The organism is Streptomyces sp. NPDC016851 (assembly GCF_055562795.1).
On sequence record NZ_JBVHEP010000010.1, the window covers coordinates 170,244 to 283,589 of the forward strand.

A 113,346-nucleotide genomic window follows, 5' to 3' on the forward strand; every position below is an offset into this window, starting at 1 on the left:
CCCAGCACGAGGTGGGCGGCCAGACGCCCGGCCTGAGCGTCATCACCGACAACGGCGGTGTCTTCCCGCACGGCATGATGCCCGTCGTCCTCGTCATGCAGGGTGTGATCTTCGCGTACGCCGCGCTGGAGCTGGTCGGTGTCGCCGCGGGCGAGACCGCCGAGCCCGAGAAGGTCGTCCCGCGCGCGGTGAACTCGATCATGTGGCGGGTCGGGCTCTTCTACGTCGGCTCGGTCGTCCTGCTCGCTCTCCTGCTCCCCGGCTCGGTCTACTCGGCCGACCAGAGCCCCTTCGTCACGGTCCTGTCGAAGATCGGTGTCCCGGCGGCGGGCGACGTGATGAACCTGGTGGTCCTGACGGCGGCGATGTCCTCGCTGAACTCGGGCCTTTACTCCACGGGCCGCATCCTGCGCTCGATGGCGATGGCCGGCTCCGCGCCGAAGTTCACCGCCCGTATGAACCGCAGCCAGGTTCCCTACGGCGGCATCCTGCTGACCTGCGCGGTCTGTGTCCTCGGCGTCGGCCTGAACTTCCTCGTGCCGGCCCAGGCCTTCGAGATCGTGCTGAACGTCGCCTCGCTCGGCATCATCAGCACCTGGGTGATCATCATGATCTGCCACCTGGTCTTCGTCCGCCGCGCCAAGGAGGGCCTGCTCGACCGTCCCTCCTTCCGCCTCCCCGGCAGCCCGGTCACGGAGATCACCACGATCGCCTTCCTGCTGGCCTGCCTCGGCATGATGTGGAACGACCCCGAGGTCGGCCGCAAGACCCTCCTGCTCATCCCGGTGATCGCGGCCATGCTGGTCGCGGGCTGGTTCGGCATCCGCCGCCGGGTGTCGCAGACGGCGGACCAGGAGCTGTCGCAGTTCACGAAGTAGCGGGCCGGATCCACTGTCAGTGGCAAGGCCTACGGTGGCGTCATGTCGGGGATCACGTATGTCCGGGGTGACGCCACCGTTCCGTCGGTGAAGGGCGTCAAGATCATCGCCCATGTCTGCAACGACATAGGGGGCTGGGGCAAGGGCTTCGTCCTGGCGATATCGCGCCGCTGGCCCGAGCCGGAGGCGGCGTACCGGGCCTGGCACCGAGGCCGCGCGGGGAACGACTTCGGGCTGGGCGCCGCACAGTTCGTGCAGGTCGAGCGGCACGTGTGGGTGGCCAACATGATCGGCCAGCGCGGCACCAAGACCGGCAGCAAGGGCGTCCCCGTCCGCTACGAGGCGATCGACAGGGCACTGGAGGCCCTGGCCGCGAAGGCCGGTGAACTGGGCGCGACGGTCCACATGCCCCGCATCGGCTGCGGCCTCGCCGGCGGCAAGTGGTCCCGGGTCGAGCCGCTGATCGAGGAGCGGCTGATACGGCGGGGGATACCGGTGACGGTGTACGACCACGGCGACTGACCGGCCCTGGCCCCGGCCCTGGCCCTGGCCCCGGCCCTGGCCCCGGCCCAGGCTCCGGCCCTGGCCCCGGCTCAGCCCTGGCCGTCCCTGTCGAACGCCCGCACCAGACAGTCGCCGAGGCGCCGCGCGATCGCCCCGTCGGGATCCAGACGGGGGTTGAAGATCGCGACGGTGAGACCGAGGGCACCGCCGCCGGACAGGGCCGTGCGCAGGACGGTCTCCAGCTCCTGCCAGGTCAGCCCGTCCGGGAGCCGGTAGTCGACGGCGGGCATCACGGCGTCGTCCAGCACGTCGACGTCGAGGTGGATCCAGTACCCGGCGCCCGCGCCGTCGCCGGTCAGCAGCCCGACCGCGCGCCGGGCCGCCTCGCCCGCACCCAGGGCGCGCACGGTGTCCAGCTCCAGCGCGTGCAGCGCGGACGGCAGCGGCTGCATCCCGTACGCCGCCGACTCCTCCGCGTCCCGGAAGCCCAGCGCGACGACGTCCTCGTCCCGCACCAGCGGGCCCCGGCCCTCCAGGTCGGCCAGCACGCGCGGGCCGCGCCCGGTGGCGAGGGCGAGTTCCATGGACGCCACCTCACCGGCCGGTTCCGCCGACGGCTGGTAGAAGTCGGTGTGCCCGTCGAGGAACAGCAGACCGTGCCGGCCCCGGCGGCGCAGCGCGAGCAGATTGCCGAGCAGCACGCTGCAATCGCCGCCCAGCACGAGGGGGAAGCGGCCGTCGCCGAGGACAGCGCCGACGGTGTCGGCGAGCGCGGTGGAGTACGCGGCGATGCCGCCGGGGTTCAGGACGCCGGTGTCCGGGTCGCGCTGCGGGTTGTACGGGGGTGGCTGGACGCGCCCCGCACGCACCGCGCCCAGCGCTTCGGCGAGCCCGGCGCCTAGGAGTGCGTCCGGCAGTTCCTCGACTCCGGTCGGGCGCAGCCCCAGTACGGACGGTGCCTCGACGATCGCCACGTTCCGCACGGCCGGCTCCTTCGTCAGCAGTCTCCACCGTAGACCGAGGGACGGCGTTCAGCAGGCCGGGCGCCTGCGACTGCCCGCAGCTAGGACCCGTGCTCCGCACCCGCGTGCTCGTGCACCCCGTTCGTCGCCGCGATCTTCTTCCACGACCTCGGCTGCGGCACAGCGTCCGCCCCCTTCGCCACCGCCGCGGCCCGAGCCGCCGGCGCCCCCGGCTTCGACGGCTGGTACAGCCACGTGTCGAACAGGGCGGACAGCGGCTTGCCCGACACCTCCTCGGCGTACCGCTGGAAATCGGCGACCGACGCGTTGCCGTGGGCGTACTTCTGCGGCCAGCCCTCGAGGATCGCGAAGAACGCCTCGTCGCCGATCTCGTTGCGCAGTGCCTGGACGGCCAGCGCACCCCGGTCGTACACCGCGATGTCGAACTGGTTCTCGGGGCCGGGGTCCCCGGGCTTCACCGTCCAGAACGGGTCGTCGGCGGGATGCGAGGCGTACACGTAGTCGGCGAGTTCCTGCGCCGTGCCCTCGCCCTCGTGCTCGGACCACAGCCACTGCGCGTACCGCGCGAAGCCCTCGTTGATCCAGATGTCCTTCCAGTGCTTGAGCGACACGTCGTCGCCGTACCACTGGTGCGCCAGCTCGTGGACGACGAGCGAGACGTTCGACCCGTTGGCGAACTGCCGCGGGCTGTAGTACGGCCGGGTCTGGGTCTCCAGCGCGTACCCGGTGGTGGTGTTCGGCACGTACCCGCCGAGCGCGTTGTAGGGGTACGGCCCGAAGTAACCCGTCAGCCAGTCGGCGATCTCCCCGGTGCGTTCGAGGCTCGCCCGCGCCGCGCCGGCGTGGCCGCCCAGGTCCTCGCTGTAGGCGTTGAGGACCGGGATGCCGCTCTCGGTCGTGCCGGTCGTGATGTCGAACTTCCCGACCGCGAGCGTGGCGAGGTACGTGGCCTGCGGCTTGTCGGAGCGCCAGTTCCAGCGGGTCCAGCCGAGCCGCGAACTCGTCGACTGGAGCGTGCCGTTGGAGATCGCCTGCGTGCCGTCCGGGACCAGCACGGACACGTCGTAGGTGGCCTTGTCGAGCGGGTGGTCGTTGCTCGGGAACCACCAGGCCGCCGCTTCGGGCTCGTTCGCCGCGACGCCGCCGTCCGGGGTGCGGTGCCAGCTCGTGAAGCCGTACGCCTTCTTCGACGACGGCACGCCGCGGTAGCGCACGACGACCGTGACGGGCGTGCCCTTGGTCAGCGGGGTCTTCGGCGTGATCTCCAGCTCGTGTTCGCCCGACGTCCGGAACGACGCCTTCGCACCGTTGACGCGCACCTCGCCGACGTCCAGCAGGAAGTCCAGGTTGAAGCTGGACAGGTCCTGCGTGGTGCGGGCCACGAGGGTCGCCGTGCCCTCGAGCTCGTCCGTGGCCGGCTGGTATTTCAGCCTCAGGTCGTAGTGGGAGACGTCGTATCCGCCGTTGCCGTAGGCCGGGTAATAGGGGTCACCGATACCCGGCGCGCCGGGGGAGTGGGGCGCGGCCGATGCCGGGATCGCCAGCAGGAGAACGGCCGTGGCGAGGGCTCCCGGCGCGATGATTCTGCGGTGCACGCGAAACTCCAAGTCGTAGGGTCCCGAGGGCTGTCCGGAGCCTATTGACTCCCTGTCTCTCTGATCATGTCCATGGCCCCTGCTGTCACACGATCGCCATTCGGCCGACATGAGACACCGGACCCAGGGGGCCGTCCGGACACGCCGGTCCGTCAGCTGCCCTCTTCTGAACAGGAGTTCACCGATGTAGCGTCCGGCGCATGCCGAAACGCACGCGCTTCACGACCTGGAGACCGCTCGCGACGGCGGCCACGGCCGCCCTGATGGCCACCCTGCTCACCCCGGCCGCGGCAGAGGCCGCCCCGCGTGAGAGCCGGCCCGTCCACTCGTACGAGAACGCCATCCGCGAGGCCGTCTGGGTGGACACCGGACTCGACGGCGACCGCGACGGCAAGGCCGACCGGGTCGCCGTCGACATCGTCCGCCCCCGCGAACCCGCCCGGCAGGGCCGCAAGGTCCCCGTCATCATGGACGCCAGCCCGTACTACTCCTGCTGCGGGCGCGGCAACGAGAGCCAGAAGAAGACGTACGACGCCAACGGCGACGTCACGCAGATGCCGCTGTACTACGACAACTACTTCGTGCCCCGCGGCTACGCCTTCGTCGGCGTCGACCTGGCCGGAACCAATCGCTCCGACGGGTGCGTCGACGTCGGCGGCCGCTCCGACATCCAGTCCGCGAAGGCCGTCGTCGACTGGCTGAACGGCCGCGCCAAGGCCTACACGACCCGCACCGGCACCACCCGCGCCAAGGCCGCCTGGACCAACGGCAGGACCGGCATGATCGGCAAGAGCTGGGACGGCACCATCGCCAACGGCGTCGCCGCGACCGGCGTCGAGGGCCTGAAGACCATCGTCCCGATCAGTGCCATCTCCTCCTGGTACGACTACTACTTCCAGCAGGGCGCCCCGCTCTACGACTCCGGCCCCGAATGGCTGTCCGACTACGTCAACAGCCCCGACGCCCGGGCCAAGTGCGCCGCCGTACAGCAGAAGCTCGTCGACGGGGCCCCGCGCACCGGCGACTGGACCCCGCTGTGGACCGAGCGCGACTACGTCAGGGCCGCGCGGAAGGTCAAGGCCAGCGTCTTCCTCGTGCACGGCATGCAGGACCTCAACGTGCGGATGAAGCACGTCGGGCAGTGGTGGGACGCCCTCGCGAAGAACGGCGTGGAGCGCAAGATCTGGCTCTCCCAGACCGGCCACGTCGACCCCTTCGACTTCCGCCGCGCGAGCTGGGTCGAGACCCTCCACCGCTGGTTCGACCACGAACTCATGGGCTACGACAACGGCATCGACCGCGAGCCCATGGCCGACATCGAGCGCGCGCCCGACCAGTGGACCACCTCCCGGACCTGGCCGCCGAGCGGCACCCGCGCCGCCACCCTGCGCCCCGACCGGGGGACCCAGGCCGGCGTCGGCAGCCTCGGCCTGCACCGCGGCCACGGCACCCAGACCTTCACGGACGACCCGGAGCTGAGCGAGACCGACTGGGCCGCGCGGATCGACAAGCCGACACCGGAGAAGGCCGGTTTCGTCACCCGGCCGCTCAGCCGGGACCTGCGCCTGTCCGGCTCCTCCGAGGTCACCGTCACCGCGACGCCCTCCACCCCGACGGCCCACCTCTCCGCCGTCCTCGTGGACATCGGGCCCGCCACCATCCGCGACTACGCCGACGGGGGCGAGGGCATCACCACCCTCCCCAACCGCACCTGCTGGGGCGCGAGCACCGCCGGCGACAGCTCCTGCTTCAAGGAGACGAAGGCCAAGGCCGCCGACGTCGGCTACACGATCGTCAGCCGCGGCTGGGCGGACCTCGGCAACCACGCCTCCGACCTGACGGGTGCCCCGCTCACCCCGGGCAAGCGGTACACGATCACCCTCGACCTGGCCGCGACCGACCACGTCGTCCCCGAGGGACACCGCCTGGCGCTGATCGTCGCGGGCACCGACAAGGGCCTCATCGACCCTCCCGCGGACAAGCCCGAGCTGACCGTCGACCTGTCCCGCACCTCGGCGCGCGTCCCGTTCGTCGGCGGAGCCACCGCCTTCGCCCGCGCCACCACGGGCGCCGCGACCACCACCCCCGACGCCACGCCGCTGGACGGCGTACGGGAACCGCGCACCGCTCACCGCGTCCCGGAGGGAACCCAGTGATCCGCCCCACGACCCGAGTCGGAGCCCTGACCCTGACCGCCGCGGCCGTCGCGGCGTCCCTGGCCGCCGTCCCCGCCCAGGCCGTCACCGACTCCCCGCCCCGCACCGGCTTCGAGCAGACGAACGGCGCCCGCTGGACCACCCAGCCCGAGGAGCAGGACTTCCTCAAGGCCGTCGACCGGTCGAGCAGCCGGGTCTCCCTGACCCGCTTCGGCACGACGAAGCAGGGCCGTCCGCTCCAACTGGTCCGCATCGGCACCCACCCGACGCCCAACAAGGTGCTCCTCGTGTGCAGCCAGCACGGCGACGAACCCTCCGGCCGCGAAGCCTGTCTGACCACCGTCCGTGACCTCGCGTACGCCCGTGACAGCCGCACCCGGCGTTTCCTGGACCGCACCACGGTCCTCGTCGTGCCCACCGCCAACCCCGACGGACGGGCCGCCGACACCCGGGGCAACAGCGACGGCGTGGACATCAACCGCGACCACCTGGCGCTCCGGACCGCCGAAGGCCGCGCGCTGGCCAAGCTCCTCCGCGACCAGCGCCCCGACCTCGTCTACGACCTGCACGAGTACGGCGCCACACCCCCGTACTACGACAAGGACCTCTTCGACCTGTGGCCGCGCAACCTCAACACCCATGAGGCGGTCCACGACGAGGCGAAGACCCTGTCCGAGAAGTACGTCCGCCCCGCGGCGCAGCGGGCCGGCCACTCGACCGGCACCTACGGCATCTGGACCGACCCCGAGACCGGAGAGCCGCTCAAACAGGTCGCCGGAGACGGCCAGGAGCGCATTTTGCGCAATATGTCCGGTGTCAAACATGGCATCGGGCTGCTCATCGAGAGCCGCGTGGATCCGCTCACCGAGGCCGAGAAGGCGGACGAGGCGCTGAACAACCGTCGCCGTGTCACCTCCCAACTGGACGCCCTGGGCGGCCTGTTCGGATACGCCGACCAGCGGCGCGGTGCGGTCGAGGCGGCGACGGGCAGGGCCCGTCTCGCGGGCTACGCCGCCAACGGCCCCGTCTACGTCGGCGGCGCCGACAACGACACGCCCGAACCGGCCGAGGTGATCCAGAACCCGCCCTGCGGCTACCGGCTCACGGCCGAGCAGTACGCCGAGGTGGGAGACGAACTCGCGCTGCACGGCGTGCGCGTACGCCGGGACGCGGAGGGTGTGCTCGTACCCCTGCGCCAGTCTCTGCGGGCGCTCGTGCCGCTGCTGCTCGACGAGCGCGGAACGTACCACCTGGCAGCAGGGAATCCGGAAACGCAATGTTGAGGGGGGTGAAATTGCGCCACACGTGGTAGGGGCGTTACGGAGGACTTACGTTCCTCCTATGTCCCGATGAAAGGTGCCGCCTGTGACGCACGACCGACCAAGTGAGAGCGATCACCAAGAGGGGCCCGCGCTTCCGGGTTCGGAAGCGGGGCTCCCTGGTCAGGAACGTCCTAAAACCGACCGAATTGTCTTCGGGGTCACGGCCGTGCTCACCCTCGCCTTCGTGGTCTGGGGAGCGGCGGCGACCGACTCGCTCGAAGACGTCTCCACCAGCATGCTCAGCGGGCTGATGCACAACGGCGGCTGGGCGTTCATGCTCGCGGCCTCCGGCTTCGTCGTGTTCGCCCTCTGGCTCGCGATCAGCCGCTACGGCCGTATCCACCTCGGTGCGGAGGGCGAGGAACCCGAGTTCCGCACGGTGTCCTGGGTCGCGATGATGTTCAGCGCCGGCATGGGCATCGGCCTGATGTTCTACGGCGTGAGCGAGCCGTTGTCGCACTACGGCACGCCCCCGCCGGGCACGAACCCGGCCGACTCCGGTGACCGCATGGAGACGGCCATGGCCACCACCCTGTTCCACTGGACGCTTCACCCGTGGGCGATCTACGCGGTGGTCGGCCTCGCCATCGCCTACAGCACCTTCCGCCGGCGGCGCCGCCAGACCATCAGCGCCGTCTTCACCCCGCTCATCGGCAGGAAGAACGCCAACGGCGGCGTCGGCCGGGCCATCGACATCCTCGCGATCATCGCGACCGTCTTCGGCTCCGCCGCCTCGCTGGGCCTCGGCGCGCTCCAGATCGGCTCCGGTGTGCAGGAGCTGAAGTGGATGGACAAGGTGAGCACCGGGCTGCTCGTCACGATCATCGCGGTGCTGACCCTGGCCTTCGTCGCGTCCGCGATCTCGGGTGTGGAGAAGGGCATCCAGTGGCTGTCCAACACCAACATGGTGCTGGCGCTGGTGCTCGCCCTGTTCGTGTTCGTGGCCGGCCCGACCATCATCGTCCTCGACCTGCTGCCCACCTCCGTCTTCGCCTACCTCGGCGACCTGCCCCAGCTGGCCGGCCGGACCGAGGCGAGCGGCGGCGAGGGCGTCCCCGACTGGCTGAGCAGCTGGACGGTCTTCTACTGGGCGTGGTGGATCTCCTGGACGCCCTTCGTCGGCATGTTCATCGCCCGCATCAGCCGCGGCCGCACCATCCGCCAGTTCGTCGGCGGCGTCATCCTCGTGCCCAGCACGGTCAGCCTGATCTGGTTCGCGATCTTCGGTGGCTCGGCGATGAAGATGCAGCAGCAGGGGCAGCTCGGCAAGGAGGCCACCCCGGAGGGGCAGCTCTTCGGTGTGCTCCAGCAGTTCCCCATCGCGACCGCCACGAGCCTGCTCGTGATGGTCCTCGTCGGCATCTTCTTCGTCTCGGGCGCCGACGCGGCCTCGATCGTCATGGGCACCCTGTCGCAGAAGGGCGCGCTCGAACCGGGCCGGTTCGTCGTGGTGTTCTGGGGCGTGGTCACCGGTGCGGTGGCCGCGATCATGCTCCTGGTCGGCAGCGGCCAGGGCGACGCGCTGACCGGTCTGCAGAACCTCACGATCCTCGCGGCGGCGCCGTTCGTCATCGTGATGATCTTCATGTGTGTCGCCCTGATGCGCGACCTTCGCCGCGACCCGGTGATCGTGCGTGAGCAGATGGGATCCGAAGCCGTCGAAATGGCCGTCATGGAAGGCCACAAGAAGTACGACGGCGAGTTCGAGTTCCGTGTCGGCCCGGGCCGCGGCCCGGACGTGGAGGGAGACCCGATCGGCAAGCACTGACCCGACCGCCCCAGCCGTTTGACCTCGACGCCCCCGGCCGCCATCGGCCGGGGGCGTCAAGGTCAAGCAGCCAAGGTCAAGCAGCCAAGGTCAAGCAGGGAGGCCGAGCAGCCCAGGTCCGGCAGCCCACGGCCGGCGGTCCTAGCCGACCAGCCGGGCGGCCTCCTCGGCGCACCCCCAGGCCACCGTCACACCCGCACCGCCGTGGCCGTAGTTGTGGATCAGTACCCGGCCGTCCGGCAGGGTGTCGCGCTCCAGGCGGACGGCCGGGCGGGTCGGGCGCAGCCCCACCCGGTGTTCCAGTACCCGCGCCCCGGCGATCTCCGGCCGCAGCGCCGCACAGCGGCGGATGATCGCCTCGGCCGTCGCGGGGTCGGGCTCCAGCGACCACGCGTCCTCCTCCGCCGTACCGCCGAGGACGAGCCCGCCCGGCTGCGGGAACATGTACGCGTACTCGCCGGCCGCGTCGGTGGAGACCAGCCAGGTGTCGATCCCCGGGTTCTCCACGACGACCAACTGCCCGCGCACGGGCCGCACGGACGGATCCGGCACCAGCTCCCGCGCGGCGAGCCCCGTGCAGTTGACCACGACCGGCGCGTCGGCCTCCGCGAGCCCGGACACCGTACGGGCCTCGACCACACCGCCTGCCGCCGCCAACCGCTCCCGCAGCCACGGCAGATGAACCGGCATGTCGACGAGCGGCAACCGTGCCCGCAGCCCCGACCCCGCGTACTCCTCGGACGTGGTCGCCCGCAGCTCCGGCACCCGCCCCGCCAGCCACCCGTCGACCTCGTCGAGACGCGTCTCGCCCAGTACCCCTTCGACCAGGCGTACGCCGCTCGCCCCGGACCCCGCGGCCAGCTCCTCGTACACCTCCAGCGACCGCAGAGCCCACTCCCGCGCCAGCGCGAGCGGCTCGATCCGGTACGGCCACCACAGCGCCCCCGCGACGGCCGACGTCGTCGCCTCGACGCGGTCCCGCGTCCACACCCGTACCCGCCGCCCCCGCTCGGCGAGAACCACCGCGGTCGTCAGCCCGACCACCCCGCCACCGACCACCACGATCTCGTCACCGCGCTCATCAACCATGCCCGGACCGTAGCGGAATGTGTCATGCCGTGCTCACATCACCCGCGGTGTGGGGATACTCACCGTATGTGTGCCGAGTACACGACCTTCGGCCTGGCACCCGCGATGCGGGCCGGCGGAGTCCTCACCGACGGTGGTTACCAGGTCCACCGGGACTTCGTGGACTTCATCGTCGACGGACGCCCGCTGCTGTTCCGGCTCTCCGACCTCGACGCGGTCTCCCCGCTCGCCTCCGACGTACCGCCCGCGATCTTCACCGCGCAGGTCCGCAGCCTGCTCCTGGAAAGCCCGGCACCGCTGCCCGGCGGCCGGTACGTCGTCTACGGCTGTCCCGAGTGCGAGGACCTGGCCTGCGGCGCCGTCACCGCCCTCATCCAGCGGGACGGCGAGGACGTCATCTGGCGGGACTTCGCCTGGCAGACCGACGAACACGCCGACCTGGAGCTCAACGGCTACCACGGCATCGGCCCGTTCCGCTTCCGCGGCGCCGAGTACCGCGCGGCGCTGAGCGCCCTGCTGAAGGGCTCCGCCGCGGACACCCGCCGCCGGGTCCTGCTGATCGGCGCCCGCGTCGCCGTCCTGGCCAGGCTCGCCGCGGCGCTGCGCACCATCGGGGTGGGCGCCGACATCGCCCACGACGCCGACAACGTGCCCGCCGACGAACTGCGCGGCTACGGCGCCGTCGCCTTCGCACCGGGGGCCGGCGAGCAGGAACGCGCATCCGTCCGCCGGGCCTTCACACACGCCGGCGTCCCGGCCGCCTGCATCGACGGTCTGGCCCCGATCGTCCCGCTCCTCGTCGCCCAGATCGAACACGCCCTGGACCGCAGCCCGTTGGAGCAGCGTCGCCTCACCGGCCTGACCGCCACCGACGGCGAGGCCGACGTCGAGGTCACCTCCGCCTGCCGGGTCACCCTCACCGCGTACCGCCTCGACCGGCTCTCCCGCACCCACACCCACGAGATCTTCGACGGCGTCCTGGACCCGGGCAGGCACCGCATCGCACTCGACGCCAAGGCGGTCAGGGGCCGGTCCTTCGTCGTGGCGCGCACGTCCGGAGGCGTCCTGGTGACGGCCGTCACCCATGGAGAGGCCCATTAGGATCGGCACTCTGATGACTGCCACCCTCGTCGCCAAGAACCTCGCCGCCGGCCACGGCGACCGCTCCCTGTTCGCCGGACTCGACCTCGTCGTCGCGCCCGGCGACGTGATCGGCCTGGTCGGAGCCAACGGCGCCGGCAAGTCCACCCTGCTCAGGATGCTCGCCGGACTCACCGCCCCCGAGCAGGGCGAGCTGCGCCTGTCCCCGCCGACCGCCACCGTCGGCCACCTGCCCCAGGAGCCGGAGCGCCGCCCCGGCGAGACCGTACGGGCGTTCCTGGCCCGCCGCACCGGCGTCGCCGAGGCCCAGCGGACCATGGACGAGGCGACCCAGGCCCTGGTCGACGGGGCGCCCGGCGCCGACGACGCCTACGCCACGAGCCTGGAGCGCTGGCTCGGACTCGGCGGCGCCGACCTCGACGAACGCGCCGAGGAAGTCGCCGACTCGCTGGGCCTCGCGGTCGATCTGGACCAGCTGATGACGTCGCTGTCCGGCGGCCAGGCCGCCCGCGCCGGCCTCGCCTCCCTGCTCCTGTCCCGCTACGACGTCTTCCTCCTCGACGAGCCCACCAACGACCTCGACCTGGACGGCCTGGAGCGCCTCGAACGCTTCGTGAGCGGGCTGCGCGCCGGGACGGTGGTCGTCAGCCACGACCGCGAGTTCCTCACCCGCACGGTCACCAAGGTCCTCGAACTCGACCTCGCCCAGCGTCAGATCAACCTCTACGGCGGTGGCTACGAGGCCTATCTGGAAGAGCGGGAGGTCGCGCGCAGGCACGCCCGCGACGAGTTCGAGGAGTACGCCGACAAGAAGTCGGCCCTCCAGGACCGCGCGCAGATGCAGCGCTCGTGGATGGACAAGGGCGTGAAGAACGCGCGCCGCAAGGCGGGCAACGACAACGACAAGATCGGCCGCAAGTTCCGCAGCGAGGCCAGCGAGAAGCAGGCCGCGAAGGCCCGGCAGACCCAGCGCATGATCGAGCGGCTGGACGTCGTCGAGGAGCCCCGCAAGGAGTGGGAGCTGCGCATGGAGATCGCGTCGGCCCCGCGCTCGGGCGCCGTCGTCGCGACGCTGCGGGACGCCGAGGTGCGCCGCGGCGGCTTCGTCCTCGGTCCGGTGTCCCTCCAGATCGACTGGGCGGACCGGGTGGCGGTGACGGGCGCGAACGGCGCCGGCAAGTCCACCCTGCTCGCCGCCCTGCTCGGCCGCGTCCCGCTCGACGCCGGGCACGCGGCTCTCGGCTCGGGCGTCCTGCTCGGCGAGGTCGACCAGGCCCGCAAGCTGTTCCACGGCCAGGAGCCCTTGATGGACGCCTTCCGCGCGGCCGTCCCGGACACCGACCCGGCCGAGGTCCGCACCCTCCTGGCCAAGTTCGGCCTCAAGTCGCACCACGTCCTGCGCCCCGCGGCGACCCTCTCCCCGGGCGAGCGCACCAGAGCGGCCCTGGCGCTGCTCCAGGGCCGCGGCGTCAACCTCCTGGTCCTCGACGAGCCGACCAACCACCTCGACCTGCCCGCCATCGAGCAGCTGGAGTCCGCGCTCGACTCCTACGAGGGCACCCTCCTGCTGGTCACCCACGACCGCCGCATGCTCGACGCCGTACGCGTCACACGCCGCATCGAGGTGGCGAACGGCAAGGTGACCGAGCGCTAACGAGTCGTCAGCCGACTGGCCAGCGAGGGGTACTCCACGACGTACCCCTCCTCGTCCATCTCCAGGTCGCTGCGGAAGTCGCCGGAGGCGTACCGGACCCGCCCGGGGCCGAGATGCGTGTACGTCTGCCGGGACGGCCGCACCGCCGGCTCCGGCACCGACACCCAGGCCATCAGGAACTCCCGTTCACCGGGCGCCCGATGCAGCCCGTGCCGGAGCACCGGCATGGTGTTGGTGAGCGGGCACAGCCCCAAGTCGCAGTCGAGGGCGCCGTCGACACCGGGCAGCGGCTCGCCGTTCCCGGTCCACCTGCCATGGCCGTCGTGCCGCAGGTCGAGAACGCGTTCCTGCGTGGCTGTCTCCACCCTGACGCTCAGCCGCCGGGTCACGAACCCGTCAGCGGTTTCGAGCTCGTACGAGACCCAGTACGGCTCGGGGACGGTCCCGACAGCCCGCCCGCGCGCCCGCAGCACCCCGCCCCCGAGCTCGACCCAGGCGGTCTCGACCCCCCGGCTCGCGGACACGTCCCAGGTGATGACACGCGAAGCAGACATACCGGCCACTCTAGATCTGAAAGGGCGCGCAGCGCCCCTTTCAGGGGCGCGGGGAACTGCGCGACCAGCCACAACGGCCCCGCAGCTCCCCACAGCCGAACCGTCAACGCTTGCCGTTCTTGGGGTCGACCAGGCCCGCCCGGCGCAACGCGTCGGCCATCGCCCCGTTGGCAGGCGGAGGCGCCTGACGCGAACCGCCACCGCCACCGCCACCACGGCGCCCGGCGGCGCCGCCCTGCCGCTGCTGCGGCGGACGCCCGCCCCGCTGCCGGCGCTCGCCGGAGCCGCCGCCCTGCCCCTGCGGAGCCGCCTCGTCGTCCAGACGCAGCGTCAGCGAGATCCGCTTGCGCGGGATGTCGACGTCGAGGACCTTCACCTTGACGATGTCCCCGGGCTTCACCACGTCCCGCGGGTCCTTGACGAACGTCTTCGACATCGCGGACACGTGCACCAGACCGTCCTGGTGGACCCCGACGTCCACGAACGCGCCGAACGCGGCGACGTTCGTCACGACGCCCTCAAGGACCATCCCGGACGCCAGGTCGGAGATCTTCTCCACGCCCTCCTTGAAGACGGCCGTCTTGAAGGCCGGACGCGGGTCGCGGCCGGGCTTCTCCAGCTCCTTGAGGATGTCGGTGACCGTCGGCAGACCGAACGTCTCGTCCACGAAGTCCTGCGGCTTCAGCGAGCGCAGCACCGCAGTGTTGCCGATGAGCCCCGCGACCTCCTGCCCGGCGGTCTTCACCATGCGCCGGACCACCGGGTACGCCTCCGGGTGCACGCTGGACGCGTCCAGCGGGTCACCGCCGCGGATCCGCAGGAAGCCCGCGCACTGCTCGTAGGCCTTCGGGCCCAGCCGCGCCACCTTCTTCAGCTCACCGCGGGACTTGAACGGGCCGTTGGCGTCCCGGTGCGACACGATGTTCTCGGCGAGCCCGGAGGTGATGCCGGAGACCCGGGCGAGCAAGGGGGCCGACGCCGTGTTGACGTCCACGCCCACGCCGTTCACACAGTCCTCCACCACCGCGTCCAGCGAACGCGACAGCTTCACCTCGGACAGGTCGTGCTGGTACTGGCCGACACCGATCGACTTCGGGTCGATCTTCACCAGCTCGGCCAGCGGGTCCTGGAGCCGCCGGGCGATCGACACGGCACCGCGCAGCGACACGTCCATGTCGGGCAGCTCCTGCGAGGCGAAGGCGGACGCCGAGTACACGGACGCGCCGGCCTCGGACACCATCACCTTCGTGAGCTTCAGCTCCGGGTGCTTGGTGATCAGTTCCCCGGCGAGCTTGTCGGTCTCGCGGGACGCCGTGCCGTTGCCGATGGCGATCAGCTCGACCGCGTGCTCCTCGGCGAGCCGGGCCAGCTTCGCGATGGCCTCGTCCCACCGGTTGGCCGGGACGTGCGGATGGATCACGTCCGTGGCGACGACCTTGCCGGTCGCGTCGACGACGGCGACCTTCACACCCGTACGGAAACCCGGGTCGAGGCCGAGCGTCGCGCGCGTGCCCGCGGGGGCGGCGAGCAGCAGGTCGCGCAGGTTGGCCGCGAAGACCCGCACCGCCTCGTCCTCGGCGGCCGTGCGCAGCCGCAGCCTGAGGTCGATGCCGAGGTGGACGAGGATGCGGGTGCGCCAGGCCCAGCGGACCGTGTCCAGCAGCCACTTGTCGCCGGGGCGGCCCCGGTCGGCGATCCCGAACCGGTGCGCGACCGTCCCCTCGTACGACGACGGGCCGTCGGTCGGTTCCTCGGGCTCCAGGACGAGGTCGAGGACCTCCTCCTTCTCGCCGCGCAGCATCGCCAGGATGCGGTGCGAGGGGAGCTCCGTGAACGGCTCGGCGAAGTCGAAGTAGTCGGCGAACTTCGCGCCCGCCTCCTCCTTGCCCTCTCGCACCTTGGCGGCCAGCCGCCCGCGCACCCACATGCGCTCGCGCAGCTCGCCGATCAGGTCGGCGTCCTCCGAGAACCGCTCGGTGAGGATCGCCCGGGCGCCGTCGAGGGCCGCCTGCGGATCGGCCACGCCCTTGTCGGCGTCGACGAACGCGGCGGCCGCGGCGAGGGGCTCGACGGTCGGATCGCCGAGCAGCCCCTCCGCCAGCGGCTCGAGACCGGCCTCGCGCGCGATCTGCGCCTTGGTGCGCCGCTTGGGCTTGTACGGGAGGTAGATGTCCTCCAGGCGCGCCTTGGTCTCCGCGCCCCGGATCCGCGCCTCGAGTTCCTCGGTGAGCTTGCCCTGCTCGCGCACCGAGTCCAGGATCGCCGTCCGACGCTCCTCCAGCTCCCGCAGGTAGCGCAGCCGCTCCTCGACGGTGCGCAGTTGCGCATCGTCGAGCATCTCGGTCGCTTCCTTGCGGTAGCGGGCGATGAAGGGCACCGTAGAACCGCTGTCGAGCAGCTCCACGGCAGCCCTGACCTGCCGCTCCCGTACGCCGAGCTCCTCGGCGATCCTGCCTTCGATGGACCCTGCTGCGAGGGTCCCGGGTGTCGTCACGATCCCGTACCGCCTTCTCCACTGAGGTTGCGCGGCAATTGTGGCAGGTGACACCGACACTCGGGGTCAGGGCGGCACCGGGCAGGTCGGGACGGTTCCTGTCAGAATCCGCGGTCACACCCCGCGGCTCGGGCGCCGCCGCTCAGACCCTGCGGCTGCGGGTGGAGGACGAAGCGCCGCCGAAAAGCCGGGCCAGCGCCCGGAAGGGCAGCGTCACGACGGTGGCGATGGCGCCGCCGATCTGGCGCAGCACGTCTGCAATGGCACGGAACACGTGATTCCCCTTTCTCCTCTCCCGACCGCAGCGGCCGGGAGGGACCGGGTACCTCACCAAGACCTCACCATGCGTCACGGCCGAACACGTGTACCGGGGACCGTGCGCGGCGCCCGGTCAGCGCTTGCCGAGCAGATTCGCCGGATACGCCCCGGCCTTGAGCGCGGCCTGCGTGAACGCCGCCCCCAGCTCGGTCAGCCGGGCCACCCCCTCCACGCCCAGGTGCTCGTACGGGGCCCGGTCCAGGCGGTCCGTCTCCTGCTCGATCTCCTCGCGCAGGGCGACACCGCGCTCGGTGAGTTCGCCCATGGAGTCCAGCAGCCCGCGCTCACGCAGCCGGCCCGTCGCCGCGTCCCAGTCCTCCTGGCTCCAGCCGCGGGTGCCGAAGACCCACTTCGGTGTCATGCCCTTGCCCGTCGCCGTGTGGGTGACCATGGCCTCCAGCCCGTCCAGTCCCGCGGACATCAGCACGGCCAGATGCCCGTCGCCCCGGTGTTCGCGCAGCAGGGTCGCGGCGTGCCAGTACGCGAGATGCGGCTCCTCGGGCACGGGCAGGTCGGCATGGGCGGCATACAGAGGGCGCGCCCCGCGCGAACAGGCCTCGGCGGCACGCAGCGCGAGCCGCGCGGCCTCGGCCATACCGGCCGACGCCACGGCCTCTTCGCCCAGCAGACGGCGCAGCGTCGCGTCGACCGCACGCAGGCGTGCCGCCAGCACCTGGCCGGGCGTCGCGGTCTCCCACACCGCCGGCACATGCCGGGCCACGAGCTCGTACTTGTAGTTGTAGAAGGCCGCGGCCACCGCCCCGGCCCCGACCGGCCCGAGGGCGGCGGCGCGCACGGCGAAGTTCACGGCCCGGGGGTCGGTGACGCCGACAGCACCCAGTTCCCGGCCCACATCGGGCGAGAAGTAGTGCGTGGAGTGCAGGGAGTTGAGCACGTTGTGGCAGCGTCGGCCGGCGCGCGGCTCAAGGGCGGCAGTTGTCATGCCCGGCAGGTTACCAACCGCTTGGTATGCCTTCCATGGCCGTGTCTTCATGGCAGAAAAGGTGGGGAACTCGTCATTGCGGCCACGATGCGGCCCCCGAAGAATCGACGGCATGGCCCCGCGCACCGTTCTCGCCGTCCTCTTCGAGGGCGTGCAGAGCCTCGACGTCACCGGGCCCGTGGAGGTCTTCGCGGGCGCGGACCTGCTCTCACCGGGCGCGTACCGGATCCGCACGGCGTCCCTCGACGGCGCGCCCGTACGGACCACCAGCGGTCTGACCCTCGTGCCCGACGTGTCCCTGGCCACCGCGCCCGACCCGGACATCCTCCTCGTCCCCGGCGGAACGGGCTCCCTGTGCCCCGACCCGCGCCTGGTCGGCTGGGTGCGCGAGCACGGGCCGCGCGCCGCCCGGCTGGTCTCCGTGTGCACCGGCGCCGCCGTGCTCGCCGCGGCCGGCCTGCTGGACGGCCGCCGGGCCACGACCCACTGGGCGTACTGCGACCGGCTCGCCCGTGACCACCCGGCCGTCGAGATCGACCCCGACCCCGTCTACGTCCGCGACGGACACATCGCCACGTCGGCCGGGGTGACCGCCGGCATCGACCTCGCCCTCGCCCTGGTGGAGGAGGACCTGGGCCGGGACGCCGCCCTCACCGTCGCCCGCCACCTGGTCGTGTTCCTTCGCCGGCCCGGGAACCAGGCCCAGTTCAGCGCCCAGCTCGCGGCCCAGAGCGCCCACCGCGAGCCCCTGCGGGAGGTCCAGCGCTTCATCGCCGAACACCCCGGCGCCGACCTCTGCGTCGAGGCCCTCGCCGCCCGCGCCCGCCTGTCGCCCCGGCACTTCGCCCGCGCCTTCCGGTCCGAGACCGGTATGACGCCGGGCCGGTACGTGGACCGGGTCCGCCTCGAACACGCCCGCCGTCTGCTGGAGGACACCGCCGACGGCATCGAGGAGATCTCCCGCACCAGCGGCTACGGCACCCCGGAAGCCATGCGCCGGGCCTTCGTCAAGGCTCTGGGCACGCCTCCGGCCGAGTACCGCGGCCGCTTCCGCACCGCGACGACGCCCTGACCCCACCACACCCGACCGGAAGGGCCCCATGCAGATCGCCATCGTCCTCTACGACCGCTTCACCGCCCTCGACGCCGTGGGCCCCTACGAGACCCTCGGCCGGCTCCCGGACGCGGAGACCGTCTTCGTCGCCGAGGAGCGCGGCCCCGTACGGAACGAGTCCGGCAACCTCGCTCTCGTCGCCGACCGGACCCTGGCCGAGGTACCGAACCCCGACATCATCGTGGTCCCCGGCGGTCCGGGCCCCCTCCCGCTGGCGGCGGACGGACCCCTGCTGACCTGGCTGCGCTCCGCCGACGCCGGCAGCACCTGGACGACGTCCGTGTGCACCGGCTCCCTGCTGCTCGCCGCCGCCGGACTCCTCCGGGGCCGCCGCGCGACCTCCCACTGGCTGGCCCTGGAGGAGCTGAAGCGCCACGGCGCCGAGCCGACGGGGGAGCGGGTCGTCACGGACGGCAAGTACGTCACGGCGGCCGGCGTCTCCGCCGGCATCGACATGGGGCTGGCCCTGCTGGGCCGGATCGCGGGCGACACCCACGCGCAGATCGTCCAGCTCGCCACCGAGTACGACCCTCAGCCGCCCTACGACGCGGGATCACCCGAGAAGGCCCCCGCGCACCTCGTCGAACTGGTCCGCTCGCACTCCGGCATCATCCTGACCTAGGCGCAGTCCAGCCGAACCGGGGCTGCCTGCGCTCCAGGAACGCGGCGACGCCCTCCGCGGTGTCGCCGCTCTCGCGTGCCCGTGCGGCCCAGTGCGCGTCGCGGTCCGTGCGGCCGTTCGCGAACTCCTTGGCCGCGGCCTGCGTCAGCTGCGAACGGGAGGCCAGGGTCCGGGTGAACTCGGCGACCCGCTTGCCCAGTTCGCCCTCGGGCAGCACCTCGTCGGCCAGGCCGGTGCGCAGCGCCCGCTCCGCGTCGATCAGTTCACCCGAGAACAGCAGGTACTTGGCGGTGGCCGGACCGACCAGGGAGACCAGCCGCCTGGTCGAGGACGCCGGGTAGACGATGCCGAGCTTCGCGGGTGTCACGCCGAACAGCGCCTCCTCCTCGGCGAACCGCAGATCACAGGCCGCCGCCAACTGAGCCCCGCCGCCCACACAGTGCCCGCGCACCGCCGCCAGCGTCGGCTTCGGGAACGCGGCGAGCGCCTCCTCCGCCTCCACGGCCTGCCGCTGCGCCTCCTCCGGCGAGCCCCGCAGGGTCGAGATGTCGGCCCCGGCGCAGAACGTCCCGCCCTCGCCGGTGAGCACCAGAGCCCGCACGGCCGGATCGCCCGCGAGCCGCTCCAGCAGCGGCGGCAGGGAACGCCACATCGCGGCCGTCATGGCGTTGCGCTTCTCGGGATGGCGGATGACGACCGTCGCGACCGAGTCGGTCACGCTGTACAGCAACTGCGGCTCCATGCGCCGGATGCTATCCGGATGCCAAACCCGTACAACCCGAATAGTTCGCCGAGACGGCACAACAGGGACAGGACCAGTCCCACAACTGACCGTGTCATACGCCAACGGTCAGAAGTGCTCGATAGTTGCTGACTTCTGTTCAGCCCTGGGGTAGGGAGCGCATCCTTACCAACACTCGGGGTGTGGCGACAATCGAGCGCGAGGGTGGCGACCGGACGATGGACAACGACGGGCGTGGGTTCGGCCCACGCCCAGAGGGCGGCGCGGCGCCCCTCGGCCCCGGGCCCGCGGATCCGCTGCCGTACGAAGGGGTCTGGCGGTTCACCGCACCCGCGGTCGACGCCTCGGTGCCGCAGGCGCGGCACGCCGTACGGGACCTGCTGATGCGTCAGGGGGTGCCCGTCTCGGACGATCTGGCCCAGGGGCTGCTGCTGATCGTCTCGGAACTGGTGACGAACGCCGTGAAGCACGCGGCGGTGCTCTCCCCGACCATCGCCGTCGAACTGGCCGTCGGTGCCGAGTGGCTGCGTGTGGCCGTGGAGGACAACCACCCCTACCGGCCGACCGCACTGGAGACCGACCACGGCCGGACCGGCGGCCGCGGACTGCTGCTGGTGCGGGAGATCACCCGGGAGGCGGGCGGGGTGTGCGAGGTCGACCACACCGCGAGCGGCGGCAAGGTGATCTGGGCCACCCTGCCGCTCAAACCCATGCGCTTCCCCTAGGAATCCCGGTTCGCCAGGGCCGTCGTCACCAGCCGGCCGATGTGCCGGTCAGTTCCCTGATCGCCGGCCGGGCCGCGTCCAGGACGGTCATGAACCAGGACGAGAAGGTGTCCTTGGCGTGCCGCTCCGCCAGCTCGGGCGGGGTCACGAACGCCGTCGACGCCACCTCCTGAGGATCCGGCCGCAGCACGGCCTGCACCATCCCGACGAAGAGGTGGTTGTACTCCTGCTCCACCAGACCGGACTCCGGGTCCGGGTGGTTGTAGCGGACCGTGCCCGCCTCGGCCAGCAGGGACGGGGACGCGCCGAGTTCCTCGAAGGTCCGCCGCGCCGCCGCCGCGAAGGGCGCCTCACCGGGGTACGGGTGGCCGCAGCAGGTGTTCGACCACACACCGGGGGAGTGGTACTTGCCCAGCGCCCGCTGCTGGAGCAGCAGCCGGCCGTACTCGTCGAAGAGGAACACTGAGAACGCGCGGTGCAACTGCCCGGGTGGCTGATGGGCGGCGAGCTTCTCCGCGGTGCCGATCGTCACGCCGTCCTCGTCGACCAGTTCCAGCAAAATCGCGTCTGCGGTGCCGTTCGACGGGCTGTGCGTCGCGGTGGCAGGTGTGATCGGCATACCCATCCTTCACATCGGTCTTCGCGCCCCAAGTCTGCCGTACGAATCCGGCACTCCCGGCACTTCGCGACGCGCCCGCATGTCCCGCGCGGTGGCGCGGAGCGCGGCGTCGTCGCTCGGCCCCCCGGAAGAGGGACCCAGTAGGGGATCGTGCCCGGCGCGGTGGGCCGAAAATCGTCCCCGCCGGTGCGGTGAGAGCCAGGGCGCGGGCGCGCGCCGGAGGGCTGCGTACCCCGGCGCACTCCGAGCGCAATGCGCCCCACCAGCGACATCAGCGCCAGAAGTCTCAGAGGTCTCAGAGGTCTCAGAGGCGGGCGGAGCGCGTCAGTGACAGAGGCGCGCCTCGTGCTCCGCGTGGCCGCCCGGCTCCAGCTGGAAGGTGCAGTGCTCCACGTCGAAGTGGCCGCCGAGGCAGTCCTGGAGCTCGTGAAGCATCTTCTCGTGACCGATCGCGCTCAGGACGTCCGAGCTGACGACCACGTGCGCCGACAGCACCGGCATACCGGAGGTGATCGTCCAGGCGTGCAGGTCGTGGACGTCCTCCACCCCGTCGGTCGCCAGGATGTGGGCCCGCACCTCCGCCATGTCGACACCCTTGGGCGCCGCCTCCAGCAGGACGTTCAGGGTCTCGCGCAGCAGCTTCACCGTGCGCGGCACGATCATCAGCGCGATGACGAGCGAGGCGATCGGGTCGGCGGCCTGCCAGCCGGTGAACATGATCACCAGGGCGGAGACGATCACCGTGACCGAACCCAGGGCGTCCGCCGCCACCTCCAGGAAGGCGCCGCGGACGTTCAGGCTCTCCTTCTGGCCGCGCATCAGCAGCGCCAGCGACACCATGTTGGCGACCAGGCCGATGACACCGAACACGACAGCGAGGTGGCCCTCGGTGTCCGCCGGAGTGACGAAGCGCTGGACCGACTCGTACAGGACGTACCCGCCGACCCCGAGCAGCAGCAGACAGTTGGCCAGGGCGGCGAGTATCTCGGCGCGGGCGTAGCCGAAGGTCGCCTGGTCGCTGGGCGGGCGGTTCGCGAAGTGGATCGCGAGCAGCGCCATGCCCAGGCCCAGCGAGTCCGTCGCCATGTGCGCCGAGTCCGCGACCAGCGCGAGCGAGTCGGCGAGCAGCCCGCCGACGATCTGGACGACCACGATGCCGAGCGTGATCGCCAGCGCGACCCGCAGCCTGCCGCGGTACGCCGAGGTCGCCGTACCATCGGCCGGCGCGCCGTGCGCGTGCCCGTGATCGTGCCCAGCCCCCATGAAAGCCGCCCTCCCGTGTTCATCCGATTGTCGCTCTGATCGCGACCGAGCACCCCAGTGAACTACGGGGAGGGGGTATGTGCAACGCGGCACTGAACACCGTTGTCATGTGCCCTGACCTGCGCAAACGATGTGCAGGTCAGGGCACCCTCAGGGGTCTCAGGAGCCGTGGTGCAGGAGCCAGCCGCGCCAGGCCGACTCGGCCATCTCGCGCACTCCGCGGCGCGCGGTCCAGCCGAGTTCCTCGGCGGCCCGGGCCGCCGAGGCGACCGCCCGCGGCGCGTCCCCGGGGCGGCGGCCCTCGACGAGCGGTGGCCGGCGGTCACCGGTGACCTCGCCGATGACCGTGATGAGTTCACGCACCGAGACGCCCTCGCCCCGGCCGATGTTGACCGTCAGATCGCCCGTGACGTCCCCGCCGGCGAGCCGCCGGGCCGCCGCGAGATGCGCCTCGGCCAGGTCGGCGACGTGAATGTAGTCACGGATGCAGGTGCCGTCCGGGGTCGGATAGTCGTCGCCGAAGATCCTGGGCGCCTCGTCGCGCGTGAGCCGGTCGAAGACCATCGGCACGATGTTGAAGACGCCCGTGTCGGCCAGTTCCGGCGCGGCAGCGCCCGCCACGTTGAAATAGCGCAGACATACGGTGGAGATCCCGTGCGCCCGGCCCGCCGCCCGCACCAGCCACTCCCCGGCGAGCTTGGTCTCGCCGTACGGGTTGACCGGCGCGCAGGGCGTGTCCTCCGTGATGAGGTCCACACCCGGGTCGCCGTACACCGCCGCCGACGACGAGAACAGGAAGCGCTCGATCCCGGCCCCGGCGACCGCGTCCAGGAGGGTCGCCAGACCGCCGACGTTCTCCCGGTAGTACCGCGTCGGCTGCGCGACGGACTCGGCGACCTGCTTGCGCGCCGCGAGATGCACCACACCCGTCACGCGGTACTCGGCGAACACTCGTTTCAGCAGGTCACCGTCGAGCGACGAGCCCTCGACGAGCGGTACGCCCGCCGGGAGCCGCGCGGGAACCCCGGCCGAGAGGTCGTCCAGCGCGAGGACGCGCTCCCCGGCCTCGTCCATGGCCCTGGCCACGTGGGCCCCGATGTAGCCGGCACCGCCGGTGATCAGCCAAGTCATGGTCGCCCACCCTATGCGGCCCTGACCGGACCCGGTCCGATGTCCTCGATGTCCGGTCTGGGAGGCGCGGTTTGTGGGGCGGGCCCCGGATCCACGATGATGATCGCGGCAAAGGCCTGTGCGAACCACGTCGATCGATCTGCCGAACAGGCGGTGAACGGGGCCCTCCCGGCATCCGATAGCCTCTGCCGACATGCCGCCCGGGAGCTTTCCGGCGCGGGCGCCCCCACCATGTACAGCACTGGCGCGGACGCGTCGGTACCCAGGGAGTGAATTCGGTTGTCGACCGCCATCCTCACCGGTCAGCCGGTCCCCGGATCGTCGATCGAGGGCGATCTGCGGTCCCTCGGCTTCGACGTGCGGGTCGCGGCCGACGCCGCCGAGGCCGAGACCCTGCTCGCCGGGGTGCCGGGCGAGCAGCGCGTGGCCCTGGTGGACGCCCGGTTCGTGGGGCATGTGCACGCGCTGCGCCTCGGCCTCACCGACCCCCGCTTCCCGCTCGCCGCGATCCCCGGCGCCGTCACGGCCCAGCCGGCCGGCCGCCAGGCCCTGACCCGGGCGATGGCCCGCGAGAACTCCGCGGGCGGCGGCACCACCCTGGTGGACAGCCTCGCCGACCGCATCGTCACCTCCCTGGACGCCGACGGCACCGAGGTGCACCGCCCCGAGCTGGGCAGCCTCGTCGCCGCCGTCCCCGCCGACCCGCAGGCCCGCAACGAGGCACGGCAGGCCGTGACGGACGTCGACGACGAGGCCGTACGCCTGAAGTCGGCCGTGAAGTCCCGCGACGGCTTCTTCACCACCTACTGCATCAGCCCCTACTCCAAGTACATCGCCCGCTGGTGCGCCCGCCGCGGCCTGACCCCGAACCAGGTCACCACCGCCTCGCTGCTCACCGCCCTCATAGCGGCGGCCTGCGCGGCCACCGGCACCCGCGGCGGCTTCGTCGCGGCCGGCGTCCTGCTGGTCGCGTCCTTCGTGCTGGACTGCACCGACGGCCAGCTCGCCCGGTACTCCCTCCAGTACTCCACGCTCGGCGCCTGGCTCGACGCCACCTTCGACCGGGCCAAGGAGTACGCCTACTACGCCGGACTCGCCCTCGGTGCCGCCCGCGGCGGCGACGACGTCTGGGCCCTCGCCCTCGGCGCCATGGTCCTGCAGACCTGCCGGCACGTCGTGGACTTCTCCTTCAACGAGGCCAACCACGACGCCACCGCCAACACCAGCCCCACCGCCGCCCTCTCCGACAAGCTGGACAGCGTCGGCTGGACGGTCTGGGTGCGCCGCATGATCGTCCTGCCCATCGGTGAGCGCTGGGCGATGATCGCCGTGCTCACGGCGGCCACCACTCCCCGCATCACCTTCTGGGCGCTGCTCATCGGCTGCGCCTTCGCCGCGACGTACACGACAGCGGGCCGCGTGCTGCGCTCCCTGACCCGCAAGGCCAAGCGGACCGACCGGGCGGCCGGCGCCCTGGCCGACCTCGCCGACAGCGGGCCGCTCGCGCAGGGCTTCGCCGAGGCGGTCAAGAAGGCCGCCCGCAAGCTGCCGGGCTTCACCGCCCCCGCCGTCGCCCTGCTCGGCGGCCTCGCCGTCGTCCTCACCGCGGCGCTGACGGACTTCGGCGGTCCCTGGCCGATCGTCGCGGCCCTCGGCTACGCCCTCACCTCCGGCCTCGCCGTCGCCCGCCCCCTCAAGGGCGCCCTCGACTGGCTGGTCCCCCCGTTCCTCCGCGCCGCCGAATACGGCACCGTCCTGGTCCTGGCGGCCCGGGCGGACGTGAACGGAGCCCTTCCTGCGGCTTTCGGGCTGGTGGCCGCGGTCGCCTACCATCACTACGACACGGTGTACCGCATCCGCGGCAACGCCGGAGCGCCCCCGGCCTGGCTGGTGCGTTCCATCGGGGGGCACGAAGGACGGACGCTGCTCGTCACCGTCCTCGCCGCGCTGCTCACCGCCTCGCAGTTCACGGTCGCGCTCACGGCTCTCGCCGTGGCCGTGGCCCTGGTGGTGCTCGTCGAGAGCATCCGCTTCTGGGTGTCCGCAGGGGCGCCCGCCGTACACGATGAAGGAGAACCCGCATGATCGGCCTCGTGCTGGCGGCCGGCGCCGGACGGCGTCTGCGCCCCTACACCGACAGCCTTCCCAAGGCTCTGGTGCCGGTGGGCCCCGCGGGCATAGAAGGCGAACCCACGGTTCTCGACCTGACGCTGGCCAACTTCGCCGAGGTCGGCCTCACCGAAGTCGCGATCATCGTCGGCTACCGCAAGGAAGCCGTGTACGAGCGCAAGGAAGCGCTGGAGGCGAAGTACGGCCTCAAGCTCACCCTCATCGACAACGACAAGGCCGAGGAGTGGAACAACGCCTACTCCCTGTGGTGCGGGCGTGACGCCCTCAAGGACGGTGTGATCCTCGCCAACGGCGACACCGTCCACCCGGTCTCCGTCGAGAAGACGCTGCTCGCCGCCCGCGGCGACGGCAAGAAGATCATCCTCGCTCTGGACACGGTCAAGGACCTGGCCGACGAGGAGATGAAGGTCGTCGTCGACCCCGAGAAGGGCATGACGAAGATCACCAAGCTGATGGACCCCGCCGAGGCCACCGGCGAGTACATCGGCGTCACCCTCATCGAGGGCGACGCGGCCCCCGAACTGGCCGACGCGCTGAAGACCGTGTGGGAGACCGACCCGCAGCAGTTCTACGAGCACGGCTACCAGGAGCTGGTGAACCGCGGCTTCCGTATCGACGTGGCGCCGATCGGCGACGTCAAGTGGGTGGAGATCGACAACCACGACGATCTCGCCCGTGGACGGGAGATCGCATGCCAGTACTGACCCGGCTCATCCCCTCGCCGCTGGTCGTCGACATCCGCCCGGGTGCCCTCGACGACCTGGCGTGCGTCCTCGCCGACGAGCGCATCTCGCACTCCGGCCGCCTCGCCGTCGCCGTCAGCGGCGGCTCCGGCGCCAGGCTGCGCGAGCGCATCTCACCGAGCATGCCCGGCGCCACCTGGTACGAGGTCGGCGGCGGCACCCTCGACGACGCGGTCCGGCTGGCGAGCGACATAAAGGCCGGCCACTACGACGCGGTCGTCGGCCTCGGCGGCGGCAAGATCATCGACTGCGCGAAGTTCGCCGCGGCACGGGTCGGCCTGCCCCTGGTCGCCGTGCCCACGAACCTGGCGCACGACGGCCTGTGCTCGCCGGTCGCCACCCTCGACAACGACGCGGGCCGCGGCTCCTACGGCGTGCCGAACCCGATCGCGGTCGTGATCGACCTGGACGTCATCCGCGAGGCCCCGGTCCGCTTCGTCCGCGCCGGCATCGGCGACGCCGTCTCCAACATCTCGGCGATCGCCGACTGGGAGCTGGCCAACCGCGTCAAGGGCGAGCGGATCGACGGACTCGCCGCGGCCATGGCCCGCCAGGCCGGCGAGGCCGTACTGCGGCACCCGGGCGGCATCGGGGACAACGACTTCCTCCAGGTGCTCGCCGAGGCGCTGGTCCTCAGCGGCATCGCCATGTCGGTGTCGGGAGACTCGCGGCCGTCCTCCGGGGCGTGCCACGAGATCAACCACGCCTTCGACCTGCTCTACCCGAAGCGGGCCGCCGCCCACGGCGAGCAGTGCGGTCTCGGCGCGGCCTTCGCTATGTGGCTGCGCGGGGCGCACGACGAGTCGGCTTACATGGCCGAGGTGCTGCGCCGGCACGGGCTGCCCGTGCTGCCGGACGAGATCGGCTTCACGACGGACGAGTTCGTCAAGGCCGTCGAGTTCGCCCCGGAGACCCGGCCCGGCCGCTACACCATCCTCGAACACCTCGACCTGAACACCGAACAGATCAAGGACACCTACACCGACTATGTCAAGGCCATCGGTAGCTGAACTACGCCCCGTCGTTCACCCCGCGGGGGTGAAGGACCGGCGCAGCGGTGAGCACTGGATGGGACGCCTCTACATGCGTGAGGTGTCCCTGCGGGTCGACCGTTACCTGGTCAACACCAGGGTCACGCCCAACCAGCTCACCTACCTGATGACCGTCTTCGGTGTGCTCGCGGCCCCGGCACTTCTCGTGCCGGGGATCCCGGGCGCCGTGCTCGGCGTGGTGTGCGTCCAGATGTACCTCCTGCTGGACTGCGTCGACGGTGAGATCGCGCGCTGGAGGAAGCAGTACTCCCTCAGCGGCGTCTACCTGGACCGCGTCGGCGCCTACCTCACCGATGCCGCCGTGCTCGTCGGCTTCGGCCTGCGCGCCGCCGACCTGTGGGGCAGCGGCCGGATCGACTGGCTGTGGGCCTTCCTCGGCACCCTGGCCGCCCTCGGCGCCATCCTGATCAAGGCCGAGACCGACCTCGTCGGCGTCGCCCGGCACCAGACCGGGAAGCCGCCGGTCCAGGAGGCCGCCGCCGAGATCCGCTCCTCCGGCATGGCGCTGGCCCGCAAGGCCGCCGCCGCGCTCAAGTTCCACCGCCTCATCCTCGGTATCGAGGCGTCCCTGCTGATCCTCGTCCTGGCGATCGCCGACCAGGCCCGCGGCGACCTGTTCTTCTCCCGGCTCGGCGTGGCCGTGCTGGCCGGCATCGCGCTGGTGCAGACCCTGCTCCACCTGGTGTCCATCCTCGCTTCGAGCAGGCTGAAGTGAGCGGTATGAAGGTCGGCGCCGTCATCATCACCATGGGCAACCGCCCCGACGAGTTGCGCGCACTGCTCGACTCGGTCGCCAAGCAGGACGGCGACCCGGTCGAGGTGGTCGTCGTCGGCAACGGCTCGCCCGTCCCGGACGTCCCTGAGGGCGTCCGCACGATCGAACTGCCCGAGAACCTCGGCATACCCGGCGGCCGCAACGTCGGCATCGAGGCCTTCGGCCCGGCCGGCCGGGACGTCGACATCCTGCTGTTCCTCGACGACGACGGCCTGCTGGCCGGCCACGACACCGCCGAGCTGTGCCGCAAGGCCTTCGAGGCCGACCCGAAGCTCGGCATCATCAGCTTCCGCATAGCCGACCCGGACACCGGCGTCACCCAGCGCCGCCACGTCCCCCGGCTGCGCGCCGCCGACCCGATGCGCTCCTCCCGGGTCACCACCTTCCTCGGCGGCGCCAACGCCGTGCGCACCCGGGTCTTCGCCGAGGTCGGCGGACTCCCGGACGCGTTCTTCTACGCCCACGAGGAAACCGACCTGGCATGGCGGGCCCTCGACGCGGGCTGGATGATCGACTACCGGTCCGACATGGTGCTGTACCACCCGACGACCGCTCCCTCGCGGCACGCCGTCTACCACCGCATGGTCGCCCGCAACCGCGTCTGGCTCGCCCGCCGCAACCTCCCCGCACCGCTCGTCCCCGTCTACCTCGGCGTGTGGCTGCTGCTCACCCTCGTACGCCGTCCCTCCGGCCCCGCCCTGCGGGCCTGGTTCGGCGGATTCCGCGAGGGCTGGACCAGCCCGTGCGGGCCACGCCGTCCGATGAAGTGGCGTACGGTGTGGCGGCTGACCCGGCTGGGCCGGCCCCCCGTCATCTGACAAGCTCGTATCGGAGTATCCGGGAGCACCCGGGCCGTACCCTGGCCCCCGGCTCATGCAGGCCCGGACAGGCCGCGCATCTCGAAGACGAAAGTTTCCACTAGTGAGTGAGACAACGCACGACGCCACGGTCGCGGTCAGCGCGCCCGCGGCGCCCGACGAGGGACTCACGGCGAGGGAGCTCGCCGCCAAGTACGGGCTGAGCGTGAGCGGCGCCCGGCCGTCCCTCATCGAGTACGTCCGTCAGCTCTGGGACCGGCGGCACTTCATCCTCGCCTTCTCCCGCGCGAAGCTGACCGCCCAGTACAGCCAGGCCAAGCTCGGCCAGCTGTGGCAGGTGGCCACACCACTGCTGAACGCGGCCGTGTACTTCTTCATCTTCGGCCTGCTCCTGGAGGCCGACCGGGGCATGTCCCGCGAGGTGTACATCCCGTTCCTGGTCACGGGCGTGTTCGTGTTCACCTTCACGCAGAGCTCGGTGATGGCGGGCGTGCGCGCGATCTCCGGCAACCTCGGCCTGGTCCGCGCCCTGCACTTCCCGCGCGCCTCACTGCCGATCTCCTTCGCGCTCCAGCAGCTCCAGCAGCTGCTGTTCTCGATGATCGTGCTGTTCGCCGTCGCGGTCGGCTTCGGCCACTACCCGGACCTGTCCTGGGTGCTGATCGTGCCGGTGCTCGTCCTGCAGTTCTGCTTCAACACCGGCCTCGCGCTGATCATGGCCCGGGCGGGCTCCAAGACCCCGGACCTCGCGCAGCTGATGCCGTTCGTGATGCGGACCTGGATGTACGCGTCCGGTGTGATGTTCTCCATCCCGATCTTCCTCGAGGACAAGCCGGCGTGGATCGCGAACGTCCTCCAGTGGAATCCGGCCGCGATCTACATGGACCTGATGCGGTTCGCCCTCATCGACGAATACGACGGCAAGTACCTCCCCGACCACGTGTGGGCGGCCGCCGGCGGCTGGGCCGTGCTGTTCGCCCTGGGCGGCTTCGTGTACTTCTGGAAGGCGGAGGAGAGGTACGGCCGTGGCTGACCAGAAGCAGGACGAACGGATCCCCACCGTCATCGCGGACGACCTGCACATCGTCTACCGCGTCAACGGCGCCAAGAGCGGCAAGGGCAGCGCCACCGCAGCCCTCAGCCGCATCCTCAAGCGCGGCGAGGAGCGCGGCGTGCGCAAGGTGCACGCGGTGCGCGGCGTCTCCTTCGTCGCCTACCGCGGCGAGGCCATCGGCCTGATCGGTTCCAACGGCTCCGGCAAGTCGACGCTGCTGCGCGCCATCGCCGGTCTGCTCCCCGCCGAGCAGGGAAAGGTCTACACCGACGGCCAGCCCTCGCTGCTCGGCGTCAACGCGGCCCTGATGAACGACCTCACCGGCGAGCGGAACGTCATATTGGGCGGGCTCGCCATGGGCATGTCCCGGGAGGAGATCAAGGAGCGCTACCAGGACATCGTCGACTTCTCCGGCATCAACGAGAAGGGCGACTTCATCACCCTGCCCATGCGCACCTACTCCTCCGGCATGGCGGCCCGTCTCCGCTTCTCCATCGCCGCGGCCAAGGACCACGACGTCCTGATGATCGACGAGGCCCTGGCCACCGGTGACCGCAAGTTCCAGAAGCGCTCCGAGGACCGCATCCGGGAGCTGCGCAAGGAAGCCGGCACGGTGTTTCTGGTCAGCCACAACAACAAGTCCATCCGCGACACCTGCAACCGCGTCCTGTGGCTGGAACGCGGCGAGCTGCGCATGGACGGCCCGACCGACGAGGTGCTCAAGGAGTACGAGAAGTTCACCGGCAAGTAGTCCGGCCCGGCCGGACAGGGCCCAGGGCCCCGTCGGAACTGTTCCGGCGGGGCCCTGCGTCTGCAAAAGAAACGTCAACTCCGGGCTTACTTAGGAATCTTGGGGCCAATCGGTGTGTTCTCGTGATGTGTGGGACACCCAGGCGATCCTCGATGCGTTGTACAACGTAAGCTGTACCGGTCCCGAAACGCGGCAATCAGGGCGATAATGCGCGACATCGCTCGTCGCACCGCCGTGCGGACGGCTGGGCGGCGTGTCCGAAATAGTGTGTATTGGGTCGGCAGTGTAGAACGGGAGATGTGACGGCGATGGCTACGGAAACTCCCCAGCTCCACGCAGCACGTGCCGTCCTCGCACCGGGCAGCCGGCGGTGACGGGAACCGGCACGGCGCGCGCCCTCGACCCGGAGCGCGGCACGCTCGACAAGGCCGCGGGCGAGAACTTCCCGGTGGCCCCGTTCTTCCTGCCCCGGGCCTGGCGCACCGACCTCATGGCCGTCTACGGCTTCGCCCGTCTCGTCGACGACATCGGCGACGGCGACCTGGCCCCCGGCGGCGCCGACGCCCGACTGCTCGGCGTGTCCCCGCAGGAGGCCGAGGACCGGCTGCTCCTGCTGGACGCCTTCGAGGCCGACCTGCGCAGGGTCTTCGACTCGACCCCGCGCCACCCCCTGCTGCGCCGCCTGCAGCCGACCGTGCGCCGGTGCTCCCTGACCCCCGAGCCGTTCCTCGGCCTGATCGCCGCCAACCGCCAGGACCAGCTGGTCGGCCGGTACGAGACCTACGACGACCTCCTCGCCTACTGCGAGCTCTCCGCCAACCCCGTAGGCCGTCTCGTCCTCGCCGTCACCGGCACCTCGACGCCCGAGCGGATCCGCCGTTCCGACATGATCTGCACGGCCCTCCAGATCGTCGAGCACCTCCAGGACGTGGCCGAGGACCTCGGCCGCGACCGTATCTACCTGCCCGCCGCCGACATGAAGCGCTTTCACGTCGAAGAGGCGGACCTCGCCACGACATCCGCCGGAGCGTCGGTCCGTGCGCTGATTGCGTACGAAGCGCAAAGGGCGTGGGATCTCCTGAATGAAGGCGCCCCCCTGGTGGGTAGCGTCCACGGCAGGTTGAAGCTGCTGCTCGCAGGGTTCGTGGCGGGAGGAAGGGCGGCCGTCCGCGCGATCGCCGCCGCCGATTACGACGTACTTCCCGGCCCGCCCAAGCCCGGCAAGGTCCGGTTGCTGCGTGAGGTGGGCGTGACTCTGCGAGGAGAGAGGTGATCCGGACCGTGGAGTCGGAACCACACGCGTCCCCACCGGTACTCGCCGCCTACAGCTACTGCGAGGCCGTCACCGGGCGGCAGGCCCGTAACTTCGCCTACGGCATCCGGCTGCTGCCGACGCCCCAGCGCCGTGCGATGTCGGCGCTGTACGCGTTCTCGCGGCGGGTCGACGACATCGGTGACGGTGCGCTCGCCGACGACGTCAAGGTGGCCAGGCTGGAGGAGACCCGGGCGCTGCTCACCCGGATCCGCGAGGGCGAGGTGGCGGACGACGACACGGACCCGGTGGCCGTCGCCCTCACGCACGCCGCCGGGCACTTCCCGATCCCGCTCGGCGGCCTGGACGAGCTCATCGACGGCGTCCTGATGGACGTACGCGGCGAGACCTACGAGACCTGGGACGACCTGAAGGTGTACTGCCGCTGTGTGGCGGGGGCCATCGGGCGGCTCTCGCTCGGTGTGTTCGGCACCGAGCCGGGGGCGCGCGGCGTCGAGCGCGCGCCCGAGTACGCCGACACGCTGGGACTCGCGCTCCAGCTCACCAACATCCTCAGGGACGTCCGTGAGGACGCCGTGGACGGGCGCACCTACCTGCCCGCCGACGACCTCGCCAAATTCGGCTGCTCGGCCGGGTTCTCCGGGCCACGGCCACCGGAGGGCTCCGACTTCGCGGGCCTCGTGCACTTCGAAGTGCGACGGGCCCGCGCTCTTTTCGCCGAGGGCTACCGGCTGCTCCCCATGCTCGACCGGCGCAGCGGCGCCTGCGTCGCCGCCATGGCCGGCATCTACCGCCGCCTGCTCGACCGCATCGAACGCGACCCTGAGGCCGTGCTGCGCGGCCGCGTCTCCCTGCCCGGCCGGGAGAAGGCCTACGTCGCCGTGCGCGGCCTGTCGGGCCTGGACGCCCGCCACGTGACCCGACGGACGGTCAGGAGGCGCGCGTGACGGACGGACTGATCCAGGGGGATGCCACCGGCAACCGGGCTCACGCCCGCCGCGCGGGCGCGTGTCTGCGCGGCCGGGCAACGCCTCAGACAGCGGTGCTGCCCGCCCCGCATGCCTGCCGTGAGGTCCAGCCCGTGCTTTCCCCGGTGTGTCGACGGGGGCGAGTCGCGGTCGTCGGCGCCGGGCCGTGCGGTTGCGCCCGCGTGGCCCCGACGGCCGGGCGTGGCCACGACGCCCCTCTCGGCCACACCGTCGGAGACAAGCGGCGGGCAACCCTCCGGCGTGGGGCGGCGTCCCTGACGGAGACGGTCGGTCGTGCGTCGTTCGAGCGGTACGGCCGCCGCGCAGGGGAGGGTGCACGATGACCCGAGGCACGGAATCCCGGGGACCGGTCGCCGACGGGCGGCACACCGTCGTGGTGGGCGGCGGGCTCGCCGGCATCACGGCCGCGCTCGCGCTCGCCGACGCCGGCGTGCGCGTCACCCTGCTGGAGGGCAGGCCGAGACTCGGCGGCCTGGCCTTCTCCTTCCAGCGCGGCGAGCTGACCGTCGACAACGGACAGCATGTGTACCTGCGCTGCTGCACCGCCTACCGCTGGTTCCTCGACCGCATCGAGGGCGCGGCGCTGGCCCCGCTCCAGGACCGGCTCGACGTGCCCGTCCTGGACGCCGCGCGGCCCGCGGGGCGACGGCTCGGCAGGCTGCGGCGCGACGCGCTGCCCGTACCCCTGCACCTGGGCCGCAGCCTCGCCACCTATCCGCACCTGTCGCTCGCCGACCGCGCCAAGGTGGGCCGGGCCGCACTCGCGCTCAAGGGGCTCGACCTCGCCGATCCCGCCCTGGACACGCAGGACTTCGGCAGCTGGCTGGCCGCGCACGGCCAGTCGAAACGCGCCGTCGAGGCCCTGTGGGACCTGGTCGGGGTCGCCACCCTCAACGCCGTCGCGGGTGACGCCTCCCTGGGGCTCGCCGCGATGGTGTTCAAGACCGGTCTGCTGTCCGACCCGGGCGCGGCCGACATCGGCTGGGCTCGCGTCCCGCTCGGCGACCTGCACGACCGGCTGACCCGCAAGGCGCTCGACTCCGCGGGCGTCCGTACCGAGGTCCGTACACGCGTCACTTCCGTCTCCCACGACGGGAACGGAGGGTGGAGCGTCCAGGTTCCCGGAGAGACGCTCCAGGCCGACGCCGTCGTGCTCGCCGTACCCCAGCGCGAGGCGCACGACCTGCTGCCCTCGGGTGCCCTCGACGCGCCGGAGCGGCTCCTGGAGATCGGCACCGCGCCGATCCTCAACGTCCATGTGGTGTACGACCGCAAGGTCCTCACCCGGCCGTTCTTCGCCGCCCTCGGCACCCCGGTGCAGTGGGTGTTCGACCGGACCGAGGCGTCCGGACTGCGCGAGGGGCAGTACCTCGCGCTGTCGCAGTCGGTGGCCCAGGACGAGATCGACGAACCCGTGGCCGTGCTGCGCGAGCGGTACCTGCCCGAGCTGGAGCGGCTGCTGCCGCCGGCCCGCGGCGCCGACGTGAAGGACTTCTTCGTCACCCGGGAACGCACCGCGACGTTCGCTCCCACCCCCGGCGTCGGGCGCCTCAGGCCCGGCGCCCGCACCAAGGCATCCGGCCTCTACCTGGCCGGAGCGTGGACCGCCACCAGGTGGCCCGCGACCATGGAGAGTGCGGTCCGCAGTGGTGTGAGCGCGGCGGACGCCGTGCTGGGCGCCCTGGGCCGGCCCCGCCCGCGGCACCTCTTCGAGTTCGAGGAGGCGGCGTGATGCTCGCTCAGAACAGCGCGGCAGACGGCCCCCGCACCCCCGGTACCGCAACAAGAGGAGAGACTGTGCCCACTGTGCCCCCGGCCTCGAAGACTGCCGAGGCGGTGGACGTGACCGCGCTGCTGGAGCGCGGCCGGACCCTGGCCACTCCGGTACTGCGGGCGGCCATCGACCGCCTGGCACCTCCCATGGACACTGTTGCCGCCTACCACTTCGGATGGATCGACGCCCAGGGCCGGCCCGCGGCGGGCGACGGCGGCAAGGCCGTACGCCCCGCCCTCGCGGTGCTGTCCGCCGAGGTCATGTCCGCCGCCCCCGAGACCGGCATCCCCGGCGCCGTCGCCGTGGAACTCGTCCACAACTTCTCCCTCCTCCACGACGACCTGATGGACGGCGACGAACAGCGCCGCCACCGCGACACGGTCTGGAAGGTGCACGGCCCCGCCCAGGCCATCCTGGTCGGCGACGCCCTGTTCGCCCTCGCCAACGAGGTGCTGCTCGAACTCGGCACCGTCGAGGCCGGCCGCGCCACCCGCCGCCTGACCACCGCCACCCGCGCCCTGATCGACGGTCAGGCCCAGGACATCTCCTACGAGCACCGCGACCGCGTCACCGTCGAGGAGTGCCTGGAGATGGAGGGCAACAAGACCGGCGCCCTGCTCGCCTGCGCCAGCTCCATCGGTGCGGTCCTCGGCGGCGCCGACGACCGCACCGCCGACACGCTGGAGAAGTACGGCTACCACCTGGGTCTCGCCTTCCAGGCCGTCGACGACCTCCTCGGCATCTGGGGCGACCCGGTCTCCACCGGCAAGCAGACCTGGAGCGACCTGCGCCAGCGCAAGAAGTCGCTGCCGGTCGTGGCCGCGCTCGCGGCCGGCGGGTCCGCCTCCGAGCGGCTCGGCGAGATCCTCGCCGCGGACGCCAAGGCCAGCGACTTCGAGAACTTCTCCGAGGAGGAGTTCGCGGCCCGCGCCGCCCTCATCGAGGAGGCGGGCGGCCGCGAATGGACCGCCGACGAGGCACGCCGTCAGCACACCATCGCCATCGAAGCCCTCGACGCCGTCGACATGCCCGACCGGGTGCGGGAGCAGTTCACGGCACTCGCGGACTTCGTCGTCGTACGAAAGAGATGATCACTATCGGTCGAATAGCCCTCGCGTAGTCGCCGGCCGGTGCCGCGAGACACCACGGAGCACCGGCCGACGGCGGACCCACAGCAGCTGCACACCTTGCACCACTGCACGAAGGGGAAGCCATGACAGCGACGACCGACGGAAGCACCGGGGCCCTGCCACCCCGCGCTGCCGCGGCCAGCGACACCGCCATCGACGACACCACCCCCGCGGCGGCCGGGGTACCGCAAGCCGCCGCCCGCGCCGCACGACGCGCCACCGACTTCCTGCTCTCCCTCCAGGACGCCCAGGGCTGGTGGAAGGGCGACCTCGAGACCAACGTCACGATGGACGCCGAGGACCTGATGCTCCGCCAGTTCCTCGGCATCCGCGACGAGAAGACCACCCACGCCGCCGCGCTGTTCATCCGCGGCGAGCAGCGCGAGGACGGCACCTGGGCCACCTTCTACGGCGGCCCCAGCGAACTCTCCGCCACCATCGAGGCCTACGTCGCCCTCCGCCTGGCCGGCGACGAGCCCGGCGCACCGCACATGGCGAAGGCCTCCGCCTGGATCCGCGAACAGGGCGGCATCGCCGCCGCCCGGGTCTTCACCCGCATCTGGCTGGCCCTGTTCGGCTGGTGGAAGTGGGAGGACCTGCCCGAACTGCCCCCGGAGCTCATCTACTTCCCGAAGTGGATGCCGCTCAACATCTACGACTTCGGCTGCTGGGCGCGGCAGACGATCGTCCCGCTGACGATCGTCTCCGCGAAGCGGCCGGTACGCCCCGCGCCCTTCCCGCTGGACGAGCTGCACACCGACCCGGACCGTCCGAACCCGGCCAAGCCGCTCGCCCCGGCGCTGAGTTGGGACGGGGCCTTCCAGCGGATGGACAAGGGCCTGCACGCCCTGCGGAAGGTCGCGCCGCGCCGGCTGCGCAGAGCCGCGATGAACAGCGCCGCCCGCTGGATCATCGAGCGGCAGGAGAACGACGGCTGCTGGGGCGGCATCCAGCCCCCGGCCGTGTACTCGATCATCGCCCTGCACCTGCTCGGCTACGACCTGGAGCACCCGGTGATGCGGGAGGGGCTGGCGTCCCTGGACCGGTTCGCCGTCTGGCGCGAGGACGGGGCCCGGATGATCGAGGCCTGCCAGTCGCCGGTGTGGGACACCTGCCTGGCCGCGATCGCGCTCGCGGACGCCGGACTGCCCGCCGACCACCCGCAGTTGGTGAAGGCCGCGGACTGGATGCTGGGCGAGGAGATCGTCCGGCCCGGTGACTGGTCGGTGCAGCGGCCCGGACTGCCGCCCGGCGGCTGGGCGTTCGAGTTCCACAACGACAACTACCCCGACATCGACGACACCGCCGAGGTGATCCTCGCGCTGCGCCGGATCGCCCACCACGACCCGGTGCGGCTCGACAAGGCCGTCGGGCGCGGCGTGCGCTGGACGCTCGGCATGCAGTCGAAGAACGGCGCGTGGGCCGCCTTCGACGTCGACAACACCAGCCCGTTCCCGAACCGGCTGCCCTTCTGCGACTTCGGCGAGGTCATCGACCCGCCTTCCGCCGATGTCACCGCGCACGTCGTCGAGATGCTCGCGGTGGAGGGCCTCGCCCACGACCCGCGCACCCGGCGCGGCATCGAGTGGCTGCTGGCCGAACAGGAGCCCGACGGCTCCTGGTTCGGGCGCTGGGGCGTCAACTACGTCTACGGCACCGGGTCGGTCGTACCCGCCCTGGTCGCCGCGGGCATCCCCGCCGCGCACCCGGCGATCCGCCGGGCCGTGACCTGGCTGGAGTCGGTCCAGAACGACGACGGCGGCTGGGGCGAGGACCTGCGCTCCTACAAGTACGTCAAGGAGTGGAGCGGCCGGGGCGCCTCGACCGCCTCCCAGACGGCCTGGGCCCTGATGGCCCTGCTCGCGGCGGGGGAGCGGGACTCCAAGGCCGTCGAACGCGGCATCGAGTGGCTCGCCGCCACCCAGCGGGAGGATGGCTCCTGGGACGAGCCGTACTTCACGGGGACGGGCTTCCCGTGGGACTTCTCGATCAACTACCACCTCTACCGGCAGGTGTTCCCGCTCACCGCGCTCGGCCGGTACCTGCACGGCGAGCCCTTCACCGGCCGGCACCAGGGCGGTGGGGCGGCCGGGAAGCCGCTCGCCGCGGCCAAGGGGAGCGGGGCGGCCGGGACGTCGCTCGCCGATGCCAAGGGGAGCGGAGAGTCCGGAACGCCGCTCGCCGACGCCAAGGGGAGCTGATGAGCCCACAGCCCGCTCCGGCCCCGCTGCTGATCGCCTGCGCGCTCGGCATCGAGCAGTTCGCCCTGCGCGCGGGTGACCGTGGCGGCGCCGGCGGGCCGGTCACCGTGCTGCGGACCGGGATGGGGCCAGCGGCGGCCGAGCGGTCCGTCACCCGGATGCTCGCCGGCCCGGCCCTGCGCGACGCCGCCGTCCTGGCCACCGGCTTCTGCGCGGGGCTCGCGCCCGGCATGCACCCCGGTGACCTGGTCGTCGCCGAGGAGACCCGCGACCCGCGCGGTACGACCGCCTGCGTCGGGACCGACCTGCTGGTCAAGGAGCTGGGCCGCACGGTGCCCGGGCGGACCGTGCACACCGGGCCGCTCACCGGCTCCGACCACGTCGTCCGCGGTCACGAACGCTCCGATCTGCGCGCGACCGGCGCGATCGCGGCCGACATGGAATCGGCGGCCACGCTCCTGAGCGCCGTGCGCGCGGGCGAGCGCCCGGTTGCGGCCGTCCGGGTGGTCGTGGACGCTCCAGAACATGAACTCGTCCGGATCGGCACGGTGCGCGGTGGAATATCAGCTTTCCGTGTTCTTCGTTCCGTCCTACCCGCTTTCTTCGAATGGCACCGTTCCTTGCTGCTCCCCAGGAGGTGAGCCAGATGGCCATGCCGCTCCGACAGTCCATCAAGGTCGCTACGTACTTGGCTGAACAGAAGCTCCGCCGGCGGGACAAGTTCCCGCTCATCGTCGAGCTGGAGCCGCTGTACGCCTGCAACCTCAAGTGCGAGGGGTGCGGCAAGATCCAGCACCCGGCCGGGGTGCTCAAGCAGCGGATGCCGGTCGCGCAGGCCGTGGGGGCCGTGCTGGAGTCCGGTGCCCCCATGGTGTCCATCGCCGGCGGCGAGCCGCTGATGCATCCGCAGATCGACGAGATCGTGCGTCAGCTGGTGGCCAAGCGGAAGTACGTCTTCCTGTGCACCAACGCCCTGCTGCTGCGCAAGAAGATGGACAAGTTCAAGCCCTCCCCCTACTTCGCCTTCGCGGTGCACATCGACGGGCTGCGCGAGCGGCACGACGAGTCGGTGGCGAAGGAGGGCGTGTTCGACGAGGCGGTCGAGGCCATCAAGGAGGCCAAGCGGCAGGGCTTCCGGGTGACCACCAACTCGACCTTCTTCAACACCGACACCCCGCAGACCATCATCGAGGTGCTGAACTTCCTCAACGACGACCTCAAGGTCGACGAGATGATGATCTCGCCCGCCTACGCCTACGAGAAGGCCCCCGACCAGGAGCACTTCCTGGGCGTGGAGCAGACCCGCGAGCTGTTCAAGAAGGCCTTCGCGGGCGGCAACCGGCGGCGCTGGCGGCTCAACCACTCCCCGCTCTTCCTGGACTTCCTGGAGGGAAAGGTCGACTTCCCGTGCACGGCGTGGGCGATCCCGAACTACTCGCTGTTCGGCTGGCAGCGCCCCTGCTACCTGATGGCCGACGGCTATGTGCCGACGTACCGGGAGCTGGTCGAGGACACCGACTGGGACAAGTACGGCCGCGGCAAGGACCCGCGCTGCGCCAACTGCATGGCGCACTGCGGCTACGAGCCCACCGCCGTCCTCGCCACCATGGGATCGCTGAAGGAGTCCCTGCGCGCCATGCGCGAGACGGTCTCCGGGAACAAGGAGTGAGGCCATGACCGCCATCCCGCTGGGCGTTCCCGAGGTACCGGTCCGGCCGATCGCGGAGCGGCGCGTCTCGCGCCGGATCCAGGTCGGTCCGGTGGCGGTCGGGGGCGGGGCCCCGGTGTCGGTGCAGTCGATGACGACGACCCGTACGTCGGACATCGGCGCCACCTTGCAGCAGATCGCCGAACTCACCGCGTCCGGCTGCCAGATCGTCCGGGTCGCCTGCCCCACGCAGGACGACGCGGACGCGCTGGCGACCATCGCCCGTAAGTCGCAGATCCCGGTGATCGCGGACATCCACTTCCAGCCGAAGTACGTCTTCGCGGCCATCGAGGCGGGCTGCGCGGCGGTCCGCGTCAACCCCGGCAACATCAAGCAGTTCGACGACCGGGTCAAGGAGATCGCGCAGGCCGCCAAGGACCACGGCACCCCCATCCGGATCGGCGTCAACGCCGGATCGCTGGACCGGCGGCTGCTCCAGAAGTACGGCAAGGCGACCCCGGAGGCGCTCGTGGAGAGCGCGCTGTGGGAGGCGTCGCTGTTCGAGGAGCACGACTTCCGGGACATCAAGATCTCCGTCAAGCACAACGACCCGGTCGTGATGATCGAGGCGTACCGGCAGCTCGCCGAGCAGTGCGACTACCCGCTGCACCTCGGTGTCACGGAGGCGGGCCCGGCGTTCCAGGGCACGATCAAGTCGGCGGTGGCCTTCGGCGCGCTGCTGTCGCGGGGCATCGGCGACACGATCCGGGTGTCGCTGTCCGCGCCGCCGGCCGAGGAGGTGAAGGTCGGCATCCAGATCCTGGAGTCCCTGGGGCTGCGGCAGCGCCGGCTGGAGATCGTCTCCTGCCCCTCCTGCGGACGCGCCCAGGTCGATGTGTACAAGCTCGCCGACGAGGTCACGGCAGGACTCGAAGGCATGGAAGTGCCGCTGCGGGTCGCCGTCATGGGGTGTGTGGTCAACGGCCCCGGCGAGGCACGGGAGGCCGATCTGGGGGTGGCCTCCGGCAACGGCAAGGGGCAGATCTTCGTCAAGGGCGAGGTCATCACGACCGTCCCCGAGTCGAAGATCGTCGAGACGCTGATCGAAGAGGCGATGAAGCTCGCCGAGCAGATGGAGCAGGACGGCGTGGGGTCGGGGGAGCCGGCCGTCACCGTGAGCTGAAGAGCACGGAATTCGAAGGGGGCCCGAGCGTGACGATTCTGGAGAGCATCCGGGGACCACGTGACCTGAAGGCGCTGTCCGAGCCGGAACTCGGCGAACTGTCCGACGAGATCAGGGAGTTCCTGGTGCACGCGGTCGCCAGGACCGGGGGTCATCTGGGACCCAACCTGGGGGTGGTGGAGCTCACCGTCGCCCTGCACCGGGTCTTCGAGTCGCCGGTCGACCGCATCCTGTGGGACACCGGCCACCAGAGCTATGTCCACAAACTGCTGACCGGACGCCAGGACTTCTCCAAGCTGCGCGGCAAGGGCGGCCTGTCCGGCTACCCGTCCCGCGAGGAGTCCGAGCACGACGTCATCGAGAACAGCCACGCCTCCACGTCGCTCGGCTGGGCCGACGGGCTCGCCAAGGCCCGCCAGGTGCAGGGGGAGAAGGGCCATGTCGTCGCGGTGATCGGCGACGGCGCCCTGACCGGCGGCATGGCCTGGGAGGCGCTGAACAACATCGCGGCCGCCAAGAACCGCCCGCTGATCATCGTCGTCAACGACAACGAACGCTCCTACGCCCCGACCATCGGCGGCCTCGCCAACCACCTCGCGACGCTGCGCACGACCGACAGCTACGAGCGGGTCCTCGCCTGGGGCAAGGACGTGCTCCAGGGCACGCCCCTGGTCGGCACCACCCTCTACGAGGCCCTGCACGGCGCGAAGAAGGGCTTCAAGGACGCGTTCGCCCCGCAGGGCCTGTTCGAGGACCTGGGCCTGAAGTACGTCGGCCCGATCGACGGGCACGACATCGGGGCCGTGGAGTCCGCCCTACGGCGTGCGAAACGCTTCCACGGGCCGGTCCTCGTCCACTGCCTCACGGAGAAGGGCCGCGGCTACGAACCCGCCCTCGCCCACGAGGAGGACCACTTCCACACCGTCGGCGTCATGGACCCGCTGACCTGCGCGCCGCTCTCCCCGGCGGGCGGCCCCTCGTGGACCTCCGTGTTCGGCGACGAGATCGTCAGGATCGGCGAGGAACGGGACGACGTCGTCGCGATAACCGCCGCCATGCTCCATCCGGTCGGCCTGGGCAGGTTCGCCGAGCGGTTCCCGGACCGGGTGTGGGACGTCGGTATCGCCGAGCAGCACGCGGCCGTGTCCGCGGCGGGCCTGGCGACGGGCGGCCTGCACCCGGTCGTCGCCGTCTACGCCACCTTCCTCAACCGCGCCTTCGACCAGCTCCTGATGGACGTGGCCCTGCACCGGTGCGGGGTGACCTTCGTGCTGGACCGGGCCGGTGTCACCGGCGTCGACGGGCCGTCCCACAACGGCATGTGGGACATGTCGATCCTCCAGGTCGTCCCCGGCCTCAGGATCGCCGCGCCGCGGGACGCCGACCAGCTGCGCGCCCAGCTGCGCGAGGCCGTCGCCGTCGACGACGCGCCGACACTGCTGCGCTTCCCGAAGGAGTCCGTCGGCCCGTCGATCCCGGCCGTGGACCGGGTGGGCGGACTGGACGTGCTGCACCGTGCTCCCGAGCCGGAGGTTCTGCTGGTGGCCGTGGGCGTGATGGCGCCTGTCTGCCTCCAGGCCGCCGACCTGCTCGAAGCCCGCGGCATCGGCTGCACCGTCGTCGACCCGCGCTGGGTCAAGCCGGTCGACCCGGCGCTGCCCGGTCTCGCCGCCGAACACCGCCTGGTCGCCGTCGTCGAGGACAACAGCCGGGCGGCCGGGGTCGGTTCGGCCGTGGCGCTGGCCCTGGGAGACGCCGACGTCGACGTGCCCGTACGGCGCTTCGGGATCCCGGAGCAGTTCCTCGCGCACGCCAAGCGCGGCGAGGTGCTCGCCGACATCGGTCTGACACCCGTCGAGGTCGCCGGACGGATCAGCGCGAGCCTGACCGTGAAGAAAGAGCTGTCCAAGGAGCCACAGGAATGACCACCGCCGAATCCGCGTCGGAGTCGTCGCAGGCCGGGGAGTTCGACCTCGGAGCACTGCTGGCCGAGCGCGGAGCCGAGCGCTACGAGCTGCACACCCGGTACCTCAACCACCAGCTCCCGCGCATGCTGCACACCATCGGCTTCGACAAGGTCTACGAGCGCGCCGAGGGCGCCTACTTCTACGACGCGGACGGCAACGACTACCTGGACATGCTCGCCGGGTTCGGGGTGATGGGCCTCGGCCGCCACCACCCCGTGGTGCGCAAGGCGCTGCACGACGTCCTGGACGCCCAGCTCGCCGACCTCACCCGCTTCGACTGCCAGCCGCTCCCGGGCCTGCTCGCCGAGAAGCTGCTCGCGCACAGCCCGCACCTGGACCGGGTGTTCTTCGGCAACAGCGGCACGGAGGCCGTCGAGGGAGCGCTGAAGTTCGCCCGGTACGCCACCGGCAGGCCCAGGATCCTGTACTGCGCGCACGCCTTCCACGGCCTGACCACCGGCTCCCTCTCCGTCAACGGGGAGTCGGGATTCCGCGACGGCTTCGCCCCGCTGCTGCCCGACACGGCCGTACCGCTCGGCGATCTCGACACGCTGGAGAGAGAATTGAGGAAGGGGGACGTCGCCGCCCTGATCGTCGAGCCGATCCAGGGCAAGGGCGTGCTGGAGTCCCCGCCCGGTTACCTGCTGGCCGCCCAGGAACTGCTGCACCGGCACAAGGCGCTGCTGATCGCCGACGAGGTGCAGACGGGCCTCGGCCGCACCGGCGACTTCTACGCCTACCAGCACGAGGAGGGCGTGGAACCCGACCTGGTGTGCGTGGCCAAGGCGCTCTCCGGCGGCTATGTACCGGTGGGCGCGACGCTCGGCAAGGACTGGATCTTCAAGAAGGTCTACTCGTCGATGGACCGGGTGCTGGTCCACTCGGCGAGCTTCGGGTCCAACGCGCAGGCCATGGCGGCGGGCCTGGCGGTGCTGTCGGTGATGGAGAACGAGCAGATCGTCGCCGGGGTCCGTGCCACCGGGGAACTGTTCAGATCCCGGCTCGCGGCACTGACGGACAAGTACGAGATGCTCGCCGACGTCCGCGGGCGGGGCCTGATGATCGGCATCGAGTTCGGCCGGCCGAAGTCGCTGAAGCTGCGCAGCCGCTGGGCCATGCTCCAGGCCGCGCGCAAGGGACTGTTCGCGCAGATGGTCGTCGTACCGCTGCTCCAGAAGCACCGGATCCTCACCCAGGTCTCCGGCGACCACATGGAGGTGATCAAGCTGATCCCGCCCCTGATCATCGGGGAGCGGGAGGTGGACCGGTTCGTCGACGCCTTCACGGCCGTGATGGACGACGCGCACGACGGGGGCCTGATGTGGGACTTCGGCAAGACGCTCGTCAAACAGGCGGTGGCCAACCGCTGATCTTTTGCCTCTGAGGCAAGAAATTTGCCGCTGGGGCAAGCCTGCGGCTGAATGGAGGCATGAGCTCCTCCGAGACCGAGCGGCCCTCCGGGGCCGCCCCGTCGCCCGACCAGGCAGCGGATGCGCTGCCCGCCGTCGCGCCCCAGCTGCGGTCGCTGCGGCGCCAGGCCTCACTGACCCTGGAGGCCGCGGCCCGCGCGGCCGGGCTGTCGCCCGCCCACCTCTCCCGCCTGGAGACCGGGCAGCGCCAGCCCTCCCTGCCGATGCTGCTCGCGCTCGCCCGCATCTACGGTACGACCGTCGCCGAGCTGCTCGGCGAGACGGCCGCCGCCCGGGACGCCGTCATACGCGCCGCCGACATGGAACCGACCGAGGCGGGCGGCTGGACGTACTGGCAGGCCGGCGCGCCCGGGCGCGGAATGCAGGCCCTGCGCGTGCACGTCCCCTACGGCTCCCAGGGCGACATCGTCCGCGTCCATCCCGGCGAGGAGTGGCTCCATGTGCTCCGGGGACGGCTGCGACTGCGCCTCGGCGACACCACGCACCAGCTCGCGCCGGGCGACAGCGCCCACTTCGACTCGCTGACCCCGCACCGGATCGCCGCCCAGGACCCGGACGGTGTCGAACTGCTCTTCGTCCACACCCTCTTGCAGAGTCCCACGGCGGCCCTGTGCCTGGGCCCCACCCCGGGAGACAGGCCGTGAAGGACATGGAGGAGAAGTTTCCCCGCGCCCTGTGGGTGCGGCTGTTCATCTACCTCGTCCTGGGCCATGTCTTCGCGGCCTTCGTGTATCTGCTGTTCGAGGTGGGCGCCAAGTAGCCGCCGGGCGGGCGCCGGCCGTCAGTCGAGCAGCCGCTCGCGCAGCCGCTCCCGGGTCTGCGGGGTGAGCCCGAGCCCCTTCTCCAGGTAGGTGTCGACGCCGCCCCAGGTCTCCTGGATGGTGTCGAAGGCCGCCGTCAGATACTCGGCGCGCGCGTCGAACAGGGGACTGAGCAGCTCCATGACCTCGGGGGAGTAGGCCGAGGCGGCGGTGCTGCTGCGGTGCACCTTGTAGCGGCGGTGCTTGGCGTTGGACTTCAGGTAGTCGTCGACGATCGCCTCGCGCTCGACGCCCAGGGCGAGCAGCGTCACCGCGATGGACAGACCCGCGCGGTCCTTGCCCGCCGCGCAGTGCATCAGCGCGGGGACGCTGTCCTCAGCGAGCGAGTGCAGCACCCGGGAGTGCTCGGCCGTGCGGCTCCGGATGATCGTGCGGTACGAGGCGATCATCCGGTCCGCGCCCTTGCCGTCCGCGAGGATCGCGCGCAGCTGGTCCAGGTCGCCGTCGCGCACCATCTTCCAGAACTCGGCGCCGTCGGCGGGGTCGCTCAGCGGCAGGTTCACATTGCGCACGCCCGGCAGCTCGACGTCCGGCCCTTCGAGCTTCTGGTCGGCCGCGTTGCGGAAGTCGAAGATCGTGTGCAGGCCCAGGGTGGTCAGGAAGGCGGCGTCCTCCCCGGTCGCATGGGCGAGGTGTCCGCTGCGGAACAGCACCCCCTGCCGCACCCGCCGTCCGTCCACGGTCGGAAGTCCGCCCACATCACGGAAGTTGCGCACTCCGGCCAGCTCGGGCTCGGTCGACGGGACCTGCTGTGTCACGAGGGCTCCTCCCCTTCGGCGCCGCCGGCGCGGCTCGTCGACGGGCACCACTCGACGATACGACATGCCTGCCTGGGGCAATGAGTTGTCCACAGGCGTTGCCGGGAGCCCCCACGGACCTTGATGATGTCGGAGCCTGGTCGCCCCTGGTCGGGCTTGTTCGAATCTGTGAGGCCTTGATGCTGGACATCTCCGAAGACGGTCGTACATGGGTCCTCTCCGGGCCGGCCAGCAGCTACGCCGTCCATGTCACCGACCGGGACGAACTGCTGCACCTGCACTGGGGGCCCCGGATCGCCCTCGCGGACGCCGAGGCCCTCGCCGTCAGCCCGCTGCCGGACTACTGGCCCTTCGAGTCACCGCTCGACGGACGCGAGGAGTATCCGGTCGAGGGCGGCCCCCGTTTCACCCGGCCCGCCCTGTCCGTCCGCACCGGCGAGCGGCGCGGCACGGAGTGGGCCTACGAGGGCCATGACACCGAGGACGGGGAGCTGCGGCTGCGCTTCCGCGACGGCGACCTGGCCATCACGCTGCACTACCGGATGCGCTCCGCGACGGACGTCGTCGAACGCCGGGTGACCCTCGACAACCGCGGACCCGCCGTCGAGGTGCTGCGCGCCGACTCCGCCACCTGGACCCTGCCCGACCGCGACTCCTGGCGGCTGTCCCAGCTGCACGGCCGCTGGGGTGCCGAGTCCCGGCTGGAGCGCTCCGACCTCACCCACGGCGAGAGGGTCATCGGCAGCCGCCGCGGCCACACCGGTCACCAGCACCTGCCGTGGGTCGCGCTCGACACCGACGCGACCGAGGAGCACGGCGAGGTCTACGCATGCGCCCTGGGCTGGTCCGGGTCATGGCGGATCGCCGTGGCCCAGCTCCCGGACGCACGCGTGCAGATCACCGGCGGGGCCGGCTACGACGAATCGGGCCTGCTGATGCTGGGCACGGGGGAGTCGTACACGACTCCCGTCTTCGCCGGGCTCTGGAGCGACGGCGGGCACGGCGGGGCCAGCCGCGCCTGGCACGCCTATCAGCGGACGTACGTGATCCCGGACGCGGACCAGGACCGGCCGGTGCTGTTCAACTCGTGGGAGGCCACCGAGTTCGACATCTCCGAGGAGCAGCAGCGGGCGCTCGCCGAGCGGGCCGCCGCCATGGGTGTCGAGCTGTTCGTGGTCGACGACGGGTGGTTCGGGACGCGCACCAGTGACCGTGCCGGACTCGGCGACTGGGCCCCCAACCCCGACCGCTTCCCGGGCGGCCTGAAGCCGCTCGCCGAGCACGTGCACGGCCTCGGCATGCAGTTCGGCATCTGGGTCGAGCCGGAGATGGTCAACCCGGACAGCGAGCTGTACCGCGCGCACCCGGACTGGGTGCAGTACCAACCGGGACGAAAGCGGACGGAGTTCCGCAATCAGCTCGTACTGAACCTCGCCCGCGAGGACGTCCAGGAGTACCTCTGGGAGCAGCTCGACGGGCTCCTCTCCAGCGCGCCGATCGACTACGTCAAGTGGGACTTCAACCGCTGCTTCACCGACGCCGGGTGGCCGGACGACTCCTACCCGCAGCGGCTCTGGGTCGACCACGTGCACGCCCTGTACGCCCTGCTGGACCGGCTGCGGGCCGCCCACCCCGGGGTGGCCTTCGAGTCCTGCTCGGGCGGCGGCGGCCGGATCGACCTCGGTGTGCTCGGCCGTACGGACCAGGTGTGGACCTCGGACAACACCGACCCGCTCGACCGGCTCGCCATCCAGCACGGCTTCAGCCAGATCCACCCGGCCCGGGTCATGGCCGCCTGGGTCACCGACAGCCCGAACGCCATGCTCAACCAGCGGGCCAGCTCCCTGAGGTTCCGGTTCGTCAGCGCCATGGCCGGGGTGCTCGGGGTCGGCGGTGACCTCACCCGGTGGACGGAGGAGGAGCTCGCCGAGGCGCGGGACTGGGTGGAGCTCTACAAGGAGATCCGGCCCGTGGTGCAGCGCGGCGACCTGTACCGGCTGCGCCCGCCGGAGGGCGGCCTGAGCGCCGTTCAGTACGTCCTCGGCGAGGAGACCGTCGTCCTCGCCTGGCTCCAGGCGCAGCGCTACGGCGAGCCCGTTCCGGCGCTCCGGTTGCGGGGTCTCGACCCGGCGGCGTCGTACGAATGCCGCGAAACGGGCGAAGTTCACCGGGGAGCCGTGCTGCTCCATCACGGGCTGCGGGTCGGTCTGCGCGGCGATCTGGACGCCACCGTGGTCCGGCTTAAGCGCAAGTAGCCCTTCTGTCCGAATAGGGAGCGCTTCGACTGTTTAGGTATAACGTGCCCCGGCTGTAAAGGAGATGAGGCCGGGGTGCGTGAGCATCGTCATATTCGTGACGATGTGTTGTTGCCATGTGCACGTAATTCCGGCGTTATTCAGGGAGATTGCGGGAGGCTGGAGATCGGTAATCCACGCTCCGTGACGGAAAAAATGTCGGCGCGTCAAGAAAAAGGCCGTCACAGGCAACCGCGAGCTTGTCCCTTTGCGTCCTGGTCGCTTACGTTCCCCACCAATCCGGACGGACGCCTAATCCTGCCGCCGCCCGGAGCCCGCACACACTGACCCGACGTACGGCAGGAGCGGGGGACCCACAGGTAAGACGCCTGTTCCGGTTCCCGGAACGGCTTGGGGTTAAGCCGCGCCTCGGCGCGGCCGGGCATCTCCAGTCCGAACCCGACAGCTCACCTCGCAGGCGACGGAGAGGAATTCGCCATGCCCGCGAAGGGTAAGCATCGCCGCCCGAAGTCCCAGCGTTTCACCCGCTCCATCGCCGTCGCCGGAACCGGTGGGGCCGCTCTCGCCCTTCCGCTCATGGGGGCCACCGGCGCCCACGCCGCCACCCCGCAGTCGGCTCCGGAAAAGGCCGTCCAGTCCGCGCCGGCCGCCGAGAAGAAGGCCACCGAAAAGGCCACGGGCGCCCGCTCGTACACCGTGCGGGCCGGTGACTACCTCGCGAAGATCGCCGACGAGCAGAACGTCGACGGCGGCTGGAAGAAGCTCTACTCGGACAACCGTGACGCCATCGGTGACGACCCGTCGCTGATCCACCCGGGGCTGAAGCTGGCGGTCGGCAAGAAGGCGGCGGCGAGCGAGTCCCCGGCCCCGTCGAAGGCCTCGGCCTCCAAGCCCTCGAAGTCCTCGGCCTCGAAGTCGTCCGCCGCCGAGTCGCCCTCGAAGCCGGCCGCCGCCAAGCCCGCCGCCGCGACCTCCAGCGGCTACAGCGCCCCGGTGGACGGTGCCACCGTCGGCACCCCGTACCGGATGTCCGGCAGCATGTGGTCCAGCGGCTACCACACGGGTGTCGACTTCGTCGTCCCGACGGGCACCTCGCTCAAGGCCGTCGGCGCGGGCACGGTCGTCTCCGCCGGGTGGGGCGGCGCGTACGGCAACCAGGTCGTCATCAGGCTGAACGACGGCAGCTACGCGCAGTACGCCCACCTGTCCTCGCTCTCCGTCTCGGCCGGCCAGACCGTGAGCGCCGGGCAGCAGATCGGCCTGTCCGGCGCCACCGGCAACGTGACCGGACCGCACCTGCACTTCGAGATCCGCACCACGCCGGACTACGGCTCGGACGTGGACCCGGTCGCCTTCCTGCGCTCGCACGGCGTCTCCGTCGGCTGACCGACCGCGTCACCACCTGCCTGACACGCGACCGAAGGCCGGACCCCGATCCCCGGGTCCGGCCTTCGGTGTGCGCGCACCTTCCGACCGTCCCAAGGGATCGACAGCGGGCGGCAGTTGGGACACAGTGATCCCGTCCGGAGCGCAAGCGCTTTCTGGAGCCTTCCAGGCGGATCCCCAAGGAGACCTGTCCCGTGCCGACCACTCGCAGAGCGTTCGCAACCCTGGCCGCCGGAGCCGCCGCGGCGGCCCTCGTCCCGACGGGCACCGCCCACGCCGCGCCCCGGCACCGCCGCCTCATCGCCCGGGACGACTTCTGTCACGGTCTCGCCCAGTGGGCTACCGAACTCCAGAACGGTGGCACCGTCACCGCGTCCCGTGGCGTTCTGGAGATCGACGTGCCGAGCGGGGCGACCGTATGGTTCAGGCAGCGGCTCGAAGGGCCGTACGTCCTCGAGTACACCGCCACGCCGGTCTCCGAGGGTGGGGCCAACGACCGAGTCTCGGACCTCAACAACTTCTGGAACGCGACCGACGTCCGCTCCCCGGGCGACCTCTTCGCGACGCCGCGCGGTGGGGCGCTGGAGGAGTACGACCACCTGACGACGTACTACGCCGGTTACGGTGCCAACTACAACACCACGACCCGGCTGCGGCGGTACGTCGGGCAGCCCGGTGTCCGGCCCCTGGTCTACGACTACACCGAGCCGCTGCTGGTGCCGGGTGAGCCGAACCGCGTGCGGATCGTCTCCGACGGTTCGACGGTGCGGTGGTGGAACAACGGGAGGCTCGTCTTCGACTACCGCGATCCGGAGCCGTACACGAGTGGGCACTTCGGCTTCCGGACCGTGTGGAGTCACTTCCGGATCACAGGATTCCGGGTGTGGCGACTGAACCCCCAACATCGCTGACAGGTGTCCTATTCCGGAGTTGGTGAACACTTGGGGAGTGGCTTATCTCACCGCCCGTCAACCCTTTCCTACGGTCGCGTAGGTCACATTGGAAGGTGAATCATGTGCTGCTGTGGCAGACGATTCGAAGAGTGACAGCACAGCAGTGATCGGGTCGTACGTGGCGGTGGGGGACAGCTTCACCGAGGGCGTCGGTGATCCCGGCCCCGACGGGGCGTTCGTCGGCTGGGCCGACCGGTTCGCCGTCCTGCTCGCCGACCGCCGGCCCGAAGGCGACTTCCACTACACCAACCTCGCCGTGCGCGGGAAACTCCTCGACCAGATCGTGGCGGACCAGGTTCCGCGGGCCGTCGAAATGGCCCCGGACCTCGTCTCGTTCTGTGCCGGGGGCAACGACATCCTCCGGCCGGGTACCGACCCGGACGAGGTGGCCGAGCGCTTCGAGCGGGCCCTGGTGCGGCTCACCGCCGTGGCCGGCACGGTGATGGTGACGACCGGGTTCGACACGCGTGGGATGCCCGTGCTCAAGCACTTGCGCGGCAAGATCGCGACGTACAACGGGCATGTGCGGGCCATCGCCGACCGGTACGGCTGCCCGGTGCTCGACCTGTGGTCCCTGCGCAGTGTCCAGGACCGCAGGGCCTGGGACGCCGACCGGCTGCACCTGTCGCCGGAGGGGCACACGCGGGTGGCGCTCCGCGCGGGGCAGGTGCTCGGGCTGGAGGTTCCGGCGGACCCGGAGCAGCCGTGGCCGCCGTTGCCGGCTCGGGGGCCGCTCGAGGTCCGCCGGGACGACGTGCACTGGGCGCGGGAGTTTCTGGTGCCGTGGATCGGGCGGCGGCTGCGTGGGGAGTCGTCGGGGGATCATGTGACGGCGAAGGGTGCGTTGTCGCCGGAGGACATCCGGATGCGGATCGCTGCGGTGGCTTAGCTGCCGCCGGCCGCCGCTGCGGGCAGTCGTGCCTCCCCCAGTGCCTTAAGGGCCTGGGAGGTGCCCCCAGGCGGCACGGGTGGGCGCAGCGGCACCCCGCTCCGCCGGGCTGCGCACCCCCCGTCCCGGGTAGCCGCCGGCAGCACCCCGCGCCGGTTCGGCTCGGCTCGATGTGCTCGAACGGGTGATTACGGCGAGGCGAACCCCGTGAAGGCGGCATTCGGCGGCCGCGGCCCTGAACCATGTGCGTCACGCTCATGGACAGGGACCGCGGAGGACTGCATGGACCGTCGTACGTTTCAGCGAGGGCTTGTCGCGCTCGGTGCCGCGGGAGGAGCCGGTCTCGCACTCGGTCCGGACACCGCGTCGGCCGCGCCCACGAGCCCCGGCGCGCTCCGGAGCCGGTCGCTGAGGGAGTACGCCCTTCCTGAGGCCGGGCAGACCCATGAACCCGTGAAGGTGCCCGGCGCCCCGCTGCTCCTCATCACCCAGTGGTACCCCAGCCGACTGCTCAAACTCGCACTGGACCCGCACACCGAACAGGTCACCGGGCTGGAGCAGTTCCCGCTGGGCGACGACGCGGACCTGCCGCACGGTCTGGCCGCCTCCACCCGCTACCCGGGCAGGATCTGGGCCACGCTGGAGGGCGGGAACCACTTGCTGCTGCTGGATCCCGCGCCGCACTCGTTGAAGGCGGCACCCCGGGTGCTGCGCGATATCCCGATTCCCGATGGGGGGAAGGGCCCTCACTACGTCGGGGAGTACGGCGACCTGTTGTGGGTCAGTCTCAAGGGCACCAATGAGGTGCTGGCCATCGACCACCGTCACCCCGAGCGCCACTGGTTCTTCGAAGCCCGGGCGCAGCCGATCTTCGTCGGGCGGCACCCGGTGAGCGGCGAGTTCTACGCGAGCCAGGACAAGGCCAGTTCCCTGCTGCGCATTCCGTTCCCGTCCGGTCGTACGACGCAGATCGCGATTCCGCCGGAGCGTGGTGCCACCCCCGTCGGGGTGATCGCCGGGCTGGACGCGCTGTGGGTGGCGCTGCTCGGTACGGAGGAGGGAGGTACGGGCACCTTCGGGCGGATCGACGAGCACGGCCGGATCACCTGGTACCGCCTGTCCTCTCCCATGGCGCGTTCGGCCGGGCTGCTGCACCTCGCCTTCGACCCTCCCAAGTCCGGCCGAGGCCCTGGCCTGTGGCTCCTCGGCTCGTCCATCGTCAGCGACCGCGTCCTGGATCTGATCGTGCGCGTGGAGCTGGACCGCTCACACCGGCGGATCGTCTCCGAGGACGCGGTGGCGCTGCCCACCCAGCTGTCCAAGGCCCACCGTCTGCTGGTGACGCGCCGCAGCGTCTTCGCCACGGAGATGCACTCCTCGACCCTCGCCCAACTGGGTTCGGCCTGACGCGCGTTGCTCAGTCCGTCGACGCGGCCCGCCCAGTCCGACCGCCGCCGAAGACCTCTTTGACGAGCCTCTGCGTCGCTTTCTGGAACGGCCCGGCCAGGGACATCGCAGCGTCGTCCACGTAGTTCAGCGCGGCGGTCAGGGTCTTGCGGCCGTCGGGCGTGCCGTACATCAGCGCCGCGTGGCCGGTGATACCCCCGTTGTGGGTGATGACCGTGCCGCCGTCCTCCGTGTCCTGCACGAACACCCCCAGGCCGTAGCCCGCCTTGGGATGTGGCGTGCACATCTCGGCCAGCAGCGGAGCCGGCAGGAGCCTGCCGCCCAGGAGCGCGGAGATGAAGGTGTGGAGGTCCCGGGTGGTCGAGATCATGTCGCCGCCGCCGGAGATCCAGGAGGGGTCCTGCCGGGTGACGTCCACCGTCATCTGCCGGCCCTCCTCCTCCTCGTACCGGTAGTAGGCGTGGGCATGCGGCTCAGGGACCTCCTGCTGGGTGTACGGCGCCACGGTGCCCGACAGCCCGAGCGGCTCGATGATCCGCCGCTGCATCTCCTCGGCCGGCGAGCGACCGGTGACGTTCTCGACCAGCAGCCTGGCCAGCACGTAGTTGGTGTTGGAGTAGTTCCAGTCCGTCCCCGGCTCGAACCGCGCCGGCTTGGACAACGCCAGCTGTACCAGTTCCTGCGGCCGGTAAGTCTTGAATCGGTTGTCCACCCACTCCTTGCCCCTGACGGGGATGCCCGGCGCGAACGTCCCGTCGTCGTAGAACTCGCCGGTGAAGTTGAACACCCCGCTGGTGTGCTGGAGCAGCATCCGTACCGTGATCCGGCGGTCCAGCCCGAACTCGGGCAGGTAGTCACCCGCCGGGGTGTCCAGCCCGATCCTGCCTTCGGCCACCAGATGCAGGACCAGGGCCGCGGTGAAGGTCTTGGTGTTGCTGCCGATCCGGCAGTGACCGTCGGCCGGCGGCTCGGCGCTCTCGCCCAGCTCGCGTAAGCCGGCGCTGCCGACCCACTCGCCCCGCTCGTCGTGCACGCGCAGCTGCATCCCGGTGAAACCGGAATCGACGATCTCCTGCATGGCCTTCTGCAACTCCGGGCGATCGGTCACCGTGTTCTCCTTCGGTCGTTGTTTCCGATGGCAGAAAGCTACGTTGCGTTTAAGAGAATGGCAACAACGCTGTTGCGTGTGATCGCAGTTTATGCAGTTGAAGACAGGAGGATTGTTGCAATGGACTTGGATTCAATGCAACGATCGCTGTTCTCTCCGTTGCAATACAAGGAGAGTGAACGCTATGCTCGCGGCACCTTGGAGCAACGAAGGAGTTCACGATGCCGGGAGGCAGGCTCACCCTGCAGGAGCGTCAGCAGATCGCGCAGGGGCTGGGTGATGGCCTCGCCTACGCGGAGATCGCCAGGGGGCTCGGTCGTCCGACCTCGACGGTCACGCGTGAAGTGATGCGCAACGGCGGCCCGACCGCCTACCGTGCCGACCTGGCCCACCGCGCCACCGAACGCCGGACCCACCGGCGCAGGCAGGCCGCTTCCCGCGGGGCGCAGGCGCCTGCGTCGGACCACGGGCGTGACACCGAGGCCGTGCGCGAGTACGAGGAGATGTTCACCACCCTCCTCATGCAGCAGGGCCTGCCCAAGATGATGTCCCGGGTGCTGACCTGCCTCTACACCACCGATGTGGGCAGCCTCACCGCGTCCGAACTCGTCCGGCACCTTCAGGTCAGCCCGGCCTCCGTGTCCAAGGCGGTCGCGTTCCTGGAGAGTCAGGGGCTCATCCGCCGGGAGCGCGGTGAGGGCCGCCGCGAGCGCTACGCCGTCGACGACGACGTCTTCTACCAGTCGATGATCGCCGCCGCCCGGTCCAACGCCCAACTGGCCGCGGCCGCACGGCAGGGCGTCGGTGTCCTCGGCCCCGACACCCCGGCCGCGATCCGCCTGGAGAACATCGCCCGCTTCGTCGACTTCGTCGCCGAGAGCCTCATCCGTGCCGCGGAGCAGGCCCGCGAGGTGCTCCACAGCAAGCCGGAAACGACCTCGGGCGGCACTGACCCTCGCGGATAGGTGGCTGATTCGGGTCGCGTCCGGTCAAGGGCGGGTCAAGGCCGCCGGTTCCAGGCCCAGTTCGCGGGCCAGAGCTTCCTCGGCCCACTCCTGGGCCCGTGCCCGCGGTACCGCGCCCGGGTAGGAGGTCAGCTGGACGGCGAGGCCGTCGAGGAGGGCGGTGAGGCGCAGGGCCGCGCCGTGGGGATCGGGGCAGTGGAACTCTCCTGCCGCCATGCCCTCCGTGATGACCTCGGCGAGAGCCGCCTTCCACTGCCGGTCGAGGTCCTGGGCGACCTCCCGCAGCGCGGGCTCGCGCAGTGCCGCCGCCCAGCCCTCGATCCACAGCCGCCAGCCCTTGGCCTGGCCGGTCGGGGCGTACCACCGTACGGCCGACCGCAGCCGGCGCAGTGCCGACGTACGGCGGCCGAGCAGCCTGCGCAGATGCGCGAGGTCGGCCTCGGCCGCGTGCCGGAACGCGGCGGCGACCAGCTTCTCCTTCGTCGAGAAGTGGTAGAGCACCAGCGCGTTGCTCACACCGAGCGCCGAGGCCACGTCGGCGATCCTGACCGCTGCCACACCCCGGGCCTCGATCTGCTCGACGGCGGCCCGCAGCAACTCCTCGCGCCGTTGCGCCACGCTCAACCGGACTCTCGTCACGGCGTCACCCTACACACGCGCCCGCACCCTCTTGACCGGTGTATTCGGCCGGTACGGCAAGGGGCCCGGCGCTGCTGCGCCGTCTGTCAGCGGTAGCAGCCGAACCGTTCCGCCATGACCGGCAGCCGGTCCGCCACGAGCGCGTGGGCGGCAGCCCGCGGCGTCGTGCCGTCGGCCCGTGCGCGGGCCAGCATCCGCTCCACCAGGGACCGCATCGAGCGGCGCGTGTGCGCGAACGCCTCCTCGGCGTCAGGGCCGATGTCCCCGAACAGCGTCCACCACCACCAGGCGTTCGTCCCGGAGTTGACCACGACGTCGGGCAGCACGGTCACCCCGCGCGCGGCGAGCAGCAGCTCCGCCTCCGGTCGTACGGGCATGTTGGCCGCCTCGACGACCCAGCGGGCGGTGATCCGCTCCTGGTTCCCGGCGTCGATCGCGTACGAGACGGCCGCGGGGACCAGGACGTCCGCGTCGACCGAAAGCCAGGCGTCGCCCGGCAGTTCGCGGTCGCCGGGGCGCAGGGTGCAGCGGTCCACGGTGCCGTGCGCGTCCCGCGCGGCGAGCAGTGCCTCGACGTCGAGCCCCGCCGGGTTGGCGATCGTGCCCTTGATGTCGGCGACGGCCACGACCGTGAGTCCCGCGCGCGTGAGGAAACGCGCGGTGGCCCCGCCCATGGTGCCCAGCCCCTGGAGGGCGACCCGCGTCCCCGCGTGGGGCACCCCGGCGTGGTCCAGTGCCGTGAGGGCCGCCTCGGCGACACCGCAGCCGCCGGCCAGTTCGTCCAGGCCGATGCCGTCCACCTCGACCGCGAAGGCGTCCCGGAGCCGCCGCCGCGCCTCGGCCTCGTCGTCCAGCAGCGGGTAGACGGCCTGGATGGAGGAGACCAGCCCGGCCTCGGCCGCGGCCCGGTCCACCAGGTCCTGGGTGAGCCCGAGGTCCTCGCCGGTCGTCCAGAAGCTCTCGATGTACGGCCGCATGGCGCGCAGGTACCGCACCAGCAGCGGGTAGGCCTCCGGGTCGTGCGGGTCGCAGTCGATGCCGCCCTTGGCGCCGCCGAGCGGGACGTAGCGGGCGGCGGGGTCGTAGTGGAGCGCCTCCTTCATGGTCATGCCGCGGGCCAGGCCGGTGACCTCGTCCAGGGTGCAGCCCGCGCGCATCCGCAGGCCGCCGCTGGCGACACCGCGCACCAGCCGGTCGACGACCAGGAAGCCCTGGCGGCCGGTGATGTGGTCGGTCCAGGTGAGGGACAGCAGGGGGCTGGCCATGCGGGCTCCTTCGCCGTGATGTCGCCGTGATTACTGAATCGGCGTTCAGTATCGCCGCCCGTGGGACCCCTGGGTCCCGGTGTGTTTGGAGGGGCCGACCATAATGGAAAGCCTGACCGACTCCACCTGGAGGTACCGTGGCCGGTTTCCGTTCCCCGAGCTCCGGGCTCCGTGCGCTCCGGCCCGGGGCGTTCGGCGCGGATCCGAGCGGTGAGCGCATGGCGCGCATCCGCAGATCGCCCCACTTCAAGGACGGGGTCTTCCAGAACCCCGGAGGTCCCGCGCGGACCCGGCCCTCGGGCTCCACCCTCGACTTCGCCAAGGTCTTCTTCGACAAGGAGGCCCGGCCCCGCCGTGCCCCGAAGGGCACCGTGCCGGTGCACGCCACCACCCTCGCCGACATCGCCCGGCCCCCGGCCACCGGGCTGCGCCTGACCTGGATGGGGCACTCCAGCGTGCTCGCCGAGATCGACGGCCGGCGCGTGCTGTTCGACCCCGTGTGGGGCGAGCGCTGCTCCCCGTTCCCGTTCGCCGGGCCGAAGCGGCTGCACCCGGTGCCCCTGCCGCTGGCCGCGCTCGGCCCGGTCGACGTCGTGGTCATCTCGCACGACCACTACGACCACCTGGACATGCCCACCATCAAGGCCCTGGCCGGCACGGACACGCTGTTCGCCGTGCCGCTCGGCGTCGGGGCGCACCTGGAGCACTGGGGCGTGTCCGCCGGCCGGCTGCGCGAACTGGACTGGCACGAGTCGACGAAGATCGGCGGCCTCACCCTGACCGCCACTCCGGCCCGGCACTTCTGCGGCCGGGGCCTGCGCAACACCCAGCACACCCTGTGGGCCTCCTGGGTCGTCGCCGGCGAGGAGCACCGGATCTACCACAGCGGCGACACCGGCTACTTCGACGGCTTCAAGGAGATCGGCGCGGACCACGGGCCGTTCGACGCCACGATGATCCAGATCGGCGCGTACTCCGACTTCTGGCCCGACATCCACATGACCCCCGAGGAGGGCATGCGCGCCCACCTCGACCTCCAGGGCGGACCGGAGCACGGCCCGATGCTGCCGATCCACTGGGCCACGTTCAACCTCGCGACCCACCCGTGGGCGGATCCCGGCGAGGGGACGGTCGCGGCCGCCCGCGCCGTGGGCGCCCGGATCGCCCTGCCCCACCCCGGCGAGCCCTTCGAGCCCACCGCCGGGACCGTCCCTTCCGAGCCATGGTGGCGCGGGGTGGCGCTCGCCCCGGCGGGTGGGTTTCCGGTCGGTGAGGCCCTCGCCGACGCCGCGATCAAGACCACGTCGGACGCGGCAGCCGTGGCCCAGGCCGATACGGTGAGTGACGGTGGCGGCAAGGCGGCCAAGGGTACGGAGGACCCGGAAACGCTTCCGGCGGGCTGAGCCGGAGCGAGCGGAGGATCGACGGCGAGGGCCGGGGGGTCATGGACTCCCCGGCCCTCGCCGTGTCTGTGTGACCACTTCTGACCAGGTCGGATCGGACTGTTGCTGTTCGCGTTCGGAGGTGTGAGGGAGTTATCGGTCTGTCGTACGAGACCTCATACCAGAGCGGGACGCTCACCGTATGAGTTTGTCAACTGCCCACCGCACATGATGCGCTGACGACTACTGTCAGTGTCCGTCGGGAAACAGACGGATCAGGGAGTGGGGACCGGTACGTGCAGGCGCATGGCGGACGAGGGAGTCGACGCGAGGGGGATCCCCGCTGCCCGCGCACGACCGACGCCGGGACGGGAGCCGCCGTGGTGGCCGCATCCGGGCCCGGGCGGCACACGGACTCCGGACCCGGCGGTGCCGGGCGGGAGCCGGACGGGCCCGAGCGGGCGGCCCGGGGCGTGCGGAAGCGGCCGCGTGAGCCCGGCCGCACCACCGCAAGCCCCCCTGGCACCCAGGACCGACGGACCAGTACGAGGACACCGATGTCTCACCTCCGCGCCCCGGCCGCACGCGCAGACCGCCGTGAGGGCGGGCGGCACGGGCGGCCGGCCGGCCGCACCGCACCCGCGCTGCCCGAGACCCATATACGGCCCCAGCTGCTGCGTCTCGCCGTACTGCCGCCCGTCGCCGTCGCCCTCAGCGGCTGTGCCGCCGTCCTCTTCACCGTCCGGTCCACCGGCGCGCGGCCGGGGCCGACGCTGTGGGCCGTGCTCTCCGGGGCGGTCTCGGTGACCCTCGTCGGCATCGTCGTCGCCGCCGTGGCCGCCAACCGGGCCGCCCGGTCCGTGCACGACCGCATCGGCGTCCTGCGCCGCACCACCGCGCGGCGCGAGGCCGACCTGCGCGCCCTGGTCGAAGCGTTGCGCCGCGGCGACGTTCCGTCGCAGCCCGGCCCGCAGAGCAGCCCACGCGGCGGCCCCGCAGAGGGCGCCGACGACTTCGAACTCCTCTCCGCCGACCTGACCCGCGCGCACGACGGCGCCGTCACCGCCGTCGTCCAGGCCTCACAGCTGTCCAGCCAGGCGGGCAGCGAACAGAAGCTCGAGGTGTTCGTCAACCTCGCCCGGCGCCTGCAGTCGCTCGTACACCGCGAGATCTCCATCCTCGACGAGCTGGAGAACGAGATGGAGGACCCCGACCTGCTCAAGGGGCTCTTCCACGTCGACCACCTCGCCACCCGCATCCGCCGCCACGCCGAGAACCTCGCCGTGCTCGGCGGGGCCGTCTCCCGCCGCCAGTGGAGCAACCCGGTCTCCATGACCGAGGTGCTGCGCTCCGCCATCGCCGAGGTCGAGCAGTACTCGCGGGTCAAGCTCGTGCCGCCGATCGACGGCACCCTGCGCGGACACGCCGTGGCCGACGTCATCCACCTGCTGGCCGAACTCGTCGAGAACGCCACGGTGTTCTCCGCCCCGCACACCCAGGTGCTGCTGCGCGCCAACCTCGTCACCTCCGGGCTCGCCGTCGAGGTCGAGGACCGTGGACTGGGCATGCCGCTGGAGGAGCAGACGCGGATGAACGCCCTGCTCGCCGACCCGGACCAGGTGAACGTCGCCCGGCTCCTCGCGGACGGCCGCATCGGGTTGTTCGTCGTCTCGCAGCTGGCGCGGCGGCACGGCATCACCGTCCGCCTCCAGAGCAATATCTACGGCGGAGTGCAGGCGGTGCTCGTCGTGCCGCAGGCGCTGCTGGGGGCCGAGGCGGGCGCGCCCGGGGGCACCGGGCAGGCCGAGGGCGGGGCGGGCGGTCAGGATCGTCCGGCCGTGCCGCTGCGGCAGACCCGGCAGCAGGGACAGGCCGGGCAGCTCGGCCGGCTCGGGCAGTCCGCGGGCGGGGCTGGAGACTCAGGCGGGAGCGGGTCCGAGTCCGGAGCCGGAGCGGTGTCCAGGAGGGGGTCGTCCCGAGCCGAGGGCGCCGTGTCAGGAGTCTCGGCGGTGTACGGGTTCTCTTCCGGGTCGGGTGCCGCCTCCGAAACGTTGCCGTCGCTGCCGCAGACCGCCGGCACGTCCCGTACGCACCAGCAGGAGGCCGAACGGGCCTCGGACGGAAGCCCCCAGAGCGGCCGGCCCGCGCCCCTGCCCGTGCGCGGGACCCATCGGGCGCGGCCCAACCCGGCCGAGGCGAGGCCCGGGATCGGCCCCGACGACCGGCGCATCCTCGCCGAGAACGTGACATCGCCGCCCACCCCGCGCAACGGCACGGTGCGCGGCACCATGGGCAAGCCCCAACTGCCTCGCCGCCGTGCCCAGGAACACATCGCCCCCCAGCTGCGCGACGGTCCCACGCCGCGCCAGGACTCCGAGCTCCTCGTCGGCCACGATCCCGGCCTGATGGCGGCCTTCCAGCGCGGCATCAGCCTCGCCGAGGCCCAACAGCACATGGAGGCCGGGAACATGGAGTGGGACGACACGGCCCCGGCGACACGCACGGAGCCGACGTACACGGAGCCGACGTACACGGAGTCGGCGGACATGGGGTCGACACACATGGAGTCGGCCCACATGACGCCGCTCCACAGGGAGAACGCGCACAACGAGCCCACACACAGGGAGCCCGCACAAAGGGAACCCGCACACCGGAACCCGACCCCCATGGAGCCGGTGCACACCGAGTCCCTCCCCACCGTGGACGCGGCCCGCATAACAGAGGCGCGCGGCGCACGGGACGGTGTGACCGCGTCCCGCCCCGACCACGCCACCACCCGGCAGGACGGGAGCGCACCCGCCGGATGACCACTCCCCTTTCCACCCCCCTTTCCGCCCACGTTTGCACCTCCACCCCCAGCGCTCCCGCAGACCTTCGTACCTCAAGGAGTCGATCCACCATGGCGAGCGATGCGCCGACCGCCCATGTATCCGATCTCGACTGGCTGATGAGCGGCCTCGTGCAGCGCGTACCGCACACGAGTGCCGCGGTGCTCCTGTCCTGCGACGGGCTCGTGAAGTCCGTGCACGGCCTCGACCCGGACAGCGCCGACCACATGGCCGCCCTGGCCTCCGGCCTGTACTCCCTCGGCCGCAGCGCCGGCGTCCGCTTCGGGGACGGCGGCGACGTCCGGCAGGTCGTGGTCGAACTCGCCTCGACCCTGCTGTTCGTCACCACCGCCGGCTCCGGCACCTGCCTGGCCGTGCTCGCCGGCCGCGAGGCCGACGCGGCCGTCCTCGGCTACGAGATGGCGATGCTGGTCAAGAGCGTCCGCCCCTACCTGGTCACCGCTCCCCGCCAGCAGTCCGTCGAATCCCCGGCGATGAGGTCTTGAGGGTGGCGGCGGCCGGTGACGGGCCCTGGCTCGACGACGCGGCCGGGCGGCTGGTGCGCCCGTTCACGGTCAGCAACGGCCGCACCCGTCCCACCGTCGCGCTCGACCTCATGTCGCAGGTGATGGCCACCGGGGCGACCCCCCTCGGCTACCTCGGCCCCGAGCACGCGCAGGCACTCGAGCGGTGCAGTGTGCCCGTCGCCGTCGCGGAGGTCGCCGCCCATCTGAAGCTGCCGGTGGCCGTCACCAAGGTGCTGCTGGCGGACCTCGTCGACTGCGGGGCGCTGACCACCAAGCCCCCCGCGTTCCACCACAACCCGACGGACCGGGCCCTTCTGGAGGCAGTGCTCGATGGACTACGACGACAGCTCTGACTACGCCGACGCTTCCGGCCACGGCGGCGATCCGTTCCCCACCGCCCTCAAGATCCTCGTGGCGGGCGGGTTCGGCGTGGGCAAGACGACCTTCGTCGGCGCGGTCAGCGAGATCGCGCCGCTCAGCACGGAGGAACTGCTCACCACCGTCAGTGCCGCGACCGACAATCTCGACGGCATCGAGAACAAGGTCGAGACGACCGTGGCCATGGACTTCGGCCGCATCACGCTCGACCCGAAACACGTGCTGTACCTGTTCGGTACCCCCGGACAGGAGCGGTTCTGGTTCATGTGGGACGAGTTGTGCGAGGGCGCGCTCGGGGCGGTCATCCTCGCCGACACCCGCCGCCTCGAGGAGTGTTTCGCGGCCGTCGACTTCTTCGAACAACGCGGCCTCGCCTTCATCGTCGCCGTCAACGAGTTCGACGGCGCCTACCGCTACGACCCGGGGGAGGTGCGCGCGGCCCTCGACCTGTCCGACGAGATCCCCGTCGTGTGCTGTGACGCCCGGATCTCCAGCTCCGGGGTCCAGACCCTGCTGACCCTCGTGCGCCACCTCATCGCCCATGCGCCGGTTGCCCCCACGACCGGGTACGGCGCCCACATGTGATCCTCCAACACCCTTCGGAGCCCGTATATGACGCATGCCCACAGTCCGGGAGGACGCCCATGAGCTACGACCCGCCGCGCCCGGCCGGTCGTCTGCTGCTCACACCCGAGGACAAGGAGGCCCCCGCCCGCGCCGGCCGACTGCGCCTGCTGGGTCTGGGGGAGCGCCCCGAACCCGCACTCGACGCCTTCGCGCACGGTCTCGCCGAGCTCACCGGGGCGCCGTACGCCATGGTCAACTTCCCGGACGAGCGGGGCCAGTTCTACGCGGGCCTGTACGTGCCGGCCATCGCGCCGGTGGTGCGGAGCGACGGCTCCAGCCCCCGGGTGGGCCGTACGCTGCCCCGCGACCATGGCTTCTGCCCCCATGTGGTGGCGCGACGCAAGGCCCTGGTCCTGGAGGACGTCCACGACTATCCGCGGTTCGCGGGCAATCCGGTGGTCGACGAGTTCGGTATCCGCTCCTATCTGGGAGCACCGCTCATCGACGGTACGGGCCTGGTGCTGGGCACGGTCAGCGTCGCCGACGTCGTGCCCCGGCCGTGGGGGAAGCCGGGCCTGACGGCCATCAAGGAACACGCCGCGCAGCTCGTCGCACATCTGGAGGGCCGGGACGGCATGCTGCCCTACTGAGCGCCCGCGTTGCGCAGGGCACGCAGGGGGCGTGAAGGAAAGCAGGGCACGCAGGAGGCGTGAAGGAAAGCTGAGGCGGCGCTTAAGAAAACCTCGATGGACCGGTGCGGCCGGCGTACGGCAGATTGCTGTGCGATTCCACTCCTCTCCCGGCCCAGGGGCACCTTCGGCGTGCCCGGACCCGGGACTCACCCCCTGGAGCCGTAGCGGTGAAGGCGCTGGTCAAACAGAAGGCGGAGCCCGGACTGTGGCTCGCGGACGTCCCGGAGCCCGCCGTCGGGCCGGGTGACGTACTGATCAAGGTGCTGCGCACCGGCATCTGCGGCACCGACCTGCACATCAGGGCCTGGGACGGCTGGGCGCGGCAGGCGATCCGCACCCCGCTCGTGGTCGGGCACGAGTTCGTCGGCGAGGTCGTCGAGACCGGGCGGGACGTCATCGACATCGCCGTCGGCGACCGGGTGAGCGGCGAGGGCCACCTGGTGTGCGGCAAGTGCCGCAACTGTCAGGCCGGGCGTCGGCACCTGTGCCGGGCCACCATAGGGCTGGGTGTGGGCCGGGACGGGGCGTTCGCGGAGTACGTCGTCCTGCCCGCCGCCAACGTGTGGGTGCACCGCGTGCCCGTCGACCTCGACGTGGCCGCGATCTTCGATCCGTTCGGCAACGCCGTGCACACCGCGCTGTCGTTCCCGCTCGTCGGCGAGGACGTGCTGATCACCGGCGCGGGCCCGATCGGTCTGATGGCCGCCGCCGTGGCCCGGCACGCCGGCGCCCGCAACGTCATGATCACCGACGTCAGCGAGGAACGGCTGGACCTGGCCCGCAAGGTCGGGGTCAGCCTTGCGCTCAATGTCGCGCACGCCACCATCGCCGACGGGCAGCGCACGCTCGGCCTGCGCGAGGGCTTCGACATCGGCCTGGAGATGTCCGGCCGCCCCGAGGCCATGCGGGACATGATCGCCAACATGACGCACGGCGGCCGGATCGCGATGCTCGGCCTGCCCGCGCAGGAGTTCCCCGTCGACTGGGCCCGGATCGTCACCTCGATGATCACGATCAAGGGCATCTACGGCCGCGAGATGTTCGAGACCTGGTACGCGATGTCCGTGCTGCTGGAAGGCGGCCTCGACCTCGCGCCCGTGATCACCGGCCGGTACGGCTTCCGCGACTTCGAGGCGGCGTTCGCCGACGCGGCGAGCGGCCGCGGCGGCAAGGTCATCCTCGACTGGACCGCGTAACTCCCCCTCACCGCCAAGCACTTCAGGAGCCCTCATGTTCGACTCCGTGCGCGACGACCTGCGCGCCACCCTCGACGAGATCCGCGCCGCCGGACTGCACAAGCCCGAGCGCGTGATCGGCAGCCCGCAGTCCGCCACCGTGAACGTCACCGCCGGCGGCCGCCCCGGCGAGGTCCTCAACTTCTGCGCCAACAACTACCTCGGCCTCGCCGACCACCCCGAGGTCGTCGCCGCCGCGCACGAGGCCCTGGACCGCTGGGGCTACGGCATGGCCTCCGTCCGCTTCATCTGCGGCACCCAGGAGGTGCACAAGGAACTGGAGGCGCGGCTGTCGGCGTTCCTCGGCCAGGAGGACACGATCCTGTATTCCTCCTGCTTCGACGCCAACGGCGGCGTGTTCGAGACCCTGCTCGGCCCTGAGGACGCGGTCATCTCCGACGCGCTCAACCACGCGTCGATCATCGACGGCATCCGGCTGTCCAAGGCCCGCCGCCTCCGCTACGCCAACCGCGACCTCGCCGAGCTGGAGGCCCGCCTCAAGGAGGCCTCCGACGCGCGCCGCCGCCTGATCGTCACCGACGGCGTCTTCTCCATGGACGGCTACGTCGCCCCACTGCGTGAGATCTGCGACCTCGCCGACCGCTACGACGCGATGGTCATGGTCGACGACTCGCACGCCGTCGGTTTCGTCGGCCCCGGCGGCCGCGGCACGCCCGAGCTGCACGGCGTCATGGACCGCGTCGACATCATCACCGGCACCCTCGGCAAGGCGCTCGGCGGTGCCTCCGGCGGCTATGTCGCCGCCCGCGCCGAGATCGTCGCCCTGCTGCGCCAGCGCTCCCGGCCGTACCTCTTCTCCAACACGCTCGCCCCGGTGATCACGGCGGCCTCCCTCAAGGTCCTCGACCTGCTGGAGTCGGCGGACGACCTGCGCGTCCGGCTCGCCGAGAACACGGCCCTCTTCCGCGGCCGGATGACCGAGGAGGGCTTCGACGTCCTGCCCGGCGACCACCCCATCGCCCCGGTGATGATCGGGGACGCGGCGGTCGCCGGGCGCATGGCGGAGCTGCTGCTGGAGCGCGGCGTGTACGTGATCGGCTTCTCCTACCCGGTGGTGCCGCAGGGCCAGGCCCGGATCCGCGTCCAGCTGTCGGCCGCGCACTCCACGGAGGACGTGAACCGGGTGGTGGACGCCTTCGTGGCGGCCCGGGCGGAGCTGGCCGGCTGAAAAACACCGGCGACCTGAGAGAATCGATCGCATGATCGAAGCGCGGCGGCTCCACATCCTCCGTGCGGTGGCCGACCACCGCACGGTGACGGCGGCTGCCGCCGCGCTGTACCTGACCCCGTCGGCCGTGTCCCAGCAGCTCGCCGCGCTGGAACAGGAGACCGGGCACCGGCTCGTCGAGCGCGGTGCCAAGGGCGTACGCCTCACCCCGGCCGGTGAGATCCTGCTCAGCCACACCAACGCGGTCCTCGCCCAACTGGAGCGCGCCGAGGCCGAGTTGGCCGCCTACAGCTCGGGAGCGGCCGGCACCGTCACCGTCGCCTCCTTCGCGACCGGCATCGCCCTGGTCGTCGCGCCCGCGGTGGCCCGCCTCGCCGAGTCGGCGCCCGGGATCCGCATCCGCGTCCAGGACGCCGAGGGCGACGCCAGCCTGCCGATGGTGCTGGACCGGCAGGTCGATGTCGCCGTCGCCGTCGAGTACCGGGGCGCCCCGCCCGCCGATGACCCGCGGCTGACCCACGTATCGCTGTACGCCGAGCCCTTCGACGCGGTCGTGCCGGTCGCCCACCGTCTGGCCGACGCGGCGGAGGTCCCGCTCGCCGAACTGGCCAAGGACCCGTGGATCGGCCCGTACCCCGGCAATCCCTGCCACGACGTGGTGGTCCTGGCCTGCGAGAACGCCGGCTTCCAGCCCCGCATGGAGCACTCCTCGGACGACTTCCGCGCGGTCGTCGCCCTCGCCTCCGCCGACGCGGGCGTCGCCCTCGTGCCGCGCTCGGCGCTGCGCGGCATGGATCTCACCGGGGTGGTCGTCCGCCCCGTCGACGGCACGGCGCCCACCCGGCGGGTCTTCGCCGCGGTGCGCCGGGGAGCCGAGGAACATCCCCTGATCCGCCCGGTGCTGGACGCGCTCGGCGCGGCGGCCCAGGTGTGAGGACTCCGTAACCCGGTCGTCTCATATCCGGGATACCGTCCCACATATGAGAAGTGACGACACGGACGCGATCGACACCCGGCTGGGCGCCCGCCTGGCCGAGCTGCGGAGCGAACACGGCTACTCCCTGGGCGAGTTGGCGGACCGCAGCGGAGTGAGCCGGTCCACGCTGTCCCGGGCCGAGCGGGCGGAGATCAGCCCCACGGCCTCCCTCCTGAACCGCCTGTGTGCCGTCTACGGGCGGACCATGTCCCAGCTGCTCAGCGAGGTCGAGGCCGAGCCGGCACCCGTGCTGCGGGCCGCCGACCAGCCGGTCTGGCAGGACCAGGCCTCCGGCTTCGTGCGGCGGTCCGTGTCACCGCCGCATCCCGCCCTGCGCGGCGAACTCGTCGAGGCCCGCCTCGCACCCGGCGCCGACATCGCCTACGACCGTCCGCCCGTCACCGGCCTGGAGCAGCACATCTGGATCCTGGAAGGGGCCCTCGACGTGACGGTGGAGGGCACCGGACACCACCTCGGCGCCGGTGACTGCCTGCGCATGCGCGTGTGGGGTCCGACCCGGTTCCGCTGCGCCGCTCCCGAGGGCGTCCGGTACCTGCTGGCGGTGGTGCGGCCGTGATCCGTTGTCTGGACGAGGCTCAACTGCTCCATTCCACCGGGGCGTTGGCGGACCTGTTGACCGACACCGTGAACGGTGGTGCCTCGGTCGGTTTCCTCGCCCCGCTCGACCGCGCGGAGGCGCTCGCCTGGTGGGAGGAACGGGCCGCCGACATGGCAGTGGGACGGCTCGCCGTGTGGGCGGCGTACGACGGGGGCCGGGTGCTGGGCACCGTGAGCCTGGCCTTCCCGGCCAAGCCGAACAGCCGTCACCGCGCCGAGCTCGTCAAGCTCATGGTGCACCGCGACGCCCGCGGCCGTGGCCTCGGACGCAGGCTCCTGACCACGGCGGAGGGCGCCGCCGCCGAGGCCGGCGTCACGCTCCTGCACCTGGACACCGAGAGCGGCAGCCCCGCCGAGCGGCTGTACCGGTCCGCCGGCTGGACCGCGATCGGCGCGATCCCCGACTACGCGGCGAGCCCCGACGGGCGGCTGCGGCCGACGACGATCTACTACAAGCGCGTACCGGCAACCGCTCTCACCAGGTGATTGTCAGTGGCAGCCGATACGGTGCCTGCCATGCCGGATGCCGAAGACGTACGACGTGTCGCCCTGTCCCTGCCGGACACGACGGAGAAGATCGCCTGGAGCATGCCCACGTTCCGGGTCGCGGGAAAGATGTTCGCCACGCTGCCGGAGGACGAGACGTCCATCGCCGTGCGCTGCCCCAAGGAGGAGCGGGACGAACTGGTGCTCGCCGAGCCGGGGAAGTTCTGGATCGCCGACCACGAGGCCCAGTTCGCCTGGGTGCGGGTCCGGCTCGACGCGCTGGAGGACGAGGGTGAACTGCGGGACATCCTGGCCGACTCCTGGCGCCAGGCCGCCCCGACCCGGCTCCTGGAGGCGCATCCCCGGCTGGGCGTCGTGGCGGGGGAGTGACCTCGTTCCAAGGGTCTCAGGCGGGAACCGCCGCCCCGACGAAGCCCCAGATGCGCTCCCGCAGCGACCGGGCGTCGAGGCCGTGGGCGGCGACATGCTCCTCCACCTGCCCGTACCGCCGCAGTTCGCGGCGGCCCACGCCCAGCCCCAGCACCCGGTGCGGCACTTCGGACAGCGCGTCGTTCGCGGCCGCCGTCGAGGTGCCCGCCAGGTAGGGCTCGACGAGGACGACGTCCGTCCCGGCCGCCTGGGTGGCCCGGCGCAGGGCGGCCCCGTCGAAGGGGCGGACGGTGGTCGCGTACAGGACCGTGACGTCGAGGCCCTCCGTGGCGGCGAGCACCGCGTCGAGCATCGGCCCGACGGCGACCACGACGCCGGAGCGCCCCTCGCGGACCGTGCGGAAACGCTGCCCGTCGACGGGCAGCGCCCGCCCGTTGGACTGAAGGGACAGTCGCACGTACACCTTGTCGTCGCCCGCGGCGACCGCGTGCCGCAGCAGCGTCTCGGCCTCGTCCGGGTGGCCCGGCACATGGACGGTCCAGCCGTCCAGGGTGTCGAGCAGCGCCACGTCGCCCGGCGCCATGTGGGTGTAGCCCCCGGCCGGCCAGTCGAAGGAGGCGGCGGCGCTCACCAGCACCGCACCCGCGTCCTGGTGCCCGAGATCCAGCTTGACCTGCTCGAAGGGCCGCTCGACGAGAAAGCTGGCGAAGGTGTGCACGACGGGCCGCAGCCCGGTCAGCGCCAGCCCGGCCGCCGCCCCGACCAGGAGCTGCTCGCGGATGCCCACGTTCACGACCCGGTCGGGATGGCGGCGGGCGGCCTCGGCGAAGCCGTCCACGCCGATCTCGGCCAGGACCACGGCGACGCGGGGGTCCTCGTCGAGCAGCCGGGAGACGACAGGGGCGAAACGGTCACGCATGGTGTCCATGGAGTTCTGCTTCCTTTCCAGCGGGGTGTTCAGGCGGACTTGGGCTCGACCCGGGCCACGACCACGTGCGGGCGGCCCGGGTGCGGTGCGGTGAAGGCGGCGTACAGCGCCTCGTGGTCACGGCCGTCGACGGTCAGCGCGGACCAGCCCGCCGCCTCGAAGCGGGCGGCGATCCCGCCGGGCCGCGCGTATGTCGCGGAGGAGTTGTCGACGACGACGGTGTGCAGGCGGTCGAGTGCGGCGGGCCCGGCGAAGGCGATCGCCTCGTGGTTGCTGCCCTCGTCCAGCTCGGCGTCCCCGATCAGCGCCCACACCCGCGGCTCGTCGAGCCCCTGGGCGCGCAGCCCCAGCGCCGTACCGACGGCGATCGGCAGTCCGTGCCCGAGCGATCCGCTGCCGATCTCGGCCCCCGGCACGAGCGTGCGGTCGGGATGGTGGCCGAGGGGGGAGTCGTACGAGCCGAAGCCGGGCAGCCACTCCACCGGCACGAAGCCCTTGGCGGCCAGCACGGCGTAGTACGCCATCGGCCCGTGCCCCTTCGAGAGCAGGAACCGGTCCCGCTCCGGATCGGCCAACCCCTCCGGGCTCACCCGAAGCACCCGGTCGTACAGCACCCACAGCACGTCCAGCGTGGACGTCGCGGCCGGGCCGTGCTTCTCGTCGCCGGTCATGAGGCCCATGAGCCCCGGCAGGTCGGCGTACGTGTGTGTCATGTCCGTCGCGTTCGTCATGTGCACGAGCGTGCAACCTCAACCAATGTTGAGGTCAAGCGCGGACGCCCGGAAACGGATGCGCGATCACCGGCGCGAGTGCGGTATGGTTTCCCTGCGCGTTCGGCCGGGGGAATCCCCAGGTCAGATGGGCAACGGGACGTGGCGCAGCTTGGTAGCGCACTTGACTGGGGGTCAAGGGGTCGCAGGTTCAAATCCTGTCGTCCCGACAGAATCGATCAGCGGGTCGGCCGGTATCGGCGGACCCGCTGATTCGCGTTGTGTCAGCCGCCCCCGTCGAGGTCGTCGCGGCGGCGCAGCACCTTCAGCTCATGGTCGCGGAGCTCCATCTCGTACAGCTTCCCGCGGGCGTTCTCGAACGGCCGGTGCAGGATCATCATCAGCTGCCCGGCGAAGGTGTGGAACAGCATGCCGTGGCCGCTGTCGTCGCGGACCAGCGGCCGGTGCTGCCGCCATGGGCCCTGGAGGTCCCCGGACCTCGACACGGCGTAGGTCTGCACGTAGCCGCCGCTGACCGTGCCGTCGGGACCGGCCGTGTTCTTCTCGTAGGTCGACCACAGCATCAGCAGGGACCCGTCAGGGGTGCGGTACAGCTGGGGGCCGTCGGTGATGTACGGCGGCAGCTGGTGCGGTACGCCCGCGGGGATCTGCTCGGCGGTCCAGGGCGCGTCCGACGCCTTGAAGAGGTACACCGGGTCGCCGGCCGCCCGGGAGAGGTCGGGGGCCAGCCGTACCGCCTCCATGGTTCCGTCGATCGTCTGGAGCCACTCGTGCGCGTACACCATCCAGGGCTGCCCGGCCGGGTCGACGTACAGCGTGCCGTCGAGCGTCATGAGGTGCTCGGGCGGGACGGGGCGGGCCGGGTCGAGCACGGTGAACGGGCCGAGCAGCGAGTCGGAGACGGCCGTGATCGTGCCCCGCATGTGGGTCGGGGTCGGGAACGGGACACCCCACTGGTTGGGCGGCGGGACCGGGAGGGGCCGGTTCTCGTCGTGCAGTGTGGTGAAGAGGTAGTACCTGCCGTCCCAGGCGTGCACCTCCGGGGCCCATGCGCCGTCCGTCGCCCAGACGCCCTCCTGCCCGGCGGTCAGGAACACCACGACGGGGCGCGCCCAGTCGCGCAGGTCGTGGCTGCGGTAGACCATCGTGCCGGTGCCGTCCACGCCCGATACGGAGGGATCGTTGGACGTGTAGAGGTGGTAGGTGCGCGTCGGTTCGTCGGCGACGACGAACGGGTCGTGCAGCGGCATGTCGGGAAGCCGCATCAGCTCACCCCTCGGTGCCGGTCCGCGCCCGTCAGATCGCGCAGCCCGCATGGGCCAGCGCCTGCTTGAGCAGCACCCCGTGACCGCCCGGCATCTCGCTCTGCACCGCTTCCGAGACGGCCTCCTGCGGGCTGAACCACACTAGGTCGAGGGCGTCCTGCCGGGGCCGGCAGTCACCCGTCACGGGCACGATGTAGGCGAGGGACACGGCGTGCTGGCGGGGGTCGTGGTACGGCGTGATGCCCTGCGTCGGGAAGTACTCCGCGACCGTGAACGGCTGGAGCGACGCCGGGACGCGGGGCAGCGCGACCGGGCCGAGGTCCTTCTCCAGATGGCGCAGCAGGGCGTCGCGGACGCGTTCGTGGTGCAGCACGCGGCCGGACACCAGCGTCCGGCTGACCGTCCCGTCGGGTCCCATGCGCAGCAGCACGCCGACACTCGTGACTTCGCCGCTGTCGTCGACACGGACCGGGACGGCGTCGACATACAGGATCGGCATGCGGGCGCGTGTCATCTCCAGTTCGTCGGAGGACAGCCAGCCGGGCGTGGTTTCGGTCATGTCAGACATCGCTTGATCATACTTTCAGCCGTTCGGACTTCCTGGATAGCCGCTCGGGAGGAACTGTGACCGGCCACACGCAGTTCAACCGTCTTCCGGGGAGGCATCCGGGAACCGGTAGACCCGCAGGGCGTTGTCCCGGCCCGCCCACCGGGCGATCCGCAGCGCGTCCGGCAGGGACAGCTCGTCGGCGTCCACCCGCTCCTGGAGCAGTTCCGCCAGACCCTGCCGGAAGGCGAGCGCCCCGAGGTGGAAGAACTCCGGCACACCGTAGGCGTCGGAGCTGTACAGCAGTTTGCGGAACGGTGTGATCTCCAGGGCCTCCGCCAGGACCGCACCGGCCCGGGCCGGGCCGACGTGGTGGAGGGTGAGGCCGACGTCGAGATACACCTGCTCGAAGACCGCCGCGAGGTACGCGGCCTGCCGCTGGTACGGCCAGCAGTGCAGCAGCAGGACCGGGATCGTCCCGGCCGTCAGGTGCAGCCAGTCCGTGAGCAGGGCCGGGTCGGCCCGGTGCAGCCGGATGTCGTTGTCGCCGAACCCGGTGTGCAACTGGAGCGGCAGGCCCAGGTCGACGGCGGTCCACAGCAGGTGCCGGACCAGGACCGGGTCGTCCAGCCGGCCGCCGCGGGCCGTCCAGTGCCGGGCGGCGCCGGTGACCTCCGCGTCCGAGGGGCGGGCCGGGTCCAGGCCGAACCCGGTGCGGTAGGCCGCCACCGACTTCACGGCCACCACGCCGGGCTGCCGTACGGCGTCCAGCGCCGCCGCGCGGAAGGCGTCCGCGTAGGCGTCCGGCTCGACCCCCGCGGCCCGCACCGACTCGGCGACGCCCTCCAGCCGCACGACCTCGTACGCCGACCCGCCCGCGGCCTCGGCGATCTCACCGGGGGTGGTCAGCCGGTCGGGGGCGTACCCGGTGTCGACGCAGAAGACGCCCGTGCCCGAGGCGCGCAGGAAGCGCCGCTGCACCTCACGCCGGCCGAGCTCCGAGCGCCGGGCCAGGTACTGCTCGACAGGGGCGTGCCGCGGCAGGTCCAGCAGGGGTGCGCAGTGGCGGCGCACGGCCACGCCCACGGGGCTGTCGAAGGGCGAGATCCCCGGCCAGGCGTCGCCCTCGGTCATGAGCGGCTCGAAGGCCTCCCGGTCGAGATCGGCGGTGACCGTGCCGTGGCAGTGGTGGTCGACCAGGCTCAGCGCGCCGAGCGCTTCGCGGACCGCGCCCACGTCAGTACGTCCACCGGTACGCCGCCGCCACCTGGTCGTCGTCGAACCCGGCGACGGACGCCAGCTCTCCCCGCCGTACGGCGATCACCGCGTCGGCCAGGACCGGGCCGAGGGCCGCCCGCAGCACACCGTCCTCGCGGAACTCCTCGACGGCCTGCTCCAGCGAGACCGGCAACCGCCGTACGCCCCGGGCCGCCGCCTCCGCCTCGCCCAGCCGCGCCGGGTCCCCGGTGGTCTCCTCGGGCAGGGCGGCGGACGAGGTCAGTCCGTCCAGCCCGGCGGCGATCAGAGAGCCGATCGCGAGGTAGGGGTTGGCGGCCAGGTCGACGGGTTTGATCTCCAGGTTGGCCGCCTGGTCGCGCAGGCCGGCGGTGCCCGTGACGACCCGCAGGGCGGTCTCCCGGGTCTCGTGGCCCCAGGCGGTGAACACCCCCGCCCACTGGGAGGGCCTGAGCCGCAGATAGCTGGCGGGGCTCGGCGCGGTCACGGCCGTGAGACCGGGCAGATGGGCGAGGAGGCCGGCTGTGAACGACTCCGCCCCGGCCGTCATGCCGTACCGGCCCTCGCCCCCGGAGTGCAGACTGACCCCGCCGCGCCAGGCCGAGAGATGGACGTGCCCGCCGTTGCCGACGCCCTGCCCCACGACGGCCGGGGCGAAGGAGACGCGCAGCCCGTGCCGCTGGGCCACCGCGCGGATCGTCTGCCGCACCAGCACGCTGCGGTCGGCCGCCGCCACCGGGTCGACGGCACCCACCGAGATCTCGAACTGCCCGGCCGCGTACTCGGGATGGACCTGTTCCACGTCGAGCCCCTGGGCCGCGCACGCCGCCAGCAGGTCGGCGGCGTAGTCGCCGAGCTCCACCTGCCGCGTGGCCCCGTAGGCCGGACCGGTCGTCGCGGGCACGAAGGCGTCACCGGGCGCGTCCCCGCGGGCCAGCGTCCACTCGACCTCCACGGCCGCCTTGAACGTCAGGCCGTGCCGCTCGGCCGCCTCGGCGGCGACCCGGCGCAGGAAGGTACGACCGCAGCCGGGATGCCGCTCCCCGTCCTGCGTGACCCGGTCGACCGGTGCCCAGGCCCAGCCGGGCTGCGCGGCCAGCACCACGAGCTGGTCGAGGTCCGGGTAGAGACGCAGGTCGCCGTCGGGGGAGCCGAGGACGTCGGTGGTGACGATGGAGTCGTTCGCCAGGAACGTGTCGAACACCGGGGACATGCCGACGCCCCAGGCCGCGGCGGAGGCGAGCCGGGCCGTCGGGATCGTCTTGACCCTGCCGATGCCCGCGGTGTCGACGTAGGACAGCACGACGCCGTGCACACCCCGCCCCGCCAGCTCGCCGCTGAGCGCGGTGGCCCGCTCGACGTCGCCGGGACGGCCGCCGGGTACCGGATCGGCCAGGGCCGTCATGCGTCCTCCTCGATACGTCCTCCCGGAGACGTCCTCCTCGACGGGACGGTCGCCGGGCGTCAGGCCTTGACGGCCACCGCGCCGTACTGCGGCACCAGCACGGCCGAGCCGGCGTCGGCACGCCACTGGCCGCACGACACCAGGCCCGGTTCGAGCAGCTCCAGACCGTCGAAGAACGCGGCGATGTCCGTGCCGCTGCGGGCGGTGATCGGGGGAGTGGCGTTCTCGTTCCAGAACTTCATGGCCGGGATCTGCCCCGCGCCGCCGAGCTCGTCGTCGAACGTCGGGTGGGTGAGGACCAGGTAGCTGCCGGAGGGGACCGCGGCCATCACACGGCGCACGATGTCCAGGGCCTTCTCCGTGTCCAGGACGAAGTTGAGGATGCCCAGCATCATGACGGCGACGGGCCGGGTGAGGTCGAGGGTGTGCCCGGCCCGTTCGAGGATGGCGTCCGGGTCGTGCACATCGGCGTCGATGTAGGCGGTGACGCCGTCGGAGGTGCCGGTCAGCAGGGTGCGGGCGTGCACCAGCACGATCGGGTCGTTGTCGACGTAGACGATCCGGGAGTCGGGCGCGAGCCGCTGGGCGATCTCGTGGGTGTTGTCCGCCGTCGGCAGCCCCGTGCCGATGTCGAGGAACTGCCGCACTCCGCGCTCGCCCGCCAGGAACGACACGGCCCGGCCCAGGAAGTCCCGGTCCGCCCGGGCGATGTCCCGGATGATCGGGAACATGCCGGCCACCTGCTCGCCGACCTTCTGGTCGACCTCGTAGTTGTCCTTGCCGCCGATCCAGTAGTTCCACACACGCGCGTTGTGCGCCACACCGGTGTTCAGCCGCGCCGAGCCGCTCGGCGGGGTGTGGCTCTCACTCACGTCTCTTCCTCTCCTCGCACGAGCGACCGGTACCGGTCATCGCCGCCATTGTGCCGCTCCGGTGATCACCTGTCCCCGGAATCGGCAGAAGCCGGCGGGGGGCGCGTGGGCACGCGGCGGGGGAGAGCCGCGGACCGGGTTACTCGACCTCGCCGGGGCCCGGAGAGGGCGTCCTGTCGGCCAGCACGTCCTTCAGGCGCTGGGTACCGAGCCGCACCGCCTGCCCGACGGAGTCGCTCTCGCCCCCGTCCAGCCCGCCCGCCGTGACGGTGATCGCGTCGTCGCCGACACGTACCGCGGCGACGTCCAGGGTCAGCGTGGCCTGCGTGCCGCCGGTGGTGCCCCGTACCGTCACGCGCAGGCCCTCACGGGCGTCGCCCACGCCGGGCAGCGAGGTCTCGACGACTTGCACGGTGCGCTGTTCGCCGTCGTCGGTGACGGTGAACTGGTCGCATTTCTCCGGCAGCTTCGCCATCCAGTTCAGGGAGTCCTGCGGGTCGGTCCGTTCGTAGGAGGCGACCTGGTACAGCAGGCGCGAGTCGCCCTGCTCGAAGCCGCGCAGCTCGGACGCTCCGGACGGCCTGCCCAGCAGGTCGTCGTCGAAGAGGGAGTCGAGGAGCCGCTGACAGTCGGCGGCCTGGGCCTTGGCGGTGAGGAAGTCGGAGACGTCGACCCTGCCGATGAGCAGGCTGTCGTGCCAGTTCTCGGCCTCCGTGTCCTTGACCTGGGTCCAGTCGTCCTCGATGTCCGCCTCGGTGATCAGCGCGGCCCGTGCGCCGTCCGTGGTGAGGGTGGCGGTCGGCGAGGGGGTCTGCCGCTTCCCGGCGACCTGCGACGCGGCGACGTCCGAGACGCGCGGACCGTCCGTGTCGCCGTCGTCCGAGCAGGCGGCGGTGGCCAGCAGCGTGCCTGCCGCGAGGGCGGAGGAGAGAACACGGACGAGCCGGTTCGGACGACGGGTCATCGGGAGTGCCTCCTGAGAGCGTGACGCGTGCCCTCAGCGCACCACCCGCACCGACGGCCCACCACCGGCACCGGACTGTTCGGGTGAGCGCCGCGGTGTGCGCCGCCTCTGGCGTGCGCCAGCCCACCGGCTGTTCAATGAGGCTGCACACCCGTTACTCGGGAGAGGAGCCGCCCGTGTCCCCTGCCGTCGTGCCCCCCGTCGGTGCGCGTATCCGGCAGGCACGTCTGGAGCGCGGGACGAGCCTGCGCGCGCTCGCCCGGGAGGCCGGCGTGTCGGCGAGCCTCGTGTCGCAGATCGAGACCGGCAAGAGCCAGCCCTCCGTCAGCACGCTGTACGCGATCACGACGGCCCTGGGCATCTCCGTCGAGTCCCTCTTCGACGCCCGGGAGAGCGACGCCCGGGAGAGTGCCGGGCTCCCGCAGCACGGAGCGGCCCCGCTTACGGAGGCGGCCCCGCTCACGGCGGCGGCCCCCGGCACCGTCCTGCACGCCCTGGCCGCCTTCGCCGCCGACCCGGGGCGGCGGATCGGCCCGCTGGTCGGTGCCGGTGAGCGCGAGACGCTGGAGCTGGACTCGGGCGTCGTCTGGGAGCGCCTGGGCCGGGTGCCGGGCGTGGACGTCGACTTCCTCCTGGTGACCTACCGGCCCGGCGGCTCCTCCTCCGGCTCCGGCGGGCTGATGCGGCACTCCGGCACCGAGTACGGCTATCTGACCTCCGGGGAACTGATCCTCACCCTCGGTTTCGACGAGTACACCGTGCGCCCGGGCGACGCCGTCTCCTTCGAGTCGACGACCCCCCACCGCTACCGCAACGATGGAGAGGTACCGGCTGTCGGTGTCTGGTTCGTGTCCGGCGATGTTCAGTGACACTTGACACCCGCAGGACCCGGGCGTTCACTCCGAAGTGGGGGTGGTCGCCATGGCGATCCGCACATACGGCCCCAACGCGGTCGACTGGGAAGAGCGCATCGACCTGGACCGGCTGCGCGGACAGCGCCTGGCCCGGCTGCACGAGTCCCTCAACCGCTCCGAGCTCGGCGCGCTGCTCAGCTTCGACTTCGCCAACATCCGCTACATGACCGCCACGCACATCGGCACCTGGGCGATGGACAAGCTGATCCGCTTCGCCCTCCTGGTGCGCGACGGCGAACCCGTCGTCTGGGACTTCGGCTCCGCCGCCCGCCACCACCAGCTGTACAACCCGTGGCTCGACTACAGCGACGGCAAGGGCGGCCCGCCCACCGGCGCCCGCGCCGGCATCTCCACCCTGCGCGGCGCCTTCCACCCGGACGCGGGCATCGCCGAGGACGTGGCCGCCAAGATCGCCGCCGAGCTGCGCGACCACGGGGTGGCGAACGAACCGCTCGGCGTCGACGTCGCCGAGATGCCCGTCCTCGCCGCCCTGCGCGCCGAAGGCATCGACGTCGTCGACGGGCAGCAGGTCTTCCTGGAGGCCCGCCGGATCAAGACCGGCGACGAGATCGCCCTGCTCACCCAGGCCTGCGCCATGGTCGACGCGGCCTACGAGGAGCTGTACGGGTATCTGCGCCCGGGCGTGCGCGAGAACGAGTGCGTCGGGGTCGTGGCCAAGGTCCTGTACGACCTCGGCAGCGAGTACGTCGAGGGCGTCAACGCCATCTCGGGCGAACGCTGTTCACCGCACCCGCACGTCTACAGCGACCGTCTGATCCGCCCCGGCGACCCGGCCTTCTTCGACATCCTGCACAGCCACCTCGGCTACCGCACCTGCTACTACCGCACGTTCGCCGTGGGCAGCGCCTCCCGTGCACAGCGGGACGCCTATGTGCGCTGCCGGGAGTACATGGACCAGGCGATCGCGCTCGTCCGGCCCGGCGCGACCACCGCCGACATCGTGCGGGTGTGGCCGCGTGCGGAGGAGTTCGGCTTCGCCGACGAGACCGCCGCGTTCGCCCTCCAGTACGGCCATGGCGTCGGCCTGTCGATCTGGGAGAAGCCGATCTTCAGCCGCCTGGTCTCCCTCGACCACCCCGAAGTCCTCGAAGAGGGCATGGTGTTCGCCCTGGAGACCTACTGGCCGGCCGCCGACGGCTGGTCCGCCGCCCGGATCGAGGAGGAGGTCGTCGTCACCGCCGACGGCTGCGAGGTCATCACCAAGTTCCCCGCCGAGGAGCTGCTGGTGGCCGGGCGCAAGTACTGGACGGTGGGCGGCGAACTGAACACCCGCCGGGAGGCGCAGTCCCATCTCAACACCCCACGTGACGAGGGAGCGGTCAACACCCCACGTGACGAGGGAGCGGTCAACACCCCGCGTGACGAGGGAGCGGACTGATGGACGCCGCCGGGCTCCTCGCCTGCTACGAGCGGATGGCCGTCATCCGCCGTACGGAGAAGGCCGCCCACGACCTGTTCCTCCAGGGCCTGGTGAAGGGCACCACACATCTCGCCGCCGGGCAGGAGGCGATCGCTGTGGGCGCCAGCGCCGCCCTGCGCCCGGACGACTATGTGTTCGCCACCTACAGGGGCCACCACCATGCCCTCGCCCGGGGCGCCACGCCCGAGGAGTGCCTCGCCGAGCTGATGAGCCGGGCGACCGGGCTGTGCAAGGCCAAGGGCGGCTCCATGCACCTGACCAAGGCGACCACCGGCATGCTCGGCTCGTACGCCATCGTCGGTGCCCATCTGCCGATGGCGGTCGGCGCGGCCTGGTCGGCCCGGCTGCGCGGCACGGACCAGCTCGCGGTCGCCTTCTTCGGGGACGGCGCGACCAACATCGGCGCCTTCCACGAGTCGCTCAACCTGGCCGCCGTGTGGAAGCTGCCGGTGCTGTTCGTGTGCGAGAACAACCAGTACATGGAGTACACGCCGATCGCCGACGTCACGGCGGTGGCCCGGCCCGCCGCCGACCGGGCGCCCGCCCACGGCATCCCGGGCGAGGTCGTCGACGGCAACGACGTCGAGGCCGTCGAGGAGGCGGTGGCGCGGCTCGCGCGGCGGGCCCGGGCAGGGGACGGGCCCGCCGTCCTGGAGGCCGAGACCTACCGGCACTTCGGGCACAGCCGCTCCGACCCGGCGGCCTACCGTCCGGCCGAGGAGGTCGAACGCTGGCTGAAGCACGACCCGCTGGACCTCGCCCGGGGGCGGCTCGCCGAGCTGGGGGCCGGTGCGGAGACGGTGGCGGAGGCCGACGAGCGGGCCAGGGCCCTCGTCGAGCGGGCCGTCGAGGCGGCCAAGGCCGGGCCGCCGCCCGATCCGCGGGAGGCGCTGACCGACGTGTGGGCGGACGGAGGTGCCGCATGGCGGACGTGATCACCTACCGGGAAGCGGTCGCCGAGGGCATCGCGCGCGAGATGCGCCGGGACACGTCGGTCGTGTGCCTCGGGGAGGACATCGCCGCGGTCGGCGGCGTGTTCAAGACGACCGTGGGTCTGCTCGACGAGTTCGGGCCCGAGCGAGTGTGGGACACGCCCATATCCGAGCAGGCCATCGTGGGTGCGGCGATGGGCGCCGCGATGACCGGGATGCGGCCCGTCGCGGAGATCATGTTCTCCGACTTCCTGGCCTGCTGCTGGGACTACCTCGCCAACGAGATCCCCAAGGTCCGCTACATGACCGGCGGCCAGGTGACGGTTCCCCTGGTCGTGCGCACCGCCAACGGCGGCGGGCTCGGCTTCGGCGCCCAGCACTCCCAGGCCACCGAGAACTGGGCACTGGCCGTCCCCGGCCTGAAGATCGCGGCACCGGCCACACCCGCCGACGTCATCGGCATGATGGCGGCGGCGATCCGCAGCGACGACCCCGTGGTCTTCTTCGAGCACAAGGCCCTCCTGGCCACCAAAGGGCCACCGCCACCGCCCGACCATGTCGTCGAGCTGGGCCGGGCGGCCGTCGTACGCGAGGGCGCCGACGTCACGCTCGTCGCGCTCGCCTCGACGGTGCCCCTGGCGCTGAAGGCCGCCGGTGTGCTGTCGGGGGAGGGGATCGAGGCGGAGGTGATCGACCTGCGCTGCCTGGTCCCGCTGGACGCCGCGACCGTCCTCGCCTCGCTGAGCAGGACCTCGCGGCTCGTCACCGTCGAGGAGAACCCGTACCAGGGCGGCTGGGGCGGCACCGTCGTCTCGATCGTCGCCGACGAGGGCTTCGGCCTGCTGGACGCGCCCGTGCGGCGGGTGGCGGGGGAGTGTGTCCCGCTGCCGTTCGCCGACGCGCTGGAGGAACAGGTCATCCCCACCGCCGACAAGGTCGTCACGGCGGTCCGCGCACTCGCCGCCTATTGAGCCGCCCGCCCATCCACGCACCGAAGACCCCATGGGAGGAAGCGCGATGACCACGAGAACACTTCTGCGCAATGGTCACGTGATCTCGATGGACCCCGCCATCGGTGATCTGCCCCAGGGGGACGTCCTCGTCGAGGACGGCAGGATCGCGGCCATCCAGCCCGAGATCAGCGCCGACGCCGAAGTCCTGGACATGAGCGGCCACATCGTGATCCCCGGCTTCGTCGACACGCACCGCCACACCTGGGAGGCGCCGATCCGCGGCGTCGCACCCGACGCCACCCTCGACGACTACTTCGTCGACATCCTCGACACCTTCGCACCCCTGTACACCCCGGAGGACGTCTACGCGGCCAACCTCGCGGGCGCGCTGGAATGCCTCAACGCCGGTATCACCACCCTCGTCGACTGGTCGCACATCAACAACACCCCGGACCACCCGGACGCCGCGATCCAGGGCCTGAAGGAGTCCGGCATCCGGGCGCAGTACGCGTACGGCAGTGCCAACACCTCCCTCGCCGACTACTGGTTCGAGAGCAAGATCGCGATACCGGCCGACGACGTCCGGCGCATCCGCACGACGCACTTCGCGTCCGACGACGGGCTGCTGACCATGGGCCTCGCCACCCGCGGACCCGGCTTCTGCGTCAACGACGTCGTCACCGCCGAGTGGGCCCTCGCCCGCGAACTCGGCATCCCGATCACCGTGCACGTGGCCATGGGGCGGCTGGCCGGCCGCTTCGGCATGGTCAAGCAGCTCCACGGCATGGGGCTCCTCGGCCCGGACACCACCTACGTCCACTGCTGCTACCTCAGCGAGGAGGAGTGGCGGATGGTCGCCGACAGCGGCGGCACGGTGTCCGTCGCGCCGCAGGTGGAGCTCCAGATGGGCCACGGCTGGCCGCCCGTGATGCAGGCGATCGAACACGGGCTGCGGCCCTCGCTCAGCATCGACGTCGTCACCACCGTGCCCGGCGACATGTTCACCCAGATCCGCGCGGCCTTCGGCGCCGAACGCGCCCGCGTCAACGCCGACTGCTGGCAGGCCAACCTGCCCGTCCCCGGCAACATGCTGACAGCACGACAGATGCTGGAGATCGCCACCGTCAACGGCGCCCACGTCGCGGGCCTGGAGGACCGCACCGGCTCCCTGACGCCCGGCAAGCGCGCCGACGTCGTGGCGATCGACGCCACCGCGCTGAACGTCGCGCCCGTGCACGACGCGGCGGCCGCGGTGACCCTGTGCGCGGACGTGTCCAACGTGGACACCGTCCTCGTCGACGGTGTGATCCACAAGCGCGACGGCAAGCTGCTCACCGATTCCGGGCGTGCCCTGCGGCTCGTCTCCGAGGCCCGTGACCGGCTCCTCGCGGTGAAGGAGATGAAGGCGCCGAAGGGGGAGAAGGCCCCGGCATGACGCATCATCTGGTCCGCCGCGCGGCCGAGCTGCCGGATCCGCCGTACGACGCCCTGGGCTACCGGCGGCGGACGCTGGTCGGCGAGGACGACGGCAGTGTGCACACCGGGTTCGGCCTGTGCGAACTGCGCCCGGACGGCCGGGTGCCGGCCCAGGTGCACTCGTACGAGGAGAGCTTCCACGTTCTCGACGGGGCCGTGGTCCTCGACGTCCCCGAGGGCTCGTACCTGCTGGAAGAAGGTGACTACGGCCTGCTGCCGATCGGCGTCCCGCACGCCTGGCGCGGTGCCGGGGACACCGGCGGCCGCTGGGCGGACATGCTCGCCCCCGTGCCGCGGGCCCGCTACGGCTACGACACGCAGACCGTGCCGGACCTGCCCGTTCGCGACCCCGTCCCGGTCGACGTCCGCGACCCGCGCACCCGCTCCTTCGGTCACTTCGAGCCCGCCCAGATGGACCCCGGCAAGCAGTCCCAGGACCTGCTCGCCGTCACGGCGAGCATGCGCACGGCGCTGCTGGTCTACAGCGGCATCACCGTGAAGATGATGGTCGACGGCGACCTGGGCGCGGTCGGCTCGACGATGTTCATGGTGCAGTACGCCTCCGACGGCGTGATCGGTACCCACGACCACCCCTTCGAGGAGACGTATCTGATCCTTGAGGGCGTCGCCGAGACCACCCTCGACGGTGAGCGGTACCGGCTGGAGCCCGGGGACCTCGCGTGGGCGGGCACCGGCTGCGTGCATGGGTTCGTCAATGCCGGGCAGGGGCCCCTGCGGTGGCTGGAGACACAGGCGCCGCAGCCACCGTCGCGGCACTCGTACCGGTTCACCAGGGACTGGGACTATCTGCGCCAGACGCTTCGGGAGGGCTCATGAGCAGTGTCCTTGTCGTCGGCGGCACGTCAGGCATCGGCCTCGCGTTCGCCCGGGCCCGCGCCGAGCAGGGTGACGACGTGGTCCTCACCGGCCGCGACGCCCACCGCGCCGACCTGATCGCCAAGGAGTTCGGCGCCCGGGGCATCGCCCTCGACCTGGGGCGGCCGCTGGAGATCGCGGCGGCGCTGGCCGGCGTGGGACGCGTCGACCATCTGGTGGTCGCGGGCGTCTCCCGCGACGACAACAAGGTGAGCGAGTACGACATCGACGCCGCCCTGCGGCTGGTCACCCTCAAACTCGTCGGCTACACCGAGGTCGTGCACACGCTGCGGACCCGGCTGCACGACGACAGCGCCATCGTGCTCTTCGGCGGACAGGCCAAGGAACGCCCCTACCCGGGGGCGACGACCGTGGCGACGGTCAACGCGGGCGTGCGGGGCCTGATGAACTCCCTCGCGGTCGAGCTCGCTCCCGTCCGGGTCAACGTGGTGCACCCCGGCGTGGTCGGCGACAGCCCGTACTGGCAGGCCAAGCCGGAGAAGGTACTCGACGTGCTGCGCACCGAGACCCCCACCGGGCGGCTGGCCTCCCTGGCGGACGTGGTGGACGCGGTCGACTTCCTGCTGCGCAACCGGTCGGTCAACGCGGTGGAACTGCCGGTGGACGGAGGGTGGTTGCTCGGCTGACAGGAGGAGGGTGGTTGCTCGGCTGACAGGAGGTTCGTCACCCGGCCCGCTGACAGGAGGTTCGGTCACCCGGCCCGCTGACAGGAGGTTCGTCACCCGGCCCGGCGCATGGCGTCCTCGGCCACGTCCTTGTCCACCGCCGCCCGCACCAGCGCCGCGGCGAGGACGGCCGGGTCGGTCCGCCCGGCCAGTTCGGTGAGACGGCCCGGGTCCTTCGGCAGCTTCAGCCGCTCGGCACCCTGGAGGGCCTTGGCGTCGAGGTAGGGGGCGGCCTCCGGCCACACGCCCTGTACCTCGCGCAGGAAGATGTCGGCTCCGGCCGGGCCGATCCCGGGGAACTCCTGGAGCAGGTGGCGCAGCTCGGACACCTTGCCGTCCGCCTCCCGGCGCAGTCGCCGCAGATCGCCGCCCCACCGTTCGTTCAACAGCTCGGCGGCCTCACCGAGCTGGGTCGCGGTGCGCTCGTCGTAGCGCCGGTAGCCGCCCCGACCGAGCGCGTCCACCCGCTCCTGCCAGTCGGCCTGCGCCATGCGGCGCGGGTCGCGCAGCCCCGCCTCGTGCAGGGCACGGGCGGTGGCCAGCGCGATCGAGCCGCGGATGCGGGCGCTGAGCAGATGGGCCAGCACCAGCAGCCGGTACAGCGGCTGCGGGGTGTCCTTCAGCGGGATGCCCGCCTCGTCCGCGTACGTCCGGCCGTGCGCGTCGAGAAGTTCGCGCACGACGCGCTCCTGCCGGTCCACGACCACTACCCCTTGAGGGGATCGTGGCCGACCGTCATCAGGCGGCGCCGGCGGCGCGTGTCCTCGGTCGTCACCTCGGGGAGCGGCTCGTCCTCCAGGTCCACCTGCGAGGTGACCCTGTCCACGACGTTCCGCATCACCCGCAGGTCGTCCTCGGTCAGGTCGGTGCGCCGCTTCTGCAGGATCGCCAGGACGTGCTTCCCGGTCTCCGTGCCCGCCTGGTCGGGCAGCGGCTCCGCGTCCTCGTCGGCGTCCCGCATCCGCAGCCAGGCCGCGAGTTCCTGCGAGGTCATGTTCACCACGCGGTGGAAGTCCTCCCACAGCGCGTCGAGTTCAAGGGCGTCGGTCATCACATGCCCCTTCCGTACGTACGTGCGCGCTGGTCAGCCCTCGCGGGGGAAGTTCTCGGCGTCGAACATCCAGCGCTGCTTCTCCAGCTCGGCGGTGATGCTGATCAGCAGATCCTGTGTGACCAGGTCGGCCTTCTCGGTCGCGTCGATGCGCTCGCGCAGCCGGCCGATGGCGTCCTGGAGGGACTCCACCATCACCTGCACGGCGTCCGAGTCGCGCACCCAGCCCTCCTTGGGGGCGGGCAGCGTGAAGGCCTTGGCGATCGTCTCGGGACGGCCGTCCGGCGGGACGCCGAGCGCCGCGGACCGCTCCGCCACCGTGTCGGCGAAGTTCCGCGCGGACGAGACCACCTCGTCGAGCTGGAGGTGGATCGACCGGAACCGCGGTCCGACGATGTTCCAGTGCGCCTGCTTGCCGATCAGCGAGAGCCCGAGCAGATCCACCAGCGTGTCCTGGAGTGCCTCGCACGAGACCCGGCGGGCCTCGTCGGGCAGTGTGCTCCGCACAGCCGTCATAGGGCGCTTCTCCTTCTCACGTCGTTCCTCGTGGTCCGGAGCAGTGCGTCGCGCTCCTCCTCGCAGGTTCCGCCCCACACGCCCGCGGCCTGGCCGCTGCTCAGCGCGAAGCTCAAGCACTGGTCGGTCACCGGGCAGCGCGCGCAGATCCGCTTCGCGGCGTCGACGTCCCGCAGGGCCGGACCCGCCGTGCCCACGGGGAAGAACAATTCGGGGTCCTCGTCCACACAGGCGGCGCTCCGCAACCACTCCATGAACGCGCGGGTGCCCAGGGCCCACGGGGGCAAACCCGATGCGGAAGCACGCAGGCCGGTTGTTCCGACCTGCGATAACGCCCTCCGAGGGCACTCCTGCCCCCGGAATCTTCACAGGGGGCGGACCGAGGGTCTATAGTCCGAAACTAGCAGTGCTAATTAAGCGGTGTGAGGAGTCCTCTCGTGCGTCCCGTCCACTTCGCGGCCGCCCGCCGCACGCCCATCGGCAAGCTGCGCGGTTCCCTTTCCTCCGTACGGCCCGACGACCTCGCCGCGACCGTCGTCCGCGCCCTGGTCGGCGAGGTGCCCGCCCTCGACCCGGCCCGGATCGACGACGTCTACTGGGGTGCCGCCAACCAGGCCGGCGAGGACAACCGCAACGTCGCCCGCATGGCCGCGCTGCTCGCCGGCCTCCCCGAGTCCGTGCCCGGCGCCACTGTCAACCGCCTCTGCGCCTCCGGCCTGGAGGCCGTGACCACGGCGGCCCGCACCATCGCCGCCGGCGAGGCCGACATCGTGATCGCGGGCGGCTCCGAGTCGATGAGCCGCGCCCCCTTCGTCCTGCCCCGCCCCGACGAGGCCCTGCCGCACCGCATCGAGACCGCCGACACCCGCCTCGGCTGGCGCCTGGTCAACCCCGCGATGCGGGACCTGCACGGGCTGCTCTCCATGGGAGAGACCGCTGAGGAGGTCGCCGCACGCTACGGCATCTCCCGCGAACGCCAGGACGACTTCGCCCTGCGCAGCCACCAACGCGCCGCCCTCGCCCGCAAGAACGGCCACTTCGACGACGAACTCCTGCCCGTGGAACGCCCCGACGGAGTCGTCGTCGACACCGACGAGTGCGTCCGCGAGGACACCTCGTACGAGAAGCTGTCCCGGCTGAAGCCGGTCTTCCGGGACGGCGGCACGGTCACCGCGGGCAACGCCTCCCCGATGAACGACGGCGCCGCCGGCCTCCTCCTGGTCAGCGAGGACGCCCTGCGCGAGCTGGGCCTGGAGTCCCTGGGCCGCTACGTCGCCGGAGCCTCGGCAGGCGTCCACCCCGACGTCATGGGCATCGGCCCGGTCCCCGCCACCCGCAAGGTGCTGACCCGGGCCGGCTGGAGCATCGGCGACCTGGAGGAGGCCGAGTTCAACGAGGCCTTCGCGGCCCAGGCCCTGGCCTGCGTGGACCAGCTCGGCGTCGACCCCGACCTGGTCAACCCGAGCGGCGGAGCCATCGCCCTCGGCCACCCGCTGGGCTGCTCGGGCGCCCGCATCCTGACGACGCTGCTCCACCGGATGCGGCGAACCGGGGCGGGCCGGGGCCTGGCGACGATGTGTGTCGGGGTGGGGCAGGGGAGCGCGGTGCTGGTCGAGCGGGCGTAGCCGCCCCGGCGGGGTCAGCCGCCGAGCGTGGTCGGGCCGAGGCCGGCCGGCAGCAGGCGCACGGCCAGCGCCACGGCTTCCTCAGCCGTGCCGAACAGGCCGAGATCCGGAGTGATGAAGCCCCGGCCCACGCCGAACATGCCGTCACTGCCCGCGGTCAGGCACGGCCCCATGATGGTCAGGCCGGGGCGGGTGGTGGTCGAGAAGCGCAGCGCCCAGTGGCTCGTGAACGGGTACAGAGCGCGCAGGGCGGGCTCGGCGTACGCCGCCTCGATCAGGGCCTGATATGCCTCCTGCCAGTCGTACTCCAGCTCACTCGCCTCCTGGAGCATGCCCCGCCACTCGGATTCCGTCAGGCGGGCGGGATCGTTGCCGGGCACCTCGAACCGGCCGGTCAGGTGCACGAAAGGCGCCGCTCGGCGGATGTCTTCGAGGGCCGCCCCGTCGTGCCACGCCCGGGCCGCCCTGGCCACCTCCGCCAGGTCGTCCGTCCTGCCGTCGACGAGCGGCATGCCCAGGAACCGGTCCTCGCCCCGGACCGACCACCGCCGTTCGTGCGACCACGCGCTGATCCACAGCGGCTCGCGGTACGGAAGGGTGCTCGCCGCCGTCGCGTGGAGCAGCGGAGCGGAATCCGGAGAGGTGACGGGGACGGCGCCCAGGCAGCCTCCCGCCACCGCCCGGAGCGCTGTGGCGAGACTGCCGCTGGCGGCGACATCGGGGTAGAGCAGGGCGGGATCAGGAGGGGTGGGCACGGCCGCCGATTATGCCCGACGGGCGAGACGGCTCTGCGAGGCACGGTTCGTTGCACATAGCATCAGTGCTCGCATGAACACGATGACGCTCTGGTCCATCACCGGCTGGGAGTTCGCCGCGCTCGCCTTCGCGGCCCTGCTCGTCGGTTTCTCGAAGACCGCCGTGAGCGGGGCCAACACGGTCAGCCTCGCCATCTTCGCCGCGGTCCTGCCCGCCCGTGCCTCCACCGGGGTGCTGCTGCCGATCCTGATCGCCGGGGACCTGCTCGCCGTCGCCACCTACCGGCGGCACGCCCACTGGCCCACGCTGTGGCGGCTGTTCCCGGCGGTCGCCGCGGGCGTCGTCGTCGGCACGGTGTTCCTGGTGTGGGCGGACGACGCGATCGTACGGACCTCGATCGGCGCGATCCTGCTGCTGATGGCCGGGGTGACGGTCTGGCGCAGGCGTACGGCGGACGCGGAACAGGAGCCGGAGTCGGTCACGACCCCGGCGGGCCGGATCAAAGCCCGCTCCTACGGTGTCCTCGGCGGCTTCACCACCATGGTCGCCAACGCGGGCGGCCCGGTGATGTCGATGTACCTGCTGTCCGCGGGCTTCCGCAAGCTCGGCTTCCTCGGCACGTCGGCCTTCTTCTTCCTGATCGTCAACGTCTCCAAGCTGCCCTTCAGCGCCGGTCTCGGCCTGATCGACGGCCGCTCCCTGCTCCTCGACCTGGCGCTCGTGGTGTTCGTCGTGCCCGGCGCGCTCTTCGGCAAGTGGGCGGTCGACAAGATCAACCAGCGGTTGTTCGAACAGCTGGTCATCGCGGCGACGGTCGTGGGCGGACTGCAGCTACTGCTGCGCTGAACGCCGCAGCAGCGCGGGAAGGTCCGCGAAGGAGTCGATCACGTGGTCGGGCGTGCCGTCGGCGGCCCGGAGGTCCTCGGGCTGGAACTTGCCGGTCCGGACGAGGACCCCGTTGATTCCGGCCCGCTGCGCTCCGAGCACGTCCGACTCGATGTCGTCCCCGATCATCAGGGCTTCGCCCGCACCCGCGCCCAGCCGGGCGAGCGCCGCCTCGAAGAACGCCCGGGCCGGTTTGCCGGTGATCTCGGCCTCCACCCGGGCGGCCTGCTCCAGCCCGGCCAGGAACGCCCCCGAGTCCAGGCGCAGCCTCTCGGCCGTACGCCAGTACAGGTTGCGGTGCATCGCCACCAGCCGGGCTCCGCGCTGGAGATGCCCGAAGGCCCGGTCCAGCGCCGCGTAGCCGAACTCCGGACCGGCTCCGCCGACCAGCACGACATCCGGCACGGTGCCTGACTCCGCCGGGTCGATGACGATGACACCATCAAGGTCCTCCGTGATGTCGCCGCTGTTCAGCAGGGCGCACCGGGCGCCCGGACAGTGCTCGGCGAGGTAGGAGGCGGTGGCGGCCGGCGCGGTCAGGACGTCCTCGGCGGACACCTGGAACCCCGCTTCAGCGAGCGTCCCGGCGATCGACGCCCGCGTCCGGGACGTCGTGTTGGTGACCAGCAGCACGGCGAACCCGGCTTCCCGGATCTCCCGCAACGCTTCCACGGCCCCCGGCAGGGGACGCCACGAGACGGTCAGCACCCCGTCGATATCGACGAGTACGGCACGCACGGACTCCATGCCTGGACGATAACCACGGTGAGCCGTGTCCGCCGGTCGGTACCCGCTACCCGCGGCGGGGCGGCAGCCGCCCGTCACGCCGTGCTGGTTACGCCGTACTGGTCGCCATGGCCTTTTCCGGCCTGCCCGGCAGGCCGTGGCTCAGGTCCTCCACCAGCAGCCGCTTCGCGATCGCGTCGACCGCGACGCGCAGGTCGCTGTCCGACGGACGGCCGATGTCCTGCCCCAGCCGGTCCTCCAGCCAGGCAGCCCAGGCCCTGCTGATGACCGCGGCCTCGCGGGCACCGGCCTCCGTGTGGGAGAGGAGGGAGCCGTCGCGGGTCAGGAACCCCTCGTCGACCATCCGCTCGAAGACCGGCAGCAGCACCTCGGGCGGCATCCGGCGTCGCGCGGCGATCAGGCCGAGACTGGCATGACCGACCATCCGCGTGAACAGCTCGACCTGCATCACCGCCCAGGCCCCCGCCACATCGAGCCGGGTGTCCGACTCCAGGATGATCCGGCGTGCGGTGTCCAGGTCCGTACTGCCGATGATCTTTCCGACGGCGGCCTCCAGCACCCGCTGCGAGTCCGCGCCGCTCGGCGAGGCGAATCCCTCGCCCATGTCGGTCGACCCGGTCCGCGCGGTGTCGCGCAGCCGGACCTGCTTGAGGAACAGGGCGACGAGGAAGCCCAGCGCGGCGACCGGCACCGTCCACAGGAACACGGTCTGGAGGGTGTCGGCGTAGGCGTCGATGATCGGGCCGGCCGCGGTCGGGGGCAGTTCGTGCACGCCGTCCGGGCTGGTCGCCGCCCTGGCGACGGTGCCCGGCTCCACGCCGCCGGTCTGCGCCGCCCGCGCCACGCCCTCGCGGAGGTTGGGCGCCAGCGCGTTGGTGTAGATCGTGCCGAAGACGGCCGTGCCGAACGAACTGCCCAGCGTACGGAAGAAGGTCACACCGGAGGTCGCCGTGCCCAGGTCGGCGTAGTCGACGGTGTTCTGCACCGCGATCGTCAGCACCTGCATGCACAGGCCGATGCCGGTGCCCAGGACGAACATGTACAGCGACTCCAGCCACGAGCCGGTGTCCGGCCCCATGAGGGACATGAGGAACAGGCCGACGCCCATCACCAGCGCGCCGACGATCGGGAACACCCGATACCGCCCGGTCCTGCTGACGACGCTGCCGCTGAAGACCGACGCGATGAGCAGCCCGGCCACCATCGGCAGCGTCCGCACGCCGGACACCGTGGCCGAGTCGCCGTCGACGTACTGGAGATACGTCGGCAGGTACGTCAGCGCGCCGAGCATCGCGAAGCCGACGATGAAGCTCAGCACCGAGCAGACGGTGAACACCGGGTTGGCGAACAGCCGCATGGGCAGCATCGGTTCGCGCGCCCGGGTCTCCACCCAGCAGAACAGGCCGAGCGCGAGCACCCCGCCCACGAACAGGGCGATGATCAGGCCCGATCCCCAGGCGTACTCGTTGCCGCCCCAGCTCGTCGCCAGGATCAGCGCGCTGGCGCCGACCGCGACGAGCGCGATGCCCAGGTAGTCGATGACCGGCCGGGAGACCGACTTCACGACCGGGATGGTCCGTGCCGCCGCCAGGACGACGGCGATCGCGATGGGGACGTTGACGTAGAACGCCCACCGCCACGTCAGATGGTCGGTGAACAGCCCGCCGAGCAGCGGCCCGATGACCGTGGACACGCCGAACACCGCGCCGATCGCGCCCTGATACTTGCCACGCTCGCGCAGCGGGATCACATCCGCGATCAGCGCCATCGACGTGACCATCAGCCCGCCCGCGCCGATGCCCTGCATCGCCCGCCAGGCGATCAGCAGCGACATGTTGGTGGCTAGACCGCACAGGAACGAGCCCGTGATGAACACGATCGCCGAGACCTGGAAGACCACCTTGCGGCCGAACAGGTCGCCGAACTTGCCGACCAGCACCGTCGCGACGGTCTCCGCGAGCAGATACGAGGTGACCACCCACGACATGTGATCCGCCCCGCCCAGGTCCGAGACGATGGTCGGCAGAGCGGTGCCGACGATGGTCTGGTCGAGGGCCGCGAGCAGCATCCCCAGCATGATCGTCACGAAGACGACGTTGCGGCGACGGGTGTCCAGCACCGGGGGCTGGGAGGCGGGCAGTGCGGTTTCCTGCACGACGGTCACGACGACACCTTCACACCGGGGGGCTACGTGCGCATGCCAGAACGTCCGCACGGGTGCCCGGTGGTGTGCGCCCCAGTCGTGTCAGCCGCGGGGGTGCCGGCGCAGCAGATACGTGTCCATGATCCAGCCCTTGCGCGCACGGGCCTCGGCGCGCAACCGCTCGATCCGAGGCCCGGCCTCGGCGATCGGACCGGAGACGAGGATCTCGTCCGGGGTGCCGAGGTAGGCGCCCCAGTAGATCTCGATGTCGTCGTCCGCGTACCGCCGGAAGGCCTGGTGCGCGTCGAGCATCACCACCACGTCGTCCACGCCCTCCGGGAAGCCCTCCGCGAGCCGTCGGCCGGTGGTGATCTGCACGGGCCGGGCGACCCGGTTGAGGCCCGTCCGGTGCCGGGCGGCGAGCGCCGAGACGCTGCTGATGCCGGGCACCACGTCGTACTCGAACGCCACCGCGCCCCGCTCCAGCACCTCCTCAAGGATCCCCAGCGTGCTGTCGTACAGCGCCGGGTCGCCCCACACCAGGAACGCGCCCGTCTCCTCCGCGCCGAGCTCCTCCACGATCAGCCGCTCGTAGACACCGGCGCGGGCGCTGCGCCACTCCTCGACGGCAGGGGAGTAGCCCGCACCGCCGGCGGCCCGGTCCCGCTCCGGGTCACGGGCCTCGACGACCCGGTACGACGTCCCGTCCGGTATGTGCGCGTCGAGCATGTCCCGCCGCAGCCGGGTGAGGTCGGCCTTCACCTCGCCCTTGTCCAGGACGAAGAACACGTCCGTGCTCCGCAGCGCCCTGACCGCCTGGAGGGTGAGCTGCTCGGGGTCGCCCGCGCCGATACCGATGACATGAATCTTCCGCACACCGAGAAGTCTCCCGCAGCCCACTGACAACGCCGGGCGCACCCCACTCCACCGCACGCCCCTCATCCGCGCATCGCGCGGGGCTGTCTTGCTCGGCGGCCTGGGCGGCCTCGCGCCGGGCTGTCTTGCTCAGCGGCCTGGGCTGGTCTTGCGCGGAGCTGTCTGTCCGGTGGCTTGGGGTGGCCTCGCGCCGGGCTGCTGCCCTGGTCAGGAGCCTGGGCTGGTCTTGCGCGGGGCTGTCTGCTCAGCGGCCTGGGGGCCTCGCGCCGGGCTGCCCTGGTCAGGATCCTGGGGTGGCCTTGCGTAGGGCCGTTCTGTCCGGCGGCCCCGGGGTGGTGTTGCGCAGGGCCGTTCTGTCCGGCGGCCCGGGGTGGCCTTGCGCCGGGGCCGCCTGCCCAGCGGCGCCCGGGGTCGCCCCGCGCGGGGCCCGCTCGCATACACACCCGGCACGCTCGCACTCCGCGCCCAGCAGCCCCTGTCACCGCCCCGCGTCCATACCCCGTAGCCGAGGCGCCCGAGCCCCGGCGTCCACCGGGCTGCCCTCCCGCTCCACCTCCTCGGCCAGCCCCCGTGCCCAGGTGGCGACGCTGCCGATGTCGATCCCGTGCGGCGTCGCATGCCCGGAGGCGGATGCCCACTCCTCGGCCGCGCCCGCACCGCGCCGCAGCAGGCGCGCCCCGCCCGTGAGGTTGCCGCGGGCGGTGTGGGTCAGGCCGACCGCGAGCTGGGCGAGGCCGCGCCACAGTTCCCGTTCCGTCTCGGGGCCCGACTTCCAGGCGTCCTCGAAGACCTCGTGGGCGTGGAACGGTTTCCCCTCGTCCAGCAGTCGCTGCGCCTCGGCGACGGTCTCCTCCGGGGCGCGTACGACGCCCTCGGGCTGCCGCGGCACGCCCGGCGCGTCGTACGGCAAGGGCCGGCCGAGGCCGTCCCGGGGCCGGGCATTACGCGCCCGCCCCTCGCTGTCACGGTCCCGGGCGCCGTCGGGCGGATCCGCGGCCGCGCTCCCCGTGTTTCCCCTGCTCCCGGCGGTCTCCGTGTTTGCTGTGTTCTGCGAGCTTCCCCTGCTGTCTGTGCTGCCCATACGGCGATTGTCCCCCGCCGGGGGCCGACTTTCGGCGTGGCCGGGGGTGTGGGGTAAAGTGCTGTTCGCGCGATCACGCGGTTCACCGCGGAGGGCGCGCACCGGGACGTGGCGCAGCTTGGTAGCGCACTTGACTGGGGGTCAAGGGGTCGCAGGTTCAAATCCTGTCGTCCCGACGGTACGAAGGGTCCTGCAGGCCGATGCCTGCGGGACCCTTTTCGTTTTTGTGGCCTTCTTCCCCGCCGCACGCCCTTGACCTCAAGTGCGCTCCAAGATGAAGACTCCCCTGCGTGCCCCGAGATCCGGGGCGGCAACGGAGGGAGCAACAGCCATGCGCTACCGCACGATCGGCACGGACCCGCGCACCCGCCGCGAGGTGAGCGTGCTCGCACTCGGCGCGATGCTGTTCGGTTCGGTGACGGACGAGAAGACATCCTTCGCCGTGCTCGACCGGTACGTCGAAGCCGGAGGGAACTTCATCGACACGTCCGACAACTACGCCTTCTGGGTCGACGGCGGCCAGGGCGGCCAGAGCGAGGAACTCCTCGGCCGCTGGCGGCGCAGCCGCGGCATCGGCGACGAGATCGTCATCGCCACCAAGCTCGGCGCCCGCCCGCTGGCCCCCGGCACCAGCTACATCGACAACCCCGAAGGCCTGTCGGCGAAGGTGATCCGCGAGTCCGCCGAACGCAGCCGCGAGCGGCTCGGCATGGCGAAGCTGGACCTGCTGTACGCCCACATCGAGGACCACAAGGTCCCCCTCCAGGAGACGGTCGAGGGCTTCGCCGCCCTGGTCGCCGAGGGCACCGTAGGACTGCTCGGCGTCAGCAACCACGCCACCTGGCGCGTGGAGCGGGCCCGCGCCCTCGCCGCCGCGGCCGGGCTGCCCGGCTACGAGGTGCTCCAGTACGCGCACAGCCACCTGCGCCCCCGCACCGACGTACCCGATGCCCTTTTCCCGGACGGCAGCCTCGGCCACGCGGGCCCCGACCTGCTGAGCTACCTGCGGGCCGAGGCCGGACTGACCCTGGTCGCCTACTCGCCCCTGCTGAAGGGCGCCTACACCCACCCGGACCGGCTGCCCGCGGACTTCGACCACCCCGGCACCCCTGCCAGGCTGGAGGTACTGCGGGACGTGGCCCGGGAGACCGGCGCCACCGTCAACCAGGTCGTGCTGGCCTGGCAGATCGGCGGCGACCTGCCGATCGTCCCGCTGGCCGGGGTCTCCTCGGTGGCCCAGCTGGAGGAGAACCTCGCCGCGGTGGACCTGGAACTGACCGCCGAGCAGCGGGCCCGGCTGGACGCGGCGCACTGAGCTCGTGGGACCGTGGAGGGAACCGGACATCCGGACCTCCGGAAGGAGCACCGGCCATGACCACCCACCCGGCCCACCCCGCCGCCCGGTCGATCAGGACCACCCCCGAAGGTCTCATGTGGGAGCCCAGCGAGCGCTGGGTGCGCGGCCGCAAGGGCGACGTCACCGTCGTCGACAGCCGGCACCCGGTCCTCGTCTGGGAACCCCACCTGCCCGTGCCGCAGTACGCCTTCCCGCACGACGACGTCCGCACCGACCTCCTCCGCCCGGCGCAGAACCCGCCCACCGGCAAGCACACCGGCTCCCGGATCTTCTACGACCTCGACGCCGACGGCGAGGTACGCGCGAACGCGGCCTGGACGTTCCCCGCCGACGACCTGGCCGGCCACATCGCCTTCGAGTGGTTCCTGCGCACCGACACGGGCCTCGACCACTGGTACGAGGAGGAGGAAGAGATCTTCATCCACCCCCGTGACCCGCACAAACGCGTCGACGCGCTGCCGAGCAGCCGCCATGTCCGGGTCGAGATCGAGGGCCAGGTCGTCGCGGACACCCACGCCCCCGTCCTGCTCTTCGAGACCTCCCTGCCGACCCGCTACTACTTCCCCCGCGAGGACGTCCGCCTGGACCTGTTCGCCGCCACCGACCACAGCACCGGATGCCCCTACAAAGGCACCGCCGAGTACTGGTCCTGGCGCGGCGAGGGCGATGTGCCACCCAACATCGTCTGGAGCTACCCCGAGCCACTCCCGGCCGTGGCGCCGATCCAGGGACACGTCGCCTTCTTCAACGAGGCCGTCGACATCACGCTGGACGGCGAGCGCGTGGAGCGCCCGGACACGCCGTTCAGCGGGATGCTGCGGAAGGCGAGCCGCTCCCGGAACCGCCCGTGAAGCTGTCGAGCAGGGCGTCGAGCCCGGCCGCGAGGCCCTCGGGCCCGCCCCGCTCGGCGAGCGAGGCGGCGGTCTCGCGCAGTGTCGGCAGTTCCTTGGCAGGCAGGCGGTGCAGCCCGAGCCGGAACGCGGGGTCGGTCTCGTCGGGGTTGTCCACCATGGGGCGCAGCTCCACGGACACGTAGCCGAGGAGCCAGGCGGTGAAGGCGCGGAACACGGCGGAGACGGTGACATCGTCGAACCCGGCCTGCCTCAGCAGCGCGAGCACCCGCTCGTGGTCCCGCAGCACCGCGGCGGGCCGCCGGGCCAGGGGGACCGCCAGCAGACGCGTGGCCAGCAGCGGCACCGCCTGCGGGTGCGCGAGACACACGTCGTAGGTCGCGCGGGCGATGCGATGCAGCCCGCCCCGCCAGTCGGCGCCCTCACTCGCCCCTGCTGCCAGCTGCTCCTCCAGCTCGAGGTACAGGGCCTCGACCAGCCCGTCGAGAAGGGCGTCCTTGCTCGCCGCGTACCGGTAGAGCGCCATGGCCTCCACACCGAGCTCGGCACCCAGGCGGCGCATGCTGAGGGCGGAGAGGCCTTCGCGGTCGACCAGAGCGAGAGCGGTGGTCAGCACGCGTTCCCGGTTGAGCCTGCCGTAACGCCCGCGGTCGCTGGCGCGTCGAGCCGGGCTCGCTCCTGAGCCGTTCGCCATTCGCGTGCCTCCTCGTCGCAACCCTGTGCCCAGGGAGCCTGACATTTATACGTGAAAGCCGACAGGGCGCGCAGAAGATGCACCCCCATGGGGTGTGAGTGACGATTGATGAGGACCATCCGTGTCGGAGTTGGCAAAGGTGTTCTCCATTGAGCTGCCTGGGCATGAGTTCTCGCCGCGGCTCCCTTCCAAGGCGCAGGCCCGTGCCACCAGATCGTTGGTCGACCCGTCTGCACCTGATCGGGGAGCCGCCGCGCACACGCCGTGCGAGGAACGGCCCCACGTCCCCGGTTCGCCCGCATGCCACCGGTCCCTCGGCGAGCACGCACCTGAATTCCCCATGGAGCGGTGCGTCCCTTCGGGTCCTCACCGCACGTCACGGCTCACTCTCCCGCTTTTCGCTTCAGGCCTCGGCGCAAGTACGCCGGGACTGGAACGGCGGGGTATCTCCCGCTGATTGGGGAGCCACCGCTCAGACCCTTCAACACCCTTCGTGTTCCCGTTTCCGGGCACATCGCAGGCGGCGCGAACCATCGGCCCCGGTCGGGCCTCCTGAGACCACACCGAACGAGATGTCCACCGAGACACCCGGAGACAGCCGGCAAGCCGCCGATGTAGCCAACCGCGGCGCTCCTTCCGGCGGGACCGGCCACGGATCGCCGGGACGTCATGAACCAGACACACCCACGAGTGACAGGACGGTACGCACCGCCCGCACCATTGTGGTGCTCGGCGTCACCGAGGTCATCGGCAAGTTGTCCATGGTCCTCGTGGTCATCGGAGCCGCCCGGCTGCTCGGGGTGGCCGACTTCGGTGTCTTCGCCTACGCGCTGGCCGTGGGCGCGCTCGCCACCCTCGTCCCCTTGTGGGGCTATGACACGATCTTGGTGCAGCGGGCCAGCGCCGAGCCCGGGCAGTTGCCGGCACTGCTTGCCCAGCTCCTGGTCATGCGGACCGTCCTGGTCCTGCTGGTGTTCGCCGTCATCGGCGGGGTGCTGGGGCTCTCCCGGCCGTCTGGCACCCAGACAGCCGTGGCGATGCTGCTCGTCATCGCCGCCATCGTGCTGGACACCTACACCGAGGGGTACCGATCCGTCGCCGCGGCGATGCAACGGCAGAACACCATCGCCGTCGTGCACCTGTTGCAGCGCCTGATGACCGCGGCCTGCGTCCTGACCGCGTTGCTGATGGACACCGGCCTCTTGGGCCTGGCCATTGCCTTTTTCGCCGGCATGGCCGTAGGCCCGGTGGCCGCCATGCTGATGGTCCGACGTCAGGGGGTGCGCGGCGACTGGGGGGCCGTGTCGGTCGCGTCAGTCGTCCGGCTCAACCGCGGTACCTGGATCATCGGCCTGGAATCCGTCGTCGCGATGGCCCTGTTCAGGCTGGACGTTCTGTTCCTGGGCTGGCTGATGGGCAACCGGGCGGTTGGCATCTACGCCGCGGCATACCGTCTGCTCGAGACAGCTGTGTTCGTCTGCTGGGTGGTTGCTCGGGCGGTCTTCCCGCTGATGGCTGCCGACCCCCGGCCACATCGCATCAGCCGTCACACCGAGCGTGGGATCGGCGTGCTGGCTGCGGTGTTCATCCCGTACATGACGGTGCTGCTGTGCAGGGGACACGACGTGCTGCTGCTGCTCTACGGTGGGCAGTTCGCCGACGCCGGCACGGACATGTTGCGCTGGCTGGCGCCGGCGCCTCTGCTGTTCGGCCTTGCCTACCTGTTCAGCGACGCTCTGACCGCGGCCGGTCCGACCCTGCGCGCACTCGCCGGGGCGGTGATCGCCCTGGCGGTCAACGTGGTGCTGAATGTGCTGTTCATCCCCCACTACGGCGGGAACGCGGCGGCTTTCGCGACGTCCGTCTCCTATGCGGTTGCCGCCGTCGTCCTGGTCCTCCTCGGGCGCGCCAGGATGGGACGACCGCGCCTGGCGCGAACCCTCCTGCCCGCCGTGGTGGCGTCCGGCGTCGCTGCCGGGCCGCTGCTTGCTCCTTGGCCGCTCGCACCGGCTCTGGTCGTGGCCGCAGTGGTCTACGTGCCCTGCTGGGCGGCCATTGCACGGCGTATCGATCCGGAGCAGGTCCGGGTTCTCCGCGAGATGCTCAAGCGGAGGAGGAGCACATGACGTGTCCCCTGCGGGTCAGTGTGGTGTCGTCTCACGGAGTGCTGGGCGGTGGCGAACTCTGGTTGCTCTCCTTGCTGGACGCCACGGATCGGCTCGCGGTGGACGCCGTGGTGCTGGCAGACGGACCACTGCACGACGAGTTCGCCCGGCGAGGTGTGTCCTGCACAGTGCGCCCTACAGGCAGAACGGGGGCGTCGATCGCCGGGGCGGCGGTGTGGCTGATGCGCCGACTGCGCGCCGACCGGCCCGACGTGGTCCTGGCGAATGGGGTCAAGGCCGCGGCGGCGGCCGTTCCTGCGGCCTGGTTCGCAGGAGTGCGGTGCGTCTGGGCCAAGCACGATCACTCTCACGACGGCCCCCTGATGCCCCTGTTGGCCGTTCTCTCGGACGGCTGTGTGGCGACGGGGGCCGAACTGGTCACTGCCTCCCGGCACCGCAACGCCGTGCTGGTGCCGTTCCCCGCGCCTCGTCGTGCCGCTCTGCCTCGCGAGACCGCGCGCCAGGAACTGCTTCGGAGAGGGGTGCGGCCGGGCCAGGACGAACTACTGCTGCTCACCGTGGCGCGTCTTGTCGGATACAAGGGCTTGGACGACGCCATCTCGGCTCTCGCGCAGCCCGGCACATCGCGTTGGCGACTGGCTGTGATCGGGCCCGAGGACCCGACGCAGCCGGACGAGCGCCAGCGACTCGACAGGCTGGCGGCCACCCTCGGCGTCGCCGACCGGGTGGACTTCACCGGATGGCTCCCGGAGGCATGGCGGCTTCTCCCGGCTGCCGACGCGGTCGCCGTACTGACGAAGCCGACCGGGAGCGGGCCGGCGCAGGAGAGTTTCGGCGCTGTGGCGTTGGAGGCCATGCTCGCCGGCGTTCCGGTGATCGCCACTGCGCCCGGTCCGGTCTCGAAGAGGGTGGCGCCGCCGGGAGCCGACCCGGCCGGGATCACCGTTGAACCCGCGCGGGCGGACCAGGTCGCGGAAGCGCTGCGCCGGCTGGAGGATCCGGACCTCCGCGCCGCGATGAGATCCGCCGGCCGCTGCCGTGCCGCCGCCCATCCGGGTCCGGAGCAGAGCTCGGCGCTGCTGGTGCAGGTGCTGGCCGAGGCCGCCCGACTGACCGGGGCCGGATTGGACGCCACCATTGCGGTCAGTGTGGTCATCCCCATGAAAAACGAGGCAGAGGCGGTCGACCGAATCCTGGAACTCCTCGTGCCCCAACTGACTGTGGACGGGGACGAGATCATCGTCGTCGACGGCGGTTCGAGCGACGACACCGTGTGGCACGTCCAGAGCTGGGCGTCGCGCGACCCTCGTGTGCGCCTGCTGCGCAGCCCTGGTATCGGTGTCTCGGCAAGGCGTAACGCCGGAGTCCGGGCGGCCGGCAACTCGCTGATCGCCTGCACCGATGCGGGCTGTCAACCGGCCCCGGACTGGCTGGCCCGGCTGCGCGCGGCGGCGGAGGAAGCGGAGCCCGCCGGCCTGTTGACCGGTGTCTGCCGCGTGCACGGTCGCGGACCGGTGACCGACGCACTGGCTCTGGTCGGCCATCCGGTCCCCGAAGAAGCCCGACACCCCCGGCCTTGGACCCGTCTTCGCTGTCGGGTCCTCGGACGGGAATGCGATGCCGCCCTCCCCACTGGCTGCTCCGTGGCCTTCAGACGCAAGGCATGGGAAGACGCCGGCGGATTTCCGGAACGCCTCCGAACCGCCGATGAGGCGGTCTTCGGCCGGGCCGTGGTGGCGGCCGGACATCGGGCGGCGCTGGTCACCTCCGCCGAGGTGGACTGGGAGCAGCGGCCGACGCTGCGTCGGACGGCGGCCCAGCCGCCACTGCTCAGCAGCGGCATCGCCAGGGCCGCCGTGTACACCGCCGTCGTTGCCGCGGTCCGGCGAGGCCCCGCTGCTCGACGGGTCACCGCCGCCACCTTCATCGCCTATGCCTCGCTGCCGCTGACCAGGGCCGTCCGCGAACGGCGCTGGGCGGCCCTGCCGGTCGTTCCCTTCGTCACGGTCGTACACGATCTGGCCGATGCCGTCGGCGCAGCACACGATCTGGTCGGCCGTATGAGAAACGAACGGGTACGGGGGGCGGTCCCTGGATCAGGTGGGCCCTCATGACCGGCGAAAGCGCCGTGGTGCGCGGGGCCGGCCTGTGGGCCGCGCCCGCTCTCCTGCTCGCCACCGCAGGTCTGTTGGTCGCGGGCTGGAACGCCTCACCCATGGTCGGGACGGTTCTCATGGTGCCGGTCCTGGTGGCGCTGGCCTTCGTCGCCGTCCGCCGCCCGGTGTTCGCCGTGGCTGCCGTCCCCGTTCTCCTGGTGGTAGGAGACGTCGGACTGCCCCTGTCCGTGCCTCTCGTGCGGGCCCTGACCCTGGTCGTCGCTGCTGTCGTAGTGATCGCCAGGTGGAAGGGGTACGGGCGGCGAATCGGCTGGGCGCCGCTGATCGCAGCGATGGCATTGCTGATCGCGGCCGCGCTCCTGTCCACCCTCGCGGGTGTAGATCCGGGTCAGTCGCTGCGGCACGATGCGAACTACCTGATCGGACTTCTCCTGGCGGCAGCGATCGTCGTGGTCACAGTCGATCGCTCGGATCTGCTGCTGCTCGCGGTCGCCGTCTGCTTCGGCGGGGCGCTCCTGTGCGTCACCGCTCTCACCTCGCTCGGAAACCTACAGGTGGAGGCCAAGGGCGCCGCACAGGTGGCAAACCGGCCGGTGGGCGTCTTCGGCCAGCCGAACGAGCTGGGCCTGTGCGCCGCGATGACGCTCTGTTTCTGTGTGGCCATGACCGTCGCGGTCCGTCGTCAACGCCGGACCGGGCTGACCGTGCTGTGCGGGGCGGCGGCGCTGACAGCCCTGACAGCGCTGGTGGCGAGCCTGTCCCGCGGTGCCTGGATCGGCAGCGCCGTCGGACTGGTCGTCCTCGCGGTGTTGTTGCGCGAGGCGCGCGTCCTGCTGATCAGTTTCGCGACGGTGGCGACGGTCGGCCTGGCGTTTCTGGTGGCCGCTCCTCCGTCGGAGAACACCCCCGTTGCCGCCCAACGGCTGCTGTCGATCTTCGGAGGCCAGGGCAATCCCTATGACGAGCGGCCCGCCGCAAGGGCGGAGGCAATCGTCCAGATGTCCGAGAACCCCGTTCTGGGGAGTGGGCCCGGCGCCTACCAGGCGGCGGCGCAGGAGGGATTGGCGCACATCGACGCCGCGAAGCAGCAGGACCATGCGCACAGCCTGGGGCTCGCCGTGGGCGCGGAGCAAGGAGTCCTGGGCGTGACCGCGCTCGTTGTCGCGACCGGTGTCGGGGCACGAGAAGCCCTGCTGAACAGCCGGGCGCCGGGAGTTCGTGCGAGCGGCGGCGACTCGCGAGGCATGGCCACGACCGGCTTGACGATGCGCGGCGTCTCGGCCGGAGCAGGCGCTGCTCTGGCCGCCGTGATCGGCCACGGCGTGGTCGACTACCCGCTGCGCAACCCGGTGGTCGCCACCATGACATGGCTGTTCATCGGGCTTCTGGCGGCCTGCGCCCGGAGTCGTACCGATACCCACACGCAACAGACCCGAGGTGGCAGCAAATGAGCCAGCGGCGACCACAGCAGTTCGTCGGCGACAGCGCGAGGACCACATCGGATGGCTCCTGGGACAAGGAATCGGTCGAACCGTCGGCCCCGAGGCACACGAAGGACGTCCGCTCCGACGGCGCGCGTTGGCGAGGAGTGCTGGCGGCGGTGCTGGCCGGATTGCTGGTGCTCGGAGTCGGACTGGCGGTCATCGAGACGCTGCCCACGCGTTATTCGACGACCAGCACAGTCTCCTTCGCACCGCGGTCGCAGCCCAATATCAGCGCGGACGTCATCGAACTGGCCGCCAACAAGTACGCCGTGGTGGCAGGTTCGACGACCAGCGTGACCTCCGCTGCCGCGGCAGCTTCAGTGACGCGCGATGAGCTCCGTGACGCACTGTCCATCTCGGTGGATCCACAGACGGCCAACCTGAACATCTCGGTCGCGTTGGGGAACTCACGGGAGGCTGCCGCTGCCGCCAACACCATTGCGGACGTGGTCAACAGGGCCGCGGCCAGAGACCGGCTGATCTCGGGAGAGATCACCGCCCGGGCCGACCCCGACGCGGCCCAGCTCCAGCCGTCCCGCACACTCCTGCGCGTCGTCGCGGTGGCGGCCGCGTTGCTGGTGGCCGGATGGGTCAGTTTCGCCGTTCGTCAGATCAGCCGCAGGCAGGGAGCGTCCGGTGAACGCTCGTAGGAGCAGGCCTCTGGTGCTGATGTACCACGCTGTCGGCGAACGCCGCGCAGCGGAGGATCCCTTCGCTCTGTTCGTGCCGCAGGGCCGGCTCCACGAGCAGCTCAGCTCTCTCCTGGTGCGTGGCTGGACACCTCTGACGCTCGACGCATATCTCCAGGGTTCTTCCCCGCCTCGAAGCGTGCTGGTGACGTTCGACGACGGCTACCAGGCGATGCTCGAGGAGGGGCTTCCTGTCCTGCGGGAACTGAGGATGCCCGCCACCGTCTTCGTGCTCGGCGGCCTCCTGGGCGGCAGGTCCCAGTGGATGCCCGAGATGCCCGACGAGCCGCTCGTCGACGCCGAGGGCGTGCGGGAACTGGTCCGCGCAGGGCTGGACGTCGAATGCCACGGGTGGGACCACACCGCGCTGGTGAAGGCATCCCCTGAAACACTCGTCCGCAACACCGTGCAAGCCGCCCGGGCGCTGACCGGTCTCACCGGTCGGCGGCCCCGGGCCTTCGCGTATCCCTATGGGGGCCACGACGCCGGGGCACGTCGCGCGGTGGCGGAAGCCGGCTTCGAGATCGCGTTCAGCACCTACCACGCCGAGGGGCGATATGCGACGCCGCGTGTCGCCGTCAGCCCAACCGACACAGGTGTGACGTTTCGTCTCAAGTTGCTGCGGAGCTACCCGATCATGCGCCGGGTCACCGGCTATGCCCCCAAGCTGCGTCCTGCCCTGCATTCACTGATCGGCCGTGCCCCGCGGAGTTGACTGTCAGCGCAGCCGATCGACCGCGCTCACGGCTTTGACGGCGATGCGGTGGACCGTCGGGTTGGCGCGAACCGCCCGGCGGGCAGTGCGGCTTGACAGCCTCCGTGCCCGCCACAGAGCCGCCTTGGCAGTGTGCCGGGTGACGTATCCCTCGGTGAGAGGCAGATCCGCCGTCTTGAGTTCCTGCTTGTGGGGCTCAGGGCCTTTGCCCAGGTCGATGTGGACGATTCCGCGCTCCGCGGCGGCCTCGGCGAGCTTGAGGGACAGCAGGATTCCGGGCGAGTACCGGGCGAACCGTGTGTCGTAGGCGGGGAACCAGCAGGCGAGCACGTCGCGTGAGCACAACTCGTAACGCATGGCGACTACTTCGTCACCGGCGTAGAGCACGGAGAGAGTGCCCGAGCAGGACTCGGAGGACAGATTGAAGAGTTCCCGGAGAATCGCCTGGAACCACTCCTGGGAGAGCAGGTCCCGACGCACCCCTTTCGCTCGCAGCTGGGAGGACTTCCATCGGATCAGGGTGTCCAGGAGTACGGGTTCGGACGCGTCGAAGACCAGACGGACCGGGCCCACGTCACGGCCCAGTCTTCGCTCCTGTTTCCGCGCTGCCTTGAGGAATTTGTGCCGGAGACGTTCGAGACGTTCGAGGTACGCGTGGTGGTCGCCGTTCAGCTCCATTATGGGCGAGGCGGTTCGGGCGAGCGGAGTGCCGACGCTTTCGAAAGGGGCCTGTCCCGCCGCCAGGTGGTCGTACTCCCAGCTGACCAGATCACAGGTGCGGAGCAGATCCATGGGATCCCAGTCCAGGCCCGGTTCGTGGATCAGGCCCTGGCAGTCACAGAAGCCCGCGCCGATCGGCTTGCCGGCGCCGAGAGCATGCCGTTCGAAGGGGAAGAACCCGACGGTACGAGAGCCCTCCGGACCTGAGGCGGTGAGCCGGGCCACCCTGGCGGTCGTGCGATGGTGCCCCACCGCCCGGGTGAACTCGGGAGACAGGAAGGGGTTGGCCAGTGCCAGGTCGGCCCGCTGCATGGCGCGCCAGGCGCTGATGTCGGCAGCGGTCAGTTCGTCGGGCCGCAGGACCGTGACGTCCATCGCGATCACCTCAGGGGCGCGACCCACCCGGAGTGCCGGTCGTAGACACTGACCGCGGGGGAAGGCGAACGTACGGAAAGGGGAGAGGCTCGCAAGTCCGGTAGCAGTTCTTGCATATTGTGCAGCGATTTTCAGTGTGCAGTCCGGGTAAGCAGGCCGCAACCGACCGGGAGGTGGCCGTTATCACCCGACATGCCCCTCTTGTCGGTTCAGTCTAGAATCGGAGTATGGAGAGGGCTAGTTCTGCTGTACTCCTGATCGATACATTCGCCGGTCCTGTGCAGGTCACCACCCCGGCACCACGTGAGACCTGGTGGGAACTGGCCCACCAGGACGCGGCAACCCAGGTCACTCAGACGCCGGCCTGGCTCGACTGCATCTGCGCGACGGGGCCCCACCGTGACGCCAGTCGGCTGTATGAATTCGAGGACGGCAGGAAGTTGGTGCTCCCCCTGGTGGGGAGACGGCAGCGCCCACGGTGGCTGGACGAGGAGGAATCCTGGCCGGGGGAGTGGGGAGTCGGGGGACCGGTGCTTCCAGGTGGTGTCGGCCCAATGGAGGCCCGGGCGGTGTTCGACGATCTCGTGGAGCGACCGGCCAACCGGGTCAGCGTATGGGTCCGGCCCGGCGACTACGGCCTCTGGGCGTACACCCCGCCCGCGGGCTTCCGGACCGAGCCGCACACAGCACATCTGCTCAATCTCGAAGGCGGATTCAGCGCGATCTGGGAGCGCCGCTTCCATCAGGGCGTGAGGCGCGGAGTCCGCCGAGCCGAGCGCTCCGACATCGAGGTCGAAGTGGACCGAACCGGCCGTCTGGCCCCGGCCTTCTACCACCTGTTCGAGCAGTCGATCCCTCGCTGGGCCGGCCAGGAACACGAGCCGCTCGCGCTGGCCCGGTGGCGCAGGACACGTATTTTTCCCCGGCGACTGCTGGAAACGGTCGCCGCCCAACTCGGGGAATCATGCACGATCTGGATGGCGTGGCGCGCTGGGGAACCCGCCGCGGCCATCGTCGTACTGCGTCACGGCAACCATGCCCTGTACTGGCGCGGCGCCATGGACCGGGAACTGGCTCATCCGACTCGGGCCAGTCACCTGTTGCACCGGCTGGCGATCGAGGACGCGTGCGCCGCGGGCTGCCGACAGTACGACATGGGAACTTCTCGTCAGGGGACGAACCTCCGCAGGTTCAAGGAGAGTTTCGGAACCGACAGCGTCTCGTCCCCTCGTTACTACCGTGAGCGGATTCCCGTCCGCGCGCCCAAGCGGGGGCTGCGGTGGGTCGTCATGCGCGCGGTTCGCTTCCGGGGTGTCTGACGCTCTTCCCCAGGGCGCACCTGCTGACCGGGCCAGCCGAGACCGAGGAGTTCCGTATGACCGATCCGCTGCGCGTCACCGTGGTGGCACCCGCCGGTGTCGTCGGTGAGGCCGAGGTCTGGCTGCTCTCTCTGCTGGATGCAACCGATCGGTTGACGGTCGAAGCCGTGATGCTTGCGGACGGGCCGCTGCGCGACGAATTCACACGTCGAGGGGTGACCTGCGTCGTGCGTCCCGCGGGCAATTCCGTCGCCGCCCTCGGTGAATCGACGGCATGGCTCGTGCGCCACCTGCACGCCGACCCTCCTGACGTGGTCCTCGCCAACGGAGTCGGAGCGGCATTGGCATCAGCTCCGGCCGCGTGGCTCGCCGGCGTCCGATGCGTGTGGGCCAAACACGACCGTTCGTTCGACGGACCTGTCATGACGTTGTTGGCAGCCATGACCGACGGCTGTGTGGCGACCAAGAGCGCCTTGCTCGAAGCAGCGAGGCACTCCAACTCCGCACTTGTGCCTTCGCCCGTACCAGACCGTGCCGCGGTGCTCCGTGAAACCGCGCGTGAGGAACTGGTCCGGCGAGGAGTGAGACTCGGCCGGGACGAACGGTTGCTGCTCACCGCTGCGCGGCGAGCCGGCGACGGCTCGGAGGACGCCATCAGGGCTCTCGCGGAGCCCGGGCTGTCGGAATGGAGACTGGCCGTGGTCGGTCTCGACGATCCGGACGAGACGAAGCGACTTGCGACGCTGGCGATCGACCTGGACGTAACGGATCGGCTGGACTTCACCGGCCCGGTGCCTGACATTTTGCGGCTCCTCCCCGCTGCTGACGCGGTAGCCGTGCTGACGAGGAAGCCGCACAACGGCGGGCCGGAGCCGGGCGTTCTGGGGGCGGTCGGCCTGGAGGCGATGGTTTACGGCGTTCCCGTGATCGCCACAGCCCCGGCCCCGGCCGTCTATCGGACACGGAGGTCGGGAGGACCGGCCGCGATTACGGTGCCGCCGGCGGAACCCGCCGAAATCGCCGAGGTGTTGCACCGGCTCCCGGGTCCGGGCAGCCGCGCGGCGAGGGGCACGGCCGGGCAGCCGCAGGCTGTCTCCCGTCCTGATCCGGAGCTGTGCGCGGAACTGCTCGCGCAGGCTCTGGCCGAGGTCGCTCGCCTGCCCGGCGCGGGGCTGACCGGGACAGCACCGATATCGGTGATGACGTGTGTCTGGAACGAGGGCGAAGCCGCTGACCGACTCCTCGAACTGCTGCTGCCGCAACTCACCGTGGACGGCGACGAGATCGTGGTGGTGGACGACGGTTCCACTGACGACACGGCTGATCGAGCCATCGCTTGGGCTTCCACGGACGACAGAGTGCGTGTCCTCAGACTTCCCCACCGAGGCCTCCCCGCCGCTCGCAATGCTGGGGTGCGCGCCGTTCGCAACCCCTTGATCGCGTGCACGGACGCGGGCTGCGTCCCTGCTCCGGATTGGCTGGCCCGGTTGCGTGCGGCGTGGGCCGAACCGCACCCGGCCGGTCTGCTGACGGGCGCGTACCGAATCAGCGGGCACGGCGTGGCCGCCGAAGCCATGGCGTTGGTGGGATACCCCGTTCCCGAGGAGGCCCGTCATCCGCGCCCCTGGACGCGCATCTACTGCCGTTTCTTCGGCCGGGCCTTCGAGGCGTCCAGGCCCAGCGGTCGTTCGATGGCCTTCACTCGCGAGGCATGGCAGGACGCCCACGGGTTTGCCGAACACCTCAGGACAGCTGAGGATGTGGCCTTCGCCATGGGTGTCATAGACGCTGGCCACCGCGCGGTCGTGGTGTCCTCCGCCGAAGTGGACTGGGAGCAGCGGCCGACTCTGCGCAGTACCGCGGTGATGTACTTCCGTTATGGCCACGGCGACGGCCAGTCCGCAGACGCCCGACTGCTGGGCCGCGACCTCACGAGAGCGGTTGCCTACCCCCTCGCCCTCGCTGCGGCTGTGCGAGGTTCCCGGGCCCGGGGCATCACAGCCGCCGCGGCCCTCGTCTACTTGTCACTGCCGGTGGCGCGGGCCGTCCGCGAGCGGCGCTGGGTGACCTTGCCCGTCATACCCGTGGTCGCGGCCGTGCGCGATCTCGCCAAAGCCGCGGGCGCCGTCCACGGATGGGCCGGCCGAACAAGGAATTCCAGGCGGTAAAGAGCGAGATCAGTAGTCGGCCGTCGTGCGGTTGGTGTGGGACGGTGCCACCTCGGCGGGGGCCTCGGCCATCCCCATCCAGGCGGCGATCCGCTGCTGGAACACATCCTGCGAGAAATGGGCCGCCTGCGCGACACAGGCTCCCGGGTCGAGTTCCGCGGCCGCGTACAAGGCTTCGCGTAGGTACACCGGACTTTCGGCGTGCAGGGGAATACCGGTCACACCGACCGAAGTGGATTCCACGGCGCCGCCCACAGCATTCACGACCACCGGAGTTCCGAGGGCCTGGGCCTCGACCGGCATGATGCCGAAGTCCTCGACCGGCGGAAAGACGTAGACCAGGGCACGCTGCATCACGGCGCGCAGCAGGGCGTCACTCGGGGCGATGACGAACCGTACGTCGGCGCCGGATTCCTTGGCACGGGCTCGCAGCGCCCGCTCCTCGGGTCCTCTGCCAGCGATGACCACCGGCAGGTCGGCGGCTCGACCGGCCTCGATGACGACGTCGAGTCTCTTGTACCGCACGAACCGCGAGGCGCCCAACACGAACGTCTCGGGCAGACCGCTCAACAGGTCTGCCTCGGTGCCGGTGACGTGTGCTGCCCAGTTCCCTCCGGCCGTCAGTTCGTCGACCTGCACCGGAGGGTGGATCACCCGGGCCTCGACGTGCCATGCGCGCTCGATCCGCTCCCGGACGAACGCGCTGTTGGCGGCCACGTGCCGATGACGGCGACCACGGGCTTGGTCCGCGGCGCGCAGCACGGGGGCCACTGCCCGCACGTGAGCGGCCTGTCCGCGTGCATCCAGTTCCGGGGCCCACAGGTAGCGAGCGGGGGTGTGCGTGTACACGAACTGCCGTTCCGCCTCCAGACCGCGCACTGTGAGGTGGTGCGCGAAGAGGTGGGAGCAGCTCAGCGTCCACTCGTAAGCGTGGTTCGGCAGAGCGCGCCAACAAGCCGGCATCACCGGAAGCGCGGCGGCCTTCCGTCCACGGAGGACAGTACGAGCCAGCGGGCTCTCACGGACCGTACGTCCCGGATAGCGGTCCGGGTGGTCGTTCCACAGGCAGTAGACGTCGGCGTCCGGGAAGAGCGCGAGCAAGGAGTCCAGGACGCGTTCTGCTCCTCCATTGCGTTCGATCCAGTCCTGGGCAATGAGTCCTGCCATTTCGTCCTCCAGGCAGCCTGTGCTCCGCCGTCTTGCATGTCAGTCCGGTCAGTAGGCACCGGTCCCGCGGATGACCGCGCCAGGCGTCTGCGCGAGGATGCGCAGGTCCAGGGCGGTCGACCAGTTCTCCACATAGCTCAGGTCGAGGTGCGCCAGCTCCTCCATCGGAAGCTCGGAGCGTCCGCTCACCTGCCACAGCCCGCTCAGCCCGGGCTTCACCCTCAATCGGCGCTGTCTGACGTCCTCGGGCAGAGTGGCGGACTCGTGCGGCAGCAGCGGGCGCGGGCCGACGAGCGACATCTGGCCTGCCAGTACGTTCGCCAACTGGGGAAGTTCGTCCAGCGACGAGTGACGCAGAAAGCGTCCCACTCGAGTTATTCGGGGGTCGTCGGCGATCTTGAAGAGTGCGTCATCCCCGTACTGGTTGAGGGCGGCCAGCTCGGCCTTCCGCTGCTCGGCGTCCTGGTGCATCGTGCGGAATTTCAGCAGGGTGAACTCGTGCCCTCGAAGCCCGACCCGGCGATGCCTGAACAGTGCCGGCCCCGCGCTGTCGAGCCGTACGAGCACGGCGACGGCCAGCATGAGCGGGGACAGGAGAACAAGCCCCGCTGCTGCGAGCAGCCGGTCCGTCAGCTCCTTGGGGATGCGTGCGAGCCGGGAGAGCCTGGGCCCGTGGAGCTCCATCAGGGGCAGCCCGGCGACCGGCGTCACGGCCAGGCGGGCGGCCGCCACGTCGGCCAGCACCGGCGCGAGCATCAGCTCGACGCCCTCTGCCTGGAGTTCCCACGACAACTTCCTCAGTTCGCCGGTCTCCAGATCGGGACCCGGCAAGGCGATGACCGCGTCGCAGCCGCTCCGCCGCACCGCTTCGAGCGTGTCGTCCACGCCGCCGAACATGGGCATCCAGTCAGGGACGACACCCTCGGTGCGACCGGGATCGGTGAGGCACACGCCTGTGATCTCGAGTCCGCAGGTTCCCCTCCGCCGCAGCATGGAGATCAGGTTCGCGGCGGAACGCGCCGGCCCGACCACCACCACCCGTTCCAGACTCCGTCCGAGGCGCCATCCCACGCGGGTCCGCACATGCCGGGCCTTGCGCAGCAGGAGGGTCGCCGTCGCGGCGATGGGCAGGGCGAAGAGTGTGTCGTGCAGGAGGCCGGATCCTGGTGCGAACCACCAGGCCGCGCTCGCCCCTACGACAACCAACCCCGCAGCGCGCAGCACGCGGCGGAACTCGTCCGTCCCGAATCGCAGGCAGTGCTGTTCATACGCCCGCTGGACCGCGAGGGAGAGGACCCACGCGGCGGGCAGCACGGCAAGCATGAACCACTGGCCGAAGAGCAGCAGGACTGTGGCGGCTGCCGTGAGCGCGGCGATTGCGTCCGTCGCCAGGAACAGGCGTACGGGCACATGGCATCCGCATGTCTTGTGCGGGACGTCGGGGGTGCCTCGCTGCGGTCGCTGAGATGTGTCCCCTTGGAGTGTCGTCAGACTCGTCACCGGGAAGACCTCTTTCGCGAATCGTGCCAAATGTACGTTTACGTCGTAAATATACGTTCCTCCCGCTGTGCGACCAGGTCAAGAGCAGGTCGCCGCGGTATCCTGAAATCACGGCAAAGTGCACGACGGCGTAGCCCCCGATCATGAACGCACGCATCGAGGATTACGCCCTCATCAGCGATCTGGAGACGGCCGCCATGGTCGGCCGGGACGGGTCGGTCGACTGGTTGTGTCTGCCCCGCTTCGACTCCCCGGCCTGTCTGGCGGCCCTGCTCGGCACCGAGGACAACGGACGCTGGCGGGTCGCCCCGGTCGGTGCAGGGCTCTGTGCCCGCCGGGCCTACCGGAACGACACGCTCGTTCTGGACTCCGTGTGGGAGACCGCCACGGGCGCGGTGCGTGTCACGGACTTCATGCCCCCGCGTGCCGGCGTGCCGTGCATCGTCCGCCTCGTCGAGGGCCTGTCCGGCACGGTCGACGTGCGCAGCGAACTGCGGCTCCGGTTCCACCAGGGGCGCGTCGTCCCGTGGGTTCGGGAGGTCGGCGACTGCACTGTCGCGGTCGCCGGGCCTGATGCCGTTTGGCTCGGCGGTGACGGCCAGGTGCGGGACAGAGGCGATGAGGAAGCCACCGTCTGGGAGTTCACCGTCACGGCGGGGCGCCGGCTGGCCCTCACCCTGGGGTGGACTCCCTCGCGCCGGTCCGCGCCTCCGTCGCCGATGTCCGTGCCGGCGGAGACCGCCGTGAAGGAGACCGTCGACTTCTGGCGACGCTGGGCGGCGCAATGCCGCTACCAGGGCCCGTGGCGGGATGCCGTCGTACGGTCCCTCATCACCCTCAAAGCGCTCACCTACGCCCCTACGGGCGGCATCGTCGCCGCCCCCACCACCTCGCTGCCCGGATGCATCGGGGGCGAGCGCAACTGGGACTACCGGTTCTGCTGGCTGCGCGACTCCACCAGCGCCCTGTCCTGTCTGCTGCGCAGCGGATACCGGGACGAGGCCACGGCATGGCTGGGCTGGCTGGTGCGGGCCCTCGCGGGCGATCCCGCCGATCTGCAGACCGTTTACGGGGTCAAGGGGCAGCGGCTGCTGCCGGAGACCGAGGCGCCCTGGCTGTCCGGTTACGAGGGCTCCCGGCCCGTGCGGTTCGGGACCTCGGCCGTGGCCGGCTTCCAGCTGGACGTGTACGGCGAGGTCATGGACACGCTGTGGCTGTCGCTGCGCGCCGGGATCCCGATGCCCGCTCATGTGTGGGACGTGGTCGAGTCGCTCATGGGCTTCCTGCTCCGGCACTGGCGCGAACCCGACCAGGGGCTGTGGCAGGTGGGGGGCCCGCGGCGACAGTTCACGCACTCCAAGGTGATGACATGGGTGGCCGCCGACCGCGCCGTGCGCATGGGTGAACTGCTCGGACGCAACGCCTCCTCGGGGGAGTGGCAGGCCATGCGGGACGAGGTGCACCGGCAGGTCTGCCGGGAGGGCTGGGACCCCGCCCAGGCGTCCTTCGTGCAGTCGTACGGCGAGCCCGGCCTGGACGCTTCGGCCCTGCTCATTCCCCGGGTCGGGTTCCTGCCCGCCGGCGACGAACGGGTGCGCGGCACCGTGCGCGCCATGGGCCGGCTCGGGCACGGAGGGTTCGTGCGCCGGTACGCGCAGGGCGGTGCCGGGCCCGGGCAGGCGGACGGCATCGACGGCGCCGAGGGCACGTTCGTCTCGTGCTCGCTCTGGTACGCCGACGCCCTCGCCGCGACGGGGCACCGGCAGCAGGCCCGCGAGGCCTTCGAGCGGGTCCTCGCCATCCGCAACGACGTCGGTCTGCTGGCCGAGCAGTGGGACCCGGACACGGGCCGCCAACTGGGCAACGCGCCCAAGGCGTTCAGTCATATCGCGCTGGTGGAGACGGCGTTCGGCCTGTCACCGCCGCCCACACCGGCACCGTCATGGACTTCGTCCCGTGGACGCCGTGGCGCGGTGCCGACGGGCCCGGGGTGACCCGACCTCGTCGCGGGAGCTGCCTCGGCCCAATCTCGTATTCCCCCGCGCCATCTCGTATCCCCCGCGCCGTCGTTCAGTCCTGCACCGGCGCCCTCTCGGCGTTCCGCTGCCGCAGCACGGCCTCGCCCTGTTCGATTGTCAGCGGACGGGCGAACAGGAAGCCCTGCCCGAACCGGCAGCCGATGTCCGCCAGCAGGTCCCGCTGCGGCTGCTCCTCGATGCCCTCGGCGATCACCTGGAGGCCGAGCGTGTCGGCGAGATGGACGATGCCCTCGACCAGGGCGACCTGCTGAGGGTCCTCGGGGATGCCGTCGATGAACGACTTGTCGATCTTGAGTACGTCGACGGGGAAGTCACGGAGATAGCGCAGCGAGGAGAACCCGGTGCCGAAGTCGTCGACGGCGATGCGCACCCCGCGGTCCTTCAGCGCCTGGATCTGCGCGTCGATCTGGTCGGTCCGCCGCATGAGCACCGACTCGGTGAGTTCCAGCTGGAGCGTGCCGGGGGCGAGGCCGGTGGTGTCCAGGGCCGTGCCCACCTCGTCCAGGAAGCTGGTGTCCCGCCACTGGGCGGCGGACACGTTGACGCTGAGATACGGCGGGTCGAGCCGCCGGGCGCGGTGCTGGAGCCGGGCGATGTCGGCCGTGGCCCGGCGCAGCACCCAGGCGCCCAGCGTCGAGATGTGCCCGGTCTCCTCGGCGAGGGGGATGAACTGCCCGGGCGGGACCGGATCGGGCCCGAGCTCCGGCCAGCGGGCCAGTGCCTCGAAGCCGACGACCTCGCCCCCGGCGATCTCCACCACGGGCTGGTAGCGCAGGCCGAACTCCTCTTCGCTGACGGCCTTGTCGAGCCGCGCCTGGAGGTCGTGCCGCTCCACCACGCGCAGCCGCTGCTGGGGCTGGAAGCGGCGCCAGGTGCGCTTGCCGGACGCCTTGGCCGCGTAGAGGGCCAGAT

The 113,346-nt window shown here is 71.3% G+C and carries 104 protein-coding genes, 2 tRNA genes and 1 riboswitch (2 of these 107 running past the window's edge); of the genes, 69 read left to right on the top strand and 37 right to left on the bottom strand.

Annotated elements, in window-relative coordinates; all coding sequences use genetic code 11:
• Both ACZ3I3_RS18240 and ACZ3I3_RS18245 read left to right on the top strand, forming a co-directional pair.
• Positions 1–878, top strand: partial view of an amino acid permease gene (locus ACZ3I3_RS18240; protein WP_467366211.1) — the 3' portion only. 589 nt of this gene lie to the left of the window's left edge; 878 of the gene's 1,467 nt are visible here — the last part of the coding sequence; its start codon lies off the left edge, out of view; the stop codon is at positions 876–878.
• Between the two features lie 42 nt (positions 879–920).
• A complete protein-coding gene (locus ACZ3I3_RS18245) occupies positions 921–1,400 on the top strand; it encodes a macro domain-containing protein (RefSeq protein WP_467366213.1) in 480 nt (159 codons plus the stop codon).
• A 71-nt stretch (positions 1,401–1,471) separates the two neighbouring features.
• Here the strand turns inward: ACZ3I3_RS18245 and ACZ3I3_RS18250 are convergent, their stop codons facing one another.
• A complete protein-coding gene (locus tag ACZ3I3_RS18250) occupies positions 1,472–2,365 on the bottom strand; it encodes an arginase family protein (protein ID WP_467366215.1) in 894 nt (297 codons plus the stop codon).
• 80 nt (positions 2,366–2,445) lie between these two features.
• Entirely contained in the window at positions 2,446–3,960 is a 1,515-nt protein-coding gene (locus tag ACZ3I3_RS18255; RefSeq protein ID WP_467366217.1) for a M1 family metallopeptidase, read from the bottom strand.
• 200 nt (positions 3,961–4,160) lie between these two features.
• Here ACZ3I3_RS18255 and ACZ3I3_RS18260 point away from each other — a divergent pair, with 200 nt between their 5' ends.
• The 3 genes from ACZ3I3_RS18260 to ACZ3I3_RS18270 all read left to right on the top strand — a co-directional run bounded on the left by ACZ3I3_RS18260 (position 4,161) and on the right by ACZ3I3_RS18270 (position 9,206).
• Positions 4,161–6,116 carry a Xaa-Pro dipeptidyl-peptidase gene (locus ACZ3I3_RS18260; protein WP_467366219.1) on the top strand — a complete coding sequence of 652 codons (1,956 nt, stop codon included), beginning with the start codon at positions 4,161–4,163 and terminating at the stop codon, positions 6,114–6,116.
• Positions 6,113–7,399, top strand: coding sequence for a M14 family metallopeptidase (locus ACZ3I3_RS18265; protein ID WP_467366221.1), 1,287 nt, complete (start codon positions 6,113–6,115; stop codon positions 7,397–7,399). The genes ACZ3I3_RS18260 and ACZ3I3_RS18265 overlap by 4 nt, the downstream gene beginning before the upstream one ends.
• An 82-nt stretch (positions 7,400–7,481) precedes the next feature.
• Positions 7,482–9,206, top strand: a complete 1,725-nt coding sequence (locus tag ACZ3I3_RS18270; RefSeq protein WP_467366223.1) for a BCCT family transporter — start codon at positions 7,482–7,484, stop codon at positions 9,204–9,206.
• Positions 9,207–9,347: 141 nt separating this feature from the next.
• Here the strand turns inward: ACZ3I3_RS18270 and ACZ3I3_RS18275 are convergent, their stop codons facing one another.
• On the bottom strand, positions 9,348–10,295 hold the full coding sequence (locus ACZ3I3_RS18275; RefSeq protein WP_467366225.1) for an NAD(P)/FAD-dependent oxidoreductase: 948 nt from the start codon (positions 10,293–10,295) through the stop codon (positions 9,348–9,350).
• A gap of 66 nt (positions 10,296–10,361) precedes the next feature.
• Here ACZ3I3_RS18275 and ACZ3I3_RS18280 point away from each other — a divergent pair, with 66 nt between their 5' ends.
• Both ACZ3I3_RS18280 and ACZ3I3_RS18285 read left to right on the top strand, forming a co-directional pair.
• Positions 10,362–11,396, top strand: coding sequence for an oxidoreductase (locus tag ACZ3I3_RS18280; protein WP_467366227.1), 1,035 nt, complete (start codon positions 10,362–10,364; stop codon positions 11,394–11,396).
• Between the two features lie 13 nt (positions 11,397–11,409).
• Entirely contained in the window at positions 11,410–13,050 is a 1,641-nt protein-coding gene (locus ACZ3I3_RS18285; protein WP_467366229.1) for an ABC-F family ATP-binding cassette domain-containing protein, read from the top strand.
• On the opposite strand, the gene ACZ3I3_RS18290 is transcribed toward ACZ3I3_RS18285, so the two are convergent.
• From ACZ3I3_RS18290 to ACZ3I3_RS18305, 4 genes are all read right to left on the bottom strand, one after another.
• The gene (locus ACZ3I3_RS18290; RefSeq protein ID WP_467366230.1) at positions 13,047–13,604 is read right to left on the bottom strand and encodes a putative glycolipid-binding domain-containing protein; all 558 of its coding nucleotides are present in this window, start codon (positions 13,602–13,604) and stop codon (positions 13,047–13,049) included. The genes ACZ3I3_RS18285 and ACZ3I3_RS18290 overlap by 4 nt on opposite strands.
• 103 nt (positions 13,605–13,707) lie before the next feature.
• Complete coding sequence (locus tag ACZ3I3_RS18295) at positions 13,708–16,098, bottom strand: Tex family protein (RefSeq protein WP_467366232.1); 2,391 nt, start codon at positions 16,096–16,098, stop codon at positions 13,708–13,710.
• Positions 16,099–16,240: 142 nt separating this feature from the next.
• Positions 16,241–16,372: an LPFR motif small protein gene (locus ACZ3I3_RS18300; protein ID WP_010042827.1), complete on the bottom strand. Its 132-nt coding sequence runs from the start codon at positions 16,370–16,372 to the stop codon at positions 16,241–16,243.
• A 117-nt stretch (positions 16,373–16,489) separates the two neighbouring features.
• Positions 16,490–17,359, bottom strand: coding sequence for an SCO6745 family protein (locus ACZ3I3_RS18305; protein WP_467366235.1), 870 nt, complete (start codon positions 17,357–17,359; stop codon positions 16,490–16,492).
• Positions 17,360–17,471: 112 nt separating this feature from the next.
• Here ACZ3I3_RS18305 and ACZ3I3_RS18310 point away from each other — a divergent pair, with 112 nt between their 5' ends.
• Both ACZ3I3_RS18310 and ACZ3I3_RS18315 read left to right on the top strand, forming a co-directional pair.
• Positions 17,472–18,431, top strand: coding sequence for a GlxA family transcriptional regulator (locus ACZ3I3_RS18310; protein ID WP_467366237.1), 960 nt, complete (start codon positions 17,472–17,474; stop codon positions 18,429–18,431).
• Positions 18,432–18,459: 28 nt separating this feature from the next.
• Complete coding sequence (locus ACZ3I3_RS18315) at positions 18,460–19,095, top strand: DJ-1/PfpI family protein (RefSeq protein ID WP_467366239.1); 636 nt, start codon at positions 18,460–18,462, stop codon at positions 19,093–19,095.
• Here the strand turns inward: ACZ3I3_RS18315 and ACZ3I3_RS18320 are convergent.
• A complete protein-coding gene (locus ACZ3I3_RS18320) occupies positions 19,082–19,837 on the bottom strand; it encodes an enoyl-CoA hydratase/isomerase family protein (protein ID WP_467366241.1) in 756 nt (251 codons plus the stop codon). The genes ACZ3I3_RS18315 and ACZ3I3_RS18320 overlap by 14 nt on opposite strands.
• A 218-nt stretch (positions 19,838–20,055) precedes the next feature.
• On the opposite strand from ACZ3I3_RS18320, the gene ACZ3I3_RS18325 reads away from it, so the two are divergent.
• Positions 20,056–20,562, top strand: coding sequence for an ATP-binding protein (locus ACZ3I3_RS18325; RefSeq protein WP_467366437.1), 507 nt, complete (start codon positions 20,056–20,058; stop codon positions 20,560–20,562).
• A 25-nt stretch (positions 20,563–20,587) separates the two neighbouring features.
• On the opposite strand, the gene idi is transcribed toward ACZ3I3_RS18325, so the two are convergent.
• The 3 genes from idi to galE form a co-directional block, all read right to left on the bottom strand.
• The gene (gene idi, locus ACZ3I3_RS18330) at positions 20,588–21,181 is read right to left on the bottom strand and encodes an isopentenyl-diphosphate Delta-isomerase (RefSeq protein ID WP_467366243.1); all 594 of its coding nucleotides are present in this window, start codon (positions 21,179–21,181) and stop codon (positions 20,588–20,590) included.
• A 324-nt stretch (positions 21,182–21,505) separates the two neighbouring features.
• Positions 21,506–22,444, bottom strand: coding sequence for a cation diffusion facilitator family transporter (locus ACZ3I3_RS18335; protein ID WP_467366245.1), 939 nt, complete (start codon positions 22,442–22,444; stop codon positions 21,506–21,508).
• 159 nt (positions 22,445–22,603) lie between these two features.
• Complete coding sequence (gene galE, locus ACZ3I3_RS18340) at positions 22,604–23,575, bottom strand: UDP-glucose 4-epimerase GalE (RefSeq protein ID WP_467366247.1); 972 nt, start codon at positions 23,573–23,575, stop codon at positions 22,604–22,606.
• Positions 23,576–23,854: 279 nt separating this feature from the next.
• Here galE and ACZ3I3_RS18345 point away from each other — a divergent pair, with 279 nt between their 5' ends.
• From ACZ3I3_RS18345 to ACZ3I3_RS18440, 20 genes are all read left to right on the top strand, one after another.
• Positions 23,855–25,660 (top strand): DUF5941 domain-containing protein, encoded by a 1,806-nt coding sequence (locus tag ACZ3I3_RS18345; RefSeq protein ID WP_467366249.1) that lies wholly within the window; start codon positions 23,855–23,857, stop codon positions 25,658–25,660.
• Positions 25,657–26,409, top strand: coding sequence for a phosphocholine cytidylyltransferase family protein (locus ACZ3I3_RS18350; RefSeq protein WP_467366251.1), 753 nt, complete (start codon positions 25,657–25,659; stop codon positions 26,407–26,409). The genes ACZ3I3_RS18345 and ACZ3I3_RS18350 overlap by 4 nt, the downstream gene beginning before the upstream one ends.
• Positions 26,397–27,458 carry an iron-containing alcohol dehydrogenase family protein gene (locus ACZ3I3_RS18355; protein WP_467366253.1) on the top strand — a complete coding sequence of 354 codons (1,062 nt, stop codon included), beginning with the start codon at positions 26,397–26,399 and terminating at the stop codon, positions 27,456–27,458. The genes ACZ3I3_RS18350 and ACZ3I3_RS18355 overlap by 13 nt, the downstream gene beginning before the upstream one ends.
• Complete coding sequence (locus ACZ3I3_RS18360; protein ID WP_467366255.1) at positions 27,436–28,215, top strand: CDP-alcohol phosphatidyltransferase family protein; 780 nt, start codon at positions 27,436–27,438, stop codon at positions 28,213–28,215. Before ACZ3I3_RS18355 ends, ACZ3I3_RS18360 begins: the two co-directional genes overlap by 23 nt.
• A gap of 5 nt (positions 28,216–28,220) precedes the next feature.
• Positions 28,221–29,093 carry a glycosyltransferase family 2 protein gene (locus ACZ3I3_RS18365; protein WP_467366439.1) on the top strand — a complete coding sequence of 291 codons (873 nt, stop codon included), beginning with the start codon at positions 28,221–28,223 and terminating at the stop codon, positions 29,091–29,093.
• Between the two features lie 103 nt (positions 29,094–29,196).
• Complete coding sequence (locus tag ACZ3I3_RS18370; protein WP_467366257.1) at positions 29,197–30,126, top strand: ABC transporter permease; 930 nt, start codon at positions 29,197–29,199, stop codon at positions 30,124–30,126.
• On the top strand, positions 30,119–30,898 hold the full coding sequence (locus tag ACZ3I3_RS18375) for an ABC transporter ATP-binding protein (protein WP_467366259.1): 780 nt from the start codon (positions 30,119–30,121) through the stop codon (positions 30,896–30,898). The genes ACZ3I3_RS18370 and ACZ3I3_RS18375 overlap by 8 nt, the downstream gene beginning before the upstream one ends.
• A gap of 370 nt (positions 30,899–31,268) precedes the next feature.
• Positions 31,269–32,171, top strand: a complete 903-nt coding sequence (gene hpnC, locus ACZ3I3_RS18380) for a squalene synthase HpnC (protein WP_467366262.1) — start codon at positions 31,269–31,271, stop codon at positions 32,169–32,171.
• On the top strand, positions 32,168–33,118 hold the full coding sequence (gene hpnD / locus ACZ3I3_RS18385; RefSeq protein WP_467366264.1) for a presqualene diphosphate synthase HpnD: 951 nt from the start codon (positions 32,168–32,170) through the stop codon (positions 33,116–33,118). Before hpnC ends, hpnD begins: the two co-directional genes overlap by 4 nt.
• A 203-nt stretch (positions 33,119–33,321) precedes the next feature.
• Complete coding sequence (locus tag ACZ3I3_RS18390; protein ID WP_467366441.1) at positions 33,322–33,483, top strand: DUF6380 family protein; 162 nt, start codon at positions 33,322–33,324, stop codon at positions 33,481–33,483.
• Positions 33,480–34,892 (top strand): hydroxysqualene dehydroxylase HpnE, encoded by a 1,413-nt coding sequence (gene hpnE, locus ACZ3I3_RS18395; RefSeq protein ID WP_467366266.1) that lies wholly within the window; start codon positions 33,480–33,482, stop codon positions 34,890–34,892. Before ACZ3I3_RS18390 ends, hpnE begins: the two co-directional genes overlap by 4 nt.
• Positions 34,892–36,025: a polyprenyl synthetase family protein gene (locus tag ACZ3I3_RS18400; protein WP_467366268.1), complete on the top strand. Its 1,134-nt coding sequence runs from the start codon at positions 34,892–34,894 to the stop codon at positions 36,023–36,025. The genes hpnE and ACZ3I3_RS18400 overlap by 1 nt, the downstream gene beginning before the upstream one ends.
• Before the next feature lie 122 nt (positions 36,026–36,147).
• Complete coding sequence (gene shc / locus ACZ3I3_RS18405) at positions 36,148–38,265, top strand: squalene--hopene cyclase (RefSeq protein ID WP_467366270.1); 2,118 nt, start codon at positions 36,148–36,150, stop codon at positions 38,263–38,265.
• The gene (locus ACZ3I3_RS18410) at positions 38,265–38,906 is read left to right on the top strand and encodes a phosphorylase family protein (RefSeq protein WP_467366272.1); all 642 of its coding nucleotides are present in this window, start codon (positions 38,265–38,267) and stop codon (positions 38,904–38,906) included. The genes shc and ACZ3I3_RS18410 overlap by 1 nt, the downstream gene beginning before the upstream one ends.
• Positions 38,907–38,911: 5 nt before the next feature.
• On the top strand, positions 38,912–39,934 hold the full coding sequence (gene hpnH / locus ACZ3I3_RS18415) for an adenosyl-hopene transferase HpnH (protein WP_467366274.1): 1,023 nt from the start codon (positions 38,912–38,914) through the stop codon (positions 39,932–39,934).
• A gap of 4 nt (positions 39,935–39,938) precedes the next feature.
• The gene (ispG, locus tag ACZ3I3_RS18420) at positions 39,939–41,096 is read left to right on the top strand and encodes a flavodoxin-dependent (E)-4-hydroxy-3-methylbut-2-enyl-diphosphate synthase (RefSeq protein WP_467366276.1); all 1,158 of its coding nucleotides are present in this window, start codon (positions 39,939–39,941) and stop codon (positions 41,094–41,096) included.
• Between the two features lie 29 nt (positions 41,097–41,125).
• Complete coding sequence (gene dxs / locus ACZ3I3_RS18425) at positions 41,126–43,021, top strand: 1-deoxy-D-xylulose-5-phosphate synthase (RefSeq protein ID WP_467366278.1); 1,896 nt, start codon at positions 41,126–41,128, stop codon at positions 43,019–43,021.
• The gene (locus tag ACZ3I3_RS18430) at positions 43,018–44,433 is read left to right on the top strand and encodes an aspartate aminotransferase family protein (protein ID WP_467366280.1); all 1,416 of its coding nucleotides are present in this window, start codon (positions 43,018–43,020) and stop codon (positions 44,431–44,433) included. Before dxs ends, ACZ3I3_RS18430 begins: the two co-directional genes overlap by 4 nt.
• Positions 44,434–44,492: 59 nt before the next feature.
• Positions 44,493–45,137 carry a helix-turn-helix domain-containing protein gene (locus tag ACZ3I3_RS18435; RefSeq protein WP_356922748.1) on the top strand — a complete coding sequence of 215 codons (645 nt, stop codon included), beginning with the start codon at positions 44,493–44,495 and terminating at the stop codon, positions 45,135–45,137.
• A complete protein-coding gene (locus tag ACZ3I3_RS18440) occupies positions 45,134–45,253 on the top strand; it encodes a DUF6126 family protein (protein WP_467366282.1) in 120 nt (39 codons plus the stop codon). The genes ACZ3I3_RS18435 and ACZ3I3_RS18440 overlap by 4 nt, the downstream gene beginning before the upstream one ends.
• 21 nt (positions 45,254–45,274) lie before the next feature.
• Here ACZ3I3_RS18440 and ACZ3I3_RS18445 read toward each other — a convergent pair whose 3' ends face one another.
• Positions 45,275–46,072, bottom strand: a complete 798-nt coding sequence (locus ACZ3I3_RS18445) for a tyrosine-protein phosphatase (RefSeq protein ID WP_467366284.1) — start codon at positions 46,070–46,072, stop codon at positions 45,275–45,277.
• A 179-nt stretch (positions 46,073–46,251) separates the two neighbouring features.
• Here ACZ3I3_RS18445 and ACZ3I3_RS18450 point away from each other — a divergent pair, with 179 nt between their 5' ends.
• The 5 genes from ACZ3I3_RS18450 to ACZ3I3_RS18470 all read left to right on the top strand — a co-directional run bounded on the left by ACZ3I3_RS18450 (position 46,252) and on the right by ACZ3I3_RS18470 (position 52,962).
• Entirely contained in the window at positions 46,252–48,327 is a 2,076-nt protein-coding gene (locus ACZ3I3_RS18450) for an alpha-galactosidase (RefSeq protein WP_467366286.1), read from the top strand.
• Positions 48,328–48,638: 311 nt separating this feature from the next.
• A riboswitch (cyclic di-AMP (ydaO/yuaA leader) is annotated at positions 48,639–48,800 on the top strand.
• Positions 48,801–48,804: 4 nt separating this feature from the next.
• A complete protein-coding gene (locus ACZ3I3_RS18455) occupies positions 48,805–49,713 on the top strand; it encodes a M23 family metallopeptidase (RefSeq protein ID WP_467366288.1) in 909 nt (302 codons plus the stop codon).
• A gap of 194 nt (positions 49,714–49,907) precedes the next feature.
• Positions 49,908–50,624, top strand: coding sequence for a DUF6250 domain-containing protein (locus tag ACZ3I3_RS18460; RefSeq protein WP_467366289.1), 717 nt, complete (start codon positions 49,908–49,910; stop codon positions 50,622–50,624).
• Positions 50,625–50,769: 145 nt separating this feature from the next.
• Complete coding sequence (locus ACZ3I3_RS18465) at positions 50,770–51,555, top strand: SGNH/GDSL hydrolase family protein (protein WP_467366443.1); 786 nt, start codon at positions 50,770–50,772, stop codon at positions 51,553–51,555.
• Between the two features lie 282 nt (positions 51,556–51,837).
• Positions 51,838–52,962, top strand: coding sequence for an NHL repeat-containing protein (locus ACZ3I3_RS18470; RefSeq protein ID WP_467366291.1), 1,125 nt, complete (start codon positions 51,838–51,840; stop codon positions 52,960–52,962).
• A 10-nt stretch (positions 52,963–52,972) separates the two neighbouring features.
• Here ACZ3I3_RS18470 and ACZ3I3_RS18475 read toward each other — a convergent pair whose 3' ends face one another.
• On the bottom strand, positions 52,973–54,040 hold the full coding sequence (locus ACZ3I3_RS18475) for a serine hydrolase domain-containing protein (protein ID WP_467366445.1): 1,068 nt from the start codon (positions 54,038–54,040) through the stop codon (positions 52,973–52,975).
• A gap of 251 nt (positions 54,041–54,291) precedes the next feature.
• Here ACZ3I3_RS18475 and ACZ3I3_RS18480 point away from each other — a divergent pair, with 251 nt between their 5' ends.
• Positions 54,292–55,035 carry a helix-turn-helix domain-containing protein gene (locus tag ACZ3I3_RS18480; protein ID WP_467366293.1) on the top strand — a complete coding sequence of 248 codons (744 nt, stop codon included), beginning with the start codon at positions 54,292–54,294 and terminating at the stop codon, positions 55,033–55,035.
• Between the two features lie 24 nt (positions 55,036–55,059).
• On the opposite strand, the gene ACZ3I3_RS18485 is transcribed toward ACZ3I3_RS18480, so the two are convergent.
• The gene (locus ACZ3I3_RS18485; RefSeq protein ID WP_467366295.1) at positions 55,060–55,674 is read right to left on the bottom strand and encodes a TetR/AcrR family transcriptional regulator; all 615 of its coding nucleotides are present in this window, start codon (positions 55,672–55,674) and stop codon (positions 55,060–55,062) included.
• A gap of 86 nt (positions 55,675–55,760) precedes the next feature.
• Complete coding sequence (locus tag ACZ3I3_RS18490; protein WP_467366297.1) at positions 55,761–56,939, bottom strand: glutamate dehydrogenase; 1,179 nt, start codon at positions 56,937–56,939, stop codon at positions 55,761–55,763.
• A gap of 137 nt (positions 56,940–57,076) precedes the next feature.
• On the opposite strand from ACZ3I3_RS18490, the gene ACZ3I3_RS18495 reads away from it, so the two are divergent.
• The 12 genes from ACZ3I3_RS18495 (at position 57,077) to ACZ3I3_RS18550 (ending at position 68,207) form a co-directional block, all read left to right on the top strand.
• Positions 57,077–58,342, top strand: coding sequence for an MBL fold metallo-hydrolase (locus ACZ3I3_RS18495; RefSeq protein WP_467366299.1), 1,266 nt, complete (start codon positions 57,077–57,079; stop codon positions 58,340–58,342).
• A gap of 536 nt (positions 58,343–58,878) precedes the next feature.
• Positions 58,879–61,128, top strand: a complete 2,250-nt coding sequence (locus tag ACZ3I3_RS18500) for a sensor histidine kinase (protein WP_467366301.1) — start codon at positions 58,879–58,881, stop codon at positions 61,126–61,128.
• Between the two features lie 92 nt (positions 61,129–61,220).
• A complete protein-coding gene (locus ACZ3I3_RS18505) occupies positions 61,221–61,655 on the top strand; it encodes a roadblock/LC7 domain-containing protein (protein WP_274821145.1) in 435 nt (144 codons plus the stop codon).
• A gap of 2 nt (positions 61,656–61,657) precedes the next feature.
• Positions 61,658–62,029 (top strand): DUF742 domain-containing protein, encoded by a 372-nt coding sequence (locus ACZ3I3_RS18510; protein ID WP_010044672.1) that lies wholly within the window; start codon positions 61,658–61,660, stop codon positions 62,027–62,029.
• Positions 62,007–62,639, top strand: coding sequence for a GTP-binding protein (locus ACZ3I3_RS18515; RefSeq protein WP_467366304.1), 633 nt, complete (start codon positions 62,007–62,009; stop codon positions 62,637–62,639). The genes ACZ3I3_RS18510 and ACZ3I3_RS18515 overlap by 23 nt, the downstream gene beginning before the upstream one ends.
• 59 nt (positions 62,640–62,698) lie before the next feature.
• Positions 62,699–63,271, top strand: coding sequence for a GAF domain-containing protein (locus tag ACZ3I3_RS18520; protein ID WP_467366306.1), 573 nt, complete (start codon positions 62,699–62,701; stop codon positions 63,269–63,271).
• 209 nt (positions 63,272–63,480) lie between these two features.
• Entirely contained in the window at positions 63,481–64,509 is a 1,029-nt protein-coding gene (gene tdh, locus ACZ3I3_RS18525; protein WP_467366308.1) for an L-threonine 3-dehydrogenase, read from the top strand.
• 34 nt (positions 64,510–64,543) lie between these two features.
• Positions 64,544–65,737 carry a glycine C-acetyltransferase gene (locus ACZ3I3_RS18530; RefSeq protein WP_467366310.1) on the top strand — a complete coding sequence of 398 codons (1,194 nt, stop codon included), beginning with the start codon at positions 64,544–64,546 and terminating at the stop codon, positions 65,735–65,737.
• Between the two features lie 31 nt (positions 65,738–65,768).
• Positions 65,769–66,671: a LysR family transcriptional regulator gene (locus tag ACZ3I3_RS18535; RefSeq protein WP_467366312.1), complete on the top strand. Its 903-nt coding sequence runs from the start codon at positions 65,769–65,771 to the stop codon at positions 66,669–66,671.
• A 46-nt stretch (positions 66,672–66,717) separates the two neighbouring features.
• Positions 66,718–67,290, top strand: coding sequence for a helix-turn-helix domain-containing protein (locus tag ACZ3I3_RS18540; RefSeq protein WP_467366314.1), 573 nt, complete (start codon positions 66,718–66,720; stop codon positions 67,288–67,290).
• Positions 67,287–67,817, top strand: a complete 531-nt coding sequence (locus ACZ3I3_RS18545) for a GNAT family N-acetyltransferase (RefSeq protein WP_467366316.1) — start codon at positions 67,287–67,289, stop codon at positions 67,815–67,817. The genes ACZ3I3_RS18540 and ACZ3I3_RS18545 overlap by 4 nt, the downstream gene beginning before the upstream one ends.
• A gap of 30 nt (positions 67,818–67,847) precedes the next feature.
• Positions 67,848–68,207: an MmcQ/YjbR family DNA-binding protein gene (locus ACZ3I3_RS18550; protein WP_467366318.1), complete on the top strand. Its 360-nt coding sequence runs from the start codon at positions 67,848–67,850 to the stop codon at positions 68,205–68,207.
• A gap of 16 nt (positions 68,208–68,223) precedes the next feature.
• Here the strand turns inward: ACZ3I3_RS18550 and ACZ3I3_RS18555 are convergent, their stop codons facing one another.
• Complete coding sequence (locus tag ACZ3I3_RS18555) at positions 68,224–69,135, bottom strand: transketolase family protein (protein WP_467366320.1); 912 nt, start codon at positions 69,133–69,135, stop codon at positions 68,224–68,226.
• 29 nt (positions 69,136–69,164) lie between these two features.
• Complete coding sequence (locus ACZ3I3_RS18560) at positions 69,165–69,866, bottom strand: transketolase (RefSeq protein WP_467366321.1); 702 nt, start codon at positions 69,864–69,866, stop codon at positions 69,165–69,167.
• A 135-nt stretch (positions 69,867–70,001) separates the two neighbouring features.
• Here ACZ3I3_RS18560 and ACZ3I3_RS18565 point away from each other — a divergent pair.
• A tRNA-Pro gene (locus tag ACZ3I3_RS18565) sits at positions 70,002–70,075 on the top strand.
• Between the two features lie 54 nt (positions 70,076–70,129).
• On the opposite strand, the gene ACZ3I3_RS18570 is transcribed toward ACZ3I3_RS18565, so the two are convergent.
• The 6 genes from ACZ3I3_RS18570 to ACZ3I3_RS18595 all read right to left on the bottom strand — a co-directional run bounded on the left by ACZ3I3_RS18570 (position 70,130) and on the right by ACZ3I3_RS18595 (position 76,155).
• The gene (locus ACZ3I3_RS18570; RefSeq protein ID WP_467366322.1) at positions 70,130–71,131 is read right to left on the bottom strand and encodes a glycoside hydrolase family 43 protein; all 1,002 of its coding nucleotides are present in this window, start codon (positions 71,129–71,131) and stop codon (positions 70,130–70,132) included.
• Positions 71,132–71,162: 31 nt separating this feature from the next.
• The gene (locus ACZ3I3_RS18575; RefSeq protein WP_356922771.1) at positions 71,163–71,699 is read right to left on the bottom strand and encodes an NUDIX hydrolase family protein; all 537 of its coding nucleotides are present in this window, start codon (positions 71,697–71,699) and stop codon (positions 71,163–71,165) included.
• A 75-nt stretch (positions 71,700–71,774) separates the two neighbouring features.
• Positions 71,775–72,914, bottom strand: a complete 1,140-nt coding sequence (locus ACZ3I3_RS18580) for an amidohydrolase family protein (RefSeq protein ID WP_467366323.1) — start codon at positions 72,912–72,914, stop codon at positions 71,775–71,777.
• 1 nt (position 72,915) lies between these two features.
• Positions 72,916–74,319, bottom strand: coding sequence for a type I glutamate--ammonia ligase (locus ACZ3I3_RS18585; protein WP_467366324.1), 1,404 nt, complete (start codon positions 74,317–74,319; stop codon positions 72,916–72,918).
• Between the two features lie 59 nt (positions 74,320–74,378).
• Positions 74,379–75,191 carry an SAM-dependent methyltransferase gene (locus ACZ3I3_RS18590; RefSeq protein ID WP_467366325.1) on the bottom strand — a complete coding sequence of 271 codons (813 nt, stop codon included), beginning with the start codon at positions 75,189–75,191 and terminating at the stop codon, positions 74,379–74,381.
• A gap of 139 nt (positions 75,192–75,330) precedes the next feature.
• Positions 75,331–76,155, bottom strand: coding sequence for a hypothetical protein (locus tag ACZ3I3_RS18595; protein ID WP_467366326.1), 825 nt, complete (start codon positions 76,153–76,155; stop codon positions 75,331–75,333).
• Positions 76,156–76,331: 176 nt separating this feature from the next.
• Between ACZ3I3_RS18595 and ACZ3I3_RS18600 the strand changes: the two genes are divergently transcribed.
• Genes ACZ3I3_RS18600 through ACZ3I3_RS18630 form a run of 7 tightly spaced genes read left to right on the top strand, consistent with a single transcriptional unit; the run spans position 76,332 to position 83,394 of the window.
• Positions 76,332–77,024, top strand: coding sequence for a helix-turn-helix domain-containing protein (locus ACZ3I3_RS18600; RefSeq protein ID WP_467366327.1), 693 nt, complete (start codon positions 76,332–76,334; stop codon positions 77,022–77,024).
• Positions 77,025–77,076: 52 nt separating this feature from the next.
• Positions 77,077–78,468, top strand: coding sequence for a M24 family metallopeptidase (locus ACZ3I3_RS18605; RefSeq protein WP_467366328.1), 1,392 nt, complete (start codon positions 77,077–77,079; stop codon positions 78,466–78,468).
• Positions 78,468–79,445, top strand: coding sequence for a thiamine pyrophosphate-dependent dehydrogenase E1 component subunit alpha (locus tag ACZ3I3_RS18610; protein WP_467366330.1), 978 nt, complete (start codon positions 78,468–78,470; stop codon positions 79,443–79,445). The genes ACZ3I3_RS18605 and ACZ3I3_RS18610 overlap by 1 nt, the downstream gene beginning before the upstream one ends.
• A complete protein-coding gene (locus ACZ3I3_RS18615; RefSeq protein WP_467366332.1) occupies positions 79,433–80,413 on the top strand; it encodes an alpha-ketoacid dehydrogenase subunit beta in 981 nt (326 codons plus the stop codon). The genes ACZ3I3_RS18610 and ACZ3I3_RS18615 overlap by 13 nt, the downstream gene beginning before the upstream one ends.
• 46 nt (positions 80,414–80,459) lie before the next feature.
• Entirely contained in the window at positions 80,460–81,830 is a 1,371-nt protein-coding gene (locus tag ACZ3I3_RS18620) for an amidohydrolase family protein (protein ID WP_467366334.1), read from the top strand.
• On the top strand, positions 81,827–82,708 hold the full coding sequence (locus ACZ3I3_RS18625) for a cupin domain-containing protein (RefSeq protein WP_467366336.1): 882 nt from the start codon (positions 81,827–81,829) through the stop codon (positions 82,706–82,708). The genes ACZ3I3_RS18620 and ACZ3I3_RS18625 overlap by 4 nt, the downstream gene beginning before the upstream one ends.
• On the top strand, positions 82,705–83,394 hold the full coding sequence (locus tag ACZ3I3_RS18630; protein ID WP_467366338.1) for an SDR family oxidoreductase: 690 nt from the start codon (positions 82,705–82,707) through the stop codon (positions 83,392–83,394). Before ACZ3I3_RS18625 ends, ACZ3I3_RS18630 begins: the two co-directional genes overlap by 4 nt.
• 92 nt (positions 83,395–83,486) lie before the next feature.
• Here ACZ3I3_RS18630 and ACZ3I3_RS18635 read toward each other — a convergent pair whose 3' ends face one another.
• The 4 genes from ACZ3I3_RS18635 to ACZ3I3_RS18650 are packed head-to-tail and all read right to left on the bottom strand — an operon-like array spanning position 83,487 to position 85,254.
• The gene (locus ACZ3I3_RS18635; protein WP_467366339.1) at positions 83,487–84,134 is read right to left on the bottom strand and encodes an HhH-GDP family DNA glycosylase; all 648 of its coding nucleotides are present in this window, start codon (positions 84,132–84,134) and stop codon (positions 83,487–83,489) included.
• Positions 84,135–84,139: 5 nt separating this feature from the next.
• On the bottom strand, positions 84,140–84,484 hold the full coding sequence (locus tag ACZ3I3_RS18640; protein ID WP_467366341.1) for a DUF3140 domain-containing protein: 345 nt from the start codon (positions 84,482–84,484) through the stop codon (positions 84,140–84,142).
• Positions 84,485–84,517: 33 nt separating this feature from the next.
• Positions 84,518–85,000 carry a Dps family protein gene (locus tag ACZ3I3_RS18645; protein WP_356922785.1) on the bottom strand — a complete coding sequence of 161 codons (483 nt, stop codon included), beginning with the start codon at positions 84,998–85,000 and terminating at the stop codon, positions 84,518–84,520.
• Positions 84,997–85,254 carry a WhiB family transcriptional regulator gene (locus ACZ3I3_RS18650; RefSeq protein ID WP_467366344.1) on the bottom strand — a complete coding sequence of 86 codons (258 nt, stop codon included), beginning with the start codon at positions 85,252–85,254 and terminating at the stop codon, positions 84,997–84,999. Before ACZ3I3_RS18650 ends, ACZ3I3_RS18645 begins: the two co-directional genes overlap by 4 nt.
• A gap of 183 nt (positions 85,255–85,437) precedes the next feature.
• On the opposite strand from ACZ3I3_RS18650, the gene ACZ3I3_RS18655 reads away from it, so the two are divergent.
• The gene (locus tag ACZ3I3_RS18655) at positions 85,438–86,625 is read left to right on the top strand and encodes a thiolase family protein (protein ID WP_467366346.1); all 1,188 of its coding nucleotides are present in this window, start codon (positions 85,438–85,440) and stop codon (positions 86,623–86,625) included.
• 14 nt (positions 86,626–86,639) lie between these two features.
• On the opposite strand, the gene ACZ3I3_RS18660 is transcribed toward ACZ3I3_RS18655, so the two are convergent.
• Positions 86,640–87,380: a DUF6193 family natural product biosynthesis protein gene (locus ACZ3I3_RS18660; protein WP_467366347.1), complete on the bottom strand. Its 741-nt coding sequence runs from the start codon at positions 87,378–87,380 to the stop codon at positions 86,640–86,642.
• 73 nt (positions 87,381–87,453) lie between these two features.
• Here ACZ3I3_RS18660 and ACZ3I3_RS18665 point away from each other — a divergent pair, with 73 nt between their 5' ends.
• A complete protein-coding gene (locus tag ACZ3I3_RS18665; protein WP_467366349.1) occupies positions 87,454–88,227 on the top strand; it encodes a sulfite exporter TauE/SafE family protein in 774 nt (257 codons plus the stop codon).
• Here ACZ3I3_RS18665 and ACZ3I3_RS18670 read toward each other — a convergent pair.
• The 4 genes from ACZ3I3_RS18670 to ACZ3I3_RS18685 all read right to left on the bottom strand — a co-directional run bounded on the left by ACZ3I3_RS18670 (position 88,213) and on the right by ACZ3I3_RS18685 (position 93,113).
• A complete protein-coding gene (locus ACZ3I3_RS18670) occupies positions 88,213–89,013 on the bottom strand; it encodes a TIGR01458 family HAD-type hydrolase (protein ID WP_467366351.1) in 801 nt (266 codons plus the stop codon). The two genes, ACZ3I3_RS18665 and ACZ3I3_RS18670, sit on opposite strands and share 15 nt — an antisense overlap.
• An 88-nt stretch (positions 89,014–89,101) precedes the next feature.
• Positions 89,102–91,177 carry an MDR family MFS transporter gene (locus ACZ3I3_RS18675; RefSeq protein WP_467366353.1) on the bottom strand — a complete coding sequence of 692 codons (2,076 nt, stop codon included), beginning with the start codon at positions 91,175–91,177 and terminating at the stop codon, positions 89,102–89,104.
• An 81-nt stretch (positions 91,178–91,258) separates the two neighbouring features.
• Complete coding sequence (cobF, locus tag ACZ3I3_RS18680; protein ID WP_467366355.1) at positions 91,259–92,032, bottom strand: precorrin-6A synthase (deacetylating); 774 nt, start codon at positions 92,030–92,032, stop codon at positions 91,259–91,261.
• 478 nt (positions 92,033–92,510) lie between these two features.
• Positions 92,511–93,113, bottom strand: coding sequence for a DUF309 domain-containing protein (locus ACZ3I3_RS18685; RefSeq protein ID WP_467366357.1), 603 nt, complete (start codon positions 93,111–93,113; stop codon positions 92,511–92,513).
• 102 nt (positions 93,114–93,215) lie between these two features.
• On the opposite strand from ACZ3I3_RS18685, the gene ACZ3I3_RS18690 reads away from it, so the two are divergent.
• The 3 genes from ACZ3I3_RS18690 (at position 93,216) to ACZ3I3_RS18700 (ending at position 95,321) form a co-directional block, all read left to right on the top strand.
• Positions 93,216–93,289, top strand: a tRNA-Pro gene (locus ACZ3I3_RS18690).
• Between the two features lie 155 nt (positions 93,290–93,444).
• Entirely contained in the window at positions 93,445–94,428 is a 984-nt protein-coding gene (locus ACZ3I3_RS18695; RefSeq protein ID WP_467366359.1) for an aldo/keto reductase, read from the top strand.
• Positions 94,429–94,484: 56 nt separating this feature from the next.
• Entirely contained in the window at positions 94,485–95,321 is an 837-nt protein-coding gene (locus ACZ3I3_RS18700) for a DUF427 domain-containing protein (RefSeq protein WP_467366361.1), read from the top strand.
• On the opposite strand, the gene ACZ3I3_RS18705 is transcribed toward ACZ3I3_RS18700, so the two are convergent.
• Positions 95,275–96,015: a TetR/AcrR family transcriptional regulator gene (locus ACZ3I3_RS18705; RefSeq protein ID WP_467366363.1), complete on the bottom strand. Its 741-nt coding sequence runs from the start codon at positions 96,013–96,015 to the stop codon at positions 95,275–95,277. The two genes, ACZ3I3_RS18700 and ACZ3I3_RS18705, sit on opposite strands and share 47 nt — an antisense overlap.
• 572 nt (positions 96,016–96,587) lie before the next feature.
• Between ACZ3I3_RS18705 and ACZ3I3_RS18710 the strand changes: the two genes are divergently transcribed.
• Genes ACZ3I3_RS18710 through ACZ3I3_RS18730 form a run of 5 tightly spaced genes read left to right on the top strand, consistent with a single transcriptional unit; the run spans position 96,588 to position 103,146 of the window.
• Positions 96,588–98,141 (top strand): flippase, encoded by a 1,554-nt coding sequence (locus ACZ3I3_RS18710; RefSeq protein ID WP_467366365.1) that lies wholly within the window; start codon positions 96,588–96,590, stop codon positions 98,139–98,141.
• Positions 98,138–100,255 (top strand): glycosyltransferase, encoded by a 2,118-nt coding sequence (locus tag ACZ3I3_RS18715; protein WP_467366367.1) that lies wholly within the window; start codon positions 98,138–98,140, stop codon positions 100,253–100,255. The genes ACZ3I3_RS18710 and ACZ3I3_RS18715 overlap by 4 nt, the downstream gene beginning before the upstream one ends.
• Positions 100,252–101,709 carry an O-antigen ligase family protein gene (locus ACZ3I3_RS18720; protein ID WP_467366369.1) on the top strand — a complete coding sequence of 486 codons (1,458 nt, stop codon included), beginning with the start codon at positions 100,252–100,254 and terminating at the stop codon, positions 101,707–101,709. The genes ACZ3I3_RS18715 and ACZ3I3_RS18720 overlap by 4 nt, the downstream gene beginning before the upstream one ends.
• Complete coding sequence (locus ACZ3I3_RS18725; RefSeq protein WP_467366371.1) at positions 101,706–102,392, top strand: hypothetical protein; 687 nt, start codon at positions 101,706–101,708, stop codon at positions 102,390–102,392. Before ACZ3I3_RS18720 ends, ACZ3I3_RS18725 begins: the two co-directional genes overlap by 4 nt.
• Before the next feature lie 19 nt (positions 102,393–102,411).
• A complete protein-coding gene (locus tag ACZ3I3_RS18730; RefSeq protein WP_467366447.1) occupies positions 102,412–103,146 on the top strand; it encodes a polysaccharide deacetylase family protein in 735 nt (244 codons plus the stop codon).
• Positions 103,147–103,149: 3 nt separating this feature from the next.
• Here ACZ3I3_RS18730 and ACZ3I3_RS18735 read toward each other — a convergent pair whose 3' ends face one another.
• A complete protein-coding gene (locus ACZ3I3_RS18735) occupies positions 103,150–104,241 on the bottom strand; it encodes a GNAT family N-acetyltransferase (protein ID WP_467366372.1) in 1,092 nt (363 codons plus the stop codon).
• A 569-nt stretch (positions 104,242–104,810) separates the two neighbouring features.
• Here ACZ3I3_RS18735 and ACZ3I3_RS18740 point away from each other — a divergent pair.
• Both ACZ3I3_RS18740 and ACZ3I3_RS18745 read left to right on the top strand, forming a co-directional pair.
• Positions 104,811–105,560 (top strand): GNAT family N-acetyltransferase, encoded by a 750-nt coding sequence (locus ACZ3I3_RS18740; protein WP_467366374.1) that lies wholly within the window; start codon positions 104,811–104,813, stop codon positions 105,558–105,560.
• A gap of 56 nt (positions 105,561–105,616) precedes the next feature.
• Positions 105,617–107,728: a glycosyltransferase gene (locus ACZ3I3_RS18745; RefSeq protein ID WP_467366376.1), complete on the top strand. Its 2,112-nt coding sequence runs from the start codon at positions 105,617–105,619 to the stop codon at positions 107,726–107,728.
• Positions 107,729–107,737: 9 nt separating this feature from the next.
• On the opposite strand, the gene ACZ3I3_RS18750 is transcribed toward ACZ3I3_RS18745, so the two are convergent.
• Complete coding sequence (locus ACZ3I3_RS18750; protein ID WP_467366378.1) at positions 107,738–108,895, bottom strand: glycosyltransferase; 1,158 nt, start codon at positions 108,893–108,895, stop codon at positions 107,738–107,740.
• 48 nt (positions 108,896–108,943) lie between these two features.
• Positions 108,944–110,305 carry a sugar transferase gene (locus ACZ3I3_RS18755; RefSeq protein ID WP_467366380.1) on the bottom strand — a complete coding sequence of 454 codons (1,362 nt, stop codon included), beginning with the start codon at positions 110,303–110,305 and terminating at the stop codon, positions 108,944–108,946.
• A gap of 233 nt (positions 110,306–110,538) precedes the next feature.
• On the opposite strand from ACZ3I3_RS18755, the gene ACZ3I3_RS18760 reads away from it, so the two are divergent.
• Positions 110,539–112,389, top strand: coding sequence for a glycoside hydrolase family 15 protein (locus tag ACZ3I3_RS18760; RefSeq protein WP_467366381.1), 1,851 nt, complete (start codon positions 110,539–110,541; stop codon positions 112,387–112,389).
• A 76-nt stretch (positions 112,390–112,465) separates the two neighbouring features.
• Here ACZ3I3_RS18760 and ACZ3I3_RS18765 read toward each other — a convergent pair whose 3' ends face one another.
• A protein-coding gene (locus ACZ3I3_RS18765) for a putative bifunctional diguanylate cyclase/phosphodiesterase (RefSeq protein ID WP_467366383.1) crosses the window boundary here: on the bottom strand, positions 112,466–113,346 show its 3' end. 2,290 nt of this gene lie beyond the right edge of the window; 881 of the gene's 3,171 nt are visible here — the last part of the coding sequence; its start codon lies off the right edge, out of view; it ends in the stop codon at positions 112,466–112,468.

Bases quoted from the DNA above. Each gene is read 5' to 3' on its own strand.
- ACZ3I3_RS18455 (WP_467366288.1), top strand. From the start codon at position 48,805: ATGCCCGCGAAGGGTAAGCATCGCCGCCCGAAGTCCCAGCGTTTCACC.
- ACZ3I3_RS18665 (WP_467366349.1), top strand. From the start codon at position 87,454: ATGAACACGATGACGCTCTGGTCCATCACCGGCTGGGAGTTCGCCGCG.
- ACZ3I3_RS18280 (WP_467366227.1), top strand. From the start codon at position 10,362: ATGTGTGCCGAGTACACGACCTTCGGCCTGGCACCCGCGATGCGGGCC.
- ACZ3I3_RS18620 (WP_467366334.1), top strand. From the start codon at position 80,460: ATGACCACGAGAACACTTCTGCGCAATGGTCACGTGATCTCGATGGAC.
- ACZ3I3_RS18735 (WP_467366372.1), bottom strand. From the start codon at position 104,241: ATGGACGTCACGGTCCTGCGGCCCGACGAACTGACCGCTGCCGACATC.
- ACZ3I3_RS18435 (WP_356922748.1), top strand. From the start codon at position 44,493: ATGAGCTCCTCCGAGACCGAGCGGCCCTCCGGGGCCGCCCCGTCGCCC.
- ACZ3I3_RS18350 (WP_467366251.1), top strand. From the start codon at position 25,657: ATGATCGGCCTCGTGCTGGCGGCCGGCGCCGGACGGCGTCTGCGCCCC.
- ACZ3I3_RS18480 (WP_467366293.1), top strand. From the start codon at position 54,292: ATGCCGGGAGGCAGGCTCACCCTGCAGGAGCGTCAGCAGATCGCGCAG.
- ACZ3I3_RS18430 (WP_467366280.1), top strand. From the start codon at position 43,018: ATGACCACCGCCGAATCCGCGTCGGAGTCGTCGCAGGCCGGGGAGTTC.
- ACZ3I3_RS18315 (WP_467366239.1), top strand. From the start codon at position 18,460: ATGCAGATCGCCATCGTCCTCTACGACCGCTTCACCGCCCTCGACGCC.
- ACZ3I3_RS18610 (WP_467366330.1), top strand. From the start codon at position 78,468: ATGGACGCCGCCGGGCTCCTCGCCTGCTACGAGCGGATGGCCGTCATC.
- ACZ3I3_RS18575 (WP_356922771.1), bottom strand. From the start codon at position 71,699: ATGTCTGACATGACCGAAACCACGCCCGGCTGGCTGTCCTCCGACGAA.
- ACZ3I3_RS18730 (WP_467366447.1), top strand. From the start codon at position 102,412: ATGTACCACGCTGTCGGCGAACGCCGCGCAGCGGAGGATCCCTTCGCT.
- ACZ3I3_RS18760 (WP_467366381.1), top strand. From the start codon at position 110,539: ATGAACGCACGCATCGAGGATTACGCCCTCATCAGCGATCTGGAGACG.
- ACZ3I3_RS18750 (WP_467366378.1), bottom strand. From the start codon at position 108,895: ATGGCAGGACTCATTGCCCAGGACTGGATCGAACGCAATGGAGGAGCA.
- ACZ3I3_RS18475 (WP_467366445.1), bottom strand. From the start codon at position 54,040: ATGCAGGAGATCGTCGATTCCGGTTTCACCGGGATGCAGCTGCGCGTG.
- ACZ3I3_RS18720 (WP_467366369.1), top strand. From the start codon at position 100,252: ATGACCGGCGAAAGCGCCGTGGTGCGCGGGGCCGGCCTGTGGGCCGCG.
- ACZ3I3_RS18570 (WP_467366322.1), bottom strand. From the start codon at position 71,131: ATGCGGCTTCCCGACATGCCGCTGCACGACCCGTTCGTCGTCGCCGAC.
- hpnE (WP_467366266.1), top strand. From the start codon at position 33,480: ATGACCCGAGGCACGGAATCCCGGGGACCGGTCGCCGACGGGCGGCAC.
- ACZ3I3_RS18710 (WP_467366365.1), top strand. From the start codon at position 96,588: ATGTCCACCGAGACACCCGGAGACAGCCGGCAAGCCGCCGATGTAGCC.
- ACZ3I3_RS18695 (WP_467366359.1), top strand. From the start codon at position 93,445: ATGCGCTACCGCACGATCGGCACGGACCCGCGCACCCGCCGCGAGGTG.
- ACZ3I3_RS18630 (WP_467366338.1), top strand. From the start codon at position 82,705: ATGAGCAGTGTCCTTGTCGTCGGCGGCACGTCAGGCATCGGCCTCGCG.
- ispG (WP_467366276.1), top strand. From the start codon at position 39,939: ATGACCGCCATCCCGCTGGGCGTTCCCGAGGTACCGGTCCGGCCGATC.
- ACZ3I3_RS18285 (WP_467366229.1), top strand. From the start codon at position 11,410: ATGACTGCCACCCTCGTCGCCAAGAACCTCGCCGCCGGCCACGGCGAC.
- ACZ3I3_RS18605 (WP_467366328.1), top strand. From the start codon at position 77,077: ATGGCGATCCGCACATACGGCCCCAACGCGGTCGACTGGGAAGAGCGC.
- ACZ3I3_RS18500 (WP_467366301.1), top strand. From the start codon at position 58,879: ATGTCTCACCTCCGCGCCCCGGCCGCACGCGCAGACCGCCGTGAGGGC.
- ACZ3I3_RS18715 (WP_467366367.1), top strand. From the start codon at position 98,138: ATGACGTGTCCCCTGCGGGTCAGTGTGGTGTCGTCTCACGGAGTGCTG.
- ACZ3I3_RS18530 (WP_467366310.1), top strand. From the start codon at position 64,544: ATGTTCGACTCCGTGCGCGACGACCTGCGCGCCACCCTCGACGAGATC.
- ACZ3I3_RS18290 (WP_467366230.1), bottom strand. From the start codon at position 13,604: ATGTCTGCTTCGCGTGTCATCACCTGGGACGTGTCCGCGAGCCGGGGG.
- ACZ3I3_RS18555 (WP_467366320.1), bottom strand. From the start codon at position 69,135: ATGGACACCATGCGTGACCGTTTCGCCCCTGTCGTCTCCCGGCTGCTC.
- ACZ3I3_RS18450 (WP_467366286.1), top strand. From the start codon at position 46,252: ATGCTGGACATCTCCGAAGACGGTCGTACATGGGTCCTCTCCGGGCCG.
- ACZ3I3_RS18560 (WP_467366321.1), bottom strand. From the start codon at position 69,866: ATGACGAACGCGACGGACATGACACACACGTACGCCGACCTGCCGGGG.
- ACZ3I3_RS18615 (WP_467366332.1), top strand. From the start codon at position 79,433: ATGGCGGACGTGATCACCTACCGGGAAGCGGTCGCCGAGGGCATCGCG.
- ACZ3I3_RS18585 (WP_467366324.1), bottom strand. From the start codon at position 74,319: ATGACGGCCCTGGCCGATCCGGTACCCGGCGGCCGTCCCGGCGACGTC.
- ACZ3I3_RS18595 (WP_467366326.1), bottom strand. From the start codon at position 76,155: ATGACCCGTCGTCCGAACCGGCTCGTCCGTGTTCTCTCCTCCGCCCTC.
- ACZ3I3_RS18515 (WP_467366304.1), top strand. From the start codon at position 62,007: ATGGACTACGACGACAGCTCTGACTACGCCGACGCTTCCGGCCACGGC.
- ACZ3I3_RS18700 (WP_467366361.1), top strand. From the start codon at position 94,485: ATGACCACCCACCCGGCCCACCCCGCCGCCCGGTCGATCAGGACCACC.
- ACZ3I3_RS18520 (WP_467366306.1), top strand. From the start codon at position 62,699: ATGAGCTACGACCCGCCGCGCCCGGCCGGTCGTCTGCTGCTCACACCC.
- ACZ3I3_RS18335 (WP_467366245.1), bottom strand. From the start codon at position 22,444: ATGGGGGCTGGGCACGATCACGGGCACGCGCACGGCGCGCCGGCCGAT.
- ACZ3I3_RS18305 (WP_467366235.1), bottom strand. From the start codon at position 17,359: ATGACAACTGCCGCCCTTGAGCCGCGCGCCGGCCGACGCTGCCACAAC.
- ACZ3I3_RS18365 (WP_467366439.1), top strand. From the start codon at position 28,221: ATGAAGGTCGGCGCCGTCATCATCACCATGGGCAACCGCCCCGACGAG.
- ACZ3I3_RS18400 (WP_467366268.1), top strand. From the start codon at position 34,892: ATGCTCGCTCAGAACAGCGCGGCAGACGGCCCCCGCACCCCCGGTACC.
- idi (WP_467366243.1), bottom strand. From the start codon at position 21,181: ATGCCGATCACACCTGCCACCGCGACGCACAGCCCGTCGAACGGCACC.
- ACZ3I3_RS18670 (WP_467366351.1), bottom strand. From the start codon at position 89,013: ATGGAGTCCGTGCGTGCCGTACTCGTCGATATCGACGGGGTGCTGACC.
- galE (WP_467366247.1), bottom strand. From the start codon at position 23,575: ATGACTTGGCTGATCACCGGCGGTGCCGGCTACATCGGGGCCCACGTG.
- ACZ3I3_RS18705 (WP_467366363.1), bottom strand. From the start codon at position 96,015: ATGGCGAACGGCTCAGGAGCGAGCCCGGCTCGACGCGCCAGCGACCGC.
- ACZ3I3_RS18310 (WP_467366237.1), top strand. From the start codon at position 17,472: ATGGCCCCGCGCACCGTTCTCGCCGTCCTCTTCGAGGGCGTGCAGAGC.
- ACZ3I3_RS18540 (WP_467366314.1), top strand. From the start codon at position 66,718: ATGAGAAGTGACGACACGGACGCGATCGACACCCGGCTGGGCGCCCGC.
- ACZ3I3_RS18645 (WP_356922785.1), bottom strand. From the start codon at position 85,000: ATGACGGCTGTGCGGAGCACACTGCCCGACGAGGCCCGCCGGGTCTCG.
- ACZ3I3_RS18275 (WP_467366225.1), bottom strand. From the start codon at position 10,295: ATGGTTGATGAGCGCGGTGACGAGATCGTGGTGGTCGGTGGCGGGGTG.
- ACZ3I3_RS18490 (WP_467366297.1), bottom strand. From the start codon at position 56,939: ATGGCCAGCCCCCTGCTGTCCCTCACCTGGACCGACCACATCACCGGC.
- ACZ3I3_RS18245 (WP_467366213.1), top strand. From the start codon at position 921: ATGTCGGGGATCACGTATGTCCGGGGTGACGCCACCGTTCCGTCGGTG.
- ACZ3I3_RS18260 (WP_467366219.1), top strand. From the start codon at position 4,161: ATGCCGAAACGCACGCGCTTCACGACCTGGAGACCGCTCGCGACGGCG.
- ACZ3I3_RS18640 (WP_467366341.1), bottom strand. From the start codon at position 84,484: ATGACCGACGCCCTTGAACTCGACGCGCTGTGGGAGGACTTCCACCGC.
- hpnH (WP_467366274.1), top strand. From the start codon at position 38,912: ATGGCCATGCCGCTCCGACAGTCCATCAAGGTCGCTACGTACTTGGCT.
- ACZ3I3_RS18325 (WP_467366437.1), top strand. From the start codon at position 20,056: ATGGACAACGACGGGCGTGGGTTCGGCCCACGCCCAGAGGGCGGCGCG.
- ACZ3I3_RS18355 (WP_467366253.1), top strand. From the start codon at position 26,397: ATGCCAGTACTGACCCGGCTCATCCCCTCGCCGCTGGTCGTCGACATC.
- ACZ3I3_RS18470 (WP_467366291.1), top strand. From the start codon at position 51,838: ATGGACCGTCGTACGTTTCAGCGAGGGCTTGTCGCGCTCGGTGCCGCG.
- ACZ3I3_RS18410 (WP_467366272.1), top strand. From the start codon at position 38,265: ATGAGCCCACAGCCCGCTCCGGCCCCGCTGCTGATCGCCTGCGCGCTC.
- ACZ3I3_RS18535 (WP_467366312.1), top strand. From the start codon at position 65,769: ATGATCGAAGCGCGGCGGCTCCACATCCTCCGTGCGGTGGCCGACCAC.
- ACZ3I3_RS18320 (WP_467366241.1), bottom strand. From the start codon at position 19,837: ATGGAGCCGCAGTTGCTGTACAGCGTGACCGACTCGGTCGCGACGGTC.
- ACZ3I3_RS18650 (WP_467366344.1), bottom strand. From the start codon at position 85,254: ATGGAGTGGTTGCGGAGCGCCGCCTGTGTGGACGAGGACCCCGAATTG.
- ACZ3I3_RS18550 (WP_467366318.1), top strand. From the start codon at position 67,848: ATGCCGGATGCCGAAGACGTACGACGTGTCGCCCTGTCCCTGCCGGAC.
- ACZ3I3_RS18625 (WP_467366336.1), top strand. From the start codon at position 81,827: ATGACGCATCATCTGGTCCGCCGCGCGGCCGAGCTGCCGGATCCGCCG.
- ACZ3I3_RS18360 (WP_467366255.1), top strand. From the start codon at position 27,436: ATGTCAAGGCCATCGGTAGCTGAACTACGCCCCGTCGTTCACCCCGCG.
- shc (WP_467366270.1), top strand. From the start codon at position 36,148: ATGACAGCGACGACCGACGGAAGCACCGGGGCCCTGCCACCCCGCGCT.
- ACZ3I3_RS18505 (WP_274821145.1), top strand. From the start codon at position 61,221: ATGGCGAGCGATGCGCCGACCGCCCATGTATCCGATCTCGACTGGCTG.
- ACZ3I3_RS18725 (WP_467366371.1), top strand. From the start codon at position 101,706: ATGAGCCAGCGGCGACCACAGCAGTTCGTCGGCGACAGCGCGAGGACC.
- ACZ3I3_RS18685 (WP_467366357.1), bottom strand. From the start codon at position 93,113: ATGGGCAGCACAGACAGCAGGGGAAGCTCGCAGAACACAGCAAACACG.
- ACZ3I3_RS18745 (WP_467366376.1), top strand. From the start codon at position 105,617: ATGACCGATCCGCTGCGCGTCACCGTGGTGGCACCCGCCGGTGTCGTC.